108 protein-coding genes, 1 rRNA gene, 2 pseudogenes and 4 riboswitches (1 of these 115 running past the window's edge) are annotated in these 115,343 nt (G+C 44.7%); of the genes and pseudogenes, 90 read left to right on the forward strand and 21 right to left on the reverse strand.

All coding sequences use genetic code 11. The annotated features are described in order from the left end of the window. Window positions 1-155: 155 nt before the first annotated feature. The 3 genes from rrf to V8G47_RS08740 all read left to right on the forward strand — a co-directional run bounded on the left by rrf (window position 156) and on the right by V8G47_RS08740 (window position 2,719). A 5S ribosomal RNA gene (gene rrf / locus V8G47_RS08730) occupies window positions 156-272 on the forward strand. Window positions 273-724: 452 nt separating this feature from the next. Beyond that, window positions 725-1,564, forward strand: coding sequence for a tyrosine-type recombinase/integrase (locus V8G47_RS08735; protein WP_336199761.1), 840 nt, complete (start codon window positions 725-727; stop codon window positions 1,562-1,564). A 318-nt stretch (window positions 1,565-1,882) separates the two neighbouring features. Then, window positions 1,883-2,719, forward strand: a complete 837-nt coding sequence (locus V8G47_RS08740; protein WP_336199762.1) for an SGNH/GDSL hydrolase family protein — start codon at window positions 1,883-1,885, stop codon at window positions 2,717-2,719. Between the two features lie 71 nt (window positions 2,720-2,790). Here the strand turns inward: V8G47_RS08740 and V8G47_RS08745 are convergent, their stop codons facing one another. Then, window positions 2,791-2,916 carry a hypothetical protein gene (locus V8G47_RS08745; RefSeq protein ID WP_336199763.1) on the reverse strand — a complete coding sequence of 42 codons (126 nt, stop codon included), beginning with the start codon at window positions 2,914-2,916 and terminating at the stop codon, window positions 2,791-2,793. Between the two features lie 606 nt (window positions 2,917-3,522). Between V8G47_RS08745 and V8G47_RS08750 the strand changes: the two genes are divergently transcribed. From V8G47_RS08750 to V8G47_RS08790, 9 genes are all read left to right on the forward strand, one after another. Beyond that, entirely contained in the window at window positions 3,523-4,119 is a 597-nt protein-coding gene (locus tag V8G47_RS08750; RefSeq protein WP_336199764.1) for a CalY family protein, read from the forward strand. Between the two features lie 122 nt (window positions 4,120-4,241). After that, the gene (tapA, locus tag V8G47_RS08755) at window positions 4,242-5,096 is read left to right on the forward strand and encodes an amyloid fiber anchoring/assembly protein TapA (RefSeq protein ID WP_336199766.1); all 855 of its coding nucleotides are present in this window, start codon (window positions 4,242-4,244) and stop codon (window positions 5,094-5,096) included. 6 nt (window positions 5,097-5,102) lie between these two features. Next, the gene (sipW, locus tag V8G47_RS08760) at window positions 5,103-5,678 is read left to right on the forward strand and encodes a signal peptidase I SipW (RefSeq protein WP_336199767.1); all 576 of its coding nucleotides are present in this window, start codon (window positions 5,103-5,105) and stop codon (window positions 5,676-5,678) included. A 26-nt stretch (window positions 5,679-5,704) separates the two neighbouring features. Further along, on the forward strand, window positions 5,705-6,331 hold the full coding sequence (locus tag V8G47_RS08765; protein ID WP_336199768.1) for a TasA family protein: 627 nt from the start codon (window positions 5,705-5,707) through the stop codon (window positions 6,329-6,331). A 73-nt stretch (window positions 6,332-6,404) separates the two neighbouring features. Continuing rightward, the gene (locus tag V8G47_RS08770) at window positions 6,405-6,704 is read left to right on the forward strand and encodes a DUF5658 family protein (RefSeq protein ID WP_336199769.1); all 300 of its coding nucleotides are present in this window, start codon (window positions 6,405-6,407) and stop codon (window positions 6,702-6,704) included. Between the two features lie 251 nt (window positions 6,705-6,955). Further along, the gene (locus V8G47_RS08775; RefSeq protein WP_336199770.1) at window positions 6,956-7,504 is read left to right on the forward strand and encodes a competence protein ComK; all 549 of its coding nucleotides are present in this window, start codon (window positions 6,956-6,958) and stop codon (window positions 7,502-7,504) included. Between the two features lie 631 nt (window positions 7,505-8,135). Then, window positions 8,136-9,038, forward strand: coding sequence for an N-acetylmuramic acid 6-phosphate etherase (gene murQ, locus V8G47_RS08780; RefSeq protein ID WP_336199771.1), 903 nt, complete (start codon window positions 8,136-8,138; stop codon window positions 9,036-9,038). A 90-nt stretch (window positions 9,039-9,128) separates the two neighbouring features. Beyond that, window positions 9,129-10,487: a PTS transporter subunit EIIC gene (locus V8G47_RS08785; RefSeq protein ID WP_411388006.1), complete on the forward strand. Its 1,359-nt coding sequence runs from the start codon at window positions 9,129-9,131 to the stop codon at window positions 10,485-10,487. Beyond that, window positions 10,484-11,500, forward strand: a complete 1,017-nt coding sequence (locus tag V8G47_RS08790; RefSeq protein ID WP_336199772.1) for a MupG family TIM beta-alpha barrel fold protein — start codon at window positions 10,484-10,486, stop codon at window positions 11,498-11,500. The genes V8G47_RS08785 and V8G47_RS08790 overlap by 4 nt, the downstream gene beginning before the upstream one ends. A gap of 44 nt (window positions 11,501-11,544) precedes the next feature. On the opposite strand, the gene V8G47_RS08795 is transcribed toward V8G47_RS08790, so the two are convergent. From V8G47_RS08795 to V8G47_RS20825, 4 genes are all read right to left on the reverse strand, one after another. Beyond that, the gene (locus V8G47_RS08795) at window positions 11,545-12,495 is read right to left on the reverse strand and encodes a polysaccharide deacetylase family protein (RefSeq protein WP_336199773.1); all 951 of its coding nucleotides are present in this window, start codon (window positions 12,493-12,495) and stop codon (window positions 11,545-11,547) included. Further along, window positions 12,492-13,838 (reverse strand): glycosyltransferase family 2 protein, encoded by a 1,347-nt coding sequence (locus V8G47_RS08800; RefSeq protein WP_336199774.1) that lies wholly within the window; start codon window positions 13,836-13,838, stop codon window positions 12,492-12,494. Before V8G47_RS08800 ends, V8G47_RS08795 begins: the two co-directional genes overlap by 4 nt. 5 nt (window positions 13,839-13,843) lie before the next feature. Beyond that, window positions 13,844-14,683 (reverse strand): glycoside hydrolase family 16 protein, encoded by an 840-nt coding sequence (locus tag V8G47_RS08805; protein ID WP_336199775.1) that lies wholly within the window; start codon window positions 14,681-14,683, stop codon window positions 13,844-13,846. Between the two features lie 324 nt (window positions 14,684-15,007). Next, window positions 15,008-15,280, reverse strand: coding sequence for a DUF192 domain-containing protein (locus V8G47_RS20825; RefSeq protein ID WP_442970820.1), 273 nt, complete (start codon window positions 15,278-15,280; stop codon window positions 15,008-15,010). 303 nt (window positions 15,281-15,583) lie between these two features. Here V8G47_RS20825 and V8G47_RS08810 point away from each other — a divergent pair, with 303 nt between their 5' ends. The 10 genes from V8G47_RS08810 (at window position 15,584) to V8G47_RS08855 (ending at window position 24,382) form a co-directional block, all read left to right on the forward strand. After that, a complete protein-coding gene (locus V8G47_RS08810; protein WP_336199776.1) occupies window positions 15,584-15,754 on the forward strand; it encodes a Flp family type IVb pilin in 171 nt (56 codons plus the stop codon). Between the two features lie 68 nt (window positions 15,755-15,822). Continuing rightward, window positions 15,823-16,338, forward strand: coding sequence for an A24 family peptidase (locus V8G47_RS08815; RefSeq protein WP_336199777.1), 516 nt, complete (start codon window positions 15,823-15,825; stop codon window positions 16,336-16,338). After that, window positions 16,335-16,688, forward strand: coding sequence for a TadE/TadG family type IV pilus assembly protein (locus V8G47_RS08820; RefSeq protein ID WP_179886482.1), 354 nt, complete (start codon window positions 16,335-16,337; stop codon window positions 16,686-16,688). The genes V8G47_RS08815 and V8G47_RS08820 overlap by 4 nt, the downstream gene beginning before the upstream one ends. Window positions 16,689-16,690: 2 nt before the next feature. Beyond that, window positions 16,691-17,599: a Tad domain-containing protein gene (locus V8G47_RS08825; protein ID WP_336199778.1), complete on the forward strand. Its 909-nt coding sequence runs from the start codon at window positions 16,691-16,693 to the stop codon at window positions 17,597-17,599. Window positions 17,600-17,629: 30 nt separating this feature from the next. Further along, the gene (cpaB, locus tag V8G47_RS08830; RefSeq protein ID WP_336199779.1) at window positions 17,630-18,220 is read left to right on the forward strand and encodes a Flp pilus assembly protein CpaB; all 591 of its coding nucleotides are present in this window, start codon (window positions 17,630-17,632) and stop codon (window positions 18,218-18,220) included. Next, on the forward strand, window positions 18,220-19,410 hold the full coding sequence (locus tag V8G47_RS08835; RefSeq protein WP_336199780.1) for an AAA family ATPase: 1,191 nt from the start codon (window positions 18,220-18,222) through the stop codon (window positions 19,408-19,410). Before cpaB ends, V8G47_RS08835 begins: the two co-directional genes overlap by 1 nt. Window position 19,411: 1 nt before the next feature. Beyond that, window positions 19,412-20,749, forward strand: coding sequence for a CpaF family protein (locus tag V8G47_RS08840; RefSeq protein ID WP_336199781.1), 1,338 nt, complete (start codon window positions 19,412-19,414; stop codon window positions 20,747-20,749). A gap of 1 nt (window position 20,750) precedes the next feature. Next, on the forward strand, window positions 20,751-21,713 hold the full coding sequence (locus V8G47_RS08845; RefSeq protein ID WP_336199782.1) for a type II secretion system F family protein: 963 nt from the start codon (window positions 20,751-20,753) through the stop codon (window positions 21,711-21,713). A gap of 3 nt (window positions 21,714-21,716) precedes the next feature. After that, window positions 21,717-22,640: a type II secretion system F family protein gene (locus V8G47_RS08850; protein WP_336199783.1), complete on the forward strand. Its 924-nt coding sequence runs from the start codon at window positions 21,717-21,719 to the stop codon at window positions 22,638-22,640. Between the two features lie 320 nt (window positions 22,641-22,960). Continuing rightward, window positions 22,961-23,046, forward strand: a riboswitch (cyclic di-GMP riboswitch). Window positions 23,047-23,260: 214 nt separating this feature from the next. Beyond that, window positions 23,261-24,382: a HAMP domain-containing sensor histidine kinase gene (locus tag V8G47_RS08855; protein WP_336199784.1), complete on the forward strand. Its 1,122-nt coding sequence runs from the start codon at window positions 23,261-23,263 to the stop codon at window positions 24,380-24,382. Between the two features lie 10 nt (window positions 24,383-24,392). On the opposite strand, the gene V8G47_RS08860 is transcribed toward V8G47_RS08855, so the two are convergent. The 7 genes from V8G47_RS08860 to V8G47_RS08890 form a co-directional block, all read right to left on the reverse strand. After that, the gene (locus tag V8G47_RS08860) at window positions 24,393-25,733 is read right to left on the reverse strand and encodes a UDP-glucose dehydrogenase family protein (RefSeq protein ID WP_336199785.1); all 1,341 of its coding nucleotides are present in this window, start codon (window positions 25,731-25,733) and stop codon (window positions 24,393-24,395) included. Continuing rightward, window positions 25,730-26,650, reverse strand: a complete 921-nt coding sequence (gene galU, locus V8G47_RS08865) for a UTP--glucose-1-phosphate uridylyltransferase GalU (RefSeq protein WP_336199786.1) — start codon at window positions 26,648-26,650, stop codon at window positions 25,730-25,732. Before galU ends, V8G47_RS08860 begins: the two co-directional genes overlap by 4 nt. Before the next feature lie 466 nt (window positions 26,651-27,116). Further along, the gene (locus tag V8G47_RS08870; protein WP_336199787.1) at window positions 27,117-29,528 is read right to left on the reverse strand and encodes a putative bifunctional diguanylate cyclase/phosphodiesterase; all 2,412 of its coding nucleotides are present in this window, start codon (window positions 29,526-29,528) and stop codon (window positions 27,117-27,119) included. A gap of 390 nt (window positions 29,529-29,918) precedes the next feature. Beyond that, window positions 29,919-30,509 (reverse strand): SCO family protein, encoded by a 591-nt coding sequence (locus tag V8G47_RS08875; protein ID WP_336199788.1) that lies wholly within the window; start codon window positions 30,507-30,509, stop codon window positions 29,919-29,921. Between the two features lie 62 nt (window positions 30,510-30,571). After that, a complete protein-coding gene (locus V8G47_RS08880) occupies window positions 30,572-31,567 on the reverse strand; it encodes an aliphatic sulfonate ABC transporter substrate-binding protein (protein ID WP_336199789.1) in 996 nt (331 codons plus the stop codon). A gap of 39 nt (window positions 31,568-31,606) precedes the next feature. Beyond that, entirely contained in the window at window positions 31,607-32,362 is a 756-nt protein-coding gene (locus V8G47_RS08885) for an ABC transporter permease (protein WP_336199790.1), read from the reverse strand. Then, window positions 32,346-33,134, reverse strand: a complete 789-nt coding sequence (locus V8G47_RS08890) for an ABC transporter ATP-binding protein (RefSeq protein ID WP_336199791.1) — start codon at window positions 33,132-33,134, stop codon at window positions 32,346-32,348. Before V8G47_RS08890 ends, V8G47_RS08885 begins: the two co-directional genes overlap by 17 nt. A 218-nt stretch (window positions 33,135-33,352) precedes the next feature. Here V8G47_RS08890 and V8G47_RS08895 point away from each other — a divergent pair, with 218 nt between their 5' ends. The 3 genes from V8G47_RS08895 (at window position 33,353) to V8G47_RS08905 (ending at window position 35,341) form a co-directional block, all read left to right on the forward strand. Beyond that, window positions 33,353-34,732, forward strand: coding sequence for a Glu/Leu/Phe/Val family dehydrogenase (locus tag V8G47_RS08895; RefSeq protein WP_336199792.1), 1,380 nt, complete (start codon window positions 33,353-33,355; stop codon window positions 34,730-34,732). A gap of 131 nt (window positions 34,733-34,863) precedes the next feature. After that, window positions 34,864-35,082 (forward strand): DUF1659 domain-containing protein, encoded by a 219-nt coding sequence (locus tag V8G47_RS08900; RefSeq protein WP_060672475.1) that lies wholly within the window; start codon window positions 34,864-34,866, stop codon window positions 35,080-35,082. A 40-nt stretch (window positions 35,083-35,122) separates the two neighbouring features. Then, window positions 35,123-35,341 carry a DUF2922 domain-containing protein gene (locus tag V8G47_RS08905; RefSeq protein ID WP_336199793.1) on the forward strand — a complete coding sequence of 73 codons (219 nt, stop codon included), beginning with the start codon at window positions 35,123-35,125 and terminating at the stop codon, window positions 35,339-35,341. Between the two features lie 113 nt (window positions 35,342-35,454). On the opposite strand, the gene V8G47_RS08910 is transcribed toward V8G47_RS08905, so the two are convergent. After that, window positions 35,455-38,787 (reverse strand): GH36-type glycosyl hydrolase domain-containing protein, encoded by a 3,333-nt coding sequence (locus V8G47_RS08910; RefSeq protein WP_336199794.1) that lies wholly within the window; start codon window positions 38,785-38,787, stop codon window positions 35,455-35,457. Window positions 38,788-38,806: 19 nt separating this feature from the next. Next, the gene (gene bglX / locus V8G47_RS08915) at window positions 38,807-40,966 is read right to left on the reverse strand and encodes a beta-glucosidase BglX (protein WP_336199795.1); all 2,160 of its coding nucleotides are present in this window, start codon (window positions 40,964-40,966) and stop codon (window positions 38,807-38,809) included. A 366-nt stretch (window positions 40,967-41,332) separates the two neighbouring features. Between bglX and V8G47_RS08920 the strand changes: the two genes are divergently transcribed. The 8 genes and pseudogenes from V8G47_RS08920 to V8G47_RS08955 all read left to right on the forward strand — a co-directional run bounded on the left by V8G47_RS08920 (window position 41,333) and on the right by V8G47_RS08955 (window position 48,749). Then, on the forward strand, window positions 41,333-42,568 hold the full coding sequence (locus V8G47_RS08920) for a sugar ABC transporter substrate-binding protein (protein WP_336199797.1): 1,236 nt from the start codon (window positions 41,333-41,335) through the stop codon (window positions 42,566-42,568). Between the two features lie 116 nt (window positions 42,569-42,684). Then, on the forward strand, window positions 42,685-43,587 hold the full coding sequence (locus V8G47_RS08925) for a carbohydrate ABC transporter permease (protein WP_336199798.1): 903 nt from the start codon (window positions 42,685-42,687) through the stop codon (window positions 43,585-43,587). 32 nt (window positions 43,588-43,619) lie between these two features. Continuing rightward, window positions 43,620-44,450 carry a carbohydrate ABC transporter permease gene (locus tag V8G47_RS08930; protein WP_336199799.1) on the forward strand — a complete coding sequence of 277 codons (831 nt, stop codon included), beginning with the start codon at window positions 43,620-43,622 and terminating at the stop codon, window positions 44,448-44,450. A gap of 86 nt (window positions 44,451-44,536) precedes the next feature. After that, window positions 44,537-44,738 (forward strand): annotated as a pseudogene (locus tag V8G47_RS08935) (alpha-amylase family glycosyl hydrolase); the annotation flags it as partial. A 160-nt stretch (window positions 44,739-44,898) separates the two neighbouring features. Continuing rightward, a complete protein-coding gene (locus tag V8G47_RS08940; protein ID WP_336199800.1) occupies window positions 44,899-45,888 on the forward strand; it encodes a LacI family DNA-binding transcriptional regulator in 990 nt (329 codons plus the stop codon). Between the two features lie 185 nt (window positions 45,889-46,073). Further along, window positions 46,074-46,179: riboswitch (SAM riboswitch) on the forward strand. Between the two features lie 69 nt (window positions 46,180-46,248). Continuing rightward, entirely contained in the window at window positions 46,249-47,262 is a 1,014-nt protein-coding gene (locus tag V8G47_RS08945; protein WP_336199801.1) for a methionine ABC transporter ATP-binding protein, read from the forward strand. Then, window positions 47,252-47,917 carry a methionine ABC transporter permease gene (locus V8G47_RS08950; RefSeq protein ID WP_079533249.1) on the forward strand — a complete coding sequence of 222 codons (666 nt, stop codon included), beginning with the start codon at window positions 47,252-47,254 and terminating at the stop codon, window positions 47,915-47,917. Before V8G47_RS08945 ends, V8G47_RS08950 begins: the two co-directional genes overlap by 11 nt. A 16-nt stretch (window positions 47,918-47,933) precedes the next feature. Continuing rightward, window positions 47,934-48,749 (forward strand): MetQ/NlpA family ABC transporter substrate-binding protein, encoded by an 816-nt coding sequence (locus V8G47_RS08955; protein WP_336199802.1) that lies wholly within the window; start codon window positions 47,934-47,936, stop codon window positions 48,747-48,749. 105 nt (window positions 48,750-48,854) lie between these two features. Here the strand turns inward: V8G47_RS08955 and V8G47_RS08960 are convergent, their stop codons facing one another. Next, window positions 48,855-50,009: an SEC-C metal-binding domain-containing protein gene (locus V8G47_RS08960; RefSeq protein WP_336199803.1), complete on the reverse strand. Its 1,155-nt coding sequence runs from the start codon at window positions 50,007-50,009 to the stop codon at window positions 48,855-48,857. Window positions 50,010-50,208: 199 nt separating this feature from the next. Here V8G47_RS08960 and V8G47_RS08965 point away from each other — a divergent pair, with 199 nt between their 5' ends. Further along, on the forward strand, window positions 50,209-50,649 hold the full coding sequence (locus V8G47_RS08965) for a VanZ family protein (protein WP_336199804.1): 441 nt from the start codon (window positions 50,209-50,211) through the stop codon (window positions 50,647-50,649). Between the two features lie 426 nt (window positions 50,650-51,075). Then, complete coding sequence (locus tag V8G47_RS08970; protein ID WP_336199909.1) at window positions 51,076-56,325, forward strand: 5'-nucleotidase C-terminal domain-containing protein; 5,250 nt, start codon at window positions 51,076-51,078, stop codon at window positions 56,323-56,325. A gap of 57 nt (window positions 56,326-56,382) precedes the next feature. On the opposite strand, the gene trhO is transcribed toward V8G47_RS08970, so the two are convergent. Continuing rightward, a complete protein-coding gene (gene trhO / locus V8G47_RS08975) occupies window positions 56,383-57,348 on the reverse strand; it encodes an oxygen-dependent tRNA uridine(34) hydroxylase TrhO (RefSeq protein ID WP_336199805.1) in 966 nt (321 codons plus the stop codon). A gap of 426 nt (window positions 57,349-57,774) precedes the next feature. On the opposite strand from trhO, the gene V8G47_RS08980 reads away from it, so the two are divergent. After that, window positions 57,775-59,781 carry a penicillin-binding transpeptidase domain-containing protein gene (locus V8G47_RS08980; RefSeq protein WP_336199806.1) on the forward strand — a complete coding sequence of 669 codons (2,007 nt, stop codon included), beginning with the start codon at window positions 57,775-57,777 and terminating at the stop codon, window positions 59,779-59,781. 137 nt (window positions 59,782-59,918) lie between these two features. Continuing rightward, window positions 59,919-60,986: an SDR family oxidoreductase gene (locus V8G47_RS08985; protein WP_336199807.1), complete on the forward strand. Its 1,068-nt coding sequence runs from the start codon at window positions 59,919-59,921 to the stop codon at window positions 60,984-60,986. A 49-nt stretch (window positions 60,987-61,035) separates the two neighbouring features. Here the strand turns inward: V8G47_RS08985 and V8G47_RS08990 are convergent, their stop codons facing one another. The 3 genes from V8G47_RS08990 to V8G47_RS09000 all read right to left on the reverse strand — a co-directional run bounded on the left by V8G47_RS08990 (window position 61,036) and on the right by V8G47_RS09000 (window position 63,032). Further along, window positions 61,036-61,827 carry an SDR family oxidoreductase gene (locus V8G47_RS08990; RefSeq protein WP_336199808.1) on the reverse strand — a complete coding sequence of 264 codons (792 nt, stop codon included), beginning with the start codon at window positions 61,825-61,827 and terminating at the stop codon, window positions 61,036-61,038. A 101-nt stretch (window positions 61,828-61,928) separates the two neighbouring features. After that, window positions 61,929-62,663, reverse strand: coding sequence for a plasmid pRiA4b ORF-3 family protein (locus V8G47_RS08995; RefSeq protein ID WP_336199809.1), 735 nt, complete (start codon window positions 62,661-62,663; stop codon window positions 61,929-61,931). Window positions 62,664-62,750: 87 nt separating this feature from the next. Continuing rightward, a complete protein-coding gene (locus V8G47_RS09000; protein ID WP_336199810.1) occupies window positions 62,751-63,032 on the reverse strand; it encodes a hypothetical protein in 282 nt (93 codons plus the stop codon). Between the two features lie 175 nt (window positions 63,033-63,207). On the opposite strand from V8G47_RS09000, the gene V8G47_RS09005 reads away from it, so the two are divergent. From V8G47_RS09005 to V8G47_RS09030, 6 genes are all read left to right on the forward strand, one after another. Continuing rightward, on the forward strand, window positions 63,208-64,134 hold the full coding sequence (locus V8G47_RS09005) for a manganese-dependent inorganic pyrophosphatase (protein ID WP_336199811.1): 927 nt from the start codon (window positions 63,208-63,210) through the stop codon (window positions 64,132-64,134). A gap of 67 nt (window positions 64,135-64,201) precedes the next feature. Beyond that, window positions 64,202-64,588 (forward strand): SMU1112c/YaeR family gloxylase I-like metalloprotein, encoded by a 387-nt coding sequence (gene gloA2 / locus V8G47_RS09010; protein WP_336199812.1) that lies wholly within the window; start codon window positions 64,202-64,204, stop codon window positions 64,586-64,588. A gap of 315 nt (window positions 64,589-64,903) precedes the next feature. Then, the gene (locus V8G47_RS09015; protein ID WP_336199813.1) at window positions 64,904-65,725 is read left to right on the forward strand and encodes a helix-turn-helix transcriptional regulator; all 822 of its coding nucleotides are present in this window, start codon (window positions 64,904-64,906) and stop codon (window positions 65,723-65,725) included. 174 nt (window positions 65,726-65,899) lie between these two features. Continuing rightward, complete coding sequence (locus tag V8G47_RS09020) at window positions 65,900-66,793, forward strand: helix-turn-helix domain-containing protein (RefSeq protein WP_336199814.1); 894 nt, start codon at window positions 65,900-65,902, stop codon at window positions 66,791-66,793. A 134-nt stretch (window positions 66,794-66,927) separates the two neighbouring features. Beyond that, window positions 66,928-67,389: a hypothetical protein gene (locus tag V8G47_RS09025; protein ID WP_336199815.1), complete on the forward strand. Its 462-nt coding sequence runs from the start codon at window positions 66,928-66,930 to the stop codon at window positions 67,387-67,389. A gap of 90 nt (window positions 67,390-67,479) precedes the next feature. Beyond that, window positions 67,480-67,605 carry a hypothetical protein gene (locus V8G47_RS09030; RefSeq protein WP_336199816.1) on the forward strand — a complete coding sequence of 42 codons (126 nt, stop codon included), beginning with the start codon at window positions 67,480-67,482 and terminating at the stop codon, window positions 67,603-67,605. Window positions 67,606-67,722: 117 nt separating this feature from the next. Here the strand turns inward: V8G47_RS09030 and murB are convergent, their stop codons facing one another. Beyond that, a complete protein-coding gene (gene murB / locus V8G47_RS09035; RefSeq protein ID WP_336199817.1) occupies window positions 67,723-68,643 on the reverse strand; it encodes a UDP-N-acetylmuramate dehydrogenase in 921 nt (306 codons plus the stop codon). Between the two features lie 188 nt (window positions 68,644-68,831). Then, the gene (locus V8G47_RS09040) at window positions 68,832-70,901 is read right to left on the reverse strand and encodes a bifunctional 2',3'-cyclic-nucleotide 2'-phosphodiesterase/3'-nucleotidase (RefSeq protein ID WP_442970817.1); all 2,070 of its coding nucleotides are present in this window, start codon (window positions 70,899-70,901) and stop codon (window positions 68,832-68,834) included. Window positions 70,902-71,153: 252 nt separating this feature from the next. Here V8G47_RS09040 and V8G47_RS09045 point away from each other — a divergent pair, with 252 nt between their 5' ends. The 47 genes and pseudogenes from V8G47_RS09045 to V8G47_RS09275 all read left to right on the forward strand — a co-directional run. Then, the gene (locus V8G47_RS09045) at window positions 71,154-72,056 is read left to right on the forward strand and encodes a DMT family transporter (RefSeq protein WP_336199818.1); all 903 of its coding nucleotides are present in this window, start codon (window positions 71,154-71,156) and stop codon (window positions 72,054-72,056) included. 213 nt (window positions 72,057-72,269) lie between these two features. Next, window positions 72,270-73,121, forward strand: a complete 852-nt coding sequence (locus tag V8G47_RS09050) for a DegV family protein (RefSeq protein WP_336199819.1) — start codon at window positions 72,270-72,272, stop codon at window positions 73,119-73,121. A gap of 222 nt (window positions 73,122-73,343) precedes the next feature. Next, entirely contained in the window at window positions 73,344-74,828 is a 1,485-nt protein-coding gene (locus V8G47_RS09055; protein WP_336199820.1) for a DEAD/DEAH box helicase, read from the forward strand. Beyond that, the gene (locus tag V8G47_RS09060; protein ID WP_336199821.1) at window positions 74,818-75,519 is read left to right on the forward strand and encodes a ComF family protein; all 702 of its coding nucleotides are present in this window, start codon (window positions 74,818-74,820) and stop codon (window positions 75,517-75,519) included. The genes V8G47_RS09055 and V8G47_RS09060 overlap by 11 nt, the downstream gene beginning before the upstream one ends. Window positions 75,520-75,579: 60 nt before the next feature. After that, window positions 75,580-75,996 (forward strand): TIGR03826 family flagellar region protein, encoded by a 417-nt coding sequence (locus V8G47_RS09065; RefSeq protein WP_336199822.1) that lies wholly within the window; start codon window positions 75,580-75,582, stop codon window positions 75,994-75,996. Window positions 75,997-76,109: 113 nt separating this feature from the next. After that, window positions 76,110-76,376, forward strand: coding sequence for a flagellar biosynthesis anti-sigma factor FlgM (gene flgM / locus V8G47_RS09070; RefSeq protein WP_336199823.1), 267 nt, complete (start codon window positions 76,110-76,112; stop codon window positions 76,374-76,376). Window positions 76,377-76,393: 17 nt separating this feature from the next. Continuing rightward, window positions 76,394-76,888, forward strand: coding sequence for a flagellar protein FlgN (locus tag V8G47_RS09075; protein ID WP_336199824.1), 495 nt, complete (start codon window positions 76,394-76,396; stop codon window positions 76,886-76,888). A gap of 29 nt (window positions 76,889-76,917) precedes the next feature. After that, a complete protein-coding gene (gene flgK / locus V8G47_RS09080; RefSeq protein ID WP_336199825.1) occupies window positions 76,918-78,495 on the forward strand; it encodes a flagellar hook-associated protein FlgK in 1,578 nt (525 codons plus the stop codon). Window positions 78,496-78,508: 13 nt separating this feature from the next. Next, a complete protein-coding gene (gene flgL / locus V8G47_RS09085) occupies window positions 78,509-79,414 on the forward strand; it encodes a flagellar hook-associated protein FlgL (RefSeq protein ID WP_336199826.1) in 906 nt (301 codons plus the stop codon). A gap of 74 nt (window positions 79,415-79,488) precedes the next feature. Continuing rightward, complete coding sequence (locus tag V8G47_RS09090) at window positions 79,489-80,079, forward strand: DUF6470 family protein (RefSeq protein WP_336199827.1); 591 nt, start codon at window positions 79,489-79,491, stop codon at window positions 80,077-80,079. Between the two features lie 18 nt (window positions 80,080-80,097). Next, window positions 80,098-80,541, forward strand: coding sequence for a flagellar assembly protein FliW (gene fliW / locus V8G47_RS09095; RefSeq protein ID WP_336199911.1), 444 nt, complete (start codon window positions 80,098-80,100; stop codon window positions 80,539-80,541). Window positions 80,542-80,545: 4 nt separating this feature from the next. Then, window positions 80,546-80,767 carry a carbon storage regulator CsrA gene (csrA, locus tag V8G47_RS09100; RefSeq protein WP_061810737.1) on the forward strand — a complete coding sequence of 74 codons (222 nt, stop codon included), beginning with the start codon at window positions 80,546-80,548 and terminating at the stop codon, window positions 80,765-80,767. Between the two features lie 157 nt (window positions 80,768-80,924). Next, the gene (locus V8G47_RS09105) at window positions 80,925-82,187 is read left to right on the forward strand and encodes a flagellin N-terminal helical domain-containing protein (RefSeq protein ID WP_336199828.1); all 1,263 of its coding nucleotides are present in this window, start codon (window positions 80,925-80,927) and stop codon (window positions 82,185-82,187) included. 340 nt (window positions 82,188-82,527) lie between these two features. Then, window positions 82,528-82,644 (forward strand): annotated as a pseudogene (locus V8G47_RS09110) (flagellin); the annotation flags it as partial. A gap of 677 nt (window positions 82,645-83,321) precedes the next feature. Continuing rightward, window positions 83,322-83,681 (forward strand): flagellar protein FlaG, encoded by a 360-nt coding sequence (flaG, locus tag V8G47_RS09115; protein WP_336199829.1) that lies wholly within the window; start codon window positions 83,322-83,324, stop codon window positions 83,679-83,681. A 15-nt stretch (window positions 83,682-83,696) separates the two neighbouring features. Beyond that, window positions 83,697-85,220 carry a flagellar hook-associated protein 2 gene (locus V8G47_RS09120; RefSeq protein ID WP_336199830.1) on the forward strand — a complete coding sequence of 508 codons (1,524 nt, stop codon included), beginning with the start codon at window positions 83,697-83,699 and terminating at the stop codon, window positions 85,218-85,220. Between the two features lie 22 nt (window positions 85,221-85,242). Further along, a complete protein-coding gene (gene fliS / locus V8G47_RS09125) occupies window positions 85,243-85,647 on the forward strand; it encodes a flagellar export chaperone FliS (RefSeq protein ID WP_336199831.1) in 405 nt (134 codons plus the stop codon). Continuing rightward, window positions 85,647-85,994 (forward strand): flagellar protein FliT, encoded by a 348-nt coding sequence (locus V8G47_RS09130; RefSeq protein WP_336199832.1) that lies wholly within the window; start codon window positions 85,647-85,649, stop codon window positions 85,992-85,994. The genes fliS and V8G47_RS09130 overlap by 1 nt, the downstream gene beginning before the upstream one ends. A gap of 8 nt (window positions 85,995-86,002) precedes the next feature. Then, window positions 86,003-86,389, forward strand: coding sequence for a hypothetical protein (locus tag V8G47_RS09135; protein ID WP_336199833.1), 387 nt, complete (start codon window positions 86,003-86,005; stop codon window positions 86,387-86,389). 79 nt (window positions 86,390-86,468) lie between these two features. Then, window positions 86,469-86,801 (forward strand): MmcQ/YjbR family DNA-binding protein, encoded by a 333-nt coding sequence (locus V8G47_RS09140; RefSeq protein ID WP_336199834.1) that lies wholly within the window; start codon window positions 86,469-86,471, stop codon window positions 86,799-86,801. A 6-nt stretch (window positions 86,802-86,807) separates the two neighbouring features. Continuing rightward, a complete protein-coding gene (locus V8G47_RS09145; RefSeq protein WP_336199835.1) occupies window positions 86,808-87,563 on the forward strand; it encodes an ABC transporter permease in 756 nt (251 codons plus the stop codon). Between the two features lie 318 nt (window positions 87,564-87,881). Further along, a complete protein-coding gene (hpf, locus tag V8G47_RS09150) occupies window positions 87,882-88,460 on the forward strand; it encodes a ribosome hibernation-promoting factor, HPF/YfiA family (RefSeq protein ID WP_034764401.1) in 579 nt (192 codons plus the stop codon). 112 nt (window positions 88,461-88,572) lie between these two features. Beyond that, window positions 88,573-89,682: an aminopeptidase gene (locus V8G47_RS09155; protein ID WP_336199836.1), complete on the forward strand. Its 1,110-nt coding sequence runs from the start codon at window positions 88,573-88,575 to the stop codon at window positions 89,680-89,682. Between the two features lie 14 nt (window positions 89,683-89,696). Beyond that, the gene (locus V8G47_RS09160) at window positions 89,697-90,533 is read left to right on the forward strand and encodes a DUF1028 domain-containing protein (RefSeq protein WP_336199837.1); all 837 of its coding nucleotides are present in this window, start codon (window positions 89,697-89,699) and stop codon (window positions 90,531-90,533) included. Window positions 90,534-90,663: 130 nt separating this feature from the next. Continuing rightward, complete coding sequence (locus V8G47_RS09165) at window positions 90,664-91,788, forward strand: YecA family protein (protein ID WP_336199838.1); 1,125 nt, start codon at window positions 90,664-90,666, stop codon at window positions 91,786-91,788. 382 nt (window positions 91,789-92,170) lie between these two features. Then, entirely contained in the window at window positions 92,171-94,681 is a 2,511-nt protein-coding gene (gene secA / locus V8G47_RS09170) for a preprotein translocase subunit SecA (protein WP_336199839.1), read from the forward strand. A gap of 333 nt (window positions 94,682-95,014) precedes the next feature. Further along, window positions 95,015-96,116, forward strand: a protein-coding gene (prfB, locus tag V8G47_RS09175; protein ID WP_336199840.1) for a peptide chain release factor 2 whose coding sequence is annotated in 2 segments (ribosomal slippage) — window positions 95,015-95,086 and window positions 95,088-96,116 — 1,101 coding nt in all. Because the reading frame shifts where the segments join, the coding sequence is not laid out codon by codon here. Between the two features lie 404 nt (window positions 96,117-96,520). Then, window positions 96,521-97,393, forward strand: coding sequence for a YitT family protein (locus V8G47_RS09180; RefSeq protein ID WP_336199841.1), 873 nt, complete (start codon window positions 96,521-96,523; stop codon window positions 97,391-97,393). An 82-nt stretch (window positions 97,394-97,475) separates the two neighbouring features. Further along, window positions 97,476-97,790 carry a cytochrome c551 gene (cccB, locus tag V8G47_RS09185; protein WP_336199842.1) on the forward strand — a complete coding sequence of 105 codons (315 nt, stop codon included), beginning with the start codon at window positions 97,476-97,478 and terminating at the stop codon, window positions 97,788-97,790. Window positions 97,791-98,359: 569 nt separating this feature from the next. Continuing rightward, window positions 98,360-99,046 carry a cell division ATP-binding protein FtsE gene (gene ftsE / locus V8G47_RS09190; protein WP_336199843.1) on the forward strand — a complete coding sequence of 229 codons (687 nt, stop codon included), beginning with the start codon at window positions 98,360-98,362 and terminating at the stop codon, window positions 99,044-99,046. Continuing rightward, window positions 99,036-99,920, forward strand: coding sequence for a permease-like cell division protein FtsX (gene ftsX, locus V8G47_RS09195; protein ID WP_336199844.1), 885 nt, complete (start codon window positions 99,036-99,038; stop codon window positions 99,918-99,920). Before ftsE ends, ftsX begins: the two co-directional genes overlap by 11 nt. A gap of 39 nt (window positions 99,921-99,959) precedes the next feature. Then, a complete protein-coding gene (locus V8G47_RS09200) occupies window positions 99,960-101,315 on the forward strand; it encodes a murein hydrolase activator EnvC family protein (RefSeq protein ID WP_336199845.1) in 1,356 nt (451 codons plus the stop codon). 154 nt (window positions 101,316-101,469) lie between these two features. Beyond that, window positions 101,470-101,557: riboswitch (cyclic di-GMP riboswitch) on the forward strand. A 129-nt stretch (window positions 101,558-101,686) separates the two neighbouring features. After that, on the forward strand, window positions 101,687-101,923 hold the full coding sequence (locus V8G47_RS09205) for a hypothetical protein (protein ID WP_336199846.1): 237 nt from the start codon (window positions 101,687-101,689) through the stop codon (window positions 101,921-101,923). Between the two features lie 253 nt (window positions 101,924-102,176). Next, the gene (locus tag V8G47_RS09210; protein ID WP_336199847.1) at window positions 102,177-102,785 is read left to right on the forward strand and encodes a hypothetical protein; all 609 of its coding nucleotides are present in this window, start codon (window positions 102,177-102,179) and stop codon (window positions 102,783-102,785) included. Next, window positions 102,782-103,363 (forward strand): redoxin domain-containing protein, encoded by a 582-nt coding sequence (locus tag V8G47_RS09215; RefSeq protein ID WP_336199848.1) that lies wholly within the window; start codon window positions 102,782-102,784, stop codon window positions 103,361-103,363. The genes V8G47_RS09210 and V8G47_RS09215 overlap by 4 nt, the downstream gene beginning before the upstream one ends. A gap of 83 nt (window positions 103,364-103,446) precedes the next feature. After that, on the forward strand, window positions 103,447-103,827 hold the full coding sequence (locus V8G47_RS09220) for a DUF302 domain-containing protein (protein ID WP_336199849.1): 381 nt from the start codon (window positions 103,447-103,449) through the stop codon (window positions 103,825-103,827). Between the two features lie 125 nt (window positions 103,828-103,952). Next, window positions 103,953-105,092: a trans-sulfuration enzyme family protein gene (locus tag V8G47_RS09225; protein ID WP_336199850.1), complete on the forward strand. Its 1,140-nt coding sequence runs from the start codon at window positions 103,953-103,955 to the stop codon at window positions 105,090-105,092. An 87-nt stretch (window positions 105,093-105,179) separates the two neighbouring features. Further along, window positions 105,180-105,298, forward strand: a riboswitch (SAM riboswitch). 306 nt (window positions 105,299-105,604) lie between these two features. After that, entirely contained in the window at window positions 105,605-106,900 is a 1,296-nt protein-coding gene (locus V8G47_RS09230) for an O-acetylhomoserine aminocarboxypropyltransferase/cysteine synthase family protein (RefSeq protein ID WP_336199851.1), read from the forward strand. 64 nt (window positions 106,901-106,964) lie between these two features. Continuing rightward, window positions 106,965-108,038 (forward strand): homoserine O-acetyltransferase MetX, encoded by a 1,074-nt coding sequence (gene metX / locus V8G47_RS09235; protein ID WP_336199852.1) that lies wholly within the window; start codon window positions 106,965-106,967, stop codon window positions 108,036-108,038. A gap of 163 nt (window positions 108,039-108,201) precedes the next feature. Then, window positions 108,202-109,659, forward strand: coding sequence for a S41 family peptidase (locus tag V8G47_RS09240; protein WP_336199853.1), 1,458 nt, complete (start codon window positions 108,202-108,204; stop codon window positions 109,657-109,659). A 151-nt stretch (window positions 109,660-109,810) separates the two neighbouring features. Next, the gene (locus V8G47_RS09245) at window positions 109,811-110,572 is read left to right on the forward strand and encodes a glucose 1-dehydrogenase (protein WP_336199854.1); all 762 of its coding nucleotides are present in this window, start codon (window positions 109,811-109,813) and stop codon (window positions 110,570-110,572) included. 12 nt (window positions 110,573-110,584) lie between these two features. Beyond that, window positions 110,585-110,791 (forward strand): hypothetical protein, encoded by a 207-nt coding sequence (locus tag V8G47_RS09250; protein ID WP_336199855.1) that lies wholly within the window; start codon window positions 110,585-110,587, stop codon window positions 110,789-110,791. Continuing rightward, window positions 110,788-111,816, forward strand: coding sequence for an alpha/beta fold hydrolase (locus V8G47_RS09255; protein ID WP_336199856.1), 1,029 nt, complete (start codon window positions 110,788-110,790; stop codon window positions 111,814-111,816). Before V8G47_RS09250 ends, V8G47_RS09255 begins: the two co-directional genes overlap by 4 nt. 328 nt (window positions 111,817-112,144) lie before the next feature. Next, window positions 112,145-113,341, forward strand: a complete 1,197-nt coding sequence (locus V8G47_RS09260; protein WP_336199857.1) for a PDZ domain-containing protein — start codon at window positions 112,145-112,147, stop codon at window positions 113,339-113,341. Between the two features lie 236 nt (window positions 113,342-113,577). Continuing rightward, the gene (locus V8G47_RS09265) at window positions 113,578-114,027 is read left to right on the forward strand and encodes an Lrp/AsnC family transcriptional regulator (protein ID WP_336199858.1); all 450 of its coding nucleotides are present in this window, start codon (window positions 113,578-113,580) and stop codon (window positions 114,025-114,027) included. 241 nt (window positions 114,028-114,268) lie between these two features. After that, window positions 114,269-115,210, forward strand: coding sequence for a nickel ABC transporter permease (gene nikB, locus V8G47_RS09270; RefSeq protein ID WP_336199859.1), 942 nt, complete (start codon window positions 114,269-114,271; stop codon window positions 115,208-115,210). A gap of 23 nt (window positions 115,211-115,233) precedes the next feature. Next, window positions 115,234-115,343 carry the 5' end (the start) of an ABC transporter permease gene (locus tag V8G47_RS09275; RefSeq protein WP_336199860.1) on the forward strand. The gene runs 796 nt beyond the window's last position, so the window shows 110 of its 906 coding nt (coding positions 1-110); the start codon lies at window positions 115,234-115,236; the stop codon falls past the right edge of the window.

Below are 115,343 nucleotides of genomic sequence, written 5' to 3' on the forward strand. Positions count from 1 at the left end.
AGCATGGCGACATGTGGAGTTGACTGATACTAATCGATCGAGGACTTAACCACAAAGAGTCATATTTATATGAACAACAATTGGTCGATATTCGGCTTTCTTGACATCAATTCTTTATCTAGTTTTGAAGGAACAATCCTTCAATTGAATATTCGTCTGGTGATAATGGCGAAGAGGTCACACCCGTTCCCATGCCGAACACGGAAGTTAAGCTCTTCAGCGCCGATGGTAGTTGGGGGATCTCCCCCTGTGAGAGTAGGACGTCGCCAGGCAAATGTGAAGAAAGAGTAACTCTTAGGGGTTACTCTTTCTTTGTTTTTATTGTGTTTGTTCGAAGAACATCAGGTCTCTACTTGACCGCAGTGCGAGGGTAGGGAGGAACAAGAAGGTCGAGGACGCGAGGGAGATAAGACCTTCGTTAAGGTTCCCACACGAGGATCTGAACGAGCGAAGCGGACGAAGAGATTCGCCGCTCATCACTAGCCGCAGCCTTCAGCGCCGATGGTAGTTGGGGGCCTCCCCCTGTGAGAGTAGGACGTCGCCAGGCAAATAGGAAAAAGAGTAACTCTTAGGGTTACTCTTTTTTGGGTTGTTTAAAGTCGAATCTATATAATGAAACCATTGCTTCCTCATTTCTCCATTATATATTCGGAGAAGTTGACTTCTTCTTCAATAAGTTCTACGATAATAGTAAACAGAGGTTTGACTCGAAAGGGTGGTACACTTGCAGGAGTCTTCTAGTGCTACTATTGATCAATTTTTAACATGGCTTGAACATGAAGGGAAATCATCAAATACCATCTCGACTTACCATCAGGAACTTAAGAAATATGAGAAATGGCTTCAGGATAAGAATCAAACACTTGAAGACATTACTCAGCAGGATGTTCAGGACTATATATTATTTTTGGAGGAAAAGGGGAAGAGTCCGACCACGACGGATAAAGTTCTTGGCGTGATCCGAACCTTTGGGAAATATTTAAAGAGGCCGGCCATTACGTTTGATATAAAGATCAAACAGGGAATTAAAAAGGATGAAATTGAAACCCTTTCAAAAGAAGAGTGTACTACACTTTTATCAGAGGTAAGGGAAAGTGAAAATGAACGAAACATAGCGATTGTTTATATGTTACTTCATACGGGTATTCGGGTTTCAGAACTTTGCGCACTGAATATATCCCATATAGATTTTAAGGGGAAACAGGTAAACGTTCTGGATACTCATGGAGATAATAGGATCATTCCTTTGTCTGAAGAATTGATTGAACATCTATATTTATATCTGAATGCTTTCGAACCAAAGGAAGCGGTTTTCGTTTCTAAGAACAATGAGCGTTTAACCGAGCGCTCGGTACAATATATGCTGAAGAAGTTCCATGTAAATGCTCAAAAACTGCGTCATACATTTTGTCAGCATCTTATCGATCAAGGAGTCAGCCTTGAAGTGGTATCTAAATTGGCGGGACATAGGGACATAAACGTAACGAAGAGGTATGCGAGGTCGCGCGTTCCCGATACTGAATTTGAGAAAGCGATTCGACAAACTTTTTCGAAGGATTCATAAGTGAACTAGGAAGGCAAATGTGAGAAGTGTGGAACACCGGTAGTCAGGTTAATTGAATAATGAATGGCAGAACCTCTTTATCAGACAGTGATAAAGGGGTTTTTTTGAAATGATTGAAAGAGTAAACGGGTAATTGCCGCCTGGACTTCTTACTCTGTTTCCTTAATAAGTTCGTTCTTAAATAACAATAACCCAAATTATTTTCCGTCATATTTTTTGTCGGAACTTTGTGGACGGTCATCTACATATATATACAAAATATGTAAGACTCCTTTTGTATCATAGAGTTACAAAATGATAGATTATGGGGGAGTCCAGTTGAAGAAGTTTCTGCTAATCATTCTAGCCATTATGACCATTTCAACAGTAATAGGAGGGAAATACCATTGGAATCAAAAGGTTAGTGCCGTTCAAGGAAAGCTGAATGAAACGGAAGAAAAGAGTAAGGTAAGTAGCGAAGAAGAATTGAAGTCCATTGAGAATCAGAAGGTGGAAAGAGCACGGGAAAAAGATAGATTACTAAAGCTTGATAAGGTCAACTTCTTGCCTAAGGAACTACAGCCTGCCTTTCGAAGGGCAATAGAAGAGAGCCGTCCTGTGCACCTTATGATCACCGGTTCGTCCTCCACTTCACAAAAGGACGGAGCATGGCCAAAATTGCTGGAAAGGCAATTAGTCGATACATATGGGGATTCGTTAATCCAAGTCACGATTAAGGAAATTGACGGAAAAACATCCCAACAGGTAGTGAAAGAAAATCTATATAATGACATGGTAAAGACGAAGCCAGACATTCTTTTGCTGGAACCATTCTTACTCTATGATAATGGAGAAATCAGGATGTCTGAAAGGCTGAAAAACATTTCAAAGATCATTAAGTCTTTCAAGAAAGCAAATCCGGACCTGATCATCTTGATTCAGCCTGCAAACCCCATCTATGGAGCCACTTATTATCCAAATGAAGAGAAAGATTTAGAACGATATGCTAAACAAAACGACTATATATATGTGGATCATTGGAAAGCGTGGCCGAACCATAATAAGAAGGAAATTGAAGAGTTTCTGACTGAAAAGAATGTACCGAATGAGAAAGGGAATAAAACGTGGGCTGCGTACTTGAAAAAGTATTTTGTGAGGGGTGGCGGTAAAGAGTAATCACGACTTTACGTTTATAAAATTGATAAGTCCTCATATTTTGAGGGCTTTTTTAGATGGAAGACACCAATTTAAACTGTGAACTTAGATTCATGAAATTTCAGCTTTCGCTCATACTGTTTCTTCATTTTTTCATCCAGACAACTTTGTATAAGATTAAAGTAATAAGTAGCAAGAAGCTTATGAAATAGTTTCATAACGTACCTCCATTTTTCATAATAAGACTCACGACTGCTTCTTTAAATATCGTATGGATTGTTACCTTCATTCTGTACTATTTACTCATCAAAATGAATAGGGAATGATATGTATCTTTCTAACAAATTTCGCCGTCATTTTTTAAAAAATTATTGGAAAATGAAGAGCAATCGTACCCAATGGATTATTCGTTTGGTGTCCTGAACGATTATTATGGGAGGATGGTAATGAGTTTGTCATAAAATGTCGAGGATATTTGAGTGAACGCAGACTTATCATTTAATCAAACGTTTGTTTAAATGATGCAAACCCACTGATAAACACTTGAATTGTAATAAACGTTGTTTAATGGGTATCAGGTTCTATGAACGTTCAAATCATTTGTTCTTAATAAAGAAAATATTTTCTTGGTGAAAAGCAAAAGATTAAGAAATAAGGAGGAAGTTCGAGATAAAGAACAATAATTGTTCATTTTATTGGTTAAATGACCATTTTTAACCATTTTAAAACTGGGTACTCTGTCATATACTTCAATTGTAAGTTCGTTAAAAAGAACAAAAATCTTTGAAACGAACCTAAATAGTTGAAAACGAGGAGGAATTTCGATGGGAATTAAACAAAAGTTGGGCTTGGGTGTTGCTTCAGCGGTTTTAGGTGTATCACTGATTGGTGGGGGTACATATGCGTATTTTAGTGATACAGCTGAAACTTCAGCAACATTTGCTTCAGGGACAATCGAATTGAATGCTGATCCTACAACAATCATAGATATCGATAATATTAAGCCAGGTGACACAATGCTTCGCTCATTTAAACTGAAAAATGATGGTACGCTTGACATCGCTAAGCTTAGTTTAGCTACTTCTTACACTGTTTCCGATGCAAAAGGGGATAATGCTGGTGCGGATTTCGGCGAGCATATTCGAGTGAACTTTTTATATAATGCAGACAAAATAGATACCCCGATTTTTTCAACTACTCTAAGTGAACTTAAAGGCATGACTCCAGATGTAATAGAAGGGAATATTTTCAGCGGTTGGTTTGCAGAAAGAGGAGGGAAATTAAAAGCAGGAACGTCTGATACCCTCTATGTACAATATGAATTTGTAGAGAACGATAAAGACCAAAATGAATTCCAAGGTGACACTCTAGAACTTAAATGGACCTTCGAAGGTAAGCAAGGCAGAGGGGTAGCTAAGTAAGAGGAAAACAGGAAAGGTGGAGAAATCCACCTTTCTTAATACTATCAAACTCTTAATCCTGTTCAGGTTTTATAAACGGGTTATGCAACCTGAACAGGATTAACTTACCCTCTCCAAAGGACGTGATACCCATTCGATTCTTGAGGTCAAGAAAGTATAAAACGAATTCCAAGCGTTGGAGTATGGCATTACAGCTTATTGCCATCTGGTACATGGTTATTATTACGGGAACGTATCTCAGTTCGGGTACAGATGCATACTTTAATGACCATGATCAGGTGACAGGGCAAATAACAGCAGGAACATGGGAAGTGGAGTCTTCTCAATGGGATAAAAGCTCGTTGGCCTTTATAAATAAAGACCAGACGATCGTAATGAAGGCGTGTCCCCCAGTCAGCATTTCTACAAAAATCAAAAATAATGGGAGTGAAATGAAGGGGACAACAGAATTTGAAGTGTTTTACAAAGAGAGTGGAAACCCTATGAAAGGTAACAAGATAGGGGATGGGATTATACAGCCTATTGCCTCAAAACAGGTCGATGTTCTCACATTTGAGGTGAATAATCCGGGTAACTACAAATTTAGAGCTCTTCAAAGGCCGGGGCATGGCAACAAAGATGATAGTAGACAAGACTTATGGAGTGAAACCGTTACAGTGAAATGTGAGGAAGTTAAAAAATCTCAAGAGAAAGAAGAAGTGAAATCCGAATCTGAACCTGTGAAAGAGGTAGAAGAAAAATCGGTACCAGCAGAAAAAGAGGAGAAAACAGAACCAAAGAAGGCAGTATCTGAACCGGAAACTGAACCAGTCAAGGAAGAAGTAGAGACACCGGATAAAGTGAGCCCAAGTCCTGAGACTGATAAAAAATTAGAAAAAAAGGATGAAACCTCAGAACAAGATAAGAGTGAAGGAATAGAAGTACCTTCTCAACCAGAAACAACTGAATCAGAGGCGCCAATGCAAAAGGAAGGATGATTACAGGTGAACGCAAAGAAGATTAAGAAATTCATCAGTTCGAGTGTTACGGTCGTATTATACCTGGTCCTTTTCACGATGATCATCGTGGTCGTATCTTCAAAAGCAGCTGGAGGAGAACCTGAAATATTCGGGAAGCAGATAAAAACTGTCCTTTCGGGATCAATGGAGCCTGGTATTCAAACAGGTTCCATCATTGCAGTGAAACCAGGCGGCGATATGACCCGGTTCAAAAAGGGAGACGTGATCACTTTTAAACAAGAAGCGAACATGCTTGTTACTCACAGGGTGGTCGAGGTAAAGAAGAGTGGGGATCATGTCATGTATAAAACAAAAGGAGACAATAATGATGCTGCAGACTTAGAGCCTGTCTTATCAGAAAATGTTGTAGGTGAATATACAGGCTTCACCATCCCTTATTTAGGTTATTTCATGAACATCATGAATTCCAAAAACGGAGCCTTCCTATTCATCATCCCGGGAATTTTACTTCTTTGCTATTCAGGCTTTGTCATCGGTAAAGCCCTTTCTCAGATTGAGATAAAGAAAACATCCGAGCCTATTGATAAAAATGTGTCGTAAAGAATGTCCAGAAGGAAGTGGAGTTTATGGGAAATAAGCGATTCACGTTATTAACGATATGTGCAGTATTCCTGCTTGGATTCTTTGTTTTTTCAATGGAGAAAGTGCAAGCGGATCAAGGGGATGCGGCGAATGAAGTAGATATTGCAACATCACCAACTGGAGTGTTTTTTCAAGTGGCTAATATGAAGCCTGGTGACTGGACAACGAAAACCATCAAGGTCCAAAATCAGGGTTTGAAGGATTTTCAATATACGATGTCTTCGGAACTGAAATCCGGTTCGGATCAATTATATAACGCATTAATAATGACGGTATCCGATACTAAAGGGGTCCTCTATGAGGGAAATGTTTCTGGATTCAAAGGGTTTGATGGCCGTAAACTAGCCAGTTCAGAAGAGGAAGGTCTGACTTTTAAGATTGAGTTTCCTGAACATCTGGGTAATGAATTTCAAGGACTCATGTCAGAAGTGAAATTTACTTTTCAAGCAGAAGGTATAGTGGGAGAATCTCTTCCGGTTGGTGGAATGACCCTTCCGAATACGGGAACATTCATCTATAAACTTCTATTGATAGGGGGAATATTATTTTTTAGCGGGCTTGGGGTTTATGTTTACCAATACCGAAGAAGAGTGAATATGGTAAATGGATAAAGCCTTGATGAAAAATAAATCAAGGCTTCCTTTTTTAAGAATGCTATTCTAAAAAGATTGGTGGGGGTGAAGTATGAAGAAACTGTTCCTGGGTGTGGCTGTTCTGAATCTGCTGGATGGGATCATTTCTTTTATCGGGATCAACGGCTCCTTTATGGTAGAAGCCAATCCTTTTATGCATGCTTTATATAGTACAAGCCCCGTACTATTCTTAGGATTTAAAATGACGTTATCTCTCCTCTTGCTCCTTCTTGTATTTTACGATAAAATCCCACGTGTAAAGTGGATCACATCTATGGCTTACATTGCCGGGATCATCTATATTTTTGTATTTTGTCTTCATGGTATTTGGATCATTCAATCCATTATATGATTGAAATTTTTCGCCTCTCTCTTATGGGAGGCTGTTTTATTTTAATGAGATCAGCAGTTTATTTAAGTTTTCATTCGACACTATCTCCCAGGAAATAATCCATTTCCTCAAATTATGAGATTTTTCTTAAAAAATAACAAATATAAATGGAAATATCCTGGGATTGGTATATAATAGTAATAAAGTCTCATATCTAAGAAGATTCTGATAATAGAGGCTTATGATAAAAAGAAAAAAGGATGGTGTTTTGTTTGAAAGATTTAAAAGAGATGGTTACTCGAAGGACTGTGGCAATTTGTCCGGCGTATGATGGGGTTCATCAGTCGGTCGTCTATGACTTTAACAGGAGAAAGACGTACAGTGAAAAATCCTCCATGGAGATTCTGGACGATTCCTGTATGGCATACAGGTCCACCTACGACGGAAGGATCAAAGCCGTCCGGCATGCATTCGACTACCTTAGAAAAACACCTCTCATGATCTGCCCGCAGCAATACATCTATGCGATACCCACCAAGGCCCCGACCGATTATGATTGCATCTGGCTGTTCTGCCAGCATATTGAATCAACCTCCACCATAGAAGGAAAAGCCTATGTACATTTCACGAACGGAGAACAGCTTGAAATCAACTGTTCAGAAAATGTCATCACCAAACAAAGGGAGAGGGCAGCCATCACCATGACCCACTTCTCCACCATCCCGACCATCTCATCCATGAACCGCATCGAAACCGGACTCCACCTGCCTGGATTCCACTCACACCTTCACAACCTGGACGAACTCGGCCCCCAACTTTGAGGGACGGACCTCTAAAAGCAACAAACAACCGAATATCAAAACACAGGAGTAGGAAACATGTTCCAACTCCTATTTGTCGTTGTTTAAATAAAAAAGAGAGTATTAAACAATTGAATCCTCTGTTAACTAGTATTGAGTGGATGAACTCTGAAACTCGTAAGTATTTTGACTGTTTTATTATGCTAATAAAGTTGATTGGAGCGGAAGGTGCTCGACTCCTGCGGGAAACTACGAAAAGCGGAGGCGGCTTGCTCAGCCCCGACAAACATAAGATGAATGGGCCTGGAAGGCGTTTTTTGCCTTCTTGGACCATTTAGCTTATGACCTCGAGGGGCTAGCCGCCGGAGCTGGACAAGGTAGGACACCACTCGCAGCCGAGGAGGCTCACCGCCAGCCCCGCGGAAAGCGAGCACCTGCAGCGGAAATCAACCAGCACTCTCCCTTTCGTCAACAACGGTCGGTTACCAAAATAACTATTAAATTAGAAAACTTCCCCACCATTCCCACCAAAAACAATGGTCTATTCTAAAATATAATTTCATATAATACAAAATGCAATTGAAATATTATTTTAAAAACGAGTATAATAAAGTTAATGAAACCGCATACAGATTTCTGGGAGGAATGACTTGTGAAACAAGATAATGTTTTTGAATTATCAACAGAGAAGGTGAATCAGAATACGCTCGGGATCGATACAGCGAGTACCGGCGAGATTCTCCACATGATGAATGAGGAAGATCAGAAGGTGGCGGAAGCAGTCCGGCTCGTCATCCCACAAATAGAAAAAGTCGTCGATAAGGTCGTGACATCCATCTCTCAAGGCGGAAGATTGATCTATATGGGAGCCGGCACCAGCGGTAGGCTCGGTGTCCTGGATGCAGTGGAATGCCCGCCGACGTTTAGCGTGGACAGTGACGTCGTCGTTGGATTGATTGCCGGCGGTGAGAAGGCATTCGTGAAAGCGGTAGAAGGAGCCGAGGATGATGAGGGATTAGGCGAGTCGGATCTGAAAGAGATCGGATTGACTCCTACTGACACGGTTGTCGGGATCGCAGCAAGCGGACGCACCCCTTATGTCATCGGGGGCTTGAAATATGTACGGGAGTTAGGCGCGACGGCAGTGGCTCTTTCCTGTAATACAGGATCGAAAATTTCTGCCGAAGCGGAGCTTGCCATCGAAGTGGATGCAGGTCCCGAAGCGCTGACGGGATCCACCCGTTTAAAAGCGGGGACGGCTCAGAAAATGGTCCTGAATATGATCTCAACAGCAAGCATGATCAAGCTTGGGAAAGCCTACGGAAACCTGATGGTGGATGTGAATATCAGTAACTACAAGCTTGAGCAGCGGGCGATCGGCATCATCGAGAGCATCACGGGGGCTGATAAAGAAACGGCAGCAGCGACATTGAAGAAGGCGAATAATGAAGTGAAACCTTCGATTGTGATGATTACACTTGGCTGCGGGTACGAAGAAGCGAAGAGCCGCCTGGAAGATGCCAACGGGTATGTCCGGCTGGCCATTGAAAAATAGTCTTATCGTATAGGGGTACCTGTCCCGATCCGTTCATAGAAATAGAATGGGAGGGGCAATCAATAGAGTGAAAGAAAGGGGAAGGTGAAAGTGACGAATAAAGAACTGGCTGGAGTCCTATTGGAACGGTTTGGCGGTGCTGATAATATCGCAAGCTATGAACATTGCATGACGAGATTAAGAGTGAAAGTGTACAACGAAGACCTCATTCAGAAAGCAGAAATCAAAAAAACCGAGGGTGTCCTTGGGTTTGTGGAGGATGAAACGTACCAGGTCATCCTGGGGCCGGGCAAGGTCAACAAGGTGACGGAAGAATTCGGGAAGCTCGTTGCCGCTACAAAAGGGGATCTTGACCTGAAGGCGCGGGCTGCAGAGCAAAAGGCTGATCTGAAGAAAAAGAACGCGACGCCTTTCAAGCTGCTTCTAAGACGAGTGGCAAATATCTTCATTCCCCTTATCCCTGCGCTGATTGCGTCAGGGTTGATCACCGGGTTCACGAAGTTCTTCGTGCAGGCGGGCTGGTTGAGCGGGGAATCCCAGCTTGTCATGATGCTTTCCATCATCGGAAGTGGATTATTCGGGTATCTCGGCATCCTTGTCGGGATGAATGCGGCAAAGGAATTCGGCGGATCGGCGGCACTCGGTGGCTTGGCCGGAATCCTGATCATCAATCCGGCGATTGGTGATGTGACACTGTTCGGGGAAAATCTGCTGCCTGGACGGGGCGGATTGATCGGTGTCTTGATTGCCGCCATCTTCATGGCGTTTGTTGAAAAGAACGTTCGAAAGGTCATTCCACAGGCGATCGATATCATCGTGACGCCTACGATTGCGTTATTGGTTACAGGCTTATTGACATACACCGTATTTATGCCGGTCGGCGGTTTTATTTCAGACATTATTACCAATGGTCTTCTTTCTCTTATTGACATGGGTGGCATTGTGGCCGGATTCGTCCTTGGCGCAACCTTCCTGCCACTCGTTGTGACAGGCTTACATCAAGGATTGACACCTGTGCATTTGGAACTGATCAATACGATCGGGGACGACCCGCTCTTGCCGATCCTTGCAATGGGTGGAGCCGGTCAGGTTGGGGCGGCATTTGCCATCTTCATGAAAACGAAAAAGAAGAAGCTGAAGCGGGCGATCGGCGGGGCGCTTCCTGCCGGGATGCTTGGAATCGGTGAGCCATTGATTTTCGGTGTCACCCTTCCATTGGGAAGACCGTTCCTGACGGCCTGTTTAGGAGCAGGCTTCGGTGGAGCATTCCAAGCGTACTTCGATGTGGCGACGTTCGCCATCGGTGTTTCCGGTCTGCCGTTGATCTTCCTGGTCAACGCAGGGGAGATTCTCTACTATACCCTTGGACTATTGATTGCCTATGCGGCAGGATTCGCTCTGACGTACCTGTTTGGATTCAAGGATGAAATGGCGAGTGAGTTTGAATGATCGGAATTTCCGTCTACCTGTCTGATGAAGATGCCGAGGCAAGGATCCTTCGTGCCTCTTCATCAGGTGTCAAACTCGCTTTTACCTCTCTTCATATTCCCGAAGAATCAGGTATCAGCCCTGAGCGGGTGAGGGATCTCCTCTCCCTTTTTAAAAGGGAAGGATTCCAGGTATTCGCCGATGTATCGAAGAAAACACCTAGTATGCTTGGACTTCATCAATTTGAAGAACTGAAGGAATTAGGCGTCACGTGCCTGAGACTCGATGATGGATTCACGACGGATGAGATGCTCGAGTTATCCCGTCAGTTTCGGATTGCCATCAATGCCAGTACCGTCGGGGAAAAAGAACTTCAGGGTTGGATTGAAAGCGGGATAGCAACAGAAAACATGATTGCCTGGCATAATTTTTATCCGAAACTGGAAACGGGGCTGGATCAGGAGTATTTTCTTGATCAGCAACATCTGTATGATACGCTCGGTATTCCCGTCTATGCGTTCATACCAGGCGATGAAAAGAAGCGCGGCCCTCTGCACTTGGGACTTCCCACTTTGGAAGACCATCGCGATCAAAGTCCTTATGTCAGCGCCGTACAATTGAAGCGATGGGGCGTCGCGGGTGTATTCGTTGGCGATCCGGGCTGTTCTGAGGAACTGCTGGGAAAACTTGTACGCTTTGATCAGGAAGATATCATCGAGCTTTCTTACAGTGGAACCGGGGAAATTGAAGGGGAGTACGGGCTCAGACCGGATCCGGGCCGGGATGTGTTTCGGTTATTGGATACAAGGACAGAAAGCGGGATTCCTCCACAACATACCGGGGAGCGGCCACGTGGTACGATTACACAGGATAATGATCTGTATGGGCGGTATAGAGGGGAAATGCAGATTATACGAAATGACCTCATGAGAGATCCGGCTGTGAACGTGCTGGGAAGGATTTGTGATGGAGAATTGTCATTGACTGACATGCTCCAACCGGGTCAAAAGATTAGACTCATAAAAGTTGAATGATGAAAATAAAAAAATCCTGTCTTCCAATGGAGACAGGATTTTTTTTATTGATCAACATAGCTTTTAAATTGTTTCAGAGTGACAGAATGGAAGATTTGATATCTGGGAATCTCATATATGTGAGATTCAGGGGTAGCTAAAGCTTCTTCGGTGGTGAATGCCATTTTGAAACCGAGTTCTTTCAGGGTATCGATGGTGTCGGGTGAATATTCTCCGTAAGGATAAGCGAAGGCGAGATTCTCACCTTCTAGATGAAAGAGGCTTATACCCAAATCTTTTTTTACTGATTTTCCCGATTTGGACAATAAATAAGGTGTGAGTGCGCCACTCTTTTCATGATCCCGTTTGTGAAGGTTATAGGTGTGACTCTCATAATGGAATACATCGCATGCCTTTGTGAGTTCTTTTGTACTGAAGTACTGGACATATTCCGGGGTGTATGGCTGAATACGGTTGGAAATGGATCCGGTGATCAAGAAGCTTGCAGCTTGAAAACCATACTCTTTTAATATGGGATAGGCTTCGACATAATTATCTTTGTACCCGTCGTCAAAGGTTATGACAACACTTTTCTCGGGAATCTTCACATCCCGGGATAAAAAGGAATAAAGCTCCTCTAACGTCAATGCCACAAAATCATTTTCTTTAAGGTATTTCATTTGATTACGGAAATTCTCTGTTGTCACGATCATCGGATTAATTTCTCCGTCGATGTAGTGGCGTTTTGACAGGTCATTTTTATCTATAATACGGTGATACGTCAGGACGGGAATGCTTTTTGCTCCTTCTCCTTTTACAGTAAATGAACGTATTTCCTGCTCTGACCCCTTGATGCAGGCATCAATGCCAAGTTCCTTGTTTTCAGGGTAGGCATCTTTGTATTCTTTGGCCAGGAGATCATATTTGTTGATGAAGAACCCGAATCCTAAGAAGATAAAGCTGACAAGAAAGAGAAATCCAAAGGCAAAAGTGACTTTCATGATAAACTGCTTCATGCCCTTTTTTCTCCCTCCCAGCCTACAGATCCCGACCGCTCCAGCTTATCCCACGCCTGGGGCTTATAGAAATACGATAATGTCCCGTACACAACAAAGGCCAGATTGATCATCCGGTAAATAAAGATTTCAAAAGGAAGGAAGAGCAGGATGCGCCCAATATCCTTTTTTGAAAATGTAATGTTATGCAGATGACAAATATAAATGGTCGTGATGCTTTGATACATGAATAGGAAAACCGCCGTAAACCCGAGCAGGATCAATAAAATAAAGTTTCCCCTGTTCATAAAAAGTACAAAGGGGGTGATGATGACAGGGAAGGCGTTCAGAGTGCCGATCAGAAACTGATCCAGGAGAAAGAAGATTGAGAAACGTTTTGAGAATTTGTGGAAATAACATCTGCGATAGTGAACGAGGCAGTCAATAAAGGCCTTCTGCCACCGGACCCTTTGTTTGAACATATCCCTGAATGTACTGGGGCATTCCGTATAACAGATGGCGCCCGGGGCAAAGGCGATCTTCTCTTTTCGTCCATTCTCTTCTATCCACTTATGGAGCTTTAAGGTAATATCCATATCCTCTCCGATTGTGCTCCGGAACCCTTTGATTCTAAAGAGGGTCCCTCTCCGGAATGCTCCAAACGCTCCGGCAATCACCGTTATGGCACCGACAGTGGCCTGAGCCCGCTTATGAAGGAAGAATGCCGTTAAATATTGGAGGAACTGGTATCTTATAATGCCGCTTACCTGAAAGGTTGGTTTTAATTGATGCAGTTCACCTTTGAATGCTTGAGCGATCATGACGTTTCCACCCGAAGCGATGACTTCCCTTTCCTGGAACACATCATTCATTTCCGATAAGGCATTCGTTTCTAACATACTGTCTGCATCGAGAGTAATGATAATCTCATTTTTACTAAAGTTGATGCCGGCATTGAGTGCATCTGCTTTCCCGCCGTTTACCTTGTCCAAGACGAAGATGCTGGGATATTTAGTGGAACGATAGACATTAAGTATTTCCTTATGCTTCAATCTGCTGTCTACAGGTCGATAATATGCCTTCAAATCAAGGGTTTGAGCTAATACCTCGAGGGTTTTGTCTATGGAACCGTCATTGACGATGACAAGCTCGGCCCCACGATGATCCTGATGAAGAAAACCCTGTATACAATTCCCGATCACCTTGTCTTCATTATAGGCGGGGACAATGACAGAAAAGCTGTGATTCTTAAAGACGGCCTTTTTCTTCTTCTTTTCATTTTTGAAAATGGGAATGATGATATAAATGGTCTGGAACAACACAAAGGCGATAAATATAGCGAATGTGAGATAGAGAAAAAACATAGCATTTATCCCTCCTTACTGTTTGCTTGATAGACCCTTACATAGTCGATAAGAAACTCTTTCGTCGAGCTATCATTTGGATCGGGTGGACCGGGCCACGTTCCGCCAATGGCTGTATTAATATAAAGAAATAAGGGGGTGTCAGGTGAATACATCTTCGTTTCAAAAACGACTTCACCATCAAGCGTCCATGAAATGTTCTCCTTCTCCCAAATCAATCCATACGTGTGAAAGTCATCAGAAAAATTGGTCTCGCTGGTGTAGGTAGAATAGTCTCTCTGTTTTTCTCCATTTGAATCTGTCCAGTGAACGACAAAATAAATTTCATTCGGCACCTGCCCGATATTTTCCATGATATCAATCTCAGGAAGCCATTTTTCATTATTGGAATTTACGAGCCATAAAGCAGGGAAGATTCCTGTTCCTTCAGGGATCTTTGCCCGTATTTCCACTTTTCCGTAAGTGAATTCAAAGAGGTCTTCTGTGGTGATGGCCCCGGATGTGTAGCTCCTCTCTTTGAACCGTTCTTTTTTTGATTGTATAACCAGATGTCCATCCCTGATTTTCAGATTGTCAGGAGAGTAGTATTGCAACTCTTCATTCTTATCTGAAGCCCAATCCTGCAAGTTCCACCGGCGTTTGAAATCATAGCTGTCAAAATCATCGTTCCATACTAATGACCAGGGGCTTTCTTCTTTAACTTCTGCGGATAACGCCTTTGGAGGAAGCTCCACCTCCCTTTTTATCACTTCACTTTCCTTTGTCCCCCCCTCAGATATGGTGAGCTTTTTCTTAATGGAATAAAGAACTTCTTCATGATTAGAACAACCCGAGACTGTGAGCATCGCCAATAATATCCCCGCTATTAATCGAATCGTACTCCCCCCTTTTAAGAGAATAAGGATATTTTCCCTTTATTAAGAACATCTTGACGGAATACCTGGAGAATGCGCTTGTTCTGTATTGAGAACAATTGTAACAAAAAAAAATAAAGGGGTAAAGAATAAACAAATCAATGTGAATGTAAATTTGTTTTCCCCCCATGTTTATTGAGTGTTTAATGCCTTCCACCGGTTGAACTCCATAAAGAATGTCGTGACCGGGTGATAGGGGATGAGTCCCCAGGAGGCATTGCCTTCAGTTGCTATGACATGGATACCAAGCCAGTCTCATAAGACCGGCTCTTTTCTCGTGTTTCTAATTATGTGTCCTTCCTTTATTCCAAGTAGCTTGATACTGCCTGCAGGGAGTTCTAAAACAGAATGTGCCTGTTTAACGGGTGAGGTTATTTTCCAGGGCTGTAAGTCTTGCACGAGTTTGATCACTTTTTGTTCTCGATTGAGGAACGCTACATCAATGGGAAAGTTCATAAAGAACATATGAATGGAGTTGCACGGAATGATCCAGAGCCCTTCTTCTTCCAGGGGCCGCTTCCTGAACATCAACCCCTTTAATCTGGAGGAAAAGCAATCGGCCATCTTTAATGAATAGGGAATTGTTCGATATAAGGTGGTTTCCTCCAAGTCTTTCATCCTATCACTCCTTTAAATATATAAGATAGACCTACTATACATCAGAAAACGGATGGTTCTCAATAGCGAATAATGTCGATTTTTTTATACACTAAGACTATTTACATGTTCATTATAATGAACTATTATGAATGTACAAGGTGGTTCTTAAAGAAGAACAAATAGTAAAATATAATGAACAAACACAAGGAGGAAATACAAATGGTAAACAAAATGAAGCAGTTAGTGATGGAAGAGGAAGGGCAAGGGTTGTCGGAGTATGGAATGATTTTGGGGGGCGTAGTGGTTGTAGCCGCGGCTGCTGTAGCCTTGTTAGGACCAGAGCTTAGAACATTGTTTAACACAGTACTAAATAGTTTACGCGGTGGGGCAGGTACGTTATAGGTACACAAATAAGCCCTACTATCTTGTAAAATAGTAGGGCTTAAAATTAAAAAATGAGGTCGATGAAATTGATCACAATCTATATCACTCTCAGTCTAGCATTAGGCATATCCCTAATAACGGACATCAAAAATAGAAAAATCCTAAACATCGTCACTTTCCCCACTATCCTATTTGGCCTCCTATTCCATTCCATTACACAAGGATGGGATGGATTTTTTTTTAGCGGGGCGGGCTTACTGGTGGGGATTGGGACATTGCTGATTCCGTTCTTGCTTGGCGGCATGGGTGCAGGGGACGTGAAGCTGATGGGCGCGGTCGGGGCCCTGATGGGATCGGCCTTCACTCTGAAAGCATTTGTTGTCGTGGCCCTTATAGGGGGTTTGATTTCTTTGATCCTGATCTTGAAGAAAAATGGTCTCATGCATTCTCTTAGAAGCTTATACATCTTCCCGGTTTTGTTATCGGGGACAAAAGGCATGATTCATTTGAAGCCTGACGCGAAATCGTCCATTGCCTTTCCTTACGGTGTCCCGATCGTCCTTGGAACATTATTGACAGTAGTATGGGGTGTTGTCTCTTGAAAAGTGAAAAAGGCCAGTCTCTTGTGGAATTTGCGTTTGTTCTGCCTCTGCTTTTATTGCTTATCTTTGGGATTGTTGATTTTGGAAGGTACTTCCACGCTGCGTTGACGGTGGACCATGCCGGCCGTGAAGCGGCGAGGGCTGCCAGCGTAGGAAAGAGTGATGTGGTGGGAGTAGCTGTGAGGAACGGTTCGAGCATCGGTTTGAGTGCCGGGCAGGTACAGTTTTCGAAATCCACAGAGGAGGCTACCGTCCGCATCGTCTACCCGGTCACATTTATTACGCCTGTTATAGGATCCCTTGTTGGGACTTTACAAGTGGAAGATACCACAGTGATGAGGATTGAATGATGATGAGCCGATTAAAATCTTTATTGATGAATGAACAGGGAAATATAGCGGTGACGGCAGCCTTATTTATGATCGTTTTGTTAGGGGTGGTGGGGCTTGCTTTGGATGGGGGAAAGATTTATGCCGAAAAGAGCTCCCTGCAAAAAGCCCTGGATGCTTCCGTTTTAGGGGGAGTACAGGTCATTGCCAGTAAAGGTGAAGCAGAGGCGATCACAGTGGCGAAAAGCCTGGGAGCCAAAAACGGCCATTCCCTCGATGGAGGTACATTTTCCACTACGGGCAAATCGATAAAAGTCAGTCAGGAAGTGAAGGTGCCACTCACATTTGCCAGGTTTCTGGGTTTTAGCGAAGCGGAAGTTTCCGCATCGGCAAAAGCCATTGCAGCCCCATTGAAGAAAGGGATGAGGATTACCCCGATTGCGGTGGAGAAGGATTCCCTGCCGCATAACACGGAATTGAAATGTGAGAATACCGGAAAAAATCATGGGAACTGCGGCTACTTAGCCTTCGATGGCAGGGGGGCAAGCAATCTTAAAGACAATATCATAAACGGGGTGGAAGTTTCGGTTGGGGAACTTGGAACGGTTGAGACCGAACCGGGACAGAAGTGGGGACCCGTTCAGGATGCCTTTGAAACCCTGATCAGCCGTGATGCAGGCAAGCCCCATTGTCAAAGCGCTGCTACGGCCGACAAACAATGTGCCCGTGTCATTTATATCGTGGTCATCGATACGTGGGAAGGGGTCAAAGGCAGGGATACAGTAAATGCAGTGGGATTGGCGGCCTATTGGCTGGAAGGCATGCCTGAGAAGAAAAGGGTGACAGGTAAGTTCCTCAAAATGGTCATTCAAGGAGATATTGATGAATCGGCCCCTGATTATGGGTTATATGGTGTGAAATTGGTTGAGTAAACTCTTTATTACTAGTAGCGGGAGGATGTTATGAAAACGAAGCGTATATGGATGTGGTCCTTTGTATTTGGAATCATTGCGGCACTTGTCGCTTATGTCGTCGTCATTCCGGCACCTGCACCGGTTCCTGCTTCCACGACTACGGCGGTGAAGGACGATGGGAAAGAGAAGCAGGACGAAAAAGATCCTGAAGTGCCAAGCAGGGAAATGAATAATAAAATGATTCCCGTTGCGGAGGGGATGCGAGCCGTCTCCCTTAAAGTAACGACCCTCGAACAGGGAGTCTCAGGGTATATTGAGCCAAATTCACATATCGATATCGTTGCCTACGAATCAACAAGAGATGAAAACTCGAAAAAGGAGATGCGGACGTCTAAGCTCGTCCTTCAAAATATCAAGGTCCTCGCTTCAGGGAAATCAGCGGACGGTACCGACGAAGCCCTTCGATATGAAACGGTGACAGTGGAAGTGACACCGGCTCAAGGGGTGGAACTCAGTCTGGCCTCGAGGGATAAGGACGGATTCTACTTTATGCTCCGTGGTAAAGAAGATGCGGATATTGAAAAAAATCCCATCTCATTTTCAAGGGAAGTCTTTAAAGAAGGGGAGAGTGAGGAATAGTGATTAACTGGTTTTATTACTCAGATACGGACACGGCTCCGGGGGATCTGGAGTTACTCCTTCAGAAACAATCATATGAGCTCCACCAATTTCCACAGTGGGAGGACTTGATCTATCGAATAAAGGAAACGGATCATTCCATTCTATTCCTTAAAGCCAATGCCATCTATGACGGATTCGATCTGTGTCAGGAAATCTCGATTATGTTTCCTCATCTCTATATCATATTAATCGTGCCGGATCATTTGGATAGCACAAGGAGAGCCATGAATGTGGGTGCTTCAAACATCCTCCGTTATTCCTCCGAACAAGGGGAGAAAAAGGAAGTCATCGATCAAGCCGTTAAATACTTAAAGCTCCGTGAAAGTGGAGTGAACTTTCATCTTTCAAAAAATTGTAAAGTGATATCGGTCTGCAGTCCTAAAGGAGGGATCGGTCGCACCACTACGGCAGTCAACCTGGCAGTGACATATGCCCAGATGGGGAAAAAGGTAGGGATGCTTGACGCGAACCTTCAATTTGGTGATCTCAACATGCATTTGGATATCAGACCCAATGGGACCCTCTACGAGTGGGTGAAGGAAGAGTATGAACAACATAGCTTTTCTCTGGATAAATACTTATTTGAACATAACAGCGGAGTCTCCATCCTCCCAGCACCCCTCAGACCGGAATTTTTCGAAATGATCACGGAAACCCACATAGAGAAAGTAATCGAAGAAATGAAGATGAGATTTGACATTTTGATCATCGATGTCCCTTCCTATTTGTCAGAAGTTCATTTGAAGTGTCTGGAACGCTCGGAAGAATGCCTTTTGCTGGTGACGAATGACCTGCCGGTTTTAAAAAGAAGTAAGCTCTACATGGAAGCGCTGGATTCATTCCAATTCAGTGAAAAGATAAAGATCATTCATATGAAGGATAAGAAGAATAAGCAGGTGGACCCGAGTAAGATGGAAAGAATTCTTGAAACCACCGTCTTCGGAACATTACCAACGCAAGAGATGGTTTCTCAATCGGTTAACCTCGGGGTGCCCGTTGTTCTTTCCCATCCCCGTAAACCGATCGGGAAGAGTTTTCTCACATTAGCCAAGAAACTCAGCGATCCGGCTGCACAATTAAAACAAGAGATCCCACCAAAAACGAAAAAAGGCGTCAAACAATTAGTCCCTATGAAAGGAAGGGTGTAGGATGGCCGTTTTCAGCAAAGTTGCTCAAGATCAAAATCATAAAGGGAAGCATCAGGTTGAAGCCAATGTAACCCCTAAAACAAAGGAGTTCTGGGAAATGGGTTCCAGGCTTCATACTTATATAATAGAAGAATTGAAGAAATATCCCGGTCAGAGTGAGGAAGAGGAAAAGAGCAAAATAAAAGAATGGAGTGAAGAATTTATTAATGAAGAAGGGGGGCGTTTGACCTTTGAAGAAAAAAATCAGCTCATCGAAGCGGTGGAAGATGAGCTTCTTGGTTACGGACCGATCACCCCCCTTCTGGAAGACGCATCTGTTTCAGAGGTGATGGTCAACGGACCCCATCAAATCTACTACGAGCGCCATGGAAAGCTAATTCGAAGCTCCTTCACCTTCAGGGACGATCAGCACGTTCAAAGAATCATCGAAAAAATTGTTTCCCCCATCGGCCGCAGGGTAGACGAGAGTTCTCCCATGGTGGATGCCAGACTTCCAAATGGTTCACGTGTCAATGCCATCATCCCGCCTCTATCTTTAAAAGGACCGATCGTGACGATAAGGAAGTTTTCCGACACGCCTTTTTCAATAGAAGATCTCATCCAATTTGGGACATTGAATCAGGAGATGGCCGATTTTCTTAAGGTCTGTGTATTGGGACGCTTGAATATTTTTATCAGTGGGGGGACAGGTTCAGGGAAAACATCTTCCCTTAATGTCCTTTCCTCGTTCATTCCTCAGGATGAGAGAATCGTGACCATTGAAGATGCGGCAGAATTGCAGCTCTCACAGGACCATATTATCTCTCTTGAATCCAGACCGACCAATATTGAAGGGAGAGGGGAAATCACGATCCGGGATCTCGTCCGCAATGCGTTGAGGATGCGCCCCGACCGGATTGTGGTAGGAGAGGTGAGGGGGACAGAAGCACTTGATATGCTTCAGGCGATGAACACGGGCCATGATGGAAGCTTGAGTACGGGGCACGCCAATTCGCCCCGCGATATGCTTGCCCGTCTGGAAACCATGGTCATGATGGCCGGGTTTGATTTGCCGGTGCGGGCAATCAGGGAGCAGATTGCCAATGCCCTCGATGTCATCGTCCAACAGGTCCGTCTGAAGGATGGGTCAAGAAAAATCACCCATATTACAGAAGTGCAGGGGATGGAAGGAGAAACCATTGTCCTTCAAGACCTTTTTCATTTCAAAGAAACTGGATGGTCCCCTGATGGAAAAGTACAGGGGAGATTTGTATCGACAGGGATTCGCCCAGCATTCATCGACCAACTTGAAGGGAATGGCTTAACTGTATCCTCTTCCTGGTTCAAGGGGGAATGGTAATGTGGAAAAAGGTGTGTGGATTTTAGGCGTATTCATACTGACAACCAGTATCTTCTATATTGTTATTTCAGTGATGATGAAAAAGAGACAGGTGCAAAAGCGAATTGATCGCTTTTTTGGCACCGCTTCCTCCCGGCAAAGCGAGAAGGCTGAGGTGAAGAAGGATCCAACTTTGGAGAGAATCAGTATGGCGATTGCCAAGATATTCAAAGGTGTACAGTTCAGTAAGAAAACGAATGCCCTTCTCTTACAGGCAGGCAGCTCCATGCCGCCGGAACAATTTCTCGCGTATCGGCTGATGAGCGCCCTCTCCCTCTCTTTGTTGCTCTTCCTGCTGCAGCAGCATTGGGTGCTTGTGGTGATGGGTCTGGTTGTTGGCTTTCTCCTTCCAAAGCTGATCATGGCGAGGAGGAGGAAAAAACGACTACAAGCATTGCCGTTACAGTTAATTGATGCTCTGGGAATGATGGCGAATTCCATGAGGGCGGGCTTCAGCTTCATGCAGGTGATGCAGCTTGTCGGAAAGGAAATGCCTTCTCCCATCGGTCCCGAATTCCAACGGGCGGTCCGTGATGCTGGGCTTGGGGTACCACTCGAAAAAGTGTTTGAGGATATGGTTTTCAGCTTACCTAATAAAGAATTGGAGGTTGCCCTCGAAGCCATCATTGCTCAAAGGAGGAGCGGGGGGAACTTAGCCGAACTACTGGAAACGATGGAGGATACCATCAGGGGGAGGGTGCGGATCATGGGAGAGCTGAATACGTTGACTTCTCAAGGTAAGCTGTCTTCCTTGGTCATCACCATGCTCCCGATCGGGCTGGGCTTTTATTTATACGTTGTGGATCCCAAATATTTCGGTCCACTCATTCATGAGCCAATGGGTATTGCCATGCTTGCACTGGCAGGCTTCCTCGTATTGCTTGGCTGGTTCGCCATTCAGAAGATACTTCGGATTGAGGTGTAGATCATGAGTATTGTCTTTCTATTAATGACCATCTGTTCCTTTACATGCTTATCAGCAGCCGTCCTCTTTACCATTAACCGCAAAAGGATTGCCGTTGATCACCGGATCAATCACTATTTCACCCATATTCACCAGGTGGACTTTGATGAAAAGGCCAATAGGAAAAAGAGATCCCAGCGTCCATTTTCTCCACTATGGAACCGTGGACTGCAGCTGATCAGTAGAAAAACGAGCAAAGCGAAACAAAAGAAGCTCGATCATCTCATCCGCGATGCCGGATACTCGGGCAGGTTGACAGCGATGGAATTCCGGCTGATTCAACTGCTTCTAAGCATCGGAGGGGGAGTGGCCGTTTTCTTCCTCATTGCTCCAATTGCGGATAATGTGATGATGACGATGCTTCTGGCATTTGGCGTTTTCTTTCTTGGCTTTCAATACTGCACATTCTACTTAAGTAAAAAAAGGACGCGGAGAATTGCCGAGATTAACAGGGAAATGCCTGATTTCTTCGATACAGTGAACCTATTGATCGAGGCCGGGCTAGGATTGGATGCCGCTATCTTAACGGTTTGCCAAAAGAAGAAAGGACCGCTCTCCGAGGAATTCATGTTCGTTCTCGAAGACATGAAACGAGGAAAATCAAGAAGGGAAGCGTTCTATGAACTGAGGATGAGGGTCCCTTCCGATTCCCTGCAAAGTACGTTGACCACCATGATCCAAGCCGACTATCTAGGCGTGGGAATGTCCAAGGTCATCCGAAACCTGACCATCCGAATCCGGGAACAGAGGAGGGAATCCGCCAGGGAGCAGGCCATGAAAGCCCCTGTCAAAATGCTCTTTCCCATGGTATTCTTCATTTTCCCTTCCATCTTCATCGTATCCCTGGGACCTCTCATCGTCAAAATCCTGACAGAAGGACTCATGTAATTCGAGGGACGGACCTCCCGTGGAGGTTCGTCCCTCCATTGAAAAACTTGTCGATAAGAATTTTCCTCTAAGTGATAGACTATTCTGATTTTTCTTTTATAATGTAAATATAAGTAATTTCTGTTATTTCTAGGATTTGAATTTTTAAAAAGGGGGTATAGTCAATGCCGGGATATTATATGAAAGAGATATGGACACCATTAAAGATAGTAGGAATTAAAATTTTCCGATCAGAAGAAAATAGTATCTTTATGAAAGTCTTCCAAAAACCAAGGAAACGTATTTTCTAAAACCAATATTTTAAATACTTCTAAAAAAGCGTACGATAAAGGCAAACCCATTGAAAAATGGTGACGCAAAGCTACAGGGGCTTCCGTCGTAGAGACGATGCCAGCCAGTTACCGTGTACGCAGTTATTCTTAGATGAATATTTCCACTACCTAAAGCGCTCCAAGCACATTGATTAATCCCCATTTAACGCATATTCTTTCTTTTCCGGTTCATTGTTACCCTCTTAATTCCCTGAATTGTCAAATGACTATCATCCTGCCCTTGATTTTCTGTTATGATATTAACAACAAATATTTCGACCATAACCGGAATGAAGGGAATGCCACTCAATGACTACTGCTTCAACCATGCTGATTCAATACCTGGAAGATCATTCAGACGAATTTCTACATAATTGGCGCAAGAGTATCGTCATTTCAGATAATGATTTATATAAAGAAGAAGTGCTGAACAACGGTGTGAAGATGTTTCAATTAGTGAAGCGTGCAATCCTCATGCCCCTCACGGAAGAAGAAATCACCACACTTGCCAACAAGACAGCCCTTGAACGTGTCAATGCCAACGTGAATATCAGCGAATTTGTATATAACGTGAATATAGGTAAGAGCATCATCATCAAATGGGTAAGTAATTCCGGGATCGAACTGCGGGAATTGCAGCCATTGATTGAAGATATCAATTCGCTATTTGACCGCTTTTCCTATCTTGCCGTCAGAAAATATACGGAAATCAAAGAGCAGCAGCTCCAGGAGAAGGAACTGTATATCGATCAGACCCATAAGGAACGATTGACGATCCTGGGTCAGATGAGTTCAAGCTTCGTTCATGAATTCCGGAACCCCCTGACGTCCATCATCGGCTTCACCAAGCTCCTGCAGAACGGCTACCCTGATCTCCCCTACCTGGATATCATGCAGCATGAGCTCGAACAATTGAATTACCGCATCTCTCAATTCCTCCACGTATCGAGAAAAGACTTGATCGATAGTACAAGGGAAGAAATCCTCCTGACCGATCATCTGGAAGAGACCATCGAGTTCCTGTATCCGAGTCTTCTGGACGGGGATGTATCGATTCACTTCGAATGTGAGCCTGATATCAGGGTGCTCGGAAATCGTGATGAGTTAAGACAGGTATTTCTCAACCTCATCATGAACTCCATCGATGCCCTTCAAGAAGTGGACGGGCACAGGCAGATCAATGTCTCCTGTGATGTGAAAGAGGGCAGGACGAATCTCATGATTTCCAACAATGGTCCCCAGATCAAAGAAGAAACCATCGAAGCGATCTTTGAGCCTTTTTACACGACGAAGGACCTCGGGACGGGGATCGGCCTTTATATTTGTAAAAAGCTGATTGAAAAACATGGCGGGGATATCTTCTGCCGGTCGAATGATGAGTGGACGACCTTTACGATCGGTATTCCTGTTGAATCAAATGTCATATTGTAATGAAAAAACCTCATTCACAGGAATGAGGTTTTTTCATAGTGATAGGAGTGACAGCAGGTCTGCCGATGGAATAATAATGAATTCCGGCATCCTTCGCTTCTTCCAGGGAAAAACAATTACGACCATCAAAGAGGAAGGGGGTTTTCATGAGCCTGGCGATGGTTTTCAACCGTAACACTTTAAACTCTTCCCATTCGGTCGCAATGAACAACATGTCCTGATCCTCGATGGCATCGAAGCAATCGACTGCGAACCTCACGGTGGACCCAAGGGCAGACTTAGCTTTTTCCATGGCCACCGGGTCATATACCGTTACTGTGACCCCTTCATCCAGTAACTGTTTGATCATTTCCAAGGAAGCGGCTTCTCTGATATCATCTGTGTTTGGTTTGAAAGAAAGGCCTAATATCCCTGCCCGCTTCCCCTTTAGATCATGGATGCATTCTTTAGCCATTTGAACCAATTTCACTTGTTGTTTGGCATTTACGTGGATGACGGATTCCAATAATTCGAACTCGTGCTCCATTTCCCCTGCCATTTGAACGAGGGCATTCGTGTCTTTCGGAAAGCATGAGCCCCCGTAGCCTATGCCGGCCTGTAGAAACGAAGAGCCGATGCGCTGATCCATGCCCATTCCTTTCGCCACATCCTCTACGTTCGCTCCTAGCTTTTCACATAAATTGGCGATCTCATTGATGAAGCTGATCTTGGTTGCTAAAAAGGCGTTAGAGGAATATTTGATCATTTCAGCGCTTTCGATCGAGGTGTGTAAAACCGGTACCCCAAACGGTGCGAGCATATGTTCTAATCTTTTGGCCGTCTCTTCATCATCCGTACCGATGACGATCCGGTCACCGTTGAACGTATCATGAATGGCGGAACCCTCTCTCAGGAATTCAGGATTTGAAGCAATTCTGAACGTGACGGCTGAGGAAGAATGAGAGTCCAACCAGGATTTCACCTTGCGATTGGTTCCCACAGGAACGGTGCTCTTTGTCACCACAACCGTGCCGGTTTCCCGGGCATGGGAGCCGATGTTTTCCGCGACATCCTGAAGGTAAGACAGGTCGGCAGAACCATCCGGACGGGAAGGGGTTCCCACGGCAATGATGATGACTTCGGGTTTCCTGCAGGCAGCGTGATAGTCTGTGGTAAAGGACAAGTGGCCGGATTGGATGTTCGTTTGCAGTAATTCTTTCAATCCAGGCTCATAGATAGGGGATTCACCCTTCTTTAACGCCTCCACTTTTTCCCCGTTCGAGTCCAGACAAATAACGTGGTGACCAATCTCCGCCAGGCAAGCCCCTGTGACAAGACCGACATAGCCGGCGCCAACTACTGTTATATTCATTCCGATTCCACCTTTTCAAGCAGCTCTTTCAGGTATGACATCAAAGGCAATTGCAGTTCCGGCCTTCTCATCGCACATTCAATCGTTGCTTTAATGAAGCCGAACTTATCTCCGATGTCATAGCGGTCCCCGTCGAATACTTTGGCATACATAGAGTGTTCTTGATTATAGTGATTTAACGCGTCGGTCAACTGGAACTCTCCGCCCGCCCCGACTTGCAAGCGTTCTAAGTAAGAGAAGATTTCAGGAGTTAGAATGTATCTTCCCATGATTGCCAGATTAGAAGGAGCTTCATGTGGAAGGGGTTTTTCAACCAACCCCCGGATGCGATGAATAGGATTCTCTTCGGTTTTTTCCGTTGGGAAAGGGCTGATGATCCCGTACTTCGATACTTCTTCATCCTTCACTTTCTGGACCCCGATGATAGGTGCTTGAAACTCATTAAAGGATTCGATCAGCTGACTGACACACGGTTGTTCAGAAAGGATCATATCATCCCCCAGCATGACGGCAAAGGGATCATCCCCAATGAAGGAGCGTGCACAAAGGACGGCATGGCCCAACCCGAGGGGCTCTTTCTGTCTGATATAATGAATGTTTGCCAGATTCGCAATGGACTGGACTTCCTCAAGTGCGTCCCATTTTTCTTTTTTCTCCAAGGTTGCTTCCAATTCATACGATTTATCAAAGTGATCCTCGATACTCCTTTTGCCGCGACCCGTAATGATGATTATATCCGTAATCCCCGAATGGACAGCCTCTTCAATGATGTATTGAATGGTCGGTTTATCCACGATCGGAAGCATCTCCTTCGGCTGAGCCTTCGTGGCCGGGAGAAATCGAGTACCGAGTCCAGCTGCCGGGATGATGGCTTTCGTTACTTTCTTCTTGGGTAGGGACAGATCAGGTTGATTCACGTTCTTCACCTCCGAAAATATGTATCTTCTTCTATATTATCAGAGGATGGGGCGGGATAGCCCTTGGGAAAGGTTGGTTTTACGTGGAATTTACATGAGGTTAGTATAAAGGAGAGAAGTGATGTGGGGTGATAGGTGATATTTGGATATGAAATAAAGATTTATCGACACGGCGGCACGATTAATTGAAATGCCGCGTGAATATCCTGATTCCCGCATGAATATTTTTCAATTCGCACGATGATTTGAAAAGTAGCATGATTATGCATGAAACAGGCATGAAAGAGGCGGGGTGTTAGGTTCAGCTTCAGTTCCACAAGGGTTTCCGGTATTAATCTCTTCCATTTCATTCGAAACTAGTGGTTCAAACCATATTTTTTCACCCTAAGACGTTCTCTCTCATGAAAAAAGCCCCGACAAAACTCCTGCCGGGACCTACTTCACGTATCTTGTTCCAATCTCATTATTAACCTATGACAGCTTCAGCTTCCCGACCATCAATATAGTCATTCAGCTCCCCAGCCGGCACAGGCCTGCTAAAGTAATACCCTTGAGCATACTCACACTGCAACTCCCTCAACCATGCCAGCTGTGATTCGGTTTCCACCCCTTCTGCCACGATGGTCAGATTCAAATGCTTGGCCATGGCATGAATCGCGGAAACGATCGCTTTATTGGACTCATGATCGTCGAGTCCCATGATGAAGCTCCGGTCGATCTTCAACGTTTGAATCGAGAATTTCTGCAGGTAGCTTAACGAGCTGTATTCAATGCCGAAGTCATCGATGGCGATCGACACGCCGATTTCCCGCAGGGCCGTCAGTTTAGCCAGGGCTTCTTCCACATGGTGCATCGTCGTGCTTTCCGTGACCTCGAGTTCGATGAGGGAAGGGGGGACGTCGTATGTGTTCAGAACATCCCTGACCATGTCGACAAATGTAGCATCGTGAAATTGCCGGGAAGAAACATTGATGGAAATCTTGAACTCATGCCCCTCCTGGATCCAGATCTTCAGCTGCTTGCAGGCTTCAATCAGGATGCGGTGTCCGAGCGGAATGATCAGCCCCGTTTCTTCAGCTAAAGGAATGAAGTCCACGGGTGAAATCAGCCCTTTGACCGGATGGTTCCATCTGACCAGCGCTTCCACCCCGACGATCCGATTGGTCTTTAGGGAAAGCTGAGGCTGGTAATACAGCTCAAACTCTTCGTTGATCAGCGCTTTTCTCAGGTTTTCCTCAAGCTCGATCGGGTTGATCCCTTTCTCCTCAAGCTGATCGGAAAATAAAAGCTGATAAGCGCCTTCGCTCTTTTTCATCGTATACATGGCGATGTCAGCCTTTTTCAACAGTGTGGAAAGATCATGTCCGTCATTCGGATAGAGGGAGATCCCGATGGAAGTGGATGTGATGATGTCATGTCCCCCGATATCAAATGGGGTCTCCAGGCTTTCATGAATCGCTGCCGCCACCTTATGGACGTCATTCCGGCATCCGATGGAAGGAAGAAGGACGATGAACTCGTCGCCGCTCATCCGTGCAATGAAGCCTTTCGTTCCCAGCGCTTTCACGCATCTTTTCCCCACACGGGAGATGAGCTCATCTCCGTACCCATGGCCCAATGTGTCATTGACGATTTTAAAGCGGTTCAAGTCGAGGAGGAGGATGGCCATCTGTTCGTGACCCTCCTGCACTTTTTTCTCGAACTCTTCATTAAAATAGCGCCGGTTCGGTAATCCTGTCAGTTCATCATGATAGGCGAGGTACTGGATTTGCTCCTTGTCCCGGATCGCTTCCGTAATATCCGTCGCCAGGACATGGGCCCCCGTCACTTCCCCGTCGAGATGAATCGGCACCACGATGACCTGAATGGACATGATGTGCCCTTTCCGGTGGGGGAATTTCATTTCGAACTTCGAGGCCTTCCCGATCAATGATTGTTGGAACGCGGACTGAATCTGATCCAGATCCCTTTCCAGTACATATGAACGGAATCCCTGTCCAATAATCATCTCGATCGGATACCCCGTCATATCCGCCGCCCGCCCGTTCGCTTCCACGATGACGGCGTCCCGGTTATAGGTGAAAATGGCAGAGAGGTTATTCTCATACAAAGACTTGTATTCCTGTTCTTTCTCATAGATCTCCCTCATCTGCTTCTTATGTAAATCATTGGCCAAATGATCCGGAATGAACCATAGTGCCAGCAGGATGGCCATTTCTATGATGAAAGGGGCCATATGATTATTTTCAACCATGAAAAGATAGGAGCTATATTTCTCGGGTGAAAGGAGGGAGTAAGCCGTCAGATAGGTAATACCGGAAAAACCAAGACCCATCACCATGCTCCAAAAGATGTGCTGCTTTCCTTGATATGAACTGCTTTCCTGATTATTAAGCTGCAGGAGCATCCGGAAAAAGGGAAACGTCACACCAAGGGTCATCAGAATCGTCAACCCTATGTACATCGGTTTGAATGCGACATGAGGATAAATCAGCTCCGTATACGTCGCGAAATTCCCCGCCATCATGATCAGGGAAAAAATGAACCCTCCCTTGATGAAATTCACCTTATCCGTATTCACATCCTGAAAAAGCCGGAGAGACAAATAAATACTGAAAAAACAAATCACCAAAAAGATCGGAGCGAAATAAACGAACCGCTCGATAAAAATATCATAAGAAACCATCCACATCACGGAAGCGTGAAGCAGACAGTAAAAAATCGTATAAATAAAGGAAGGAAGCCATAATTCCTTTTTGCTTACAACCTGCCTTTGACCATTTCGCTTGAATGCTTCCTTCAACGCCAGATAGCTGCAGCCGGCCGATAATAGAACACTCAATGCTATATTTATAAAAATCACTAGAATATCAGCCATTTATACCTCCGTCAAAATACCTATTTATAACAGTATATCACTTATTTCGACGGAATTTTCTTATTTTTTGAGTTTTTCTTCGTTTAATCGACAAGGGATTAGAACTGCTTCGGGGGTTCCGAACACTTGGGAGGGGGAAGCGTTTAAAGATTTTTCGACAATTTGGCATGATTATCTGAAATGGGGCATGATTTCCGTGTATGGGGCATGAATCATTTTCATACCGCATGAAAAGCCGAATTCCCGCTTGATTCTCTCCATAAGTGGCATGATTCCAATAGTAGCCGTAAGAAGGATAAGGAAAAGTCCAAGTTCTATTAAATAATAACCTCCCTTAATCCCAAAAAGTCCTCAACAAAACAAAAAAACCTCCCCGAACCATCCGGAAGGTCACTTCAATCGTTCAATATCTTCAATCATTTCCTCATAAGGAGGATCCGACACCCCTTCATATTGCTTCAACAATACGCCGTTCTCGCTCACCAGATAAAAAGAGGTCCCGTGAACAAACTGATCCGACCCCTCCACCTTTGCCGCGGGAGTTTTAAACGACACATTCGCGAAGTGTTCAATCTCATCACGGGAGTATCCCGTCAGGAAGCTCCAGTTCCCGGCATCGAATTCGTATCGGCTGCTGTATTCCTTCAGCACTTCCGGCGTGTCATGCTCCGGATCGACGCTGATCGAAACCAATTGGACTTCATTTTCAAGTCCTGCCTCTGCAATCTTCCTATGAAGCTTAGCCATATTCGCCGTCATCGGGAGGCAGACCGTATCACAATTCGTGAAAATAAAATCGGCAATGAGGATCTTCTCTTTATTGAGAGCGGCCAATGACGTCTTCTCCCCACCCTGATCAATCACGGCCAAATCCCCAACCTCCACCTTCATCGGAAACGACTCCTCCACGTCCTGACTCTGACATCCGCCCAACAACAGAAAACCCAAGGCGACAACTGAAATCATAGACTTTACACCCACTGTGCTACCTCCTTCTATAATAGAGGTCCGTCCCTCTAGCGTGGAGGGACGGACCTTGCTCGTTAGTCGATGAATTGTTTGTCGATGAGATCGGTGAATTCTGGTTTTTCTTTCAGGAATTTGAGTTCGTAGGAGGAGTCGGCGAATGCCTGGACGGCGTCTGAATCCACTTTATAGGTGAATCCGATTCGTTCCCATGCCTGGTCGACGACTTCTTTACTCAGTTCCTGACCGGTGACTTCTTTTACATCTTTGATCGTGATTTCTTTTGCTTCTTCAGGATTTTCTTCTATAAATGACGTCGCTTCTTTATGGGCATCAACGATCTTTTGAATCGTGTCAGGATTTTCTTTTACCGATTTTCCTGACGCCACGAGTACGGAAGCAGGTAGTGTTTCCCCGAAGGAAATTTCATCATAGTTGATGATGATGTTGGCGCCTGTTTCCTGCTGGATCACGGCTGCCCAAGGTTCAGGAGCGACAGCAATGTCGACTTTACCGGATTTCAGCATATTCGCATACTGGGCAGGGTTCCCGGTAACGTGCTTCATCGTGCCGCCGATGCGCTGGGACTCGATCCCGTGCTCGCTGAGGAAGGTTTCCACCTGGACATCATGGGTACAGCCGACTGCCGGAGTGATGAAAGATTTGCCTGCAAAATCCTTAACGGACTTCACACCGCTTTCTTTACTCGCAAGCACCACGGTTCCACCCGTCGATCCGCCGCCGATGATTTTCACGTCGGCACCCGTCATATAGTTATTCATCGCTGGACCAGGTCCCACAAGACCTGCATCGATTTCACCCGTTTTCAAGGCGGTCATGAACGAAGAACCATCCGGGAATGTTTTGTATTCCACCTTCGTGCCGTCTCCCAGTTCTTTTTCATAAAATCCTTTGTCTTTCGCAACCATTGCCGGGACGTGGTTAATATTCGGGAAATAGCCGATGACGACTTTTTTGCTGACGTCCCCACCGGAGCTCTTTTCTGTCCCGCACCCGGCGAGAACCCCAAGGAATGTGAAGAAAATGGTGAGAAGTAAAAACGTTTTTTTCATTATTTATCCTCCTAACGGCGGGTGTACCCGCCGATTTATTTAAGATTCTAATCCCCAGCGTTTGATGACGGATTTCTCGATGCGCTGGAAAAGCAATTGATCGACGATTGCCCCGATGACACCGATGATGATCATGACGGCGATCACAAGGCTCATGTCACCGAAATCCGAGGCGTAGCGGAGAGTGTATCCAAGCCCCGGACCTGTACTGAGGAGTTCGCCTGCCATCAGTGCCCGCCAGGCGAATGCCCACGCAAGGCGCGATCCGGTGACCACATAGGGGATCGACGCCGGGAAGATGACCCGGATGAATAAGTCCAATCCCCTCGAGCCCATCGTTTGGGCGGCTTTCAAAAAGAGGGGGGAGACGTTTTTGATCCCCATCCGGATGTTCAGGGCCATGACGAATGTTCCCCCAAGGATGACCACGAATATGACGGCTTTTTCATTGAGCCCGAACCACATGATGGCCAGTGGCAGCCAGACGATGCTCGGAACACTTTGGAAAGCGAGAAGCAATGACCCCAGCGTATCGTCGGCGGTTTTTGATTTTGCCAGAAGTACTCCGATGCTCGTGCCGATAACTAACGAAATCCCAAGACCGATGAAGAGCCGTTTGAAGCTCGCGATCAGGTCGATGATCAAGGTTTGATCGGCTATTCCTGTATATAAGGCATCGAAGACGGAAGTGGGAGAAGGGAGGACAACCTCTGTCCATAATCCAAACCGTGAACCGGATTCCCAAAGGCCGATGATGAGAGCAAAGAAGATGATGCGTTTAAGAGCTGTGTTCATAGGCCAATTCCTCACTTATCACTTTGTCGATTTCCTTCTTTAAATAGCTCATGATATGTTCTTCGATTTTTACCATTTCTTCTTTATGGGCATTTCGTGGACGAGGGAGATCCACTTTGATATCTGCTAAAATCGTTCCGGGCCGGGTCCCCATGACGATGATCCGATCTGATAGCTTGATAGACTCCGAGATACTGTGAGTGACGAAGAGGACGGTCTTTTTCGTTTCCATCCAGATCGTTTCAAGCTGGTGGTGGAGACGGGAGCGGGTCTGTTCATCCAAGGCGCCGAATGGTTCATCCATCAGAAGGATCTCAGGGTTCATGGAAAGGGCACGGGCGATGGCCACCCGCTGCTGCATCCCGCCGGACAGCTCATGAGGATAATGATCCTGATAGTTTCCGAGCTGGACCATATGTAAGTATTTGGCGGCCTGGGCTCTTGCTTCTTTCTTGGACATTTCTTTTTTCAGTGGGAATGTGACGTTGTCCCGGACATTCAGCCACGGAAACAGGGCAGCTTGTTGAAAGACCATTCCCCGGTCTTTTCCGGGTTTCTTTATCGGATTTCCATCTACAAGGACTTCTCCCGATGTAGAGCCGGTCAATCCTGCCACAATCGAAAGGAGGGTGGATTTCCCGCAACCAGAGGGTCCCAGGATGGATACGAATTCGCCCTTATCAATCCCGAGATTAATCTCTTTTAACACTTCAGTGGGCTTACCCGTCTTATCAAGATATTGCTTATTTAAATGGTTGATCTCGATGAACATCTCATCACCCCTTATCTCATAATTCTTATTAGTTTAGTCGGAATATAAATAATACAATTATAGTATATTGGGGGAGGTTGTCAAGGTTTCCTTTATCATGTAATTTTTGCCCGAACTGAAGTCTAGACTTTTCCAATAGTCGTTTTTAACCACACCAAAGAGGGTAACCCTATACTAAATACCAAAATTTTCTTTTATACCAATAGGAGGGACCGAATTTGATTAGCCAAACGAGAGATATCGTTCAGAAATCATTGGATGCGTTACTAGAGGACGAGTCATTTTTGCCGGAAGTGAAAGGTGAGAACAGAAAGAAAGCGTTTACGTCATTGACATCGATCCTGTCGACGCCGAATCACGTACATAAATCGTACTTGCGGATTCCGCTGGATGATGAGAAGGTCGTCCGGATCCCGGCGTTCCGGGTTCAGCATAACAATGCCCTTGGGCCGTATAAGGGAGGGATCCGTTTTCATGAGTCGGTGAATGAAGAAGAGGTTGTAAATCTGGCGTCGTTGATGACGTTGAAGAATGCCCTCCATGACGTACCATTCGGAGGCGGGAAAGGCGGGATCATCCTGAATCCCCGCGAGTATTCCGAAAAGGAGCTTCATTTGATCGCGAGGAAATATGTACAGTACTTCAGCGATATCCTCGGACCGGATAAGGATATCCCGGCTCCCGATATGGGATCCGGTGAACGGGAAATGGACTGGATGATGGCCGAGTACAAGAGCATTCGCCCCGGAATGGCTTACAGAGGAAGCTTTACCGGGAAAAGCGTCGTGAATGGAGGCTCCCTTGGCCGCCGGGAAGCGACGGGGAAAGGCGTGTTCTTTACCTTCCGTTATCTAGTTCATAATTTCGTGAAGGAACAGAAGAGCCTGCTGACGAAGACGGATAATGTGTTCGCGAAAACAGCCCTTGATTATGAGGACAGACCCCTGACGATCGCCGTCCAGGGATTCGGGAACGTCGGATCGGTTGCAGCCCTTGAGGCCCATCAGTCCACACATCTGCAAAATAAAGTGGTGGCGGTGAGCGACCGGAATGTGACGCTGTACAATTCGGATGGCCTTGATATTCCGGCTCTGGTCGAGTTCACCATGAAGAATAAGGGAGACCTGCCTGCTGAGGATGGACAGTTGAAGGAAATCGGCGTGAAGGCGGAAATTCAAGAGCGTGATGAGGTCCTGTACTTGGACGTGGACGTTCTGATGCTTGCTGCCCTTGAAGATCAGGTGCATAAGGATAATGTAGGGAAAGTGAAGGCCGGGATCATCGTGGAAGGGGCGAACGCGCCGATCACGACAGAAGCGGATTTGTACTTGAGTGATAAGGGGGTCATCATCATCCCCGATATCCTCGCCAATGCCGGAGGGGTGATCGTCTCCTACTTTGAATGGCTGCAGGGCAGGGAAACCCAGTTCTACACAGAGGAAGAAGTCTTCAACCTCCTCTACGACAAAATGAAGACCACCCTCGACACCGTCCTGCCACTCTTCTTCGGAGACCCATTCCCCCTCCGCCAGAACTGCTACATCCACTCCGTCATGAAACTCTCGACGGTCCTATATCGACAGGGAAAACTGTATTAATATTTGAGGGACGGACCTTCTTTCCTAGGAGCTGGTGCTAGGAGTCGAGGTCCGTCCCTCTACATTTTTTTATGCAGGGTGTCCTTCCTTCTCCCCTTCCCCTATATATAGGGTGAAAGGAGGTGAGGCACATGGCAACAGCGGATCTGAAGTCGACGAGAATTCGTCTCGCTTACAATGACGGCCAGGATGAGAAAGGAAAGCCTAAGTTCGCGTACAAATCGTACAGCTACATCAATGCCCTGGCATCAGCCGATGAAATGAACAGTGCGGCGTTATCCATCGCAAGTCTTTCATCCAAAGCGCTTTTCAACGTTGAGAAGCTCCAGAGTTTTGACATTAATGAGTAATAGAAAGTGAGTGATATCACATGGGAAGGAGGTATAAACGATGGCGAAAGTATTGGAACTGGAATTTAAGACGGAAACGGGGAAATCGGCGAAGTTATCCATCAATGACCCGATCGAGCCGATCGATACAGTGGCAGTGAAAGCCGCGATGGACAATCTGATTGCGACCAACGTGTTCGCAAGTGCGACGGGTGCATTCGTGAGTGTGGAAGGTGCCCGGGTGGTGGAACGTAATGTGACGGATTATGATGTGATGTAGTGAGTGGAAGTGTCCTCTGTTGGGGGGCACTTTTTTATCACGTCGTGAAGCCCTTACATATATATAAAAAAGGCAGCGGGGACCAAATTGGTTCCCACTGCCTTTTTTAGAGATTAGATGTATACCTCAATCGTATTTGATTCTTCATGAAGCCATTTTTCAAGTTCCTGTCGTTTCAGTTTGATCCCGCCTCGGCGGTAACGGTTGGACAGCTGTTCAAAAGATGCTTCCTTCCCGTTCACGGAAACCCGTTGTGATCCAGGGTCGCCAAGGTGATAGACGAAGGTGACAGGGCGATTCATGATCTCGAAGTCCATTCTCAATCCGTCGAGATTGTCTGGTAATACCGGATCGATGACCCAATCTTCCCCTTCCTGACGAATACCCAAACAATTTGAAATCAGCTGGTTCATATAGATTCCCGGACCGCTTGAGTAGATTCTCCATCCGCCTTTGACTGGTACGCTTCCGTCACGCAGTTCGCTGAACCGTTCCTGTGCTTCGTAGCGGGTATTGAATTTACCGTCAGAGCTGCTGAAGTACGCATTGCTTTGTCTTCTTTCGGCATTCGGCACCACGTCTTTCAGGCCGATTGGGTTGATGATTTGCAGTCCTTGCCACACTTCATCGGTTTTACCGAGCTTCGCCATGGCTTCCACATAGCGAATGTGGGCATGTACGTATTGAAGCCCGATTTCACGGCCGAAATTCGAAGCCTGCTCGGCACGTTTAAAGTGTGTACTTACTCCACCTTCATACTTGGCGGGACGGTTCATCAACCGCACACCATCGGGACAGTAGAGATGTTCTTTGACCAATTGGTAATGAGTGTCCGCCTGTTCAGGTGTGAATAACTCTGAAATGATGCTGCGGTTCATTGGCAGAAGGCGGTAATGAATACCGGTCTTTGTATCTGTCGGATGTACCATGAACTCTGGGGACCCCGGCTCTTCCATATAAACAAACCCTGGGATGACCTCATCCTTCAGAATATAGGTGTTGAAGTCCTTCTGTATTCCTTGAGCCAATGCACGGATCTCCTGCGCCTCTTGATCAAATGTACCTTCAAGAACGGTTGCCAGCTTCTCAAGCACCTGATAGGTGAGGGCGACGGTCCAGCTGCTCGCCATATATTTTTTTAATTGAGCGTTGGCGGGCTGCAGGGTATCGTCCCAATCTCCATCACCATAGGAAGACAAGAACGTGTCATGGAGGAAATTGTCCTTGATGTAAGAGATTTCTTTTTGAATATGGTGAAGCAGTGTTTCTTTTTCCTCAGTAAAACCAAATCCGTCCCGTTCTGTATATGGGATTCTTTCGTTCAGAATGCTGTAATCGTTCGTAGCTGCGATATAGTCGCCGACGACTTTCAGCGGCCAGACGATGATATCCCCGTGGCTGTCGTCCTGTTGGAATTTGTAGTACCGGTCAAACATGAACCATTGCGGCCAGTTACCGTCATCCTCATACTGATGGGAGTAGACGGTTTGAATGATTTCTTTGATCGATTGATAATTTTGAGTCGCCATGAAGTATTCTGTCGGCCCCTGGCAGACATCACGGGTTCCCCAGGCTGCTCCGCCGTATTGTTCCAATCCGTGGGGAACGGAATAATGAACGAGCATGTTATGTGTGTACCACCAGGCGAGGGAGTTCACTTTTTCCAATTCTGCAGGAACATCGTCGCCTAAGGATAGCCTGAATCCGTTCATGACCGTATGATAATAGGCACGATACTTTTCGATTTCTTCCGTTATATCCCGTGTCTTAAACGGTTGCTCTTCCCCGTCGATCAAGCCCTGGATCGTCATCTTCCATTCGGGCGTTTCACTTACATCGATGACAATCAAGGAGGCAGAATTTTTTTCAACGTTCTGTGCCATTCTTTCTTCGTTCCCCACTTTAATGGAAGCGCCGTCCACTTTCATCCGGTAGTGTAACTGCGGGAAAACCTCACTGCTCTCTGACTGGCGGTCAGCTGAGATCGTCAACCCGTTTTCCTCATCTTCCACATGAAACCCGACTTCATATTCATGATTGTTCATCGTGACCTGATTGGTGACAAGGTAGCGGTGGTGCTGCTTGTTTTTTGATTCGACATGAAGCCTGACTTCAGGTGAGTCCACAACGGTAGAGTTGGTGACGATGATCGTATCATCAGCCGTTTTATAGTACCAACGCGCATAGTTGAATCCGAGTTCAAACATGGAAGGCATGGCAAGTAATCGATATGTGCCGCCCGACTCGATGTAAATCCGCTGACCGGACGTTTTCATCACGTTCAGGTGATTTCGTTGATTCGTCAGCATTTTGTTGAACGACGTGTTGCCGACAACGAGCTGTGAATTGAATAATCCATACATGAATGAAGTGGTGGTGATCGTATCTTCTTTCAGCTGATGGTTCTGTCCTGACATCAGGATATGCCCATGGGGTCTTTCGGTCATCAATTCTTTTTCTTTCAATACGACATGTTCATGGGTCTCTGTGAAGAAGGAGAGGAGTGAATCTCCTTCGCGCTCTTCATTATGTCTGGTAGGGAAATAGATGCTGACTTCTTCCTCAGTCATGGATAGAGAAGAAAGTGGATCACCGAATTCAGGGTTCAAACGTACTTGTTCTTTTAATGGAGCGAATTCAGATTGAACCTGTGCCGCTTCTTTCCGTGCGGCTTCTATATCTTCCTGAAACTCCAATGCAGTAATGGCCGCTTCATGATTTTCTTTGAAGGCGCCATAGAAAATAATATGCGTCGACCCGTTCAGTCGTATTTTTTCTGATTGAAGCGCTGTATAAGCAAATTCATATTGGTAGACTTCGTTTGCAAGGGTGGCGCTTTTTAACGCTTCAGGTTCGTTCGTATCTTTATATGTCAGTCCATAAAATTGAAACCCGTCAGTGGAGTAGCCGCTTGTCTTGCCGAGTGATCCCTGTTGAATATAGGGGAATCCGCTTGATTGGGGCTGGTTTTGCCGGGAGCAAAGGACGTAGCCTTTCTCTTCATCCTGAAACACTTTATGGTCGATGTACTGTGACATATAGGCTTCGTTGGAACGAACGGCCCCCATGTCTGCAAGACCGAGGTCCTGACCGTAAATGACGTCCACTTCAGCGTCCGTCCCATCAAGCCTCACATCCCAGAACCATACGCCTTTACTTGTTAAGGTGAAGGTGACTTCATAGGAAATCGTTTCATATGATCCCGTCCATTTGACCTGTGATTCCGCGAATTGCACGGTGCTTGATGACTTCACGCCGATCAGAGGGATGGAGTGGATTCCTGCAGCCTCATGAATACGCAGATACAGATTATTGAGTGAGCCGTCGATCGGGTTTGTCATTAACTGATTGATCATATTCTGTTTATGTGTGACGGTGAAAAGGTCACCTGTTTTTAAAAATTCAAATTGAAGATCCCCTGATGTTACTTGAACATGTGAATGCATCGTTTTCCCCTCGATTCTTCTATTTTGTCAGTGTGAATGTTTTCTCCGTGACGTCTTTGCTGTTTCTACCGATAAAAGCGATGAACGTACCCGGATCGCTTTTATATTGAAGGTCAGAATGATGATACCTTAATTGCTCTTCCGAAATCGTAAACGTAACATTTGTCGTTTCTCCCGGCTTCAGGCTGATTTTTTTGAAATCCTTCAATTCTTTTACAGGGCGAATCACTTCTCCGCTGTGATCCCGGATATAGAGCTGTACGACTTCCTCACCTGCAACTGTACCGTCATTCTTTACCTGAATGGAAATATCGAGGGAGTCTGCTTCGCTCATCGTTTCCCGGGATAGAGTCACGCCGGAATAGGTGAAAGTGGTGTAGCTTAAGCCGAAACCGAATGGCAGCAGCGGATCGTTCGGGATGTCGAGATAGTGTGATACATACCGTTCCTGTGCATCGGGTGCCCCTTGAGGTCTGCCTGTATTGAAATGGTTATAATAAACAGGCACCTGGCCGACATGATAAGGGAAGGACATGGTTAAACGTCCTGAAGGATTCACGTCTCCATATAATAAATCGGCTATGGCATTCCCGCCTTCCGTACCTGGATACCAGGCTTCCAGCACGGCGTCTGTTTCGTCCAAAACTCCGTGTAAGTCAAGGGGGCGTCCGTTGAACAGAACGGCAACCATCGGCTTATCCAGTGATTTCAGATGCCCGATGAGTTGTAATTGAGCAGAAGGGAGCTGGATATTCGCTCTGCACCCGGCTTCACCGCTCATTTCCGAATCTTCCCCTAAGGCCAATACGATCACATCCGCGTCACGGGCGGCTTTCACTGCTTCCTTCACCTGGGCGTCTGTGATGCTTTCGATGTCACAGCCTTTGGCGACAGTCAGTTCGGTGGTTTTCTTCAGGATTCCCTCTTTCACTGTGACGGCTTCCTCCCTTGAACCAAGCCACGACCATGGCCCCAATATGTCCCCGTTCTCTGCAAACGGGCCAATGAGGGACACTTTCTGCACCTTATGAAGAGGGAGGATCTGTTCATTCTTCAATAGGACGGAAGATTTGGCAGCAAGCTCCCGAGCGGCGTTTCGATGTTCTGCGCTCATGACGACTTCAGCTTCACGCTCCACGTTTGCCCCGCGATACGGATTTTCAAACAGTCCCAGCTTTTGCTTCAGCTGTAAGATTCGTAGAACGGCTTCATCAATAAGTGACTCGTCCACCATTTTTTCCTCTACAAGCTCTTTCAAGTGGCTTACATAAGCGGTGGTCATCATTTCAATATCCAGACCGGCCGTAATCGCCTTCAATGCCGCTTCCTTTTCGTTCTCCGCCACTCCATGTGGGATCATTTCCTTCACGGCTCCCCAATCAGAAATGAGCACACCGTCAAATCCCATCTCTTTCCGGAGGAGGTCCCGCATCAACCGTTTGTTTCCGGTTGCAGGGATGCCGAAGACGGTGTTGAAGGCTGTCATCACCATTTCGCAGCCTTCATCCAAGGCAGCCTGGTAGGCAGGCAGATAATTCTCACGAAGCTCTCTTTCAGACATATCGACGGTATTATAATCACGTCCGCCTTCTGGTGCGCCGTAAGCAGCAAAGTGCTTCACACATGCCGCCACCCGTTCGACTTCCGTAGTCAATTCCTGACCTTGGAAACCGCGGACGAAGGCCCGCGCGAATTCACTATTCAGAAAAGGATCTTCTCCCGTTGATTCCATCACTCTTCCCCAACGAGGATCCCGGACAAGATCGACCATCGGGGCAAACGTGACATGAACACCTGAAACGGAAGCTTCCTTTGCTGCAATCGCCGCGCTTTTCTCCGTCAATTCCAGATCCCAGGAACAGCCGATGGCGAGTGGGACAGGGAAAATCGTCTTGAATCCATGGACGATATCGGACATGAATAATAGGGGGATCCCCAGCCGGTTTTCTTCCAGGTGCGTGCGCTGGATGTTGATGATTTCTTTTGCTCCCGATGCTCCGAGGACGGAACCGCTGTTTTGAACGACTTCTCCGGTCACACCCATTTCAGCCATAGGTCCTGTGATTTGTCCCTGTTCTTTCGCTCCTTTGAAAAAAGGGGTGGCCAACTGCATAAGCTGGGCGATTTTTTCATCCAATGTCATTTGTTTCAATAGTGAAAGCAGCTTGTTTTCGCTCATTGATAGACCCTCCGTATGACGATTCATTTGTATATTTTTTAATTTTTAGTGAAACGTTTCGATAAACAATTGAGTTGAATTATAAGCGGGTTTCAGCGGGTAGTCAACCCGTCCATTCTTATCCATAAACTACCTTTCATTGCTTCATATCGTTATTTTACTGGAGTTATAGGTGCCTTTGTCTGGATGGGGATAGGTTGAATTAAGTTATTTCTAAAAAAGTGTTGAAAGCGTATTCACGTTTGATTATAATATAGTCATCGAAACGTTTCAATAACTTGAATGATTTTTCATAACAGAAGAATTCATTCAATGCGCTCTATCATTATTAAAGGTGTCAAATCAAATGGGAATGGAGATGGGGAAATGAAAAAGAAAATGTGGTCCTTACTACTAATCGGTATTCTGGCTTTATCCACGATTCTTACCGCCTGCGGAGGCAATGGTGAGTCGAAGGATGGAAAGAAAGAAATCACCGTGTGGGCGATGGGTGAAGAAGGTAAGAAGCTGAAGGAAATGGCTTCGAAGTTTGAAGAAGAAAACAAAGATATCTCTGTCAAGATCCAAGCGATCCCTTGGGGGAATGCTCATGATAAGCTGCTTACGGCAGTAGCTTCCGGGAATGGACCTGATGTCCTTCAACTAGGGACAACATGGGTGCCGGAATTTGCAGATGCAGGCGCGCTACTTGATTTGACTCCATATTTGAAAGATTATCCGGAATTCAAGCCGGAAAACTTCTTTGAAGGTTCCGTCACATCCATGAAGTATGATGATAAAGTCATTGGAGTTCCATGGTATATCGATACACGCGTACTATACTACCGTACAGATCTATTGAAAGAAGTCGGGTACGACAAGGCTCCTGCTACATGGGATGAATTGAAGGATGCCGCCGGTAAGCTGAATGATCGAGGCGACGATGTATATGGTCTTGATATCGACCGCAATGACCAGATCACACCATTCATTTTTGCATGGCAGAATGGGTACGAATTTGAAGGCAAAGATAAGATGAACTTCGATTCTCCTGAATTCAAAGAGGCGATTGAGTATTATACAGATTTCTTCGAGGAAGGAATCAGTCCTACAACAGAAGGGATCGATATCGTACAGGCATTTAAAGATGGCGTGAAACCAATGTTCTTCAGCGGTCCATGGATGATCAATATCATCAACGATCAGGCACCTGATTTGAAGGATAAGTGGGCAGTAGCGGTAATGCCGAAGAAAGAAACGAATACATCAAGCATGGGCGGTTCCAATCTTTCTGTCTTCCATAATTCTGAGAATGTGGACGAATCCCTGAAATTCATTTCCTATATGAATGAAGTGGACACTCAAATGGAATGGCTGGACGTATCCAATACCCTTCCTTCACGCGTCGATGCATGGGAGAAACCTAAGTTAAAAGAAGATCCGATGCTGTCTGTCTTCGGTCAACAACTGGAAGATACTAAAGCATCACCGCAAATCAAGGAATTTGAAGTGATTGCACAGGAGTTCCTATCTACCATCGAGAAAATCACGGTCGGTGGAGCCGATGTGGACAAAGAGCTTGAGAAATTCAACAAGAAAGCAAATGAAATCGTAGAGAAGTAAGAGAGACTAAATAAATATAACTGACGCTGGCATAAGAATAAAATGGAGTTACAGGTGTACAGCCTGAACTCCATTTTTAACATCACTTTGTGTCAGGTTTAGATAGGTGGGATATCATGAGCAATGGATGGAAAAACAGTATGAGCAAAAATAAGCATCCCTATGTGTTTATTGCTCCTGCAGTGATCATTTTAACTGTTTTCAGTATTGTTCCTATTATAGTAGCTTTTTTGATCAGTTTCACAGACCTTGATTTAAAAGGGCTGGCCGACTGGTCGAATGTCAGCTTCATCGGCATGGACAACTACTCAGCGTTACTTTCAGATGAATTGTTCCATAAGTCGATCTTCAACACTTTGTTCTATGTGGTCATTGGTGTTCCTCTTGTCATTGTTTTCTCATTAGGGATCGCTTTGCTGCTGAATTATGGGACAAGTAAACTGTTTACCGTATTCCGCGGGGTATACTACATGCCTTCGATCACCAACATCATTGCCGTTGCCGTGATATGGGGGTTCTTATACAATACCGAATACGGATTATTTAACTACTTACTGTCTTTACTGGATGTCGAGAAGATTCCTTGGTTAGGAGAGCCAACGATCGCCAAGTTATCGTTGATTGTGTTAGCCGTATGGAAAGGGATCGGGATCAATATGATCATTTTCCTTGCAGCCCTGCAGGGAATTCCAAAGTCCTATTACGAAGCGGCGGAGATGGATGGGGCGAACCGTTGGCAGGTATTGAAGAATGTGACGATCCCGCTACTGCGCTACGCCACGTTTTTCGTCACGGTCACGACGCTGATCGGATGGCTGCAGTTCTTCGAGGAGCCATTCGTCATGACGAACGGTGGACCACTTGATGGAACGATTTCAATGGCGTTATTCATCTATCAACGAGGATTCCAGTTCAGTGAATTTGGATATGCAGCCGCAGGCTCATTCATCCTGTTTGTCATCATCATTATCATCACGCTTCTTCAATTTAAGTTAAGAAAATCTGATACAGAATATTAAGAACGAAACTATACAGTATCGGGGCTGAATATATGAAAACCAAAACGACGAAAAGTAAAGCAGAAAAGCTGGTGATCATCCTCTTGCTGACACTCGGCGGAATCATTGTTTCCGTGCCATTCATTTGGATGATCTCAAGCTCGTTCAAGCCTGAAAGTGAAGTGCTTCAAATACCGCCAAGCTTGATACCGGAAAATCCGACGCTTGAAAACTACGTGAATTTATTTGAAAGCATGAATTTCGGAGTGTATTTACGGAACACGCTTGTCATTGTGTTATTTTCCTTTGTCGGCCTATTTTTTAATGCCATGGCCGGGTATGGGTTTGCGAAATATCAATTTAAAGGCAGGGAGAAAATCTTCTATATCGTGCTAGCCACGATGATGATTCCTGCACAGGTGACGATGATCCCTGTCTATTTGATCCTGAATGAAATGGGACTGACGAATACGATGACGGGGATTGTGCTGCCGGGACTGGCCGCGGCCTTCAGTATTTTCTTATTCAGGCAGTTCATGACGACGATCCCGACTGACCTGATCGAAGCAGCCAGACTCGACGGAGCAGGGGAATTCTATATTTTCTTCCGCTTGATCGTACCGATTGCCAAGCCGATCTTCGCCGTGCAGGGGATCCTCACGTTTATCGGTGCGTGGAACAGTTTCTTATGGCCGTTGATCATCGCCAACGATGAAAGTCTTTACACATTATCGGTCGGGCTTTCCCTGCTGCAGGGTCAATATGCCAACAATTTCGGCCTGCAAATGGCGGGTGCAGCCTTCATGGTTGTGCCGATCATCATCATCTTCTCCTTCTTCCAGAAATACATCGTCGAAGGGTTTACGATGTCAGGCATCAAGTAATGAATGGTAGAAGTGTACCAGGTACAGTGCTATATGAATGTACCTGGTACATTTCTTTGAATGAAAAAGGTTTATGAATAAGAGTATTGAGTGAGTGGCAGACATCCCTGTTTCAGAAGGGATGGTACAGTTTATACTGGAATAATCACGATCAGTCCCGTATCGTATCCAGGTGGGGGGAACGACCAGGAATACCGGATCGAATCCGCCAAGATGCTTGCAACGGTCCTCCACATGATGCAGGGCACACCCTTTATTTATCAAGGGGAAGAAATCGGGATGAAGAACAGTGATCGACCGACAGACATCAACTTCCTGCGTCCCTATGAAGCGATTGTCTATTTGTTAGGAAAATAACCCAATACTTGAAGCGCTTTCATGTATAATGAACAGAAGAAATCAGTCAAAAAGGATGCCTTCATTTATAGAAGCAATAGGATGTGAACTTATGGCAACCATCAAAGATGTGGCTAAGCTTTCCGGAGTCGCTGTTTCGACCGCTTCTTATGCCTTGAACAACAGTAAGAAAGTCAGTGAAGAAACACGACAGAAAGTGTTAGCGGCAGCCAAACAATTGAATTACCAAAAAAACGGGCTTGCTTCCGATTTGAAGCGGACAAGCACGAATACCATCGCCTTGATCCTGAGCGATCTATCAGGACCTTACTATTCTGAACTCATCAAGGGCGTACAGGATGTGACCTCCACGAACGGATATGATTTGATCGCCTGCAGTTCCATCGGGGGAGCACAGTCCACCGCCGTGAAATTTTTAAAAGAAAAAAGGGTCGATGGCGTCATCATCCTTGCTCATAATATCGATGACGGGACCATCCTGGAATCGGCAAGGGAAGGCTTTCCGATCGTGGTCCTGGACCGGAGCCTCAAAAGCGATTACGTCACCCAGATCGAAGTCGATAATGTTCACGGAGCGTTCGTGGCAACGGAACACTTGATTGAGAGTGGGAGCCGTGACATCGCGTTTATCAGCGGACCTTACAACTCCCATGATAACGAGCTTCGTTTCCAGGGTTACCGTGAAGCTTTGGACAAACACGGGATCGACTATAAGTCGAAATGGAAAGTATCCGGGGGCTTCACCCGAGAAGGGGGCTACCAGGCGACCAAAATGCTGATCGCGCAACGGGATGTCCCACAGGCCATTTTCTATGCAAACGATGAGATGGCCATCGGCGGCTTGCAGGCACTGAACGAAAAAAACATTTCTGTTCCAGGGGATATTTCCATCATTGGCTTTGACGACATCCAACTGTCAGAATACGTGTCCCCGCCACTGACAACCATGCGGCAGCCGAAATATGAAGCGGGTGCGCTTGCCGTTCACCTGATCTTTCAGATGCTCTTGAAGGAAGAGGTCGATTCGTATTACAAACTCACAACGGAGCTGATAGAGAGGGATTCGGTGAAAAGTCGTTGACTGAGTGGAAGAACTTGACCTTTCCTGCATGGGAGAGGTCGTTTTTTTGTATGTTAAAAATCTTTCGTTGCTGCGGCAGTAAAGATAACGCTTACATAAAAATACTCCCGAAATCCACTATTGACTTCCCGTCCCATACCCAGTATTATCCTCTATAAGATAAATTTTTGAAAATTACATACATTCAATTATCCAGAGTGACCGAGGGATCAGGCCCTATGACGTCCGGCAACCTCCAGTATTGGAACGGTGCTAATTCCTGCAGGATGATTTCATTCTGAGAGATAAGTCGAGATAAACAGGCGATGCTTCTTTCAGTTGAAAGAGGCATTTTTTATTGGAGAAAAAGGGGTGTGCACATTGATCGAGATTCGGAATCTAGTAAAAACGTACAAAACGAAAAAGCAAACGGTGGTCGGTGTCGACAACGTCTCTGTCACCATCAAAAAAGGGGAGATCTTCGGGATCGTTGGATACAGCGGAGCGGGGAAGAGCTCACTCATTCGCTGCCTGAATCTATTAGAAACCCCGACATCAGGGGAAATCATCATCGATGGACAGGATTTTACGAAGCTCACATCCAAGGAGTTAAGACTTGCCCGGCAAAAAACGAGCATGATCTTCCAGCACTTTCACCTGATCAAATCGAAGACGGTGTTTGATAATCTCGCCTTTGCTCTGAAAGCGGCACATGTACCGAAAGCGAACATCAAACCAAGGGTCGTCGAGCTCCTGGAGATGGTCGGCCTCTCAGACAAAGCCGACGCCTACCCGGCCCAGCTCAGCGGGGGACAAAAGCAGAGAGTCGGGATCGCAAGGGCGCTTGCCAACAACCCATCGGTATTACTGTGTGATGAAGCGACGTCGGCCCTCGATCCGAATACAACGAAATCGATCTTGAAACTTTTGAAAAAAATCAACAAGGAACTGGGCTTGACGATCGTGCTCATCACCCACGAAATGGAAGTGGTGAAGGAAATCTGCGACAGGATGGCCGTGATGCAGGAAGGGAAGATCGTGGAGGAAGGTCCCGTGTATGATCTGTTTGCCGAACCAAAACAGGCTTTGACGAAGCAGTTCATCGAAACGATTCTCCAATTCGAACTGCCGCAGCACCTGGTAGAATCGAGAAAAGGGAAGCTCATCAAGATTCAATTCAAAGGATCCATCGCCGAGGAAAGCGTCGTATCAGAGGTGTTTCAGCGCTACAAGGTGCGGGGGAATATCCTCCATGGCAAGATCGAATATATTCAGGATGTCCCACTCGGGATCTTCATTATGGAGCTGATAGGATCAGCTGATGAAATCGAAGCGGCGATCCGTTATATCACGGCGAAGACGCAAAGCCTGGAGGTGCTGGAGGATGCTGCCTGATTCATTGACTTCTATATTGCCAGAATTGAATAAAGCCTTTTTTGAAACGGTGTATATGGTGGGGATTTCACTGGCTGTAGCGATCATAGTGGGACTGCCGTTGGGGATTCTTCTATTCGTCACAGACAAGGGACTGTTCCTGCAAAATAGTTTCATTAAAAAAGTCGTCGGATTCGTGGTGAACATGGTCCGTTCTGTTCCATTCATTATTCTATTAGTCGCACTCTTACCCTTAACCAAACTATTGACCGGGACAACGATCGGACCGACAGCGGCATCCGTATCACTCTCGGTAGCGGGCATTCCGTTTTTTGCGAGAATGGTAGAAACGTCCCTCAGGGAGATTGATAAAGGCGTCATCGAAGCCTCGGTTTCCGTTGGGGCGAGTCCATGGATGATCATCAAGGACGTGCTGTTACCGGAAGCGCGGCCTGCCGTCATTCAGGCGATTACGATTACAACGATCAGTTTAGTCGCCTATTCTGCCATGGCCGGCATTGTAGGCGGAGGAGGAGTCGGTGACCTGGCGATTCGCTTCGGATATTACAGGTACGATAACACGGTGATGATCACCACCGTCGTCATTCTGATTTGTTTGGTTCAGCTCATCCAATATACGGGTGATGTGTTTGCAAGACTGGTGGATAAACGATAAATAGGGGGAACAACAAGTGAAAAAGTGGATTCTAGTAGCAGCATTAGGATTAACAGTGAGCTTACTGGCTGCCTGCGGCGGAGAAGAGGCAAGCTCGGAAGACAAAAAAGAAGTAACCATCGGAGCCACATCAGGTCCATACAGTGATATGGTGACCAAAGCAATCAAGCCTGGTCTTGAAGAAAAAGGCTATAAGGTTGAAGTGAAGGAATTCAGTGATTACATACAGCCGAACAACGCACTCTCAGAAGGGGACCTGGATGCAAACCTGTTCCAGCACAAAATCTACATGGAAACCTTCGCGAAGCAACATAATATGGATTTATCTGAAGTGATTGTCGTACCGACGGCGCCGATGGGGATCTACTCACAGAAGTTCAATTCCATCAAGGACATCAAAGAAGGCAGTGCCATCGCGATCCCGAATGATCCGACGAACGCCGCACGTGCCTTTCAAATCCTGGAAGATGCCAAGCTGATCACGTTGAAGCCGGACACAGATCCATTGACCGTATCCGAAAAAGACATTGATGAAAACGTGAAAAACCTGCAGTTCAAACCGATCGAAGCGGCACAGCTTCCAAGGGCTGTCGACAGTGTCGATCTATCAGCAGTACCTGGGAACTATGCACTGGCAGCGGACATGGACCTTCTCGATGCCCTGCAACTGGAGGACATGCCTGACCAATACCGAAACCGAGTAGTCATGAACACAAAAGACGTTGACTCACAACTCGCCAAAGACATCAAAGCAGTCGTCGAAGCAAACCAATTCGAAAAAACCATCGACAAAGAATTCAAAGGCTTCGGCAAACCGGAGTGGATGGAGTAGAGGGACGGAGTAGAGGGACGGACCTCCATTTTCACCGTAATCAAATAGCAGAACGTGATAGGGACGGGCTTCCGCATGAAAATGCGGAGGTCCGTCCCTCAACTATTATAGGCAGCACTTCTTATATTTCTTTCCGCTTCCGCACGGGCAGGGGTCGTTGCGTCCGACTTTGTCTCCTATTTGGACGGGTTGAGTTACGAGGAGTGGTTGCTCATCCAATGAATGCTTTTCCACTTCTTCGATGAAACTCTTCCACTGTGAAAGCTTCGGGTGATCGATCCCATTCATGACGCAGTTCACGTATAGGGATTCTTCGAGACAAAGCATGTTTTCATCATAGCCTCCTTCGATGAGTGCTTCGATTTTGGGAATCGCCTCAGCTGATAACTGCTGACATAAATAATCAGCGATCAGTGTTTTAGCGGTAAGGTCATCTGTTTGATCAAATAATCGTAACAGTGCTTGTTCCGCCTCTACGCTCTTTATTCTGCCTAATACATCCAGGGTATAGAAATAGGTGTTACCATATAGAGCTACTTTTTCAACCTCACGCACCACCTGATCTGTCCCTATCTTCACCAGGGCATTGGCCACTTCCTCCAACAGCAGATCTTCTGCTTCCTCATTTTTGAAAAGGTTCACCAACTGCGGGATTACGCTCTCTTCGCGGATTTCCCCAGCCATATATACCGTGTATACTAGATTGAAGCCGTCCAGCTCATCTTCCTCAATCTGTACTTCCCAGCCTTTTATTTCGCCTTTCTTAACCAGCTCGTGAACGATCCTTTTCCCTTGGTCAAAATACACCTGGTCATACTCATTACTATTCAAGTAAAACATGATGTCAGCAAGCTCCATGAATAATTCCTCATCTTTTAAATCAGGAAGCTTCGCGATTTTCTTCAGTTGTCCTTCATCTATAAAAGGCTTTACTTCATCTCTGTATGAAATCAGTAAATCTGTATCGGCATTCGCAATTAATTGAATGTAGAAGAGTACGTCGGCATCCTTTTTACTCAGTCTATTCAACCGATTGACTACCTTCTTCATCCCTTCCTCATTCAACGGCATGTACATTAAGTAAGGAAGAATAGGCGAAGAGTATTCCGAAACCTGTCCCCGGTCATTGGCTTTTAACCCGGTTAAAAATGTATCACCATCAACCAAATAGGAACCTTCCAACATCTCAATCGCATACCTCTGCACAAACGGGTCCTCACTCAAAAAATAAGGCTCGACCCTCTCAACAAAACGGTTCATCCAACCATCCTTTATCATCGTATTTCCTTCAGTGTAATGGGTGGGAGGGGAAAAGGGAAGAGGGACGGACCTCTACATACAAGCAGCTTCGATTCGAATGCAACGAATACATGAAGAGGCTGACCCAGAGGGAACGTTACCGTTGACTTTTATACGAGTCCCCTAATGGCAATAATGGTAACGAAGGAGAGGATCACTGATGAAAACGGCGGCAATAGTCACATACATGGGAATACTATTTTGTTTAACCTGTACCGAAAATATCCACAACTTACTCAACTACTATGATTTGAGATTTCAATGGACAGGTCAACCTGACTTTAAACCGTTTTTCAACCTTACAGACTATCCATTTAGCAGCCCGGGATATTTACGACAAAAAGCGGGTCATGCTTTTTGTTTCTTTTGGCTGGCTGCTTTTTTTCATTGGATATTTAAAAGGCTGAATACAGTATTTTTATTTTCTGTTGCGTACGCATCTTTTACTGAAATCGCACAATTATTTTTTTCCAGGACAGGTTGTTTATTAGACGTGTGTTATGACAGTGTGGGAATACTATTATTTATTTTTATAGGTAAAAGTCTTCATTATATGGACAGGTCAAAATCCAAATGGCAGTCAAATTCTACACATCATTAAAGATATCCTGTAGGGACGGGTATCCCTCCTTTTCGACATGTTTCTTTAAGAAAATATGAATCTATTGTCCCATTTTTGTAAATTTTTATATAATTCAATAATCCTCGACAAAAAAATGATATATTTATAGAGTGCTTGGTTTACATTTTTCAACAGAATATGAACTAAGTGTAATAAAAAAGCGGGGGTGTTTGGAAATAGGTAGATTTTAATGATTATGTTTCGTAAATCTACGTATTTTTGGCATGAATCGAACTTTCCAGGGGAAACAACTATCCAATAAAGTAAGCGCTTACAAAACCTTAGAAGGTATTGGTGCCATAGACAAAGGGACTAGGACAGGTTTTTGAAATAGGCGAATGAATAGATACATAGGCTTATTTCGCAGGTGGAACAACAATTTGAGGAGGAACCAGTTTGAAGGTAATGAAGAAACAGTTGTTCATATTAACAACAATTTTAGCCATGCTTGTAAGTTATATTGTTCCGATGAGTTCAACGGCTTCTGCAGCAGACTATTTAACTGTCCAGGAAGCGATCGCGAACAATAGTGGTACAGGTACCGTTACGGGGTATATTGTAGCTCACACAAAAGCTACTAACAGTTATGATTTTGAAGCTCCTTTCGCAGGAGATACAAATTATGCCATTGCAGATAGTCCGGATGAGACGGATCCTTCTAAGATTCTTCCGGTCCAACTTCCATCTGCTTTCAGAGCGGAATTCGGTCTGCTAACAAACCCGGAGATCATAGGAAAAAAAGTCATTATTACTGGAAGTCTGGAAGATTACTTTAGCGTTCCGGGAATGAAATCTCCTACTACCATGACTTTTGAAGGGGAAGAACCTGATGAGCCTGCACCATATGATGGCATTGAAGGTTTGAGGATCCACGATATCCAAGGGGAAGCACATACATCACCATATAATTCAGAAAAGGTAAAAGGCGTAGAGGGGATCGTCACTCACGTCGTGGATGCCAGCAATTTCTACATGCAAGATGCCCAAGCAGATGATAATGATAAAACATCAGAAGCAATACTTGTCTATAAGCCGGCTCATGGAGTGAAGCTTGGTGATAAAGTGGCTGTTGATGGTCAGGTGAAAGAATGGGTACTGGATGGATATGACGAAAAATTACAAACAGACCTTGCGATGACCGAATTAAACGCACAGTATGGGAATGTGATCGTTGCTTCAGGTAACAATGACCTCCCGGCAGCGCTTGTGATGGGAGAAGGTGTAAATCCTCCTACAAACGTGGTCGATAACGATCAATTCGGGGAATTTGATCCTGAACAGGACGGAATCGATTTTTACGAAAGCCTTGAAGGAATGCGTGTTTCACTTGATCATCCAACTGTGACAGGCCCACAGAAATATGGGGAAGTCCCAGTCATTACTGAACAAGTGGAAGGAAAGGCATATACGAAAGAAGGAGCACCATTATTAACAAAAGAAAACCAAAATCCTGAAAGAATGTTCCTACTATTGGATAACCGAGATTTTGTTACGAAAACAGGTGACCAGTTTAATGGATCAGTAACAGGGGTTGTCAGTTACAGCTTCAGTAACTTTAAACTACTCGTAAAAGAAGAGAGTCTGCCGGAATTAACAGAGCGTGACTACACTCCGGAAGTGACAACAATCGAAAAAGCAGATGATAAATTAACGGTTGCAGGCTACAACATTGAAAACTTTGCAGCATCCGATACAGCGAAGCGGGATAAGCTTGCAAAATCAATGGTTGAAAATCTGAAATCTCCTGACATTATCGGTCTAGTGGAAGTATTGGATGAAAGTGGAACCACGGATGATGGGGTAGTGAAGGCGGATGCTAATTATAAAGCACTGAGTGACGCCATTGCTGGTTTCGGCGGACCTACCTATTCATGGACAGAAATCGCTCCGCAGGATAAAGAAGATGGCGGAGTGCCTGGAGGGAATATCCGGGTAGGATTCCTCTATAATCCAGATCGTGTGTCATTGGCTGAAGGCACAAAAGGGGATGCTACAACAGCTGTTGCATATGAAAACGGCTCCTTGACATTGAATCCGGGAAGAATCGATCCGACGAATCCAGCATTCGATGACAGCCGCAAGCCGTTGGCTGCACAGTTCAACTTTAAAGGCGAAGACGTTATCGTCGTGAACAATCACTTCAACTCTAAAGGTGGAGATCAACCCATTTTCGGTAAAAATCAGCCACCTGTACTGAAAAGTGAAGAGCAACGTCTACAAATCGCTGAAATTGTGAATTCATTCGTATCTGATATTGAGAAAAAGAATGAAGACGCTAACGTGGTCGTAATGGGAGACTTAAACGACTTTGAATTCTCCGCTCCTTTACAAAAGCTTAAAGGAGAAGAATTGACAAACCTTGTTGAAACCCTTCCTGCAAGCGAGCGATACACGTATACGTACCAAGGAAATGCACAGGTATTGGATCATATGCTGGTTTCCAATCGCCTTGCTGCAGGTGCAGAATATGATATCGTCAATATCAACTCACCATATATGGAAGAACATGGACGGGCAAGCGATCATGATGCCTATATCGGGCAATTTGACTTATCAGCTGACAGTCAAGACGGGTTTAACCTTTCCATTATGCATACGAACGATACGCACGCACACGTGGAGGGTTATCCTAAACTCTTTACAGCGGTGAACGAAGTCCGTTCTGAAAAGGAAAACGCTCTATTATTAGACGCGGGTGATGTCTTCTCCGGAACACTTTACTTCCGTCAATATAAGGGTCTTGCAGATCTGTGGTTCATGAACGAGCTTGGCTATGATGCCATGACATTTGGTAATCACGAATTTGACAAAGACTCCAAGACGCTTGCAGACTTCATTAAAGAAATGAACTTCCCAATGGTATCTTCCAATGTATCGGTTGCTGGCGATACAGATTTAGAGCCACTTGTGAAGGATGAAATCGGTACTCCGGGTGAAGGTGGAAACATCTACCCTGCCATGATCAAAGAAGTAGACGGTGAAAAAGTAGGGATTTTTGGATTGACCACTCCTGATACAGCATTCATCTCAAATCCAGGAGAGCATATTTCTTTTGAAAATCCTGCTGAAAAAGCAACCTCAACAATTGAAATGCTGAAAAATGAAGGAGTCAATAAGATCATTGCCCTGTCTCATCTGGGCTATGCTCAAGATTTGGAACTGGCTGAAGCGGTCAATGGTATCGACGTAATTGTCGGAGGACATTCCCATACCGTATTGGAAGAGCCGGTTGTCATCGATAAAGAAGAGCCGACTGTAATCGTACAGGCTGGGGAATACTTGAACCTGCTTGGTTTATTGGATGTCACATTCAATGATGACGGTGTTGTCACGAATCAATCAGGTGAAGTGCTTGACCTTGGAAATTATGAAGCAGATGCGGATGCTCTTGCAAAAGTGGAGGAATTCAAAGCTCCTCTGGAAGAATTAAAGAGTGAAGTAGTCGGACGCTCAGAAGTAGCTCTGAATGGAGAACGTGCCGATGTCCGCAGAAAAGAAACCAACCTGGGTAATTTAATTGCTGATGGAATGGTTGCAAGAGCCAATGAGTCAGTAGAAACGTATATTGGACTTCAAAATGGCGGCGGAATCCGTGCCTCGATCGATGCAGGGGACATCACGCTTGGAGAAGTATTAACGACAATGCCTTTCGGAAATCAACTTGTGACCCTTGATTTGACTGGTCAAGAAATTAAAGACGCCCTTGAACACAGTGTATCAAGAGTGGAAGGCCAGGATGCACCAGGTGAATTCCTACAAGTATCAGGAATCAAATACAAGTATGACGTTAACAAGCCTGCCGGGGAACGGGTATGGTACCTGGAAGTGAAAACAAGCAATGGATATGAAAAAATTGACCCTAAAAAAACGTACTCTGTTGCCACCAACGCATTTACTGCAAATGGCGGAGACGGATATACGATGTTCAAAGAAGCAAAAGAAGAAGGCCGTCAAACGGAATTGTTTGTAGCCGACTTTGAAGTATTCACTTCATATCTTGAAAAGAATAATCCTGTTTCGCCAGAAGTGGAAGGGCGCATCGTCCAAGAAGCAGCTCCTGAAGAAAATACAGATTTCAATTTATCCATCATGCACACGAACGATACCCATGCCCACGTGGAGGGATATCCGCGCTTATTCACAGCAGTTAAGGAAGTTCGTGCAGAGAAAGAAAATTCTCTTCTATTGGACGCAGGGGATGTGTTCTCTGGAACACTTTACTTCCGTCAATACTCAGGTCTGGCAGATTTATGGTTCATGAATCAGTTGGGTTATGATGCTATGACTCTAGGAAACCATGAATTTGATAAAGACTCTAAGACATTGGCAAATTTCATTAAAGAAATGAACTTCCCGATGGTTTCTTCAAATATTCAGATGACAGGAGACTCTGACCTGGAGCCGTTGAAGAAAAATGAGGTCGGGACTCCGGGTGAAGGAGGGAACATCTACCCTGCCATCATTAAAGAAGTGGACGGAGAAAAAGTAGGGATCTTCGGACTGACAACTCCTGAAACTGAGTTTCTTTCAAGTCCTGGAGAAAATATCGAATTTGAAGATGCTGCAGAAAAATCAGCTGCTACAATCGACATGCTTAAAGGGGAAGGTGTAAACAAGATCATCGTTCTTTCTCATCTTGGTTACTCACATGACCTGGAACTTGCTGAAGCAGTTGATGGAATTGACGTCATTGTCGGAGGCCACTCCCATACTGTATTGGATGAGCCTGTAGTCATTGATAAAGAAGAACCTACTATCATCGTTCAAGCCGGTGAGTATTTAAACCTTCTTGGTTTGTTGGACGTCACTTTTGATGCTGAAGGTGTTGTAACCAGCCATGACGGTAAGGTACTTGATCTTGAGCAATATGATGAAGACGCTGAAGCGCTTGCGAAAGTAAATGAATTCAAGGCACCTTTGGAAGAAATTAAAAACGAAGTCGTAGGTAAAACGAAGGTAGCTCTAAACGGTGAACGTGCAGACGTCCGTACGAAAGAAACCAATTTAGGGAATCTGATTGCAGACGCTATGGTAGAAAAGGCGAATGAATCAGTTAAGACCCATATCGGACTTCAAAACGGCGGCGGTATCCGTGCTTCCATCGATAAAGGGAAAATTACGTTAGGTGAAGTGTTAACGACGATGCCGTTCGGTAATAATCTCGTGACACTGGACTTAACTGGACAAGAACTTCTGGATGCTCTCGAGCACAGCGTAAGTGGCGTTGAAACCGGAGAAGGACGTTTCCTTCAAGTATCTGGAATCAACTTTAAGTACGACATCAACAAACCGGTTGGAGAGCGTGTATGGTCTGTTGAAGTGAAAACGGATAAAGGGTTCAAAGAAATTGACCCTGAAAAGATGTACACAGTTGCCACCAATGCCTTTACAGCAGATGGCGGAGACGGTTACAGCATGTTTAAAACGGCTAAAGACGAAGGTCGGATGACAGAGTTATTCAAAGTGGATTATGAAGTATTCACTGACTATTTAGCTAAACATAAAAATGTCTCTCCAAAAGTTGAAGGCAGAATCATTCAAGAGGAACAACAAGATGAACCTGGTGATGGTGACTGGCAAGATGATTTCTTCGACTTTATCAAGAAATTGAAAAACTGGTTATGTACATTATTCGGATTATGCGGTAGACCGTAATTCGGTAAAAAGACAAAAAAGCACTGGCTGAGTCCTCAGCCAGTGCTTTTTCACTATTTAGATTGTAGCCGTTTCCTTCTCCCGCTCAATCACTGCCAAACGCTCTGCCACTTCTTCCTCCGTCAAACCATGTTCCATAACATAGCGGTTTTCAGGGCTCGTGCGGCACTCATGTGAGCAGCTTCTCATATATTTATGCTCATTTTCTTCAGAGCAAAGGATCTTTCGGTTACAAGGCGGGTGTGCACAGTTGACGTAGCGCTCACAAGGCTCGCCTGTGTAGAAATCTTTCCCTACAACAACGTGCTCGGTCTGATTGACAGGAACACCGATGCGCTCGTCGAACACATAAAGCTGACCGTCCCATAGTTGACCTTTTACTTCAGGGTCCTTTCCATAGGTAGCGATTCCGCCGTGCAGCTGGGCCACATTCTCAAAGCCCTCTTTCACTAACCAGCCTGAGAATTTTTCGCAGCGGATCCCACCTGTACAATAGGTGATGATCTTCTTGCCTTCAAGTTTATCTTTATTATCGCGGACCCAGTTCGGAAGATCGCGGAAGTTTTTGATATCCGGCTTCACGGCTCCTCTGAAGTGTCCAAGTTCATATTCATAGTCGTTACGTGCATCAAGAAGAATCGTATCTTCCTGCTGGATTTGTTCAAAGAAATCCTTTGGTTCAAGGTATTCACCGGTAACCTCATTCGGATTCACATCATCTTCAAGACGAAGTGTCACAAGCTCTGGACGGTGCTTCACTTTCAATTTCTTGAACGCATGCTCGTCTGCTTCGTCGATCTTGAATACAGTATCCTTGAAATGTGGATCCTGTCTCATCGCTTCCATATAAGCATCAGTCTGTTCGATCGTACCGGAACATGTCCCGTTGATTCCTTCAGACGAAATCAGGATACGTCCCATAAGGCCGATGTCCGCACATAGTTGTTTGTGCTGAGCAGTGACTTCCTCCGGGTTCTCAATGTCTACATAGTTGTAATACAGTAGTACTCGATAATCTTTCATGTTTATTTCCACCTATCGATATATATTTGCAAGATATAATCTTAGGATTCAGTTCCTTATTACTCTTACGATGTACTATTATAACAAATTTTTACGAAATTGCATCATATGAGAGTGAGAAACACTGGGGATTGTGAGGAAATCGTGGTGAAAATTGGTATTGGAGAGTGTGGTTTTGGACGAGCTGGTGGGATATGTGCCGTTTTCACGATTTACGTGCCGTTCCTCGGATTTACATGCCATATCCCAAGTTTATCTGCTGAAAATCCAATATATCTGCCATTCGCTAAAATCCGACAAATTTTGCACGCGTGTTCCCTAAGGACATACCACACAAAAACAAAAATTATCAATACATTAAATTTGTAAATCTGGATACGATTTGAAACAATGAGTATAAGAATATATAAGGGGTTGTCACTACATATGATCAAAAAAATCATGCTGCTTTGTACCTTCGTCGCTCTCAGTCTACTGTTCGCAGGATGTCAGGAAAAGGCCCAGCCGGATGATCGCCTGCAGGAATACGTGGATCTCTGGAATAAAGGGAAGTTCGAAAAAATGTTCTCAGACTATGCGAACTCCTCTACAAAAGAAACATTCGAAAAAGAAGATTTCGTCACAAGATATAAAGATATTTATCAAGACCTGGAAGTGAAGGATGTCAAAGTATCTTTTAAAAAGCCGGACAAAGAAGTGGAATGGGACAAAAAATCGAAAGCGGAGTTTCCCATGACCATTTCATATAACACCCTTGCTGGTGAAGTTTCGTATAAAAAAGATGTCACTCTGACAAAAGAAAAGAAGGACGACGATGAAAACTGGTTCGTGGATTGGGACCCTTCGTTCATCTTGCCGGAAATGGAAAAGGGAGACAAGGTCGGAGTGGAAAGCATTTCTGCCAAACGCGGGGAGATCCTCGACCGGAATCAGCAGCCCCTTGCTGTCAACGGGGAAGCCTTTGAGCTCGGGATTGTCCCGAAAGAGTTCAATGATAATGACTTGAGCAAGCTGTCATCCTTACTGGATTTATCACCAGAACAAATAAAGAGTAAATTGGACGCAAGCTGGGTGAAGCCTGAGTATTTTGTTCCCATTAAAAAAATTGCCTTAAAAGAGCGTCCTCTCGCATTGGAAGTAATTGAACTGGACGGGCTTTACTCCAAGCGGGTGCCTGCCAGGGAATATCCGTACGGAGAAGCCACTGCCCATCTCACCGGTTATATCGGAAAGCTTACGGCCGAGAAACTGGAGAAGCTGAAAGATAAAGGCTATACCGCTCAGTCTTTGATGGGTTTAAGCGGAGCAGAAGAAGTCTATGAAGATCAGCTGCGGGGTAAAGACGGACAGCGTATCTATCTGAAGAAACAAGATTCAGAAGACCCAGTAACCGTGGCCGAGCAACCCGTTGAGGACGGAAAGAATATTACACTCACCATTGATGCCGAGATGCAAAAGAAAATATACGCACAGATGAAGGATGAGGCGGGTACGGCAGCCGCCATCAATCCCCAGACGGGAGAAGCGCTCGCCCTTGTGAGCACCCCTGCTTATGATCCGAATGAGTTTGTATTGGGGATGTCTTCAGATAAATATAAGAAACTTGCGGATGATCCGAAAAAGCCGCTCCGGAACCGATTCCCGCTTGCTTATTCACCAGGATCGACGATGAAAGGGATCACGGCTTCCGTCGGCCTGAAATCCGGTAAGCTGGACCCCAAAAAAATCTATGATATCCCGGGGAAGAAGTGGCAAAAGGATGAGTCATGGGGGAATTATAAAGTAGTCCGTGTCTTTGACAATGAGAGCAAAGTGGATCTGGAAAGCGCCCTTAAATTCTCGGATAACATCTATTTCGCACGGGTCGGACTAGACATGGGTGCCGAGACGTTTATTGCAGGCTTGAAGGATTTCGGCTTTGGCGAAGAGATTCCTATGTCTTACCCGATCTATAAATCACAGGTTTCAAACGACGGGAAAATCTCCAAAGAAGTCCAGCTGGCCGATTCTGCTTTCGGTCAAGGGGAAGTGCTGATGAGTATCGTTCACATCGCAAGTGCATACGGCGGGATCATCAACGATGGCACCATGATGGAACCAAAACTCCTGAAGGATGAAGAACAAAAAGTGTGGAAGAAAGACCTGCTTTCAAAAGAACAGGCAGACATGATGAAAACGAATTTTCGAAAAGTGGTTACAGAAGGCATCGCCGGAAAAGCGAGTGTAGAAGGTAAAGCGATCGCCGGTAAGACCGGAACGGCAGAGATCAAAGCGGAGCAGGGAACGAAAGGCAAGGAAAATGGAGTATTCGTTTCCTATGACCAGAATGACCCGTCTATGGTCCTTGCCATGCTCCTTGAAGATGTACAGGATGAGGGTGGGAGCACCCATACCGTTCAAGTGGCCAAGAAGTTTTATGATAGTTGGAAATAAAGAGAAAGAGAGGGGAAGATGCCCCTCTCTTTTTTTGTCATCATGTACCATCTTTCATCCCACTGCGATTACGCTTTCAATTGTGATATGATAAACGGAATGACCAACGAGGTTGAAAATCAACAGGGGTGATCAATGTGAACGTATTTTTAACAGGATCGACAGGATTTCTTGGTGGGAAACTGATCAAGAACCTTTTACAAGATAAACAGAATGAACTCTATATTTTAGTGAGAAATGTAGAAAAAGCTGAGAGGTTGCGAGATTCTTTGCAAACCGCCGACCAAGGGAGAATTCATATTTTTCAAGGAGACATCACTCTCCCACATGCCGGTTTGAGTGGGGAAGACCTGGAGTGGTTGACAGGTAAAATAGATGCTGTCTATCATCTTGCAGCCCTTGTGAAATTCGACCTGGATCTGCGAGATGAACTGTTTGCGGCCAACTACGATGGCACAAAGAATGTTCTTGAACTGGCTGAATCCCTGGGAGTGAAGGCATTTTACTATGTGAGTACGGCTTACACAGTAGGAAAGCTGACAAAAGGTATAGAGGAGCTTTACCCAACGGATGGAGAGTTCCATAATCCATATGAGGAAAGTAAAGTGAAATCGGAACATCTTGTGTATTCGTACCGTGACAAAATGGACGTATCCATCTTCAGACCGGCCATCATTGTTGGCGACTCCAAGACGGGTGAGGCGGATTCACAGTTTACATTGTATGGATTCATGCGTGCTCTCGCAGTATTTAAGCGTAAGACAGAGAGACGGAATGGAGAGCGTACCTACAGACTGGTTGCTGCTAAGAATGGAACATCGAATCTGGTTCCTGTCGATTACGTTGCAGATATCCTAAGTCTTGCTCCTCTCAAAGCCCGACAGGACACAATCTATCATATTACCAATCCAAATCCACCGGAAAATATTGAACTGCTCAAGAAGCTAAAAGAAGCACTTCAATTCGAAAACTTATCGGTAGTGGAAAACGCGGATCAATATGAATTGGATGAAGAAGAGATGAAGTTAAACAGCTTGATTGAAGTGTTCAAGGTGTACCTGGCAGGGGCATTGACGTTTGAGGACCACAATACTCAAGAGCTGATTGCAGGGACGGATATAGCACACCTGGAAATGTCGGACGAGACGATCGAAATGATCATCCGTGTTGGATCTGGGGAGACTAGTGGAAAACTAATGGTATAAATGAAGAAGAGGCTGGGACAAAAGTGTTTTTGTCCCAGCCTCTTTCTTACTATAATGCAGTGACCATTCCACCATCAACGACCAATGACTGTCCGGTTAAATAGGTGTTCGCGTCAGAGACTAAGAAAGCAATCACCCTGGCAAACTCATCCGGCTCCCCGTATCGTCCCAGGGGAATCGCTTTTTCACTCTTACTTCTGAGCTCGTCAACAGTCATATTTCGCTTCTCGGCGTTTAGTTGATCCAGCTCCGCCACCCGGTCCGTTGCAATTCTTCCGGGACCGACCGTGTTGATGAGAATATGATCCTGGGCGAGTTCCCTTGATAAGCTTTTTGATAACCCGACCATTCCGGTCCTGAACGTGTTGGAAAGAATCAGACCGTCGATCGCTTGCTTCGTGGAAGAGGAGGCGATATTCACGATCCGCCCACCATTATTCCTTTTCATGTGAGGAAGGACCTCTCTGATCGTTCGAATATAGCTGAGGAGATTCAATTCAAAGGCATACTGCCAATCGTCATCCTCGAAGTTTTGAAATCCTCCTGCCGGTGGACCGCCAGTATTATTGACGAGAATATCCACTCCACCCAGTTTCGATACCGCTGTTTCTACGAGGGACCGGATATCGTCCGGATTCGTCATATCACATGTCGTGTAATGAATATGCTGATTCCCTGTTAAATCAATGATTTCATTTGCGGTCTTTTGAAGCTCTTCTTCACTTCTACTGGAAATAAGCACGCGGGCTCCTTCTTTCGCCAGTTCCAGGGCCGTGGCTTTTCCTAAGCCTTTACTTGATGCGGTCACGATGACTGCTTTATCTTTTAAACCGAAATCCATGTCCATCCACCTCATTTAATTGGGAATATTGATCTCTTTGTTCATCGGTTTACCCTTAAGTCGGTAAATGTCTGCCGTTATGTATTAGAATTGTATTTCTTTTAAACTTTCGTTGGTTCCTTCCAAGTCAAATTCTTCGGGATTGTGATCCGCAAACCTTTCTCTGAAGAACATGACTTCCTCATCTTTTTCATCAGATTTGATAATGCCTCTAGAGCATGTTTGTAATGATGTATGCCCCCGATATCTTCTAAAGGACAATTTCGTTTTCCTTTAAGGCACACCGGAAAGTTTAATTTTTGATCCTCTGATATTTTCTCGAGGAGGATCTGGTGCTGCCAATTGTCACCAAAATCATAGGTGTAAGATATCTTATCATTCTTTTCATCCAACACATTTCCAAGGATCGCTTTACTGGAGTTATAAGTCCGACTTGCATCAAATTCATACTCTTCGCCAGGATATTCAAAGTCACCATGTCGAGTATCAAAAGAGTATAAATGTGAATTAGACCAACCCATTGCTGCTTGGATTACATGATGAAATTGATGGAGGGAAACAGTGTTAGGAATGAGTACCCGTCTCCAAATGGGTGGTTTTGCCCCTTTTAAAGAAATTTTCAACTGAAAGGTTTTTTTCTCCACAGGTTGTGTTACTTCTCTTTCTACCTTTGGATTAGTTCCATTTGGCAAAATTTGAGTCAATATTGGTTCTTGGAATTGTTCGATAATCGTAGTTTCAAATCTTTTCTGATCTTGAGGTGGCAATGCTCTGTATTCTTCCGAGGTTTTCAGCCTAGTGATGAGGCTTTGCAGGAGATCTTCACGATTTAGCATAGGTTTCCTCCTTGGGTTATCATCGTTGTAGTATAAGGGGAGTAAACATTGGGATGTAAATTATAGTCTCATATAAGGGTAATAAGGCTACGGCTCCATCCCCACCCGCCGCTTCACTTTATGAAGTTCTCTTTTATGTTCCCAGTTTTCCTTTACAAAAATCGTCATGCTATCCTGAGTGTCCTGCTGGTTTTCTTCGAGTACGGTCATTCTGGATTCGAGCTTGTCCATGCGGTTATCAAACTTGTCCATACGATTTTCCAACCCGTCCATGCGTGTTTCCAATCGCTCAAAGCGGGTATTCACATTGGATTCAAATCGGGTCATTTGTTCCTTTAACTCTTTAATGGCTTGTAAAATCTGATCCATTGTATTTTTCACCTCCTTCAATTAATTCTAACACAAAATCTGGGAATGTTACCTTCACAATCACTGGAAAAAATCTTATCCGGACATACGGTTTTGCTTTTAAATATGGTAATATAAGAAAATGTAAAGAGAGATAACAAACGAATCACATTACATAGAGTTAGGAGAATGATCAATGAGTAAAACACTTATTTTCGGACACAAAAACCCGGACACAGATACGATCACATCGGCACTGGTTTATGCTGACTTGAAATCAAAAATCGGGATGGACGTGGAGCCGGTTCGTCTAGGTGAAGTGAATGGAGAAACACAGTATGCCCTTGATTACTTTAAAGTCGATGCCCCACGTTTGGTAGAGAAGGTTGCGACTGAGACGGATACGGTCATCCTGGTTGACCATAATGAGCGCCAACAAAGCGCCCAGGACATCGAGGAAGTACGCGTTCTTGAAGTCATCGATCACCACCGCATCGCGAACTTTGAAACGGCAGATCCCCTGTACTACCGTGCTGAGCCGGTTGGTTGTACGGCAACGATCTTAAACAAGATCTACAAGGAAAAAGGAGTGGAGGTCACGAAGGAAATGGCTGGGTTGATGCTTTCAGCGATCGTTTCTGACTCCCTATTATTTAAATCTCCAACCTGCACGGATGAAGATGTAGCGGCAGCAAATGAACTGGCTGACATTGCCGGGGTCGACCCGAAAGTGTACGGCTTGGAAATGCTGAAGGCAGGGGCCAACATGAGCACGAAATCAGTCGCTGAACTTGTGACCCTTGATGCGAAAGAATTCTCCATGGGTAACGCGAAAGTGGAAGTGGCTCAAATCAACGTTGTTGATACGAATGACGTATTCGGACGTCAGCCTGAAGTAGAGGCGGCAATGGAAACGATGATCAAGGAAAAAGGTCTGGATTTATTCCTTCTGGTCGTGACAGACATCCTGGAAAACGACTCGACGGCTCTTGCCCTTGGAAGCAAAGCGGCTGAAGTGGAGAAGGCGTTCAACGTCACGCTTCAAAACAACACGGCTCTATTAAAAGGCGTGGTATCGCGTAAGAAGCAGATCGTACCTGTGTTGACGGATGCAATGAAATAAGGAAAAATTGGAAGGGAGCAGTCTTTTGGCTGCTTCTTTTTTATATCAATAAAGGGAGAGATCCAACATGAACTTCAAAAAAATCCACCATATCGCCATCATCTGCTCAGATTACACCAAATCGAAAGACTTTTACGTCAACAAACTCGGTTTGGATATAAAGCAGGAGATTTACAGGGAAGAAAGAGATTCTTATAAGCTCGACCTCGCGTTGAATGGTGAATATATCATCGAATTGTTCTCATTCCCTAAAGCCCCGGTCCGTCCGAGTTATCCGGAAGCACAAGGACTGCGTCATTTAGCCTTTGAAGTGGAGGATATCGAGGAGGCGGTAAAGGAGTTAAATCAAAAAGGGATTGAAGCAGAAGAAATAAGAATAGATCCGTATACTCATAAACGGTTCACGTTTTTCGTAGATCCGGATGGACTGCCGTTGGAGCTCTATGAAATCTGATAGAGGTCCGTCCCTCAAAAAAAGAGCACTTCCCATTAAGAGAAGTGCTGTCCAAAGGTATTGTAATTTGTCGTTACAATTATTAAAACATAGATTAGAAATGTTTGTATTGGCGGTCTGAGTTTGTTTGAGTGAATTTATGGTATTTTACCTAAGAAAATGGCATGGATTCTGATAATATATAAATATATTAATATTTTTAGTTAGGGGGGATCGGTAGTGGATTATTCGATTATTGGGACAAAGATTAGGGAAATGAGAAAAGCTATCGGGTTAACTCAAGGTGAATTAGCCGATGGAATCTGCACCTAGGCTTTGATCAGTAGAATGGAGAAAGGGGATATTTATCCCAGCGCCACAGCCCTCTATCAGATTTCGAAAAAACTTGGAGTGGATGTGAACTATTTCTTTGAAATCGGGATGACTCCCCGTCTCGATTACATTCAAGAAGTGGAAAGACAACTTCGTAAATTGCGGATTAATCATCAATATATCGAAATGATGGAAATGGTCAAAAACGAAGAGAACAATTCATTATTCAAGGACCACGTAAATGCTCAACTTCTTTGTTGGCATAAGGGGATCTATCAATTTGAAGTTGTTAAAGATCAGGATACTGCTTTTGACCTTTTACACAAGGCATTTCAACTCACTGCTGATAGTAAAAAAGTGTTGTCAGAAAGAGAAATGGAAATCCTTCTTACCCTGGGAGCTTTCCATTTCAGTAATGAAAACTATCAAAAGTCACTCTGTCACTATTCTGAAGTAAAAGCTGCAATCTCTACTGCAGAATGGTTGCAGGATAAATCGATCAAAACGAAGCTCCTGTACAATATGGCAAGAGTTTACACAAGGCTTGGAGATTATCAGGAATCCATTCGATATTGTAAAAAGGCAATCAAGTGGATCGTTAAAGAAGAGCATATATATGGGTTTGCTCAACTTCATTATCATTTAGGATATAACCTGGAGCTTCAAGGTGAATATGAAAAAGCTTTTCCCTATTTTGAGAAGGCTGCCACTTTTTTTGAAATTCAAAATAATTTAGAATTTGTGCGGTTTATCAGAGGGAAAATAGACCAACTCAGGAATGAATCAGGGAAGATATCTTCACAAAAAAAGAGCACTTCCCGCTAGGAGAAGCACTATCAAAAGGTATTGTAATTTGTCGTTAGGTTTATTAAATCATAAGGAAGAAATTCATGTATTTGTGTTCTCGGCTATTGAGGCTAACCAGAAACTGATTTTCTGCTGAAAATGGCATGTTTTCATTGGAAATATAAAGATATTAATATTTTGGGAGGTGGGGTTTTGGATTACTCAATCATTGGTAAAAAAATTAGGGAGTTGCGAAAGGTCGTTGGATTAACGCAAGGGGACCTTGCCGAAGGAATCTGTACGCAGGCGTTAGTCAGCCGCATAGAAAAAGGGGACATTTACCCGAGTGCTACTGCTCTTTATCAAATTTCCGAAAAACTCGGAGTAGACGTAAACTACTTCTTTGAAATCGGAACAACCCCACGATTAGACTATGTGAAAGAAGTCGAGCGTCAATTAAGAAACTTCAGAGTAAGGTTGAAATATGATGAAATGATTGAAATGGTAAAGACAGAAGAAAAAAATCCCCTCTTCTTTAGAAGCCCAACCAATCTGCAATTGCTGTATTGGCATAAAAGTATTTATCTATTTGAAGTAGAAAAAGACCAGAAGAAAGGGCTGACTCTTTTGAAAGAGGCGCTTTCATTAACACTGAATAAAAAGAGGGCCATGACAGAACGTGAAATCGAAATACATATGACATTAGGGGCTTTTGAACATGGACAAGGAAATTTGAAGGAGTCTTTGGCTATTTATGAGGAAGTTCAATCTGCTTTACAATCCAGTACCCAGCTTAATGATAAATCGATTAAAACACGATTGCTTTATTATATTGCCAGGACCTTAACCAGATTAGGTAAGTATAAAGAGTCCAATTCCTACTGTGACCAGGCTATTAAATGGTGTTTAGAAGAGGAACATTTATTTGGTTTAGGCGAACTTTATTATCACACGGGGTACAATTATGAACTAGAGGGAGAGCTGGAAAAAGCCTTATCTTATATTAATAAATCCATTTTAATATTTGACATGTATGAAGATAACCGGTATCACCAGTACCTTCAAAAAAAACGGGAAGACATTTCACGTAAAATGGGAGTCTTATAAAACAGCTGTGTACCTTTTTTTAGAGAAACCTCGTTGGAGCTTCGTGACACCTTAAATGGTTCGTGAAGCTTTTTTTATTTCATACAACTTGCATGTCCCTCATAAGATGGATTATAAGTGAGGGGTGTGGATGTATGAGAAGGAAAAGCCCGGTTCCCCTGATGATCGGTGCAGTCGGGGCAATCATCCTGGTGGTCGCTCTGTTCACGTTTATCGGAAAAACCCAGGAACCAGATACACCTGAAGAAGTGATCAAGGAGTTTTATGACTTCGAAAAAGATGGGGACTTCGGAAATGCGTGGGAGCTATTTCACTCGGAAATGAAAAACAAGTTCCCCAAATCCTCCTATATCCAAACGAAGAATCATGTATTCATGGGGCATATGGGGGTAGACGAGTTCGATGTGGAAATAGGGAGCATCGAAAAGGTGAAGGAGTTTACGTTTAACGAGGAAGGGCTTCAGTTCAAAAATGTGAGGAAAGCGGAAGTGAACATGTACTTCGATAGCCAATTCGGAGAGCTGATGATTACTCAAACCTGCTTCGTGGCGGTAGAAGAAGATGAATGGAGGATCTTGTGGAATTATAATTTCTGAGCGGAGAAAAAATTTTTTTAATGGAATTGGTTTTATCCGGTGTGTTCCGGGTAAAGAGAAACTAATTATTGATAAAGGAGGGCATTAGCTTTGTCACTGCTCTATTTTAAGGCTCGTGAAGCCTATGAACTGGATGCGAAAGTATCTCAATCCCAGATTATAAGATTGAGGGAATACCGCAGAACCAAGCCCGCTCCTGTTGCTAAAAAGAGATAGCTAATGGACCCTTTTTGAAAAGAGACCCTGCTCAGTCTAAATTCGTTTAGGCTGTTTTTTTATGTTTAAAGAGAGGGAAGTAAAAAAGCCGGAAATCCAATGATTCCCGACTTTTCATTATTCCAGATCTTCCCCTATGATGCGGACTTCCCGCTCAAGCTCTACATCAAACTTTTCTTTCACCGTCTTCTGGACATGTTCAATCAGTGAAATATAATCCGATGCCGTTGCGTTGTCTTTATTCACAATGAAGCCGGCGTGTTTGGTGGATACTTCTGCACCGCCGAAATTCGTACCTTGGAGTTCACTATCCTGAATCAATTTACCTGCGAAATATCCAGGGGGACGTTTAAAGACACTGCCACATGATGGATATTCAAGTGGCTGCTTGGACTCCCGTTTATCCGTCAAATCGTCCATGATCGCCTTGATGTCTTCATAGACCCCGGGCTGCAGACTGAACGTCGCCTCCAGGACGATATCCCCTTTTTCCGAGATGTTACTGTGACGGTAATCAAGCTCAAGTTCTGCCGCTGTCCGTTTCACAAGGTTGCCTTCACGATCGACGACATGGCAGTAATCAAGGACATCCTTGATCTCTCCACCGTACGCCCCTGCGTTCATGAACAGGGCGCCGCCTACGGTACCCGGAATCCCGCATGCAAACTCCAGCCCCGATAGCTGCTCGGCTAAAGCACGCCTCGACACATCGATGATGGCCGCGCCGCTTTGAGCGACAATCAGCTGATCCGTTGCCTTAATGTCCTTAAAGTTGGTTAAGTGAAGGACGATACCGCGGATCCCACCATCTTTCACGATCAAATTCGAGCCGTTTCCGAGTAGCGTAAACGGTACATCGACTTTATTCGAAAGCTTCACGATGTTTTGAACTTCTTCATATGTGGTCGGGGTAAGGAAGAAGTCTGCTCTTCCCCCGAGCTTCGTATACAAATGATCCCTTAACAATTCGTCACGCTTAATATTGTCCGAGTGCATGACCTTCGTTAATTCTTCAAACACTTTTTCTTTATTGTACATTCTAAATCAGTCCTATAAAGTAATTTTCATCTCTACACTATTCAATCCTACCCCACCATTATATGACGAAAACCCATGAAAGTTAAATGGTTTCAGTTGGGAGTGGGTAATATCAGTCTATTGGAGGAAGATCTCACTCTATAAATAAGAAAAAGAACCCCCTAATTGGAGGTTCTTGGGACAAACGGTTATTTTAAGAAATCAAATGACTTAGCCACATTCGAGATGAGGTTTGTCATGAAGCCGCGGTTTTCTTTCTTTTCCTGTCCAGGATTCGTTCCATCGCTTTCTTTCAGTTTGATCGAATACTTACCAAACCCGCTTTCCTGTTCTCCGAGGAACTTATACTTTCTGGCATCCTTGATGTAGTTCTGAGCTTTCAGGGATGTTTCGAAAACGATATTCGCATTTCCTTTCACAGGGGCAAAGGACCAGTTCCCATCCGCTTCTGGATCGATGGTCTTTTTCTCCATGATGTAATCAATGATCACATTTCGGTTCTCATCCGGTGATTTGACGATGATTTCTGAGTTCTTCACGCCAGGGAATTTTCCGCTTGCACGATAGTTATTGGTTGCCACGATGAATTTCTGATTCGGATCGATGGCTTTTCCATTAAACTTTAGGTTTTTGATCCGGCTTGAGTCCTTATTCACCAGGACGCCTTCAGCATCGTACTTAGAAGGCTGGGTTACATCGATTTCATAGGTAACGCCGTCAATCACGTCAAAGTTATAGGAGCGGTAGTCACCGTTCACAAGATTTTGTTCTTCTGATGTAGAAGGATCGATTTGATTGAACTGACCCGCAGACATTTCAAGCCATTCTTTCACGTCGGCACCTGTGAGCAGCACGGCTTGAAGCGTGTTTGGATACAGGTACAGGTCGGAAACGTTCTTGATGGCGATTTCACCTGCCGGGATGTCTGTATAATAATCAGGATTCGCTCGTGTACCCGCTTTGAACGGGGCACCTGCAGACAGAACAGGGATGCCGTCATATTCAGTTCCTTTGATATACTTTTCAACATACCATTTCTGTGCGTTTGTCACGATCTGTACGGAAGGATCATCACTTACAAGAGCGAAATAACTATTGATTGGAGAAGTTGTTTCCCCGACTGCACTGCGGATCCATTCAATCGTCGCCTCGTGCTCTTCTTTCACTGCGTCCAGGATGCTTTGGTCTGCCTCGACAGCAGGCGTTCCATCGGGATTCAGGATCGAACGGGTAGAAGCCTGTGTATTCGTCACATCCCATTTTCCGTCCTTCAATTCAAGTTCAAGGTCAACGAGTCCGAGATGATCTCCCCAGGAACCAGGCATGACCGATCCTACGCCGTTGATCGTTCCTTTCTTCACGTCCACCCCTTCAATCCCGCTATATGAATCCGAAGGGAAGACCCCGTGTGAATGGCCAAACAAAATCGCGTTGATTCCATCTACTTTAGAAAGGTCATACGTTGCGTTTTCCTCCATGCCTTCCTGTGTGACGTTACCGATACCCGAGTGAGGGATCGCGACAATCACGTCAGCACCGTCAGCCTTCATCTGAGGGACGAACTTGTTCGCAGTCTCAATGATGTCTTTCGCAACGACTTTCCCTTCAAGGTTCCCTTTATCCCACTGCATGATCTGAGGAGGGACGAAACCGATGACGCCGACTTTGATTGCATGCTCTTCACCGTCTTCATCGACTACGGTGCGATCAAGGATTTCGTACGGTTTAAAATAGTTCTTGTCATTGTCGGGATTCCCGTCTTTATCATCTACGTACACATTGGCGTTCACATATGGGAAGTTGGAGCCTTTTAATGATGTACCGAGGAAATCAAGACCATAGTTGAACTCATGATTCCCGACGTTCCCGGCATCATAGTCCAGCAGATTCATCGCTTTGTAGACAGGATGGATTTCCCCATCTTGAAGCGGGTCTTCTTTTGCTACATAATCTCCAAGCGGATTTCCCTGAATCAGATCTCCGTTATCGAATAATAAAGAGTTCTTCGATTCCGCGCGGGCCTGTTTGATCAGGGTAGCCGTTTTGGCAAGTCCGTATTTATCTGTTACTGTATCTTGATAGTAATCATAGTTTGCGAGGTTCACGTGGATGTCGGTTGTTTCAAGTATGCGAAGCTTTACAATATCTTTGTCCATGACGTCTGCATAAGTAATGGAAGGAGTGGCTTGAGGAATCAGAAGGCCAAGGGCCAAAGCGCTGCCGGCAATGACTTTTTTCTTATTGGATATTTTTTTCAAAAGAATCGCTCCTATTTATGTAGTTAATTGTCAAACAATTACATGCTAGCACATCAACATCAAATAAAAATGGTGTAAAAGTATGATTTATTTGAAAAATGTAAAACTTTTGTAAAGGGATGGTCGTGCGTAAAATTGTTTGTTTATTTTTAAGGGGTAATAAGATAGGATAGAACATATAAAAAATATGCTATAACATCTATTCATCTACTAAAATATACTTTTGGTATACAAAAGAGAGGAGGGAGCCAGTTGGCACGATTATACACGGCGCTAATCGGCTTAAGCCTGATCTGGGGCATGTCGTTCGTCTTCATCAAATGGTTGGTGGAACCGGCAGGAGTATGGGGCACGGTGTTTTTACGATGCCTGGCAGGGGCACTCGTTCTTCTTCCGATCTTTTTCATACAGAGGAAAAGAGAAGGGAAGAAATCACTTCCTTTATGGAAACTCCTGGTTGTGGGGATCGGCAATGCGGCCCTTCCCTGGACCCTGATCGCCTTAAGTGAAACGCAGATCAACAGCAATACCGCTTCGATATTGAACGCGACCACTCCGATTTGGACGGGGCTGGTTGGGTTTTTATTCTTCTCTGTTGTGTTAACGGGGTTTCAATGGATCGGGATCGCGGTCGGTTTCATCGGCATCCTCGTCTTGATGAACTTTGAAGTGAGCGGCATCTTTTCGTCTGATTTTGTCGGGGTGGGAACGATGATACTGGCCACGATGAGCTATGCGTTTGCTTCCCAGTTCACGAAAAAATACCTGGCAGGAACCAGTGTAGTCGTCATCTCCACGTTTCAGCTGTTGATCGGGGCAGCGTTCGGGTTTGTCGGCATGATGATCACGGATCCCATCGCTGTCGGTGATTTAGCGTCAGGAGAGGTCATCCTCGGCATTTTAGGCCTCGGCTGCCTCGGTTCAGGTGTGGCGACGCTTCTGTATTTCTACATCATGACCAACGGGAGTCCTGAATTTGCTTCGACTGTGACGTACCTGATTCCGGGTACAGCGATGATCTGGGGATTCGTGCTTCTAAGGGAGCCCGTGACCCACAATCTCATCTTAGGCCTGCTGATCATATTCGCAGGGGTATTCCTATCGTCCAGAAAATCAAAGAAAATCATCACATCCCTGCCGGCAGGGACGAGGTAAGACCTTTAAACAAACGTTTGATTAGTATGTTGAATCCCTTGTCCCACAAGGGGTGAGCGCACTAGTCAAACGTTTGTTTAGTTTCAGGGTCCCGAAACTCCCCAGAAATTAATGCAAACCAACTTCTTTTCATATAAAATGAGTAAGATACATAAGGTAGACTAACGCATAGCACAAGCTATTAAAAATAAAACATAAGGATGGTAATTCTATATGAAAACGGCAATTGTAACGGATAGTACCGCCTACATCCCGAAAGAATTGCGTGATCGACTCAACATATATATGATCCCTCTCAGCGTCATTTTCGGAGGAGAAACCTATCAAGAAGAAGTTGATATTACGGCAAGTGAATTTTACGAAGAAGTCAGCATCCAGGAAAAGCTTCCCACCACGTCACAGCCCCCGGTCGGAAAATTCGTCGAGCTGTTCGAGAAACTTTCCAAAGACTACGATGCCGTCATCTCCATTCACCTATCCAGCGGAATCAGCGGGACATACCAAGGTGCCGTGCAGGCAGGTGAAATGGTCCAGAGCATTAAAGTATACCCATACGACTCAGAAATCAGCTGCATGATCCAAGGCTTTTACGCCATCGAAGGGGCCAAACTTGCCCGTGAAGGAAAAACCGCAGAAGAAATCGTTGGCTTATTGGATGAAATGAAAGAATCTGTGCAGGCCTACTTCATGGTCGACGATCTTGCCCATCTGCAGCGCGGCGGGCGGTTATCCCAAGCACAGGCCATCATCGGAAGCCTGCTGCAGGTAAAACCACTGCTGCACTTCGTGGACAAAGTCATTGTCCCATTTGAAAAAATCCGCACGAAAAAGAAAGCGTTGAAGCGGGTGGAAGGAATCCTTGAAGAAGCGGTAGCGTCCGGAGAAGCCTATCAAGCTTCCATCATACATGCCAATCGGGAAGAAGAAGCGATCGAGTGGAAGAGCGAGCTTCAGGAGAAGTATCCGAACGTGGAATTCAATGTGAGTTACTTCGGTCCGGTCATTGGGACTCATTTAGGTGAGGGTTCGATGGGGATGGGCTGGGCTCGAAAGATGAGCAGGTAGTGGGATTGGGTGTTGATTTCTGATTTTTATTTGTACCTGGTACAAGTGGCGCTTGATGTACCAGGTACAAATTAGTCGTCACGTACCAGGTACACACTCCCACACTCTCTAACGGTGCCAGGCACGAAACGATCGTTTCGTGCCTGGCACCGTTTTTTAGTATGCAGGATTTTCAACCTCCCATGTAGAATAAAATACTATCCAACATAAGGAGTGATGTATTTGCGTTTTGTTTTAATAGATCACAGGTTAATCCCTGAGCCCCTCGTAAAAGAACCACCTCCCCTTCTCCTAAAAATCTCGGAATTCACTTCCAATCCGCCTCAACCAATTAATCCATCCTTTCAATTTTCCTCAGAACTACAATCCTATTTAAGTGGAAGATCTTTATTAGTAGACGAGATCCCATTTTCAATCCATACCCTGCACGAGCACTATGTGAATGGCTATATTTCCTATGAAAAGGGTGTGGACAAAGGCAGGTGTCATCGTTGTGGAAATAACAATCCTCATCTATTTGCTACCTTCAATTGTTCCAGATGCCATACCGGCTGCACCTACTGCCGGAACTGCATCATGATGGGAAGGGTGTCTGAGTGCACGCCTCTCCTAAGGTGGAATGGTCCAGGACCGGAGTCTCCACCGGTAACGTTCGACTGGACCGGTACCCTTTCAGAAGCGCAAAAAGCAGCATCGGAACAAATGATAACTGCCATTCAAGCCAACAACGACCTTCTCGTATGGGCCGTATGCGGAGCCGGTAAGACGGAGGTTCTTTTTGAAGGGATAGATGAAGCCCTTGGGCAAAACAAGAGAGTCTGCATTGCCGCACCCCGTACCGATGTCATCCTGGAACTGTCTCCCCGCCTCAAAAAAGTCTTTCCTCAAACAGGGGTCACCACCCTGTACGGGGGCTCAGAGGACCGGCACAGCTACGGTCAACTTGTTCTCTCTACCACCCATCAACTCTACAGGTACAAAGAAGCCTTCGATGTCATGATCATAGATGAGGTCGACGCGTTTCCCTATTCCTACGATTCCTCCCTGCAAGGGGCAGTAGAAAAAGCCCGGAAGCCCAAATCGTCCATCATTTATCTGACAGCAACCCCGGATCAGAAAACGCAACAGGAATGTGCCCGGGGAAAAAGAAGCTTTATTGGAATCCCGGCCCGTTTCCACCGGCATCCAATTCCCCTTCCCAGGTTTGTTTGGTGCGGACTCTGGAAAAAATCCCTGAAGAAAAATCAAATTCCCCCTGCACTGAAAAAATGGACCTCATTAAGGCTTCAGCAATCGAAACAAGCCCTGATTTTCTTTCCAACAGTCGCCCTTATGGAAAAGGCCCTGCCTCTATTTCAAGACATGCATCCCCTCATTGAATCGGTTCATGCCGAAGATGCCCAACGAAAAGAAAAAGTCATGAAAATGAGACAGGGAGAAATTCCGATTTTACTCACGACAACCATTCTGGAACGGGGAGTGACGATCCCGAACATTGATGTGGCCGTCCTTGGAGCGGAAGAAAAGATTTTCACCGAAAGTGCCCTCGTTCAGATTGCCGGCAGGGTGGGAAGGAGCGCTGACTATCCAACGGGGGATATCGTGTATTTCCATTATGGTCGTACAAGGGAAATGATCAAGGCGCTGCTTCATATCGACCGAATGAATAAGGAAGCGGGGAAAAGGGGGTTGCTTCATGGTCACTAACTGTTTGAATTGTATTACCCGAGTCGAAGAGGTGTGGTCGTGGAGAGGGTTATTTTACAGAGAGCCTCAATTTTTGTGTCAGGAATGTGAGAAGCAGTTGGAGAAGATAGAAGGAGAACGCTGCAGGGGGTGCTCCCGTTCAATGGAGGCACTGCCATCCAATCTCGTAAAAGAAGAGATCTGCCTGGACTGCCACCGGTGGGAGCTGGATCCCGAGTGGCGGGGAATCCTCCATAAAAACGATTCACTCTATCACTATAATGATTTTCTGAAAGAGTACCTGGCCAGATACAAATACCGTGGGGATCACGCGTTGGCAAAAGCCTTCTCCCATACTATTAAATCTTATCTTACAAAAATAGAGTATGACCACATCATCCCAATCCCCCTCAGTGATGAACGCCTCTATGAGAGAGGATTCAATCAATCTACCGCTCTACTGGAAGAATCAGAGGTCCGTCCCTCACATATCCTCACCCGTTTGCATTCTGAGAAGCAGTCGAAGAAGACGCGTGCTGAGCGTCTTCGGCAGAAGCAGGTTTTTCAGTTGGTGGAGGTAGATGTGAAAGGCAAATCGATTCTGCTGTTTGATGATATTTATACGACGGGGACGACGTTGAGGCAGGCGGCGAAGCTACTGAAGGAAGCGGGTGCTGACGAGGTTTCTTCCCTGACTCTCGCGAGGGGTTAAAGCAATCCCCTCTTCTGCCGATATAAGGGGTAAGAGAAGCTTCACCGGGAGGAAACAGATATGTCAGAAATCATCAACTGTCCACGCTGCAACGCGATTTTTATGCAAAATAAATTTCGTGATGTATGTGACAAGTGTTATAGAGAAGAAGAAAGTATGTATGAGACCGTTTATCAATTTTTAAAGAAGCGGGAAAACCGTGCGGCGACCATGGCACGTGTGATTGAAGTGACGGGAGTAGACGAAGAACTTCTATATAAATGGGTGAAAAAGGGCCGTATACAGACGAGGCAATTTCCGAATCTGGGTTATCCTTGTGATAAATGTGGGAAGATTATTGGGACGGGACGAATCTGCGGTGACTGTTCATCAGAGCTTGCCAGTGGTCTGAAAAAGTTCGAAACCGAACAGGAATGGAAGAAAAAATCCCAGGAATCGGGTCAGAGAACGTATTACACCATGAGAGAAAAGAACTAGTATAGAGTAAAATAAATGAGGAAGAACTAACCAGGCTCTATTACTAAACAAATCTCCTATATATCCGATATACTAGGTAGAAACAATGGACGTGATGAAAGCGAGGGAAAATGATGAAGATTAACAATATCGGAAATCAAAACATCAATCCTTACAAGCGTAATCTTAATAAAATGGACCAGGTCGGGAAAGCGGGCAAACCGGCTTCCGACAAGATCGAAATTTCTTCTGCTGCCAAAGAGATGCAGGAGGTTTCCAAACTCGGCAAAGAGCGCCAAGCCAGAGTGGAATCCCTAAAAGATCAAGTTCAGACTGGGAACTATACCATCGATCCGAAAGCCATTGCTAAAGGATTAAAGAATTTCTATAACGGACAATAAAGAGGGGGCGAACAAACATGTCAGCAACCAATCTAATCTCAACTCTTGAAAAACTATATAAGCTGCACAAAAGTTTGTTCGATCTTTCTGTTAATAAGACGGATGTCATTAAAAAAGGTGATATGAGTGAACTTGATCGGGTATTGAAGGATGAACAGAAGCACTTGGCCGCCATCAATACGGTGGAAGCAGAGCGGCAGCGGGAATCCAGCAACTATCTTCAATCAAGGGGAGTGCCTTTCAATGAGGCTCCCACGATTTCTCAGTGCATCGAGCACAGTTCACTCCAGGAACAAGAAACGCTCGCCAAATGGCAGGGGAAACTGGTCGGTATCATCGGAGAATTGAAGGCTCAAAACGAGCTGAATCAAAAGCTTGTCTACCAATCTCTTCAATTCGTGAATATGAATCTATCCATGACGCAACCGCAGCCGGAATCATCCACCTATTCACGACCGAACGGGGAAAAGAAAGCACCGGCAAGTCGATCCATCTTTGATTCGAAAGCATAGCACTTACTAATTGAAACGGAGGCAACACCATGCGATCCACTTTTATGGGCCTGGAAACGGCAAAACGAGGCATGTATACCCAGCAGGGCGCCCTTTATACAACCGGCCATAACATCTCCAACGCCAATACCCCTGGATATACCCGTCAACGAGTCAACTTTGAACAAACGAGACCTTATCCTTCCCCAGCCATGAACCGTCCGCAAATCCCAGGCCAAATCGGAACGGGAGTCGAAGCCGGTTCTATTCAACGTGTGCGTGATTCATTCCTGGACATGCAGTACAGAGGTGAAAACCAAAAGCTCGGCTACTGGGAAACAAAAATGGAAGCGATGAAAAAGATGGAAGAGGTCATGAACGAACCATCCGATTCAGGCTTGTCGAAAACGATGGATATGTTCTGGCAGTCCCTTCAGGATTTAGCCGTAAACCCGTCCAACTCAGGTGCACGGTCAGTCGTCGTTGAGAGAGGGAAAGCCGTTGCTGAAACGTTCAACTACTTATCCTCTTCTTTAACAAGTGTCAGAGGCGATCTGAAAAATGAGTTGTCTGTCAGTGAAAAGCAAATCAACTCCCTGTCCAGACAAATCGATAACATTAATAAACAAATAGCCGACGTAGAACCACATGGCTATCTTCCAAACGATTTATATGATGAACGGGATCGATTAATCGATGAACTTTCACAGCATGTTTCCATCCAAACAAGTTACCAGTCCAATGGGGGAGCGTCGTCACCGATTGCAGAAGGTGCTGTCACGGTCACATTGGTTGGTAAGGATGGAAACCTGGCCGTTAACCTTGTTGGGCAAGGTGGAGTCAATGAACTTAAGCTTACTTATGATGGTCCTCAAAGTTCGGTGGATTCCGTCTCAATTGGTCAACAAACACTCGATATCAAAGATTTCCTATCTCAAGGTGAAGGAAAACTAAGAGCCCTTGTTGATACATACGGCTATAAAAATAATGACGGTGAAGCAGAAGGCTCATACATTAGTATGCTAGATGAACTGGACAGCATGGCGTATGAATTCGCCAAAGCATTCAATGACCAACATCAACAAGGATTCACACCTGAGCAGATGAACGATCCAAACTTCAATCCTGACACTGATACTCCGGATACACCGAAGTTCTTCCAGGATGCAAAGAATGCATCAGTAGATCTGGATGGTGTTTCAAAAGAAGGATTCGCCCAAAGAATGCAGGTAGCCGATGAAATGAGCAACCTTGATAACATCGCGACAGCAGGTGCAGATAATCCGACCCTCGGAGACGCATCAAACGTTCTCGCACTTGCCGACATCATCACTACGACTAAACTGCCTTACGGTGAAAAAGAAGCCTCATTCCAAAGTCATTTTGAATCCGTGATCGGAAAAATGGCCGTAGAATCACAAGAATCTGTCCGCCTCGCTAGCAACTCTGGTGTACTAAGAGGCGCAGTGGACGAACGTCGGATGTCAGTAAGTGGAGTCTCGCTGGACGAAGAAATGACCGACATGATCAAATTCCAGCATGCCTACAACGCCTCTGCCAGAATGATCACACTGCAGGACGAAATGCTCGACAAAATCATCAACGGCATGGGGACCGTTGGAAGATAGGTAGGTGAATAACATGCGCGTTACTCAAAGTATGCTGACAGCGAACTCGATGAGAAACCTCAGTTCTTCCTATGGACGAATGGGGCAATTGCAGGACCAGTTGGCGACAGGAAAGAAAATCACGAAGCCTTCGGATGATCCCGTTGTTGCGATGAAAGGGATGTTTTATCGTTCGAACCTGACTGGGATTGAACAGTATAAGAGGAATCTTTCTGAGCTTTACCTATGGATGGAAAACTCGGAGTCCGGAATCGATCAGGCAAATCAAGGTTTACAGCGTGTTCGGGAGTTGACGCTTCAAGGGAAAAATGGAACGTTAAGCCCGGAAGATCGGAAGGCAGTTGCTGTTGAAATAGAGCAAATTAAAAATGACCTTGTCAGTGTTGCTGAAACGAAAGTGGCAGGAAGATATATTTTTCATGGAACGGATGTTGGGAATTCTCCGATTAAGGATAGGAATCCCGCAGATGGGAGTGCTCCAAAGGTCGCTGATAATCTAGGCAACAGTGCTATTGATTCTTATCCTGTAGAGGTTTCACAAGGTGTTTCTTTAAAAGCCAATGTTAATCCAAATAAGGTTTTTAACCAGAAATTGTTCGACACGGTGCACAATATCCAAAAAGCATTGGAGTCGGGAGATGTTTCAGCTCTTGATGGCCAGCTAGAAGAGCTAGATAGTGTAATGAATACGTTATCAGCAGAACGTTCTGAACTTGGTGCCAGATACAATCGTCTTGAAATGGTAGACGACAGACTGGGCCAACAGGAAGTGACGGCAAACCGGATACTTTCTGATAACGAAGATGCCGATATTGAACGCGTCATCACGGATTTGAAAACCCAGGAAAGTGTCCACAGAGCGGCACTCAGCGTTGGGGCCAGAATCATCCAGCCGACATTGATGGATTTTCTACGATAAAAGCAAGGGGACTGACCCTTTAAGGTGTTTTGTCACCTTGGGGTCAGTCCCTTTTTACATGGAGGTGACAGTGTGTGAACGTTCCACAAATAAGATTGCAGTCCACATCAGCAGCCCTGAGCATCCGGACGACTCCAGGGCGGATGGACATCGAACAACCACCGGCAGTACTGGATATCCAGCAACCGCTTGCAAAGATGGAGATTGAACGGACGCCCTCCAAGCTGACCATCGATCAAACCGAGGCAAGGGCCGATATGGACTTGAAATCGGCGCGCCGCAGGATTGAAGAATTTTCTCAACAAGGCTACGAAGACTGGCTGACGGGACTTGCCCGGGTAGCCCAGGACGGGGACGAGCTGATGATGATCGAGAACGGCGGTAATGCAATCGCCGCTCAGGCGAAGCGGAACAGTGAAGATCAAATGTATGAGTTCAACATAGGATGGATTCCTTCGGCAGGGAGCGTCAAAATTGGATACACTCCCGGAAGCGTAAAAGTGGATGTTGAACCACAAAGGGTGATCAACAATTCTCGTCCTCAAAATCCCAACATACAGTATACTCCAGCCCAAGTGGACGTCAACTTGAAACGATATGCAGACCTGCAAATTGATTTTGCGAATTTGAAGCATGTGGGGATTAACTATGAACAAGAAATATAGGATGAAGGAATGAAGCGGATGAAAATCAATACGAAATACCATGGAGAAATACAAGTGAAGTCAGAAGACATTCTGACATTTGAACACGGAATCCCCGGATTTGGGGAAGAAAAGCAATTTGTATTATTGCTCCTTCCGGAAAGTGAGTGGTTTCATATATTGCAATCGGTGAAGACGCCTCAGCTTGGGTTTGTCGTAACGGATCCATTTATGTTCTATAAAGAATATGACCTTGAATTGGATCAGGCGAGTGTGGAGTTACTCGAACATCCTGCGGAAAAAGAAGTACAGGTGCTTTCTATTTTGACTGTGCGCGAAACACTCCATGAATCAACGGCAAATTTACAAGCTCCAATCATTATCAATTTGGCAAACCGTAAAGCCAAGCAAGTCATCCTAACCAACACAGACTACCAAACAAAGCACCTGATCTTTGCACAGCCTGCAGGAAAGAAGGGATGAGGGTATGCTAGTACTGACAAGGAAAACGGGAGAAAGTATTCAGATTGGAGATGACATTGAGTTAACCGTCATTTCTGTAAAAGGGGATCAGGTGAAACTCGGGATCAATGCCCCAAAGAACGTGGATATCCATCGGAAAGAAGTCTACCTCTCGATTCAAGATGAAAACACCGAAGCTTCCAAAGGAATCGACAATCTCTTTAACCTTTTGCCAAAAAATGATTAATTATTTTTCTTGAACTATTAAACACTAGTCAAAACGACCGATAATACTATTGTAAGCAATGAGGAGAAGGGCGGCCGACCTTTGTGACTTGTTGCTAACTAAAAAATGATATAGTTCACATGGATGTGGACTTACTTTCAAGGAGGAAATTATTGTTATGAGAATTAATCATAATATTGCGGCGTTGAATACTTACAATAAGTTGAACAGTGCTTCAGGTGCTCAATCTAAATCTATGGAGAAGTTGTCTTCTGGTCTTCGTATCAACCGTGCTGGAGATGACGCAGCTGGTTTGGCTATCTCTGAAAAGATGCGTGGTCAAATTCGTGGGTTGGATATGGCATCCAAAAACGCACAAGATGGAATCTCAATGATTCAAACTGCAGAAGGAGCACTAAACGAGACTCATTCTATTCTACAAAGGATGCGTGAATTATCAGTTCAAGCTTCAAATGATACCAATACCTCAGATGATCGAGCTGAAATCCAAAAGGAAATTGACCAATTAAATCAAGAAGTAAATAGAGTTGCAGAAACTACTGAGTTTAATACTAAAAAGCTACTAGATGGTTCTAGCGGTCTTAAAGTTGGAGATGGTTCTGTAGTTGGTAGTGCAAATAGTTCTAGTGATACTCAAACAGGAACATACAATGTTTCCGTAACTTCCCTCGCAACTGCTGCGAGTGATGCCACTGTTGGGGCAGTTGCTGCTACAGATACTGTAAATGGTTCAGGAACACTTACTATTAATGGTACAGATGTAAATGTAGCTGCTACAGATACAGTACAAGATGTGATGGAAAAAATTAATTCGATTGGTGGAGTAACAGCTTCTATTGAAAGTGGAACTTTTACTATTAAATCAGATGATGTAGGTAGTGACGCTTCTCTTTCAATTTCAGCAGATGGAGATAATATTATAAGCGCAAGTGACGCCTGGAACACTACTGCAGCAGCTGAAAGTGGAACTAATGCTGTTATTGGAACGTTAACAGATCCGGATTCTACTGATATTACTGGTGACATGGTTATTAGTGACAATACAGTAACCTTAAAAACTGGTGATGGAAAAGGTTTAACTTTTAAAGCATTAGAGGCTGGTTCCACTACTATTGATGTTGGGGGAGCATTATCGCTTCAAATTGGATCAAATTCTGGTCAAACGATGAATATCACTATGAATGACATGGGTGCACAATCACTTGGTATTTCCAATATTGATGTAACTTCTGTAAAAGGTGCATCGGATGCAATAGATGCTCTGGATAAAGCTATACAAAGTGTTTCAGCAGAGCGCTCAAAACTAGGAGCATACCAAAACCGCTTAGATCACACAATCAACAACTTAGGAACGTCATCTGAAAACCTAACTGCAGCGGAATCACGTATCCGTGACGTAGATTATGCTTTAGCTGCCTAAGCAGTTACAAGCACAGTCGTCCTGGCTGGTAACGGCTAGAGATCATAATTGGGTGAATTGCTGGAAACCCCTTAGAGCTTTTCTTGCCACAACGTAGTTGGAAACGACAAGCGTGATGGCTTTAACAAAAGAAAAGATTGGGCAATCAGCAGCCAAGCTCCTGTCTTGAAAGAGTGGAGAAGGTTCAACGACTAGGGTAGACCATCTAAGGCGCAAGCTATGATGATGAAATCCGTAGGTGAAACAATGGTCAACAGTATTGTGAATCCGAAGTGCCCAACCCCTACTACTTATAGAGGGTGAAGATATAGTCTGGTCATTTATGAAAGTAAATGTTCGCACGATGGCGAAAGAAATGATGAACCAAACGAAGAATTCTATTCTTTCTCAAGCAGCACAAGCAATGTTGGCTCAATCCAATCAAATGCCTCAAGGAGTTTTACAACTTTTAAGGTAATTTGATTAGAGGGCGTCCAGTTTGGTAACGAACTGGAGTATAACTGGGTGAATTGCTGGAACTTCCTAAAGCTTTATCAACCACAACGTAACTGGAAACGGTAGGCGGAATGGTTTGAAAATGATAGAGATGAACAATGGATAATCAGCAGCCAAGCTCCTGGGAGGAAACTCTGGAGAAGGTTCAACGACTAGAGAAAACGGTCTAAGGCGGAAGCTATGACTATGAATCTCGTAGGGCAGCAAAAGCTGTTCGAAGTGCCCAGCTCCATGAAAACATGGATGAAGATATAGTCTATTCTATGATTGAAAGACATAGTCGCAAAGCAAGCGAACCAACAACCTCAAGGAGTTTTACAACTTCTTCGTTAATTTTAAATTGTTTACGAGAGACTCTAGGCTTCCTAGGGTCTCTTTTTCCCTTGTCATCAATGATTCCAATAACACCATTAGTAATTCGCGCAATTTATACACTACTGATCAGTAGCTTCTGGGTATGGTATTCGCGATCTCCTTATCTTTAAAACCACTTTATTAAAACTATCATCTCAAGTATCTTTTATAGAATTTTTATGTCTACTCGAAGAAGAAGCTACAATAACAAAATAAAGACCATTAACCTAAACTTTCCCCACCAACCACCGATATAACCCATATAACCCTCAGGAGGATCAAACGATGATTGATAAAGTGACAGGCGGAGTTTCAGGAGTGCAATCATTTACTAGATTAGAGAATGGAACAAGCGAAGAAGTGAAACAAATTCAAGCGCAGGAACGACACCATGAAGAAACCACAACCAAAGAACCTGTCACCAAAGAAAAAATGGAAGATGTCGTTCATGGGATGAATGAGTTTATGTCCTCTTCGAATACACACCTCAAATTTGAATTTCATGATAAATTGAAAGAATACTATGTGACGATTGTGGATGATCGGACACAGGAAATAGTGAAAGAAATACCGGCAAAGAGGGTTCTCGATATGCATGCCGCGATGACGGAATTTGTTGGGTTAATGGTCGATAAGAAGGTTTAACGGAAGGAGATACATATGGCTGATATGCGAATTGGTGGTCTTGCCAGTGGTATGGACACGGATCAAATCATAAAGGACTTAATGAAGGCTGAACGAATTCCTTTAGATAAATTGGAACAAAAGAAACAATACCTTGAATGGCAGCGTGATGACTACCGGGATATGAATAAGATGATGTTTGATTTTAGCAATCTTATTTTTGATGGGGTGATGAAGCAGGGGACGTATACACAGAAAACAGTGACGGTCTCAGATCCGAATGAAGTTTCGGTTAAAAACATCAATTCAACTACGGATTTCACCGGAACATTAAAAGTTGAGAAGTTGGCTACTGCTGCTACTATGTACAGTTCAGCTATTACTCAGTCTGACGGGGGAGCATTTGATCCGAAGAAAAAATTGAGTGAGTCGTTCGGAATGACTGGAGAGCAAAGTATCAAAGTGAAGGCAATCAAAGCAGACGGAACGATGGCGGCTGATTTTACCGAAATTAAATTCAATGCTGAAGATGAGACGTTAGACAGTCTGATTGCGAAGATTAATACTCAAACCGGCGTAACCATGTTTTACGATCAACACACGAAGCAAATGTCTGTAATGAGCAAGAACACGGGCAGCAATTCCACCGGTCCGGAAATAGAACTGCAAGGGGATTTATTTACTGCGCATTTAAACCTCGATGCAGACAATGATACTGCTCTTACGAATAATAGAGGTTCTATCGGAGAAAATGCCAAGTTTACATACAACGGAATGGCAACTGAACGTTCATCCAACACCTTTACCATCAATGGTTTTGAATTGACCTTGAAGAATGCCTCTAATACAAATGTAACGTTTGCTTCACAACCCGACACCGATAAAATCCTAGAAAAACTCGTCAAATTCGTCGACGAATACAACAAACTCATTGAAAAAGTAAACGGTGAAGTAAATGAAAAGAAATACCGTGATTTCCAGCCATTGACTGCTGAACAAAAAGAGTCAATGGAAGAAAAAGAAATCGAACTATGGGAAGAGAAGTCACGTAGCGGTACGCTGAGAAACGATTCCGTTCTAACTTCTGGGTTGAACAAAATGCGATCCGACATGTACACACCAATCTCTGGTGGGACATCAGGCTTTGACCAACTGGCCCAGATCGGTATCAAAACATCAAGTAACTACCTTGATCGTGGGAAGCTGATTATTGATGAAAACAAGCTGAAAGAAGCGATTTCCAAAGACCCGAATGCGATCTATGAGATATTTGCTAAAGATGGTGCGACGTCAAATGAGCAAGGGATCGCCCGTCGTTTGCGTGATACGTTGAAGAATACAATGGATAGCATTGAGCAAAAAGCAGGGAAAGCTTCGAGCACCAATAATACATTTACTCTTGGCCGTTTACTAAATAACATGGACAGTCAGATGGACCGGTTCGAGGACCGGCTGATCCAAGTCGAAGACCGCTACTGGCGCCAATTCACCGCCATGGAAAAAGCCATCCAGCGTTCCAATGAACAATCCATGTTCCTCATGAACCAATTCGGCGGCTAATCATACCTAAAGGAGTGTCACTATGGCCATCAACAACCCGTATGCAGCATACCAGAACAACTCGGTCAACACCGCATCACCAGGTGAACTCACCCTTATGCTCTATAATGGAAGCCTGAAGTTTATACATATCGCGAAAAAAGCGATTGAAGAAAAGAATATTGAATTGAAAAATACCAATATCCAAAAGACTCAAGCCATTGTGAATGAGCTGATGGTGACGTTGAACACGGATCTTGAAGTCTCGCAAAACCTTATGTCACTATACGACTACATCAACCGTCGCTTAACGGAAGCAAATATTAAGAGTGACGCGTCGATTTTAGAAGAAGTAGAGGAACTCATCACAGACTTCCGCGACACGTGGAAAGAAGTGATTCAATTGAACCGTCAGAAACAGCATGCCGGTCGAGGTGGACTAGCGTAATGAGCTCGGTTCTTCTGTGCTATACCATCACGAAGCAATTGAAAGAAGCGTTGGAACAGGTGAATGATGAAAACAGGGAAGCCACGATTGAGGAAGTGGAATCCCTTTTAGAAAAAAGGCAGAGCGTACTTGGCACCATCAAGCCTCCGTATACTTTGGAGGAACAGGAGCTTGGTAAGCAAATGATTGCTTGGAACGGGCAGATTGATCGGCAACTGGCTCAATTGCGTTTGGAAATCAAACGGGACATGAACGGATTGACCAGGAAAAAAACATCAGTGCAAAAATATTCAAATCCATACGAGTCCTTACAATACGATGGAATGTTCTACGATAAAAAGAAATAGGTGATTCTTTGAGAACGAAACTAGACGAAAAACAGTACGAATTGGTCAGCCAATACGTCGGGATGCTCGATACAATCGAAGAAGCACTGAACTATGTGGAAGCAAGCTTCACGGATTTAAGCAAAACAGAAGGGGACCAGGTCCTATCCGATGTCTTCATGGCTATAGGGCAGATTTCAGAAAGCAATCCCTTGTTAAAAGAACTTTTTGATGAGGATGGCATTCAGAAAGCTTTAACCGGATTTGATAACGTGACAGATCAGGCATGGAAATTGGACGGACAGTTAGTCAACAACGAGATTAAGCAAAGTATTGTACAAGAAAATCTCTCCCCAGCCTTTTCTGCCTGGAAAGCATCGATTGAAATAAAACTAAAACCCTATCTAACACAATAAGCCTCGAATCCCCGAGGCTTATTTCTTTTTCCAAATCCTCTCATGCTATAATAATAGAAAAATGGTGGAGGACGCCGGTATGAAAACTACTGAAATAGATGAGATTAGAAGACTATGCCTTCTCTATCCGGAAGTTCATGAACATATAGATGGGTTCGGACACATATCTTTCCGCGTGAAGGACAAACCATTTGTCATCATAGGGGATACCTTATCGATGAAAACACTCCCCGCCACTCAGGAAATCCTCCTCGAACAACCAGGCTATATCAAAGCACCGTACATAGGGAGACATGGCTGGGTGCTGGTTGGGATAGAGGAAGCGGGCTGGCGAGCCATTGAAGGATTGATTCGTGAGGGTTATTTGATTGCTGCACCGAAGAGACTGGCCAATCAAGTTCAGAATGGATGAAGAAACATGATGAATTTAATCACCAATGAACTCATAAAACAAGTCTCCAGACCACGTATGTGGATTTCACTGGGGCTCATCGTGTTCATCAATTCCATCGCGTCCCTTTTTGTCTATCTGCTATTCGACGGCATCCAATTTTCATTTTGGGAGTACATGCGAATCAGCTCTAACCTCCTTATGATCATTCAACTCTTCACTCTGATCATTGCCGGGGATATCGTTTCAAGTGAATTTTCGTCAGGCACCATTAAGCTGCTGCTAATCCGACCTATTAATCGCGTGAAAGTTTTACTTTCGAAATACATAACCGTGGTAGTCATCGCCACTGTTTTAACAGCCTCTCACTTCTTATTTTCCGCCGTGCTCGGTTCACTATGGTTTTATGATAGTTTCTTTGATTTGAACGAGAACTTTTTTATTGTGGCAGGAGCTTACGTACTGAGATTCATAGAAATGATGGTGATTTGTTCCTTCGCTTTTACCTTTTCCGTCGTGACGAGAAGCAGTTCGTTTGCGATAGGTTCTACGATCTTTCTGACCTTTTCTGCCGGGACATTTTTGGTTTTGATGAACGAGCTTGGTATGGAGTGGGGGAGGTATCTGCTGTTTGCGAATGCTGATTTGCAACAGTATTTCTTTGGGACTCCGCCGTTTGAGGGGATGACGTTTTGGTTTTCGGTTGGGGTAATTGTGGTTTATTTGGTTGGGTTTGGTGGATTGTGTTGGTGGAGTTTTAGGGAGAGGGATGTGGATGTTTAATAGCTGTACCTACCTTAAGCTCTCTCCAAAATCCCTTCACATTTTCGCCCCATACCATTCACAAATCCTTCAAATTCCCAACGTTTAATCCAAAAAAGAAGTGAGAAAATAATACTATAAAGAGTGAAAGGTGCTCTCTACATATCAACAAAACCACCTCACTCTTAAACACTCTCCACTCCCGTCACATCAACCTTTTCGACACCACCTTACAAACTTCACGAAAAATTGACAAAAAATTTAGAAAGTTTAAGAAGGATTAATGAAGGGAATGGAGAATATATAAACATAGCTTTATTTTTAAAAGGAGGAGTTTACATGTTGAACTACAACATTCGAGGCGAGAACATTGAGGTAACTCCAGCGATTCGCGAACATGTGGAGAAGAAGATTGGCAAGTTAGACCGTTACTTTAATGAAACTCCTGATGCAAATGTACATGTTAATTTGAAAGTGTATCCTGATAAAAATACGAAAACTGAAGTGACTATTCCAATGCCGCAATTAGTTCTACGTGCAGAGGAACGCAACGCAGATATGTATGCGGCCATTGATCTGATAGTAGATAAATTGGAGCGTCAAATTCGCAAACATAAGACCAGAGTGAACCGTAAAATGCGTGAAAAGGGTAGCCCGAAGGAATTCTTCGCGGCTCAGGAAGATCTAAATCATGTTTCTCCTAACGGTGCAGCTGCCGTTGAATTGGAGGAAGATGACGATGCGGAAGTAGTAAGAACAAAACAGTTCAATCTTAAGCCGATGGACAGCGAAGAAGCGATCTTGCAGATGAATATGCTGGGTCACACATTCTTCATCTTCACTGACGCAGAGACGAATGCAACGAACATTGTGTACAAGCGTCGTGACGGTAAGTATGGCTTAATTGAAACAAACTAAATACATCATCGAAATCCTGTAGTCGTTTTGACTGCAGGATTTTTTATTTATAGGAGGATTTTACCATTTTTTGTCGAAGTTTGAAGGTAGACAAAAATGAGGGGGAAATCAAATGAGAGATCCACGATTAGAGAAGTTAGCGGACGTGCTGCTGACTCATTCATTAAAAGTCAAAGAAGGGGAAAAGCTTATGATCACTGGGGAACATTCCACGCAACCCCTGATTAAGGAGCTTCTGAAAAAATCATATGAAATGGGAGTCATTCCATATTTTGAATTAAGCGACCTTGAATTGAGCCGAATCATGGTCAGTCAGGCTAAGCCGGAGCAAATCATTATTCGAAATAAATGGAATATGCAACAGTATGAAGACCTGGATGCCTTTATCCATATTGCCAGCGATGCAAACGACGCGGAGATGAGCGAAGTCCCTGCTGTACAATGGCAGGAACTTATGCCCCATATGAAAGAATCCAATGATTATCTCATCCAAAATAAGAAATGGGTTCTTTTAAACTATCCAAACTTCGCACTCGCTCAAAAAGCGAAAATGAGCTATGAGACGTTTTTCGATTATTTAATGGAAGTTTGCACAGTCGACTACAAGCAGATGGAAGAAGCCCAGAAACCACTGAAAGAACTGATGGACAAGACGGACAAGGTACGCATAACAGGTGAAGGGACGGACCTTACGTTTTCCATCAAAGATATTTCGTCTGTCATGTGTTTTGGAGAGCGGAATATTCCTGATGGGGAAGTGTATACGGCTCCTGTAAAGGATAGCGTGAATGGGACGATTACGTATAATACGCCAACTTTGTATCGAGGTTTTTCTTTTAACAATGTCTCTTTGACGTTTGAGGACGGGAAGATTGTGAAGGCGACGGCTGATAAAACGAAGGAACTGAACGATATTCTGGATACAGATGAAGGTGCCCGCTTTATCGGAGAGTTTGCCCTTGGGGTGAATCCGAAGATCAATGAGCCGATGCTGGATATTTTATTTGATGAGAAGATCAACGGAAGCTTTCACTTCACACCGGGACAAGCGTATGAACAGGCAGACAACGGAAACCGTTCCAATGTCCATTGGGATATGGTGTGCATCCAGCGCCCTGAATACGGCGGCGGAGAAATTTACTTCGATGATGTTTTAATTCGCAAAGATGGGTTATTTGTAGTAGAAGAGCTAAAAGGATTGAATCCTGACGCTTTAATCTAAAGGAGGATTTCACCATGACGTATTCCATTGTAGGTTATGACCCGGAAGAAAAGGAATGGGGGATTGCGGTCCAATCCAAGTTCCTCGGTGTTGGTTCGGTTGTGCCGTTTGCGAAAGCTGGAGTCGGGGCTGTGGCGACTCAGTCTTACGCCAACACTTCTTACGGCCCCCATGCGCTTCAACTGATGGAGGAAGGCAAGACGGCGGAAGAGGCACTTGATATTATCACAAGGGATGATCCGGAGCGCCCATTGCGCCAGGTGGGATTGATCGATGCGTGTGGCAACCCCGCCACTTTTACCGGTGAAGGGTGCTATGACTGGGCAGGTGGACAGACTGGTAAGCATTTTGCAGCTCAGGGGAATATTTTAGTAGATGATCAAACCGTGAAGGCGATGGCGGATACTTTTGAGTCCACCACTGGGTCTTTGGCTGAAAGACTGCTCCACGCCCTCGATGCCGGCCAGGAAGCAGGCGGTGATTCCCGCGGTATGCAGTCCGCTGCCCTTTTAGTTGTAAAGGAGAACGGTGGATACGACGGATTCAACGATCGCTATATTGACCTCAGGGTGGATGATCACGCCGCTCCTATTCAAGAACTAAAGAGAATCTATCAACTACATCAGCTCTACTTCAAAGAATCAGCCGTCGGCAGGGTGGTACTACTTGAAGGTGAGATTCACGATGAAGTGGAGCGGGAACTCACCCGTCTTGGCTATGCAAAAGAAAAGCAGTCCCTCTATCAAAATTTGAAAGACTACCTCCACACAGAAAACTTTGAAATGCGTGAGCAGGAAGAGAATTATATCGATTTGGATGTCTTGGATTATATGAAAAATCAAGGAAGATAATTGTAAAAAGAACCAGTCGGAAAGTGATTGGTTCTTTTTTCTTGTCCTAAAACAGTTTAATGCTTGCCTGAAATGTTATATAATGAACCTTTGTGTACGGGACTCAGAGAAGTTGGAGGTAAATACAAACATGAGTACAGTCGGAAGAAATGAACCATGCCCTTGTGGCAGTGGAAAGAAATATAAGAAATGCTGTGAAAACGTTGTGAATATAGATACGCTGGTAAGTCAGGAACTGGATGTGCTACAGGCACAGCTGTATGACTTCATCGCTACGGCACAGTCTGCCGAGATGGAAGAATCATACCATCACTATCTGTCCAAAATGGATTTGATGCAGGCAGATCCCGACATTTATGAAATGGCATTTGTCAGCTGGTACGGAGCCACTCAGAAGGATGCTGACGGTGTTCGTTTGATCGAACGATTTGTGGATAAGCAGCTGAGCACGGTGACTCGACCACAGACAGCTGAGGTATTGGAGTCATGGAAAAATGTACGGGTGACAGCGGGTACGGTAGAGAAGCTTGATGACAACACGCTGCGAGTCGGGGAAGCAATCACGGGGGATACGCTTATCGTAACGGAAAAATTCGGTAAGCTTGAAGAGAACAGCTTCTTCCTGGGATTATTATTGCCGAACGGGGAGAAATATCTTCCGTTTGCTCAATACTTCATTTATCCAGCGATTGAAAAAGCGGCGATGGAGTTAGTGAAGATCCGTTTCGAACAGGGTGAGTTTGAAACTCTACATGATTACTTATCAGGGCAGTACCTTGAAATTGCGGATGTCGGATTCGTCCTTTATAGCGCGGAGAAGAAGAAGGCTGGAAAATCAGCGGCAACGAGTAAAGCGTCTGGTGAATCTGATGCAACGAATGATTCTGATGAGGATTTTGCAGACTCCATTGAAGGCGTCGAAATCTGGAAGACGCCGGAATACAATGAAGCAATCACTTCACTTCAAACCTTCCTGACTGAAAAAGGGGAAGATAAGAAAGAAAGTGAACTGCTCGTAGCCGTATTGGAAAAATACTTCTACACAGAACGTCCAACGATCCGCAACCCGAAAATCTATTCGGGGGCTATGGTCGACATGGCGAAAAACATCGACGAAATCAGTATCCGCCACGTTCAAAAAGAACTCGCCGAATACTTCGATGTCTCTGCCAACAGCATCTCAAGACGAAGCAAGCAAATCTGGGAAAGCTACCAGGACACCGTCTACGAACTGCTGAAAACAACGAACGCCTAAACCAAACTCAATACACATCCTACAAAAGTCGTCTGATAAAGGCGGCTTTTTTTGAGGGACGGACCTCCCAAATCATGACCAATATGGAAAGGAAGCTTGATATGAAAGCATTCCATTCTCCAAAGGGCAGCAATAGGGAGGTCCGTCCCTCAAAGCCTTAAGTTGTAACCGATATGGGATAGTGGTAAGATTGATAGGGAAAATATCGTGTTTGTGTGGGAGGATAATTGGTTTTAGTAGCGAATTTTAAGTAGAGTGATGTGGAGTGATTATCCTTGTTTTTTACAGGAAATTCACATATTTCTCATGGTAATCTCATTTACTTTCGTTATACTGGTGACGTTTGGCTCTCATTCCAACACAGATAAAGGAGCGTTTATACATGCTTGGTCTATTAAATAAAGTGTTCGATGCGAATAAAAGAGAATTAAAGAGGCTGGAGAAACTGGCCGATCAAATAGAAGAATTAGGTCCTGATATGGAGCGTTTGACGGATGATGAGATCCGTGAAAGAACGGAGCGTTTCAAAGAGCGCTATCAAAAGGGTGAAGACCTGGAGGACATGCTCGTTGAAGCATTCGCAGTCGTACGGGAAGCGGCCCGCCGCGTTCTTGGTTTATATCCGTACCGCGTTCAGCTCATGGGTGGTATCTCCCTTCACGGCGGGAACATCTCCGAGATGAAAACCGGTGAAGGTAAAACCCTGACGGCGACGATGCCTGTTTACTTGAATGCCATCACAGGAAAAGGCGTTCACGTCATCACGGTCAATGATTATCTGGCCAGCCGTGATGCCGAGGAAATGGGGAAACTGTACAATTTCCTAGGATTGACTGTAGGGCTCAATCTCAACTCTATGTCTAAGGATGAAAAGCGCGAAGCTTATAGCGCGGATATCACATACGGTACGAATAACGAATTTGGATTCGATTACCTTCGTGACAACATGGTCCTGTACAAAGATCAAATGGTTCAGCGCAGCCTTCATTTTGCCGTAATCGATGAGGTTGACTCCATTTTGATCGATGAAGCACGTACACCATTGATCATTTCAGGTAACGCCCAACGCACGCCTCAGCTTTATATCCAGGCGAACGCGGTCGTACGTACCCTGAAAAAAGAAGAAGATTACACATATGATGAAAAAACAAAAGGTGTTCAATTAACGGAAGACGGAATCAGCAAGGTAGAAAGAGCCTTCCATATTGATAACCTGTTCGATATTTCACACGTAACCCTGAACCATCATATCAACCAGGCGTTGAAAGCACACGTAAGTATGCACCGTGATGTGGATTATGTGGTCCAGGAAGGCGAAATCGTCATCGTTGATTCCTTCACGGGCCGCCTGATGAAAGGTCGCCGTTACAGTGACGGACTTCACCAATCGATTGAAGCAAAAGAAGGTCTTGAAATTCAGAACGAAAGCATGACCATGGCAACGATCACATTCCAGAACTACTTCCGTATGTACGAAAAGCTGTCCGGTATGACGGGTACAGCGAAGACGGAGGAGGAAGAGTTCCGTAATATCTACAATATGAACGTTATTGTCATCCCGACGAATAGACCGATCGTTCGTGATGACCGCGCCGATTTAATTTACGCGTCTATCGAAGGAAAGTTCAACGCTGTAGTGGAAGACATTAAAGAACGAAACGATAAAGGACAGCCTGTTCTTGTCGGTACGGTGGCCGTTGAAACGTCAGAATTGATCTCTAAGCTCCTCACGAAAAAAGGCGTACGCCATAACGTGTTGAATGCGAAAAACCATGGCCGTGAAGCCGAAATCATTTTAGAAGCGGGTCAGCCTGGTGCCGTCACGATTGCCACGAATATGGCCGGTCGTGGTACGGATATCAAGCTTGGCGAAGGCGTCATCGATCTTGGCGGTCTTGCCGTCATTGGTACAGAGCGTCACGAATCAAGACGTATTGATAATCAGCTTCGTGGACGTTCCGGACGTCAAGGGGACCCTGGTGTGACTCAATTCTATCTTTCAATGGAAGATGAATTGATGAGAAGGTTCGGCTCTGACAACATGAAGAGCATGATGGAACGCCTTGGAATGGACGATTCCCAGCCGATCCAAAGTAAAATGGTCAGCCGTGCTGTCGAATCCGCACAAAAACGAGTGGAAGGAAACAACTTCGACGCTCGTAAGCAGCTTCTTCAATATGATGATGTCCTGCGTCAACAGCGTGAAATCATCTACAAACAGCGTAATGAAGTCATCGACTCTGAAAATCTTCGAGATATCGTTGAAGGTATGATCAAATCAGTCATCGAACGCCAGGTAGCGGCTCATACGGCAGAAGAAGAGATGGAAAATTGGAATCTTCAAGGTATTGTTGATTACGTCAATGCCAACCTTCTACCGGAAAATGACGTGACGGTCGACGACCTTCGTGGAAAAGAAGCCGATGAAATGATGGCTCTCATCTTTGAAGATGTACAGCATCGCTACAATGAAAAAGAAGAGCAGCTGACGCCGGAACAGATGCGCGAGTTTGAAAAGGTCATCCTGCTTCGCGCCGTTGATACGAAATGGATCGATCACATCGATGCCATGGATCAACTTCGCCAGGGTATTCACCTCCGTGCATACGGACAAAACGATCCACTGCGTGAATACCAGCATGAAGGCTACGCCATGTTCGAAAGCATGGTACTCGCCATCGAAGAAGACGCGGCTAAATACGTCATGAAAGCGGAAATCCGCAACAACCTGGAACGCCAGGAAGTGGCCAAAGGCCAAGCGGTCAATCCGAAAGAAGACGGAGCAAAAGCAAAAAAACAACCAGTCCGCAAACAAGCAGACATCGGACGAAACGACCCATGCCCATGCGGAAGCGGCAAAAAATACAAACACTGCCACGGCATAACCGGATAAAGAAAAGAAATGAGATGATACCTGGGACTTATTTTGCTAAAATAAGTCCCAGGTACTTTTCCGTTTTTATGATTAAGATGGAGTAACTGGCACTATTAGTGCTTGTTCATTATTGGATGGATTTTTAAAAGCAAAATTGATTGGAGCGGAAGGTGCTCGACTCCTGCGGGAAAAGCGGGAAAGTTGAGACCCCGCAGGGCAAAGCCCGAGGAGGCTCAACTCACGCCCCGCGGAAAGCGAGCACCTGCAGCGGAAATCACACCACTGTCTAATATAAACTCCAAAATGACTTTTACAAAACATCAACCCAAATAACTATAGAGGTGACCACACATGGAACTATCAGAAATCAGAGCAGAGTTAGAAAAATCAGCTAAGACATTAGCGGACTTCAGGGGGTCTCTTTGACTTAGAAAACAAAGAGGCCAGAATCCAGGAACTTGACGAAATCATGGTCCAACCCGACTTCTGGGATGACCAGCAAACAGCACAGGGACTGATCAATGAAGGAAACGGCTTGAAGGAACTTGTCAATGAATACAAATCATTGTTTGAATCCCAAGAGAACCTCGAACTGACCCTTGAGCTGGTCAAAGAAGAACCGGACGAAGAACTTCAAAAAGACCTGGAAGAAGAGCTTGCTGACTTGGTCAAACGTTTAAATGACTACGAGCTGCAGCTTCTTCTAAGTGAAGAGCATGACAAAAACAACGCCATCCTTGAACTGCATCCCGGTGCAGGCGGAACCGAGTCCCAGGATTGGGGTTCCATGCTTCTCCGCATGTACACCCGGTGGGGTGAGAAACGCGGATTCAAGGTGGAAACACTTGATTACCTACCAGGGGATGAAGCGGGCATCAAGAGTGTAACGTTAGCGATAAAAGGTCACAACGCATACGGCTACCTGAAAGCTGAAAAGGGCGTACACCGACTTGTTCGTATTTCACCGTTCGATTCGTCCGGCCGTCGTCACACATCCTTCGTGTCGTGTGAAGTCATGCCTGAATTCAATGAAGAAATCGAAATCGATATCCGTACGGAAGATCTGAAAATCGATACGTACCGTGCAAGCGGAGCCGGTGGACAGCATATCAATACGACCGACTCAGCTGTCCGTATCACTCACTTACCGACCAATGTCGTCGTAACGTGTCAATCAGAGCGTTCTCAAATCAAGAACCGTGAGTCAGCAATGAAAATGCTGAAAGCGAAGCTCTATCAGAAGCGGATCGAAGAGCAGGAGCAGGAACTTGCTGAAATCCGTGGAGAGCAAAAGGAAATCGGATGGGGCAGCCAAATCCGTTCCTACGTATTCCACCCATACTCCATGGTCAAAGACCACAGAACCAACACAGAATCAGGAAACGTACAAGGCGTCATGGACGGCGACATCGACCCATTCATCAACGCCTACCTGCGATCCAAAATAAAGTAACACTTAAAAAATGACCCCGCCAACCACTGGCGAGGTCATTTTTTTTAGGGACGGACCTCAAATCGGCACAATAGAGGCACTGTTTCACCCCAGCCAAGGTCCGTCCCTCGAACCTCACCTCATTAATGCTTTAACACGGTATTGAACTGTTATTTACACCTTTATGCGCCCATGCTATACTCTCAAAGGTTGATACAGAAGGGTTTGATGGATGAATCACCCTTTAAATCTTCTTCTTCATCACAGGTTTATGAAAATAGAAGTGCTGCTTTTTTTGGATGCATATGTATACTTCTTCACAATCATGACGTGCCCCTTTGGAGGTCCGTCCCTGAGGGAGTGGTGCATCAAAGAAAGGGTTTGTACTCATACTATTAATACATAGGTTAAAGGAGTCGTACTGGATGGGTTTGAAGGAAAGGCGTCGTGAGCAGGAAATTAATCCACGGAAAGAGAAGTTGTTAGAGTATTTGTTTGTTGTGTTCGGATCAACGATTGTGGCCATTGCGTTCAATGTGTTCTTGCTGCCGAATGAGGTCGCTTCAGGAGGAGTAAGCGGGATATCGACGATTTTGAATGGACTGTTTGACTGGAAGCCCGCATATGTTCAGTGGGCATTCAATATACCATTATTCATTGCAGGACTGATCTTCCTGGGTCTTCAATTCGGAGTCAAGACAGCCATCGGTACGGTGTTTTTACCACTAGTCGTATTCTTGACCGAAGACTGGAAACCCTGGACGGAAGATCCCCTGCTTGGAGCCCTTTTCGGGGGTATCGGGGTAGGACTTGGATTGGGGATCGTATTTCGTGGAAGAGCTTCTACGGGAGGGACGGACCTTGCTGCCCAGATCGTCAACAAATTCACCGGGCTGTCACTAGGAACTTGTGTGGCAATGATAGACGGGATGATCGTCCTTTCTGCAGCCATCGTCTACGATATCGAACGTGGATTATATGCTTTGATCGGTTTGTATGTAACAAGTAAAACCATCGATCTCGTCCAGGTTGGTATAAGCAGATCCAAAATGGCGCTGATCATTACCAATCGCCAGGAAGAAGTTCGTGAAGGAATTTTGAATAAAATCGACCGTGGAGTGACAAAACTATCAGCATACGGTGGTTATACGGATGATGAGCGCCCGATCCTCATGTGTGTCGTGGACCAGACAGAATTCACAAAACTGAAACAACTGGTCAAAACCATTGACCCCTCAGCATTCGTCGTAACAATGGACGCTTCGGAAGTCTTGGGGGAAGGTTTCAAACGGGTTTAAACTTGGTATAATTATGTAAGAGAGGGACGGACCTGACAATCGATCCGTGACTCTGAAATATGTTTTCCTAGGGGGATAATACATGAAGAAAAAGCTGCTAGGTGTTCTTTTTGGCGCTTCATTGGTACTTGCAGCCTGCGATGGTAACGGCGGCGACAGTACAGAAACAAGCTCTGGCGGAGTAGACCCTGAAAAAATCGTAAATAATAAGTGCACCAGCTGTCATGGTGGGAACCTTGAAGGCGGAATGGGGCCGGCCCTTAAAAATATCGGGGCAGAACTAAGCAAAGATGAAATCCGTGAAACGATCAAAAATGGTAAAGGCCAAATGCCTCCTGGACTCATTGAGGGTGAGGAAGCCGACGCAGTGGCTGAATGGTTATCGAAAAAGAAATAAGATCGGGAGAAGAATCCAATGGGTTCTTCTTTTCTTTTGCCGAGATTTGCTTAAAGTTCCCCAATCGAGACTGTTGTTTTAAGGACAAACCATCCTCTTAATAGATATCCACAGAACTTTTTCAATTCTTCTTTAAGTCTTTGTTACAGAACTTTTTCGCAGGAAATCCCTTAATTGATATTTCATCCAACAAACAGAATTATAACCTAGTAACTTAATCAGGTTACCGTCTTCTAAGCGTTTAGGATAATGGTATCCCTATACATAAGGATGTGGTATTAGTACCAGTTACTAGGTATATATAACTATGAAATTAACGGAACATAGGTAAAATCGACAACAAAACAGGTAATAAATTCACATTTTTTCAGGTTCTGAAATGTAAATGTAATAATTTTTTTCCTTAACTTACTATAAAGAGATGTTATAATAATTTTCGGAAGCGTAATTCGAGGTTTTTCACCAATTTTTGTCTAAAGGTGATAAAGACGACTTTGGTTACGTGCCGTGTACATATGTCGATAACAGCCAAGAGGGTAACTACATAATACAAATTAGGTGATTTTAAAATGATAGAAATGAAAGACGTTTACAAGCAGTACAACAATGGTGTCATGGCTGCTAATGGCTTTAACGTCCACATTAAGCAAGGCGAGTTTGTTTATGTTGTGGGGCCTAGTGGTGCCGGGAAGTCTACTTTTATTAAAATGATGTATCGCGAAGAACGTCCTTCCAAAGGAGATATCGTTGTAAATGGTATCAATCTCGCAAAACTGAAAAATAGTAGAGTTCCATACTTAAGAAGAAACGTTGGGGTTGTTTTTCAGGATTTCAAGCTGCTACCATCGCTGACAATCTATGAAAACATTGCCTTCGCACTTGAAGTGATAGAAGAACATCCAAAGCAGATCAAGAAAAGAGTCATGGAAGTACTGGACCTGGTAGGGTTAAAACATAAAGCAAGAATGCTGCCGAATGAGCTTTCCGGTGGGGAACAACAGCGTGTATCGATTGCTCGATCCATTGTGAACACTCCGAAGCTTGTGATTGCGGATGAACCTACAGGAAACCTTGATCCCGAAACATCATGGGATATCATGAACATATTTGAAGAAATCAGTAACCGTGGAACCACGGTGATCATGGCTACGCATAACCGGGAAATCGTGAATACGATCAAGCATCGGGTAATCGCCATTGAAAATGGCCGTATTGTCCGGGACGAACAGCGAGGTGATTACGGTTATGAAAGCTAGAACGTATGGCCGTCACTTTAGAGAAAGCTTCAAAAGCATTGGCCGTAACGGCTGGATGACATTCGCATCAGTGAGTGCCGTTACCGTGACTTTACTACTTGTTGGTGTATTCATCGTCTTAATGCTAAACATGAACAAGGTAGCAACCGATATTGAAAAAGACGTCGAAGTACGGGTCTTACTCGAAATTGGTACTGAAAAATCCCAAACTGATCAAATAGAAAAGAAGATACAAAATATAAGCGGTGTGGAATCAGTTGAGTATTCTTCCAAAGAAGAAGAACTTCAGAACCTCGTAAAGGATCTGGGAGACGATTTCAGGTTATTTGAACAAGATAACCCATTATATGATGTGTTTATTGTAAAAGCAGACAATCCAAGGGACACCGGGAAAATCGCTGGCCAAATCAGCAAATTTGATGGGGTCAATGAAGCCCTTTACGGTGAAGCAAAGATTGAAAAATTATTCAATGTACTGGAAATGAGTCGGAATGTTGGACTTGTGTTGATCATCGGTCTGTTGTTCACGGCGATGTTCCTCATTTCAAATACAATCAAAATTACCATTGTCGCCAGAAGAAGGGAAATCGAGATAATGAAACTCGTGGGTGCAACCAACTGGTTTGTACGCTGGCCGTTCATATTAGAAGGTTTATGGCTTGGAATTTTAGGTTCTATTATCCCGATCGCTCTTGTAACAACTGGTTATTACTATGCCTATGGATTTATTAAACCAAAACTACAAAACAATTTTATTCAGATATTAGATTTTACCCCCTTTATCTATCAAGTAAACGGATTGATTCTATTAATGGGTTGCCTGATCGGAGCTTGGGGAAGCTTTATGTCTGTTCGTAAGTTCTTAAAAGTGTAAAATTTGATAGGTTGATAGAAGCTGAAAGGAGCATGCCGCTTGAACAAGAAGTATTTCATTTCATTATCTATTGCAGCAGCATTAACAATCGGAAGTCTACCAACGTTAGCAACCACTGCTAGCGCTAACTCCTCCGTGGAGGACTTAAAGAAACAGCAGGACGATGTTTCATCTAAAAAAGAAGAGGTCCACGGTAAGATCAATGAGAAAGAATCTCAAATTGATCAAACCATCAGTAAACAAAAAGATATCGAATCACAGATTGCTGAAATCAGTACGAAATTAAAAGATACAGAAACGAAGATTGTAGAAAAAACAAAAGAGATTGATGAAACAACGGCAAAAATCAATAAGCTTAAAGCGGATATTGAAGAGTTAAAGAAAAAGATTGAAGAGCGTAATGAACTTTTGAAGGAACGTGCTCGCGCCATTCAGGAAAAAGGCGGCTCTGCCAATTATTTTGATGTAATTCTTGGAGCGGAGAGCTTCGGTGACTTCGTCAACCGTGTTACAGCAGTGAATACAATTGTAAGTGCAGACAAAAAGATCATGGACGAACAAAAACGTGATCAAGAGGAATTAGAGAAGAAGCAAGCGGAAGTAGAAAAAGAGCTTGCGGATCTTGAGTCTTCCAAAGCAAATCTTGAATCTTTAAAACAAGACCTTAATAGTCAAAAGGCTAAAAAAGCTGAACTATTCAAACAGCTTGAAGCTCAACAGGCATCATTAAAAGTAGAAAAAGCCGATCTTGAGAAAGAATCAGATGAACTTTCAAAAATGGAGCATCAGCTTGAAGGTGAAATCCAGGCTGAACAAGCACGTCTTGCGGAATTAGCCCGCCAGCGGGAAATCGAACGGAAGCGCCAGGCGGAAGCAGAAGCAGCGAAGCGTGCAGCAGCACAAAAACAGGCGACATCAAGCAGCAGCGGTGGATCTGCATCTGCAGCAGCAGCTCCGGCAGCAGCCCCAAGTGCACCTGTAAGTGCAGGAGCATGGACGGCGCCAGCATCCGGAACGATCACAACAAACTTCGGCTGGGATACGTTAAACGGTGAGAGCCGTTTCCACTATGGTACAGACATTGCGGCACGAGGAAGTGTTCCAATCTCTGCAGCAGCAGATGGTTATGTCATTAAGAGTCACTATAGCTCAAGCTATGGTAACGTAGTGTACATCACGCACTCTATCAACGGTCAAATGTATACCACTGTGTATGCTCATATGTCTTCTTCACTAGTGAGCACTGGACAAGCAGTAAATAAAGGTGACCAAATCGGTTACATGGGTAACACAGGATACTCATTCGGACAGCATTTACACTTTGAACTATACAGAGGTTCATGGAGTGCATCGCATGCTAATGCTGTAAACCCACGTCAATATATTAACTTTTAATAAACTAGTCCCCGCTTCGATTAAGGCGGGGACTTTATTAATTACTATTGTAGATGAACGATTCTTGTATTCTTCTTAAATCGGATGAATATTACGGAATAGTGTTTTCATCACTTCTTTTTTCTAGTATAATGACTATTATACTCATGTAAATTTTCGAAAAAGGCAAACTAATTGAAAAATTAGGACGCAAAACCACGGGTCTTCTATTTTTTTAAAATAATGATCGCCGGGTTACCGAAAACAATGGATACAATGAATACTAATTCGAACGTAAATCTAGTACTCATTTAAGCCTGCCTTTTTGGTGGGCATTTTTTGATTGTATGTTCGTTTCAGTGTGATTTGAATCTGCTATAAGGGTGATGAAGTTGGAATTAAGTGATATAAAAAGGCAGCTGCGAAGCTTTTGCCGAAGAAACCGCACAGCGTTAAGATTTACATATGTAAAAGATTATACTGCAGAAGATATTAGTGATATGTTGATAGACCGGATAGGTGCTGAAGAAGTCGAGAGGATATTAGTAGACATTGACATCATCAATGAACGCGGTGGAGATACCGTCAAATACTTCATGCTCATCCTGGAAGGGTTGAGAGCAGCTTAAGATTTAGATCCCTTCCCAGGGGGAACATATTTTTCATGTCGTATATGAAAGGATCCTTCAGAGAGGGATCCTTTTTTGCCGGAACAAGAGCACTCTCGCTGTCTGTAATCATTACACTAAGGGATACACTATGAGTAAATCACTTGATTAATGAGTGGAATTTAAAGATACTTAATACATAACAGGGTATGTTCGGACAGAGGAATCGGAATGATCCAGTTGGAAGAAACCGCTATGAAAGGTGTAGAATCGAATGGATGAAAGATGGTACACCATAGGCTCCTTTACTTTCCCATCTACCTGGGGAGCGATCATCGCCTCGTTCATTTTGACATTTCTTTTCCTCTACTTCTGGAATCGGAAGGCTAGCGACTGGTATTCAAATGGTATTTTTTACTTTTTGATCATCTGGAAGCTGAGTGTCATTGTCGTTGATTTTCAAAATGTCATCGAACATCCCATTACGATCCTTTATTTCAATGGTGGCAGGTGGGGGTATTGGTTAGGCTTGCTGACAGTGCTTTTATACATATTCGTTAAAAGGGCGGATAGGACGTCTCACCTGGTCATTGCCTGGATGTGCACGGTCGTTTTCTTTGAACTTGTCGTTCATTTGCTCCAATTTGATGTTCTTGCAGGGGTATTCCAATTTATCATCAATGGTACACTTATCTTATTTTTATTGAAAAAGGAAAATGACCGCGATATCTGGGCCGTACAGTTAGTGACTGTGTTCACCTTTCTTCAATTGCTATACCAATCCATTCATGGAGGCTTTGTGTTTAACACTGTCACCTGGACGTATCTCACCGTGATGGTTTACCTTATCTTTTTTCAACGGAAGGTGGAAAACGAACATTGAATAAACGAAATTTTGCTCTGGCGATCGTTGCCCTGCTGATCGGGATATTCCTGGTGAATTTGTTTCAGGATCAACAGGAAAAAAAGGCAAGGGAAGAGGCTGAACAGTTGGCCAAAGAGTCCATGGATCTGTCTGATGCCAAGCTGGGACTCACTAAAGGGGATCGTGCACCGGACTTTGCCTTGACCACTTTAGATGGTGAAGAAGTCAAGCTCTCCGACTATAAGGGTAAGAAAGTGATCCTGAATTTCTGGGCCACCTGGTGCCCGCCGTGTAAAGCGGAAATGCCCCATATGGAACAGTATTATGAAAAAAACGCGAAAAAAGAAAATGTCGAAATCCTTGCCGTCAACTTGACCTCACAGGATGATGGGGAGAAGGCAGTCCAGCAATTTGTCGACGGCTACGAACTCACCTTCCCTATTCTCATGGATGAAAAAGGAGATATCGGTGACGAATACCGGGCATTCACGATCCCAACCACTTACATGATCGACACAAACGGCCTCATCCAGCACAAAATCGTCGGCCCCATGAACGAAGAAATGATGGGTAAAATGGTCAGAGGGATGGAATAATGGGAGGGACGGACCTCTGACAGTACGTTTCAATACATACGCTGTGAGGTATAATTAAACATGATTCAAAAAGGAGGATCCATATGTTCCACTACACAAAAGACGTTTCAATGACTGTGAAGGATGCGGTATCCGCAGTAGAGGCAGCCTTGAAAGAAGAAAGCTTCGGGGTTCTGTGGAATCTTGACCTGGCCGCCAAGCTTCAGGATAAAGGGCTGGATTTTAACGAAGAAGTCGTTGTCCTGGAAGTATGTAACCCCCACGAAGCGAAAAAGGTACTGGAAGAAAGCATGCTCGTCAGTTATTTCCTGCCTTGTAAAGTGACGGTATATACCGAAGAGGGAACGACGAAGATCGGTATGGCAAAGCCGAGCAAGCTGATTGAAATGGTGGATAACGATGAATTGAAGCGGTTGGCGTCGGATATAGAAAAACGCCTGATCGGGTGTTTAGAAAACGTCTGACGATTAGAACCTGTTGCACTAATGCGACGGGTTCTTTTTCTTTATCCAGAACCTCATACTCCTCACAATCTTCTGAATATGATACACTTTTAAAAATACATAGATTCAGGAAGGATGACAGGGAAATGAAATTCACCACCAAGGTCGTACATAGTCAGTTGAAAGGAACAGAGGAAATCCGCAGTAAGACAACACCGATCTACCAGACGTCTGCTTTTTCTTTTGCGTCTCTGGAGGAGCTTGAGGGTTTCTATGAGGGGAAATCCCCTTATCTCTATTCAAGAACGGGCAATCCCAACACGGATGAGCTTGGGAAGATGGTAGCAGATCTTGAAGGAGCGCCTGCGGGTGTCGCCACGTCTTCCGGCTTGTCGGCGATCCTCGTCGGAATCCTTTCCGTTGTCCAGGCGGGAGACCATATTATCGCAGCGGAGGATTTATACGGAGGCACTTTCCACATGCTGAAAGAAGAGCTGAAATCATTCGGCATTTCCACATCATTCGTTGATTTTACGAGTGAGGAAGAAATCGAGGAAGCCCTCACTCCCGAGACGAAACTTCTCTACAGTGAGACGGTGACCAATCCATTTATGCGAGTAGAGGATATTGCTAGAATGGTAGCTCTTGCCGAAAAGTACAATCTGAAAACGATGATCGACAATACATTCGCCACTCCATTTCTGCGTCAGCCCTTCCTCGAAGGGGTCGATTTGGTCGCTCACAGCGCTACGAAGTATATCGGCGGGCATAGCGATATCACAGCAGGAGTCGTGGTCGGAAAAGAAGAGCTTGTGAAAAAGGCAAGGGAAAAGGTCGTCAACATCGGTTCCAACTTAAGTCCATTTGAAGCTTGGCTCACATGCCGAGGGGCGAAAACATTGGCACTCCGGCTCGGGACACAGGCTCAGAACGCGGGAATCCTTGCAGATGAACTGCGCACAAATGAGCAGGTGAAGAGGGTCTATTATCCAACTGATTTATCCGAAAAAGGAAATGGCGCGATTGTCACCATCGAACTCGATGCCAGCTGCGACATCAGCACATTCTTCAAGTCCCTTGGATGGATCAAGATCATTCCGTCCCTGGCAGGAGTGGAAACAACGGTTTCCTATCCGCTTGGAACCTCTCATCGTGCCCTTCCGAAAGAAGCACAGGAAAAACTCGGCATCAACACCCATGTGGTGCGCATATCGTTAGGTATCGAGGATGGGGAAGATATCGTTTCTCAATTTAACGAGGCGATTACAGCTTCTGTTAAAAAATAAAAAATTCTGAAAATGGTCTTGACGTTGAGGCTGGTTACCCTTTATAATTCATCTCAACGCATGAATTTTCACATTGACAACTAAATGCTCTTATCCAGAGAGGTGGAGGGACTAGGCCCGATGAAACCCGGCAACCTTCATGTACGCACTATGCGTCGCATGAAAAGGTGCTAATTCCTGCAGGCGATCTGCCTGAAAGATAAGAGGAGGACCCTATTCAATTAGACCCTCTTCTTAGGAAGAGGGTTTTTTATTTTATCCTCTTCTGGCTTCTTAGGCTTTTGCATGGGGGTTCAGCAGGAGAATGTTTGGATATATTCAGCAGCTGATATTCTGTGAAAAATCAGCAGGTGAAATCATCCTGTAAATCAGCAGCTGAAATCATCCTGTAAATCAGCAGCTGAAATTCTTCACAAATTCAACTGCTGAAAAAAACCATTCAATTCAGCAGCTGAACTCAACCAACCAACCACACCAATCCAAAAACTAAAAAACTCTAGGAGGAATTCCAAATGACAAAATCATTCGATTTCGACACACTTCTTCTTCACGGCGGCCAGGAGCCTGACCCAGCTACAGGCTCAAGAGCGGTACCCATCTATCAAACGACATCCTACGTGTTCGACAACAGCGACCACGCCGCAAAGCTATTCGCCCTTGAAGAACCGGGAAACATCTACACCCGCATCATGAACCCGACCGTTGACGTTCTCGAGAAGCGCCTCGCCCTTTTAGAAGGGGGAATCGGAGCCCTGGGTGTATCATCCGGGATGGCCGCCATTTCTCTTTCCATCCTGAATATAGCCGGGGCAGGGGATGAGATCGTGGCAGCCACCAATCTGTACGGTGGGACGTATAATTTATTCTCTACGACTCTTCCGAAATACGGAATCAAGGTTCATTTCGTCGATCCGACTGATCCGGAGAACTTCCGAAAGGCGATTACGCCGAAAACGAAAGCGGTATTCGCCGAGACGATCGGAAATCCGAGCCTCCACGTCCTGGACATCGAGTCGGTTGCGAAAGTGGCACACGACCATCATATCCCGCTCATCATCGATAACACATTTGCCACACCATATGTGTGCAAGCCGATCGAGTGGGGAGCGGACATCGTCATCCACTCTGCAACGAAATGGATCGGCGGCCATGGTACGGCCATCGGTGGAGTGGTCATCGACGGTGGGAAGTTTGATTGGAATCATGAGAAGTTCCCTGGATTCACCGAAGAAGATAGAAGCTATAATGGACTTCGCTACGCACAGGATGTGGGGGCCGCCGCTTTCATCACAAAGTTAAGGGTGCAGCTGCTTCGGGATCTCGGGGCGTGCTTAAGTCCACAAAACGCATTTCTGCTGTTGCAGGGGCTGGAAACCCTCCATCTCCGCATCGAACGTCACACGGAGAATGCCTTGAAGATTGCGGAACACTTAGATCAGCACAGTGGAGTTGCCTGGGTTTCTTATCCGGGTCTGCCGCAGCATCCGTCCTACGCTCTTGCTCAAAAATATTTGAAAAATGGAGCAGGTTCCATCGTCGTCTTTGGAATCAAAGGGGGCAGGGACTCAGGACGTAAAGTCGTAGACAACATTTCCCTCTGGTCCCATGTTGCCAATGTAGGGGATGCGAAGTCGCTGATCATCCATCCAGCGTCCACGACGCATCAGCAATTGAACGATGAGGAAATCCGTGCCACAGGTGTAACCGAGGATCTTGTAAGACTTTCCGTCGGATTGGAATCTGCGAAGGATTTGATCGAGGATCTGGATCATGCGATTGAAGTGGCGTTGGAAACGTCCCGGGTATAAAAGGTACAGGTTTCACCGGGGTGCCCCGACACCCCAACCAACACCAAAAAAAGGAGGTGGAGGAATGGAGAATTCATACTCATACGAAGTAAGCTCCATTACCATCCCATCCCTCACATTAGAGTCAGGCACCACGTTGCAGAATGTAAGTCTGGCCTATGAACGGACCGGCAATAAAGAAGGCCCCGTCATCCTTGTTTGCCATGCCCTCACCGGAACCCATATTGTGAAAGGAACGAGTGAGGATCGGGGCTGGTGGGATGGACTGATCGGCCCCGGTTCATACATTGATACCGATCTATACAATGTGATTGCTTTCAATGTGTTAGGGGGATGTGAAGGGAGTACGGGACCGACGTCCACAAATCCGGAAACAGGAGGACGATACGGACCGGATTTCCCGCACATTACCATACGGGACATGGTCCACGCCCAATATGAAGCACTCCAACAGCTGTCCGTCGACCACATCGAAGCGGTGATCGGCGGCTCGCTGGGAGGAATGCAGGCGCTTGAATGGGGGGCTCTCTATCCTTCCTATATCAACAAGGTATTCGCCCTCGCCGTCTCACCGGCATTAAATGATTACGGTCTCGCGTTCAATCATATCGGGATCACAGCGATTGAAGGGGATCCCGATTTTCAAAATGGCCACTATCCCCATGGGGCCATTTTAAAAGGGCTTGAGATTGCCAGGATGGTCGGAATGGTGACCTATCGTACACAGGAATTGTTTGACCGGCGCTTTCAGCGGGAGAGGACGAATGAGCAATACAATGTAGAAAGCTATCTTGATTATCAAGGAAAGAAACTCGGAAAGAGATTTGATCCGAACAGCTATCTTACCCTCCTTAAAGCGATGAATACCCATGATATCGGAAGGGGGAGGGGAGGTACGGAAGTGGTCGCCGATTCCTATCCGTGCGAGCTGGTCTCGATCAGCTATGAGGGTGATTTGATTTATTCTCCCCACTATTTAAAGGAATTCACCATACAAGCTCCTAAAGGTGAACATTACTTTATCCCGACAGCATTCGGTCATGACGGGTTTCTCGTGGAATTTGAGAAATGGGGAGGGATCATCTCTTCTCATCTTAAAAATCATCAAGATCAGAAAATCGTGACGGGCATGAAATAATCCACTGCCAATCATAACTCGTCCCCCTCCGGCATATAGTTAGATAAGCAAAGACATCGCACCGCCTAAGCGCGTTTTTGTGTGGTGTCTTTTTTCGTTGGATGGGAATGCGTACGCTGCTCTCATCCATATCATAAACAAACGACAAGCTGGAGGGGAATATATGGAGTGGACGGGCAGAAAGCTCATCATCACCATCATCATTAGCATGTTGATCGGTGCAGGAGGAATGTATGGCGGCTTGGAGTGGACGGGCAGTTCCGGGTCCGGGGACGAGCTTGCCCAGTTTAACGGCAAAGGGGAGCTGAATGATAAGCTTCACAAGGTGGAAGTCGCGTATGATTTAATCAGTGACAAGTTTTTTCAGGATGTAGACAAGGGACAGCTCGTGGAAGGAGCGATCCAGGGGATGCTGAAGACCTTGGATGATCCGTATTCGGTGTACATGAATGCGGAGACCGCTTCTCAATTCAATGACGCGTTGGATTCTTCCTTTGAAGGGATCGGGGCAGAGGTCACGATCATGGACGGGAAACTGGTCATCGTGGCTCCTTTTAAAAATTCACCTGCTGAGAAAGCCGGTCTGAAACCGAATGACCGCATCATCAAAGTGGATGGGAATAGCATTGACGGGCTTGACCTTTATGAAGCCACGTTGAAGATCAGAGGGAAGAAGGGTACGGAAGTGAAATTGGAGATTACGAGAGAGGGTCTTTCAGATCCGATCGAAGTGTCCGTAAAGAGGGACGATATCCCTGTTGAAACGGTGATCTCCGATGTGAAGGAAGTTGATGGGAAGAAGACGGGCTACATCCAAATTACGACCTTCTCGGAAAATACCGCCGTCGATTTTAAAAAGCAGCTGGCAGAACTCGAGAAGAAAAAGGTAGAAGGATTGGTTCTTGACGTGAGGGGTAACCCGGGTGGTCTCCTTTCCAGTGTGGAAGACATCCTCAAACAGTTCGTCACCGAGAAAAAACCGTATGTGCAAATCCAGGAACGAAGCGGAGAGGTGCTGAAATCCTTCTCCAACAGTAAGGAAAGAAAAGCGTACCCGGTGGTGGTGCTGATCGATGAGGGCAGTGCATCGGCATCTGAGATCCTTGCAGGGGCCCTTAGTGAGGCGGAAGGATATCCGCTGATCGGGACGAAGAGCTTCGGAAAAGGGACCGTTCAGCAGGCAGTGCCGATGGGAGACGGAAGCAATATCAAGCTCACCATGTTCAAATGGCTGACGCCGAACGGGAATTGGATTCATAAAAAGGGAATCAAACCGGATATCCCGGTCAGACAGCCATCCTACTTCTATGCCCACCCTCTTCAAGTGGAAAAACCAATGGAAGTAGGCATGAACAATGAACAGGTGAAAAACGCCCAGGAAATGCTTCAAGGTTTAGGCTTCTCCCTTGATCGGGTCGATGGTTATTTCAGTAAGAAAACCGCTAAAGCCGTAAAGGATTTTCAGATTCAGGAAAGCCTCGACGTCACGGGAATCATTGATGCCAAAACCGGCGAAAGACTGCAGGAAGAAATATTTGAAGCTGTGCAGGATGAAAAGAACGATTTGCAGCTGCAGGCAGCCTTGGAGTATATAAAACGTACGGCCAATAAGGATCAGTAAAGATCAGAGATCTCTCTTTCATGAGAGGTCTCTTTTTTTGTGGGGACATTTGATTCAATTTCGACTCAATGGAGCGGAGAATCCGCACTTATTCTCTCAATCTATCTATTATAATAATGACCTTCCATTTACTAGAAAGGAGATTGATAGAATGTTCTCAGTTAAAGATAAAGTCGCCATCGTCACAGGCGGTGGGCGGGGCCTTGGGAAAGAGATGGCCCTTGCATTGGGGAGGGCTGGTGCTCATGTGGTGATCTGTTCGAGAAACCAGTCGGCGTGTGAAGAAGTGAAGGACACGTTGATTGGTTCAGGTGTACGGTCACTCGCCATTCCTTGTGATGTTACGCAGAAAGCGGATGTCATACATGTAGTCGAAACGGTGATGAAAGAGTTTGGAAGAATCGATGTATTGATCAATAATAGCGGGACGTCCTGGGCCGGTCCTTTTGCTGACATCCCTGAAGATAAGTGGGACAAGGTGATGGATGTCAATGTAAAGGGGGCTTTTTTATTTTCCCAGGAAGTGTCCCGGATCATGATCAGGCAAAAAGCAGGGAAAATCATTAACATCGCGTCCGTTACGGGATTTGGCGGGACGAACCCCATGCTCATGGATACGGTTCCCTATAATACGAGCAAGGGTGCAGTCATGACATTCACAAAGGATCTCGCAGTGAAACTTGCACCGCATAATATCCAGGTGAATGCCATCGCTCCGGGTTTCTTTCCAACCAAAATCACGAAGGAACTTTTTGCTAGTCAGGGGAACGTGATCAAGCATCATATACCTGCAAGGCGATTTGGCCAGGGGGAGGACCTGAACGGTGTCGCCATCTTCCTTTCCTCTGCTGCTTCTGACTATATAAACGGTCACATCTTAGTCGTGGATGGCGGCATCCGGGCACAGGTATAAGGAGGGGGAAACATGGATCAATTTTATGAGGAACTGAAAAAAATCGGGATGAGTGTGGAGTATGAGTTGAATCAGTGGATTGTAGGGAAACTGGATGAACCGGAAGTGGTTGCGGCCGTCAAACGATGGCTGGAATTATTCCTAACCGTACTGGAATTCATTCAACTTCTTTCACTCTTACAGACGCTGAATGAAGAAAGAATGGAAGTGAATACATGAAAAAAGAGATAGAACAAAAAGAACGAGCCCGTTGGAAGGGTTTCGTCGAAACGTTGCAAGATGATAGTGAGTGGCAGCCGAATTTTCCAAGGAAAGAGATCTGGACGAACCATAATAGTAGATTGTGGCACTATGCCCCTGTAAATAAAAACGGGCATATTCCTGTGTTCTTACTATATTCACATATTAACAAGCCATCTATCCTTGATTTGACAAAGGAACACAGCCTGATAGGGAAATTTCTTCAAGAAGGATACGACGTTTATCTTCTTGATTTTGGGGAGCCTGTAGTGGAAGAGAAAGGAACAGGAGTGGCGGAGTATCTGGCTCACTATGTGGACCCGTGCATAAAGAAGGCCCTTCAACATAGTGGGAAAGACCAGCTGTCCCTTTGCGGATTTTGCTTAGGGGGGACGCTGGCTGTCATCTATGCCGCTTTAAACCCTTTCCTGATAAGAAACCTGCTTCTTTTTGTCACGCCGATTAACTTTGATAGAGTCCCCGCTTATCACAATTGGGTACAGGCTTTGAAGAAAGACGAAATCGATCTCACGGGTATCATGGAAAGAATCGACCTCATACCGGCCCCCATGATCCGTTACGGGATGAGGGCAATGACTTCCCCCATTTACTATTCTCCCTATTTGTCGCTATTAAATAAAGCCTACGATCCAGACTATGCCCATTACTGGCTTCGGTTCAATCAGTGGACCAATGACCATATTTCCTTGACCGGAGCCATGGGTCGTGACATTATCACCTATTTTGTAAAAGAGAATGTGCTGATGGCCAGGAAATTCGAACTCGCCGGCAAAGAAGTGGATTTGAAAAAAATCGATTCGAATCTTTATCTGATTTCTTCCCAATACGACCACTTGGTTCCTTCCTCGATCAGCACGCCTCTCTTGGAACTGGTGTCTAGCACGAATAAGGTAGCAGTAGAGGTAAAGGGAGGACATGCAAGTCTGATTAAATCCGGGATATCAAACGAATTGAAAGAGTGGCTGAATCAATATTCACAATAAAAGGAGGGGAAAAGTGATGCTGGAGTGGGAAATCGATACCCCTTTTGATTATATGGGTTTTGCCTTTTTCGTTTTTAAAGAGTGTATCAAATCTTATTTTCAATAAGGAATAGGGGCGGATGGGATGAACTTCCACCGTCTCTTTTTTCTTCAAACGGTGATACCATTCCCTTTCAATCGACATCATTTCCCGGGAAAATATGCGGAATGCTGTCGGAAATGAAATCGAATCGTAAAACGATTGATTAAAATAGCAATAGGTTTTAACAGCGTCTTTTGATAAAATAGTAGATAATGCACATTTTCTTGGAAAAGGTGGTGACGGATATTGATTGAGCTTTGGTTACTGGAGATTTTAAAAGGGGTGGGGAAATTATTTCTGCATCCTGTACTATATCTGTCCGTGTTTTTCGCTATCATGGCGGGCTATTATCGTGTGAAGAGGGAACGGAGAGATTTCAATACGAGATTGCTGGACGGGTACCATGATATGCGGGTGTTATTTTCATACGGAATCGTCCTTGGACTGCTGTTTTCTGTGGTGACAGTCGGAGCGGGAGTGGTGATTCCTTTCGCCGGTCTCATCCTCATCGGAGCTGTGTCGATCCTGTTTGCGTTGACGGGTCGTTTTCAACTCTTGTCAGCGACCATCACAGTAGGCATTTCCTACTTCATCTTAGTCGCGGTGGATTATTTTCAGTGGGACATCCCTTACGTGAATACATATGTGGAAAGCCTGAATCTGGGACTGCTCAGTTCCATCGTCGTCCTCCTCGGTGTATTGACGATGATCGAAGGCATCCTAATTGTACTGAATGGCTGGAAGCACACATCACCCCGCTTGCTTAAAAGTGCACGTGGCTTGAAGGTGGGGGCCCAGCTCGGGAAGAAGTTATGGCTCGTCCCTATGTTTGTACTGATACCCACGGGGTCATTGACCCTTCCATTTGAATGGTGGCCGGTATATACCCTGGGAACTGAAACGTATTCATTATTGTGTGTACCGTTTCTTCTCGGGTTTCAGCAGCTGGTGAAAAGCACGCTGCCTGAAGTCGCGATCAAGCATACGGGTTCCCGTGTGTTCTGGCTTGGTGCATTCGTATTGACCTTGGCTGTAGCAGGATTCTGGGCCCCGCTGTTTTCAATCGGTGCAGCAGCTGTAGCCATCCTTGGCCGGGCCTGGATTGCTTACCGTACCCGAAATGCGGATGATTCAAAGCCTTATTTCTTCAAACGCCAGCCAAATGGCGTCATGATCCTCGGTATCCTCCCAGGATCACCTGCCAGGAAACTGACCCTTCAAGTGGGGGAAATCGTCCTGAAGGTGAACGGTGTCGACGTGAATACGGAACGGGCATTTTATGAAGCGCTGCAAAAAAACGGAGCCTATTGTAAACTGGAGGTTCTGGGGACGAACGGTGAAAACCGTTTTACACAGGGAGCCCTCTATGAAGGTGATCATCATGAACTGGGGATCATTTTTGCCGATGAAGCTTCAGGGTGGGAGCATCATCAGGTTTCGTAAGAACTTCCAATATTTAAAGATACTATAGTCAGAAGGACCTCTTTTAGTCGGAGGTCCTTCTATTTGTTTAATTAAAATCGACATGAGTATTCATTCGTTTTAGAACCAATTACCTATGAATAAAGGACTCTAATATCTTTGGAAAATTCTGATACTCCCTTTTCTCTAAACTTGTTTATCGTTATAATGAATTTACTTTGTTAAAATATTAACTGTTAGATTTATGGGGTGAATGGATGAAGATTGATGATATTGATCGGAAGATATTGCAGTTGTTAACGGAAAATGGACGACTTTCTTACGCTGACATTGGAAAAGAGTTGAGTCTTTCACGTGTATCTGTCAGGGAGAGGGTACATCAGTTAATGGAAAACGGTGTAATAGAGCGTTTTAGTGTAGTAATCAATTCGGAAAAAGTGGGAAAGCAAGTTTCAGCTTTTTTTGAAGTGGACTGTGAACCAGCTTATTTAGTAGAGGTCGCGCAGACATTAGCTGATAATCCCAGTGTAGCAAGTTGCTATCAAATGACAGGACCAAGTACATTACATATGCACGTACTTGTCGAAGATTTTACAGCATTAGAGAAGTTTGTGAATAATGAACTGTATTCTCTGGAGGGGATTTCCAGAGTAGAAAGTCACATTTTACTAAGAAGATTCAAAAGTAGAAGTGGACTAAAATTATAGGCAAAAGGGCTTGACCATTCATTTGGTAAGCTCTTTTTTTCTGAAAATGCATCCTTGAAAGCTAAATATTCAAAATAAATAAATTTTTTAGAAAAATGTGTAGATTTTCCTTTCGGTATCCGATATAATCGTCAATAACATAAAATTAACTACGTTTGTTAGGTTAATATTAAATTTATCCTAACAAACGTAAGTTTAATTTGAGTGAAATAATACGATCTGGAAAAGGAGGTTGATCATTTTGGCAGCACTTATCACAAGAAGATTTTTTGAACTATTACTTTTACTCATCGGTATATCATTCCTGGTATTCGGCAGTATGCATATTGCCCCGGGAGATCCGGCATCCATTATCGGAGGTCCGACGGCAACAGATTCTGATATTGCCGCCATTCGCGATAATCTTGGATTGAATGACCCGTTTCTGGTCCAATATTGGGATTATATGAAGGGAGTATTTCAAGGTGATTTTGGTTATTCCTATCAAACGAAGCAATCTGTCTCCGAAGCAATCGCTGTCAGATTTCCGAATACGCTGAATCTCGCCATTGCAAGTATGATTGTTGCAATCGTTATCGGTCTAACTGCTGGGATCATTTCAGCACTTAAACAAAATTCTTGGCTGGATGTTTCCAGTACTGTTGTTGCATTGGCTGGTATTTCCATACCAAATTTCTGGTTGGGTACCATCCTGATACTCGTATTTGCAGTGAATTTACAGATTTTACCCGTTGGAGGGCTTGATTCTCCTTTTTGGACAATAGAAGGGATAAAGCAATTGATTCTTCCTGCGATAACATTGGGCACGGGTTCAGCTGCAATGATTGCCAGGATGAGTCGTTCATCGATGCTTGAAGTCATTCGGGCAGATTACATACGTACAGCCAGGGCAAAAGGATTGAAAGAGAAAACAATCATTTGGATTCATGCACTAAAGAATTCGATGATCCCTGTGATTACCGTCATTGGATTGAATTTTGGTTTCCTCCTTGGCGGGACAATTATTACAGAGCAGGTATTCGCCATCAATGGTGTGGGTAGGTTAATGATTGATGCGATAGCCGCAAGGGATTTTCCTATGGTTCAAGGTTCTGTTTTACTGGTGGCCACGCTCTTTGTCCTTGTGAATTTGTTAGTAGATATTATTTATGTGTTTATCGATCCACGAATTAGCTACGATTAATAGAAGGGAGGAGTGAGAAGGAAATGGCTGCTGAAGTAGTGACAACTAACTCTGTGAAAAATACTGCTCCATTGAAGAAAAAGGAAAAATACCTGGTAACAACCGGAAAGCGTTTATTGAGAAATAAATTAGC

The organism is Rossellomorea sp. LJF3 (assembly GCF_037046045.1).
GTDB lineage: Bacteria > Bacillota > Bacilli > Bacillales > Bacillaceae_B > Rossellomorea.

Excerpts from the sequence above, each read along its gene's own strand:
- V8G47_RS08745 (WP_336199763.1), bottom strand. The coding sequence starts at position 2,916 with ATGAAACTATTTCATAAGCTTCTTGCTACTTATTACTTTAATCTTATA.
- V8G47_RS08750 (WP_336199764.1), top strand. The coding sequence starts at position 3,523 with ATGGGAATTAAACAAAAGTTGGGCTTGGGTGTTGCTTCAGCGGTTTTA.
- V8G47_RS08765 (WP_336199768.1), top strand. The coding sequence starts at position 5,705 with ATGGGAAATAAGCGATTCACGTTATTAACGATATGTGCAGTATTCCTG.
- V8G47_RS08770 (WP_336199769.1), top strand. The coding sequence starts at position 6,405 with ATGAAGAAACTGTTCCTGGGTGTGGCTGTTCTGAATCTGCTGGATGGG.
- V8G47_RS08790 (WP_336199772.1), top strand. The coding sequence starts at position 10,484 with ATGATCGGAATTTCCGTCTACCTGTCTGATGAAGATGCCGAGGCAAGG.
- V8G47_RS08795 (WP_336199773.1), bottom strand. The coding sequence starts at position 12,495 with ATGAAGCAGTTTATCATGAAAGTCACTTTTGCCTTTGGATTTCTCTTT.
- V8G47_RS08800 (WP_336199774.1), bottom strand. The coding sequence starts at position 13,838 with ATGTTTTTTCTCTATCTCACATTCGCTATATTTATCGCCTTTGTGTTG.
- V8G47_RS08805 (WP_336199775.1), bottom strand. The coding sequence starts at position 14,683 with ATGCTCACAGTCTCGGGTTGTTCTAATCATGAAGAAGTTCTTTATTCC.
- V8G47_RS20825 (WP_442970820.1), bottom strand. The coding sequence starts at position 15,280 with ATGTTCAGGAAGCGGCCCCTGGAAGAAGAAGGGCTCTGGATCATTCCG.
- V8G47_RS08810 (WP_336199776.1), top strand. The coding sequence starts at position 15,584 with ATGAAGCAGTTAGTGATGGAAGAGGAAGGGCAAGGGTTGTCGGAGTAT.
- V8G47_RS08825 (WP_336199778.1), top strand. The coding sequence starts at position 16,691 with ATGAGCCGATTAAAATCTTTATTGATGAATGAACAGGGAAATATAGCG.
- cpaB (WP_336199779.1), top strand. The coding sequence starts at position 17,630 with ATGAAAACGAAGCGTATATGGATGTGGTCCTTTGTATTTGGAATCATT.
- V8G47_RS08840 (WP_336199781.1), top strand. The coding sequence starts at position 19,412 with ATGGCCGTTTTCAGCAAAGTTGCTCAAGATCAAAATCATAAAGGGAAG.
- V8G47_RS08850 (WP_336199783.1), top strand. The coding sequence starts at position 21,717 with ATGAGTATTGTCTTTCTATTAATGACCATCTGTTCCTTTACATGCTTA.
- V8G47_RS08855 (WP_336199784.1), top strand. The coding sequence starts at position 23,261 with ATGACTACTGCTTCAACCATGCTGATTCAATACCTGGAAGATCATTCA.
- V8G47_RS08860 (WP_336199785.1), bottom strand. The coding sequence starts at position 25,733 with ATGAATATAACAGTAGTTGGCGCCGGCTATGTCGGTCTTGTCACAGGG.
- V8G47_RS08870 (WP_336199787.1), bottom strand. The coding sequence starts at position 29,528 with ATGGCTGATATTCTAGTGATTTTTATAAATATAGCATTGAGTGTTCTA.
- V8G47_RS08880 (WP_336199789.1), bottom strand. The coding sequence starts at position 31,567 with ATGAAAAAAACGTTTTTACTTCTCACCATTTTCTTCACATTCCTTGGG.
- V8G47_RS08885 (WP_336199790.1), bottom strand. The coding sequence starts at position 32,362 with ATGAACACAGCTCTTAAACGCATCATCTTCTTTGCTCTCATCATCGGC.
- V8G47_RS08890 (WP_336199791.1), bottom strand. The coding sequence starts at position 33,134 with ATGTTCATCGAGATCAACCATTTAAATAAGCAATATCTTGATAAGACG.
- V8G47_RS08900 (WP_060672475.1), top strand. The coding sequence starts at position 34,864 with ATGGCAACAGCGGATCTGAAGTCGACGAGAATTCGTCTCGCTTACAAT.
- V8G47_RS08905 (WP_336199793.1), top strand. The coding sequence starts at position 35,123 with ATGGCGAAAGTATTGGAACTGGAATTTAAGACGGAAACGGGGAAATCG.
- V8G47_RS08910 (WP_336199794.1), bottom strand. The coding sequence starts at position 38,787 with ATGCATTCACATGTTCAAGTAACATCAGGGGATCTTCAATTTGAATTT.
- bglX (WP_336199795.1), bottom strand. The coding sequence starts at position 40,966 with ATGAGCGAAAACAAGCTGCTTTCACTATTGAAACAAATGACATTGGAT.
- V8G47_RS08920 (WP_336199797.1), top strand. The coding sequence starts at position 41,333 with ATGAAAAAGAAAATGTGGTCCTTACTACTAATCGGTATTCTGGCTTTA.
- V8G47_RS08925 (WP_336199798.1), top strand. The coding sequence starts at position 42,685 with ATGAGCAATGGATGGAAAAACAGTATGAGCAAAAATAAGCATCCCTAT.
- V8G47_RS08930 (WP_336199799.1), top strand. The coding sequence starts at position 43,620 with ATGAAAACCAAAACGACGAAAAGTAAAGCAGAAAAGCTGGTGATCATC.
- V8G47_RS08940 (WP_336199800.1), top strand. The coding sequence starts at position 44,899 with ATGGCAACCATCAAAGATGTGGCTAAGCTTTCCGGAGTCGCTGTTTCG.
- V8G47_RS08950 (WP_079533249.1), top strand. The coding sequence starts at position 47,252 with ATGCTGCCTGATTCATTGACTTCTATATTGCCAGAATTGAATAAAGCC.
- V8G47_RS08960 (WP_336199803.1), bottom strand. The coding sequence starts at position 50,009 with ATGAACCGTTTTGTTGAGAGGGTCGAGCCTTATTTTTTGAGTGAGGAC.
- V8G47_RS08965 (WP_336199804.1), top strand. The coding sequence starts at position 50,209 with ATGAAAACGGCGGCAATAGTCACATACATGGGAATACTATTTTGTTTA.
- V8G47_RS08970 (WP_336199909.1), top strand. The coding sequence starts at position 51,076 with ATGAAGAAACAGTTGTTCATATTAACAACAATTTTAGCCATGCTTGTA.
- trhO (WP_336199805.1), bottom strand. The coding sequence starts at position 57,348 with ATGAAAGATTATCGAGTACTACTGTATTACAACTATGTAGACATTGAG.
- V8G47_RS08980 (WP_336199806.1), top strand. The coding sequence starts at position 57,775 with ATGATCAAAAAAATCATGCTGCTTTGTACCTTCGTCGCTCTCAGTCTA.
- V8G47_RS08990 (WP_336199808.1), bottom strand. The coding sequence starts at position 61,827 with ATGGATTTCGGTTTAAAAGATAAAGCAGTCATCGTGACCGCATCAAGT.
- V8G47_RS08995 (WP_336199809.1), bottom strand. The coding sequence starts at position 62,663 with ATGCTAAATCGTGAAGATCTCCTGCAAAGCCTCATCACTAGGCTGAAA.
- V8G47_RS09000 (WP_336199810.1), bottom strand. The coding sequence starts at position 63,032 with ATGGATCAGATTTTACAAGCCATTAAAGAGTTAAAGGAACAAATGACC.
- V8G47_RS09005 (WP_336199811.1), top strand. The coding sequence starts at position 63,208 with ATGAGTAAAACACTTATTTTCGGACACAAAAACCCGGACACAGATACG.
- gloA2 (WP_336199812.1), top strand. The coding sequence starts at position 64,202 with ATGAACTTCAAAAAAATCCACCATATCGCCATCATCTGCTCAGATTAC.
- V8G47_RS09025 (WP_336199815.1), top strand. The coding sequence starts at position 66,928 with ATGAGAAGGAAAAGCCCGGTTCCCCTGATGATCGGTGCAGTCGGGGCA.
- murB (WP_336199817.1), bottom strand. The coding sequence starts at position 68,643 with ATGTACAATAAAGAAAAAGTGTTTGAAGAATTAACGAAGGTCATGCAC.
- V8G47_RS09050 (WP_336199819.1), top strand. The coding sequence starts at position 72,270 with ATGAAAACGGCAATTGTAACGGATAGTACCGCCTACATCCCGAAAGAA.
- V8G47_RS09060 (WP_336199821.1), top strand. The coding sequence starts at position 74,818 with ATGGTCACTAACTGTTTGAATTGTATTACCCGAGTCGAAGAGGTGTGG.
- V8G47_RS09065 (WP_336199822.1), top strand. The coding sequence starts at position 75,580 with ATGTCAGAAATCATCAACTGTCCACGCTGCAACGCGATTTTTATGCAA.
- flgM (WP_336199823.1), top strand. The coding sequence starts at position 76,110 with ATGAAGATTAACAATATCGGAAATCAAAACATCAATCCTTACAAGCGT.
- V8G47_RS09075 (WP_336199824.1), top strand. The coding sequence starts at position 76,394 with ATGTCAGCAACCAATCTAATCTCAACTCTTGAAAAACTATATAAGCTG.
- flgK (WP_336199825.1), top strand. The coding sequence starts at position 76,918 with ATGCGATCCACTTTTATGGGCCTGGAAACGGCAAAACGAGGCATGTAT.
- flgL (WP_336199826.1), top strand. The coding sequence starts at position 78,509 with ATGCGCGTTACTCAAAGTATGCTGACAGCGAACTCGATGAGAAACCTC.
- fliW (WP_336199911.1), top strand. The coding sequence starts at position 80,098 with ATGAAAATCAATACGAAATACCATGGAGAAATACAAGTGAAGTCAGAA.
- csrA (WP_061810737.1), top strand. The coding sequence starts at position 80,546 with ATGCTAGTACTGACAAGGAAAACGGGAGAAAGTATTCAGATTGGAGAT.
- V8G47_RS09105 (WP_336199828.1), top strand. The coding sequence starts at position 80,925 with ATGAGAATTAATCATAATATTGCGGCGTTGAATACTTACAATAAGTTG.
- flaG (WP_336199829.1), top strand. The coding sequence starts at position 83,322 with ATGATTGATAAAGTGACAGGCGGAGTTTCAGGAGTGCAATCATTTACT.
- V8G47_RS09120 (WP_336199830.1), top strand. The coding sequence starts at position 83,697 with ATGGCTGATATGCGAATTGGTGGTCTTGCCAGTGGTATGGACACGGAT.
- fliS (WP_336199831.1), top strand. The coding sequence starts at position 85,243 with ATGGCCATCAACAACCCGTATGCAGCATACCAGAACAACTCGGTCAAC.
- V8G47_RS09130 (WP_336199832.1), top strand. The coding sequence starts at position 85,647 with ATGAGCTCGGTTCTTCTGTGCTATACCATCACGAAGCAATTGAAAGAA.
- V8G47_RS09140 (WP_336199834.1), top strand. The coding sequence starts at position 86,469 with ATGAAAACTACTGAAATAGATGAGATTAGAAGACTATGCCTTCTCTAT.
- V8G47_RS09145 (WP_336199835.1), top strand. The coding sequence starts at position 86,808 with ATGATGAATTTAATCACCAATGAACTCATAAAACAAGTCTCCAGACCA.
- hpf (WP_034764401.1), top strand. The coding sequence starts at position 87,882 with ATGTTGAACTACAACATTCGAGGCGAGAACATTGAGGTAACTCCAGCG.
- V8G47_RS09155 (WP_336199836.1), top strand. The coding sequence starts at position 88,573 with ATGAGAGATCCACGATTAGAGAAGTTAGCGGACGTGCTGCTGACTCAT.
- V8G47_RS09160 (WP_336199837.1), top strand. The coding sequence starts at position 89,697 with ATGACGTATTCCATTGTAGGTTATGACCCGGAAGAAAAGGAATGGGGG.
- V8G47_RS09165 (WP_336199838.1), top strand. The coding sequence starts at position 90,664 with ATGAGTACAGTCGGAAGAAATGAACCATGCCCTTGTGGCAGTGGAAAG.
- secA (WP_336199839.1), top strand. The coding sequence starts at position 92,171 with ATGCTTGGTCTATTAAATAAAGTGTTCGATGCGAATAAAAGAGAATTA.
- V8G47_RS09180 (WP_336199841.1), top strand. The coding sequence starts at position 96,521 with ATGGGTTTGAAGGAAAGGCGTCGTGAGCAGGAAATTAATCCACGGAAA.
- cccB (WP_336199842.1), top strand. The coding sequence starts at position 97,476 with ATGAAGAAAAAGCTGCTAGGTGTTCTTTTTGGCGCTTCATTGGTACTT.
- ftsE (WP_336199843.1), top strand. The coding sequence starts at position 98,360 with ATGATAGAAATGAAAGACGTTTACAAGCAGTACAACAATGGTGTCATG.
- ftsX (WP_336199844.1), top strand. The coding sequence starts at position 99,036 with ATGAAAGCTAGAACGTATGGCCGTCACTTTAGAGAAAGCTTCAAAAGC.
- V8G47_RS09210 (WP_336199847.1), top strand. The coding sequence starts at position 102,177 with ATGGATGAAAGATGGTACACCATAGGCTCCTTTACTTTCCCATCTACC.
- V8G47_RS09220 (WP_336199849.1), top strand. The coding sequence starts at position 103,447 with ATGTTCCACTACACAAAAGACGTTTCAATGACTGTGAAGGATGCGGTA.
- V8G47_RS09225 (WP_336199850.1), top strand. The coding sequence starts at position 103,953 with ATGAAATTCACCACCAAGGTCGTACATAGTCAGTTGAAAGGAACAGAG.
- V8G47_RS09230 (WP_336199851.1), top strand. The coding sequence starts at position 105,605 with ATGACAAAATCATTCGATTTCGACACACTTCTTCTTCACGGCGGCCAG.
- metX (WP_336199852.1), top strand. The coding sequence starts at position 106,965 with ATGGAGAATTCATACTCATACGAAGTAAGCTCCATTACCATCCCATCC.
- V8G47_RS09240 (WP_336199853.1), top strand. The coding sequence starts at position 108,202 with ATGGAGTGGACGGGCAGAAAGCTCATCATCACCATCATCATTAGCATG.
- V8G47_RS09245 (WP_336199854.1), top strand. The coding sequence starts at position 109,811 with ATGTTCTCAGTTAAAGATAAAGTCGCCATCGTCACAGGCGGTGGGCGG.
- V8G47_RS09250 (WP_336199855.1), top strand. The coding sequence starts at position 110,585 with ATGGATCAATTTTATGAGGAACTGAAAAAAATCGGGATGAGTGTGGAG.
- V8G47_RS09255 (WP_336199856.1), top strand. The coding sequence starts at position 110,788 with ATGAAAAAAGAGATAGAACAAAAAGAACGAGCCCGTTGGAAGGGTTTC.
- V8G47_RS09265 (WP_336199858.1), top strand. The coding sequence starts at position 113,578 with ATGAAGATTGATGATATTGATCGGAAGATATTGCAGTTGTTAACGGAA.